We start from the raw sequence: 115,343 nt of genomic DNA on the forward strand, positions 1-115,343 counted from the left end.
CAATTAACGATGAGGTTTGCTCTTCCAAAATCCCGGAAATTATTAACATTCCTTCTTTTTTAAGCAAGCCTTTAAATTTACTTTGCAAGTCCATAAGAGGGCCTAACAAAATATTAGCGATTACTATATCTGCATGGACAGTCAGGTTTTCAGGAAAACTAACATACAGTTGCGAAGGGTCATCGACATTGGCCAATGCATTATTAAGTGTCGCTTGCAGAGCTTGTTCATCAATATCAACCGCATAGGCCTTGGCAGCCCCAAGTTTGAGGGCAGCAAGGGCAAGGATTCCGGAACCACACCCATAATCAATTAGTATTTTATCCTGAAGTGAAGCACTATCAAGCCAGGTCAAGCAAAGTGCTGTGGTTGGATGCGTTCCTGTTCCAAAGGCCAGACCAGGGTCAAGGATCAAATTCACAGCCTTAGGCTCAGGAGGCTCTATCCAAGACGGACAAATCCATAAATTTTGGCCAAAACGCTGTGGCTTAAAATCTTTCATCCACGCTCTTTCCCAATCTTGATCAGGCAGTTGATGGATAGAAAAATTCAACTGCTGATACTGAGGCATGAGATGTCGCATTGCGTTTTGTGCGTCATTTTCTTCCGCATAAAGGGCATTTACAATCACGTCAGGCCACAAGGGCGTCGTGCCTGGTTCTGGTTCGAGGACAGGAACATCATTTTTATCGGTCAAAGTAATGGATAACGCACCTGCTTCTTCCAGTGCTTCGCTTAATTGCTCAACCTCATCACGGTGGCACTGATCAATCTTTAACTCATACCACACTGGCTTGTTCCTTTAACATCTTTTCAAGGTAATGAATATTCGTTCCACCTTGCATAAAGGCTTTATCCCTTAAAATACGTTGGTGTAGCTCAATATTCGTTTTAATGCCATCGATAATAATTTCGTCTAAAGCATTGCGCATTCTGGCAAAGGCTTCTGCACGCGTTTCCCCGTATGCAATTAATTTACCGATCATGGAGTCATAATTCGGGGGAACGGTATAGCTACTATAAATGTGGGAATCAAAGCGAATGCCAGGGCCACCGGGAGAATGTAATAAACGTACGGTACCGGGTGAGGGCATAAATGTTCTGGCATCTTCTGCGTTGATACGACATTCAACAGCATGTCCGCGAAATTTAATGTCTTCTTGTCTCAAGGTAAAAGGCATGTCGCTGGCGATTTTAATTTGCTCTTTAACCAAATCGATTCCGGTAATCATTTCAGTGACGGGATGCTCAACCTGGATGCGGGTATTCATTTCAATAAAATAAAAACACCCATCCTGGTACAAAAATTCAAATGTGCCTGCGCCACGATATTTTAATTCCCGACAGGCATTGACTACAGATTCGCCAATTTCGGCGCGCAACTCAGGGCTAATTCCGGGAGCCGGTGCTTCTTCAATCACTTTTTGATGACGGCGTTGCATGGAGCAGTCACGCTCGCCTAAGTGAATGGCATTTCCCTTGCCATCACCCAGCACTTGAAATTCGACATGGCGGGGATTTTCTAAAAATTTTTCCATATAGACCATGGAATTATTAAACGCTGCTTTTGCCTCGCTACGAGTCAAGGCTATCGCATTTAGTAAATTCGATTCTGTGTGAACAACGCGCATACCGCGACCGCCCCCACCACCAGCTGCCTTAATAATTACTGGGTAGCCTATTTTTCGGCCTAACTCAAGGTTGCGGTCATCATCTTCTGTCAAAGGGCCGTCAGAACCAGGAACGCAGGGGACGCCTGCTTTTTTCATGGCAGCAATGGCAGAAACCTTGTCACCCATTAAACGAATAGTGTCACCACGTGGGCCGATAAAGCGAAAACCACTTTGCTCAACGATGTCAGCAAAGTCTGCGTTCTCCGATAAAAAACCATAACCGGGATGAATGGCTACCGCATCAGTTATTTCTGCAGCAGAAATAATGGCAGGAATGTTTAAATAGCTTTTTTGTGAATTGGCTGGGCCAATGCACACGGTTTCATCAGCAAGTCGCACATGGAGTAAATCTTTATCCACATCAGAATGTACCGCAACGGTTTGAATACCAAGTTCTTTACAAGCACGTAGAATACGAAGTGCAATTTCGCCACGATTGGCAATGACAATTTTACTGAGCATCAATTTACTCTCTTATTCTTCAATGACAAACAGGGGTTGATCATATTCAACGGGTTCACCATTAGCCACCAGAATATCAATTACTTTACCCGCACGATCGGCTTCAATTTCATTAAACATTTTCATTGCTTCAACAATACAAAGCGTGTCTCCTACTTTAACGGTTTGCCCAATGGTTACAAAAGGGGCTGCATCAGGTGAAGGGGAAGTGTACATGGTACCAACCATGGGAGAACGCACTTTATGACCTTTGGACGCAGGTGCTGCCGCTTTACTTTCATTGGCTGCAACCGCTGGAGTAGCCGTTGCAGCCTGGGTTGCTGCTTGCTGGAGAGGAGGCGAAACATAACGAATCTGCGAAGGTTGTTCCATCGAATAGCCATGACGACTCAAACGAACGGATTCTTCACCTTCCTTAATTTCAATTTCAGAGATACCAGTTTCTTCTAATAGCTCGATTAATTTTTTAATTTTGCGAATATCCATTGATAATAACTCTCTAGTGATTTAATTCGTTAATAATTGCTTGTAAAGCGAGGGAATAACCCTTAATCCCTAATCCACTGATAACACCGGCTGCGATATCAGAAAAATAGGAATGCTGGCGAAAAGGCTCGCGAGCATAGATATTACTAATATGCACTTCAATAAAAGGAAGCTTGACTGCAAGCAACGCATCGCGCAGTGCAATACTGGTATGAGTGAACGCAGCAGGATTTATAATAATATAATCAATGCCCTTCTCTGCAGCCTCGTGAATTAGAGTAATCAACTCTGCCTCACTATTGCTCTGCTCGCTGGTAAGCATGAAACCAGCAACCTTGGCTTCCTGAATTAATTCTTTATTCAATTCCTCCAGGGTTACGCAACCATAGACTTCGGGTTCGCGCAAACCCAGGCGGTTCAAATTGGGGCCATGCAGAACAAGTATCTTTTTCATGATGAGTTGATTTGACAAAATTGAAGGAATTCTGCCTGAACTTTGCAATAATGTCCAGATATCCGAGGATATCGGCATGATCTCGGCATAATGTCAGGCATTTTAATAAAACTTGTCTTATAGAGGCATTTTTTACTGGTAATAAGCGTTTTCTGAAATTAGAATTCAAAACCATGAGGTTTCTAATAAAATATTGTTGACCCAATAGGTACCGTCATCCTTCACTCCGTTCCTAAAGACGACCGTCATGTCGAACGCAGTGAGACATCTCCTCATACAAAGCAGCAGATCCCTAACTACGTTCGGGATGACGTCGTCTTTTTGATGTTTGACACAGTGTGGTTGGGATGCTCCGGATGACGGTGATTTATGAGGAGAATAGTGTAACTTAACTTGCATGTTCCTTGCTTTGGTGGAGTGAAGTAATTGATAGATTGTGAACATCGATATGAAGATTTGATTGCTATTTTTGATGATTGTTTTGCCAGCAAATATAAGACACGCCTAGTGAAAGGCAATGATGAACCTCTCTATCTCCCTGCAGATGACACCAGGCCTTATCATGCCATTTTTTTCGCCCATGGGTTCTTTAGTAGTGCCCTTCATGAGTGCGCGCATTGGCTAATTGCGGGGAAAAAGCGTCGTGAGTTAATTGACTATGGCTACTGGTACGAACCAGATGGGCGTAACGCCGAGCAGCAACAAGTTTTTCAGCGGGTTGAAGCAAAGCCACAAGCATTGGAATGGATTTTATCAGTTGCTGCTGGTTATCGGTTCAGGGTTAGTATTGATAACCTTAATGGTTCAACTTTCGATGCTGAGGAATTTAAACTTGCCATTTATCAAGAGGTTATTTCCTACTGCGAAAGTGGCCTGAGTTCAAGGGCTGCATTATTCAGAGCAGCACTTTGCCACTTTTATAAAACTTCTGCACAATTAAAACTCAGTCAATTTGAATTGACGAGTCTGTAAGACTGTACTTCAGAGAGGCTTTGCAATACCTTTATTAAGAAGAGTTTTTAAAAGCAATGGATTGATTTATGTCAACTGTACAGATAACCGATGTTACCTTGCGTGATGCCCATCAATGCTTGATAGCAACACGAATGCGCACTGAAGACATGCTGCCTGCTTGCCCTAAAATGGACAAAGTGGGTTTTTGGGCTATGGAGGTGTGGGGTGGGGCGACCTTTGATGCGTGTTTGCGTTTTTTAAAAGAAGATCCGTGGTTGCGTTTGCGCCTGTTACGAAAGGTACTGCCAAACACGCGTTTATCCATGCTATTGCGTGGTCAAAATCTGTTAGGTTATCGACATTATGCGGATGATGTCGTGCAAACATTTGTTAAATTGGCTGCTAAAAATGGTGTTGATGTTTTTCGTGTTTTTGACGCACTGAATGATGTTCGAAACTTGCGTGTGGCGCTTGAAGCGGTAAAGGCTAACAAGAAGCACGCCCAGGGGACAATTTGTTATACAACAAGTCCAGTTCATACGCTCGAAAGCTTTGTTGATTTAGGCAAAGCCTTGGCTGAAATGGGTTGCGATAGCATTGCAATAAAAGACATGGCCGGATTATTAACCCCCACAGCCACAGTGACTTTATATGAAGCCTTAGCACGGGCAACAAAGCTGCCTATTCACCTTCATAGCCATGCTACGTCTGGCCTTGCCAGTATGTGTCATTATGAAGCTATTATTGCAGGCTGTACGCATGTGGATACCGCCATCTCTTCCTTTTCAGGTGGTGCTTCTCACCCTGCAACGGAATCCTTGGTAGCGGCATTAGCAGGAACGAAATTCGATACGGGGCTGGATTTAAATTTATTACTCGATATTGGGGAATATTTTAAAGCAGTCCGCAAAAAATATCATCAGTTTGAAGGTGAGGCACGTGATATTGATCCTCGTGTGCAAGTTTATCAAGTACCAGGCGGCATGATTTCAAATTTATACAGTCAATTAAAGGAACAGCAGGCGCTTGATAAAATTGATGCGGTACATGCGGAAATTCCACGCGTTCGTCGTGATTTAGGATATCCCCCTTTAGTTACTCCTACTTCACAAATTGTGGGGACCCAAGCGGTCATGAATGTTCTCACGGGCGAACGTTATAAAACGATTACTAATGAAGTTAAATTATATTGCCAGGGTAAATATGGAGCGGCTCCAGGAAAAATTAGCCCTAGCTTGCGCAAAAAAGCGATAGGGCATACCGAAGCCATTGATGTAAGACCAGCAGATTTAATTCCGCATGAATTAAAACGTTTGCGGCAGGAGATTGGAGAATTGGCCGAAAGTGATGAAGACGTTCTTTCTTATGCCATGTTTCCTGAAATTGGAAAGCAATTTTTAGAGCAGCGTAAAAATAATTCACTGCAACCTGAGCCACTCCTACCTGAGCCTGCAGTAAACACGAATGGAAATTTATCGGAGTTTGAAATTACGCTTCACGGTGAAAGTTATCATGTGAAAATTGCTGGTTATGGAGAGCGCGAGCAAGGGCAACAGGCTTGCTTTTTGTGGGTAGACGGCGTACCTGAAGAAGTTATTTTTTTGGAGCAAAATGAAACAGAGGCGGAAGTCCATTCAACTATTAGTGTAAAGAAAAAGACTGGACCTGGTGACATTACCGTGGCTATGCCTGGTTCAATTGTTAATGTCATGGTAGAAGCAGGACAAACCGTAAAAGCTAAACAAACACTTCTTGTTCTTGAAGCGATGAAAATGGAAACAGAGATTCAAGCACCTTTTGACGGTGTCGTGACGGCTATTTTTTGTGAAAAGGGAGATAAAGTGACCCCTGCGCAAGTATTGCTGCATATGGAGAAAAAATAGCTGGGATTTAATTAATACAGACTCTAGCGCAATTTCCTCTCTCTAGGTACTGCTACTTGTCCACAGTATCCATGAGGATACTACGCTGACTTTAAAATCCTGGATACCGCGAACGAGTCGCGGTAAGTAGGGGATAAGTTGCAAAAAAAACGACTGGATTGCATAGGAATAAGGGTGAATAAGATATATAAATCCAAAATCGGATGCTAATGTTTTAAATTTGCTTAGGAGCGATGCCCTGCCTTTAAGATCCTTTCTCGAATGCCTTCCCAATGTTCACCAGCGGGAGGCAGTTCAATAGCTATGGAGGTAGCTTCCGATTGATCGGCACGTCGTAATTGGTAATACAACTCAAACGCGCTCTTATCTACTGAGTCAGGCATTTTGTAGTATAAATGCGAAGGATGATCTTGCAACTCACCAAAGGTGATCACGTATACGGATTTCTCTTGCTGATAAAATGCTTTAAGTGCTGTTAAGTCTGTAAAACAATAAAGTGGTTTTTCCGGTTGATAATGGCTTGCCAATTTGCCAGGTACTCTAATAGCGCTTTCCTCATGCATTGACCGTTGTGGTAAAATCGCTGCAATTTCCTGTTCAGTAATCATTCCATGACGCAAAATTTGATAATGGTAAGGAGCTGTCGCGGCTAAAATAGTCGATTCTATCCCTACCTGACAGCGGCCGCCGTCAAGGATTAATAAATCTTCTTCTTTAAAACTATCACGGACGTGTTCTGCTGTTGTGGGACTGATTTTGCCGAAAGGATTAGCAGAAGGGGCTACTAGAGGAAAACCGAGATCTTTCAACAGACGGTGTGCAAGGGGGTGTTTGGGACAACGCAGAGCTATCGTGTCTTGCCCTCCAGTAATTAGAGGGTTAACCGCATTGATATTGCTTTTAAGGACCAAGGTTAATGGTCCAGGCCAAAATTTGTTAATCAAGGATTGGGCATAATCGGGAATAAAGGAGACCCATTTTAGTAAATCCCAGTCCTGCGCCACATGCATGATTAAAGGATGATTGAGAGGCCTTTGCTTCAGTGTATAAATTTTATGAATGGCTTTTTCATTCTCTGCATTTCCAGCAAGGCCATAGACGGTTTCCGTGGGAATCGCCACGATATCCCCTCGTTTTAAATACGTTTTGGCTAATTCGATATCAGTGGTAATAGTACTCATAAAAAAATATTTTAATACGGTAAACCTGAATTATTGCTTAAAACTGCTTTAAGGCAAGCTTTTATCGTTGTATTCGATTTTTGATTCTAGGAAAAATTTTAAACTTTAATCAAGAAGTATAATAGCGAACCAATTAAATGGAAATTAATTTTAACGTTGTTAATTTGAAAAAAAGAAAAACTATGGTAGTTTGACCAATACCTGTTAAGATTGCATACCGATTTTAGTAAGCCCAACCTCAAGGAAAAATGCTTACTCTAAAATTCGGAAATCAACTCAACGGGATTTGGTTGTGGGAATAGCGGTTGCCAGTTTTCTTAACATCTTTTTGTTAGGTAAACATGGAGAGTGTTATCCAAACAAGGCACTCCCGGATGAGATGCCTAAGATATTTAAGGAGTAGAATAATGCAGACAAATTTTTACCTATTACCCATTGTAGCCAGTTTGGCCCTAACAATGGCTTCCTCTGTTAAGGCAGCTGACCCAGTGTCCTTGCAAACAGAGTCTTTCAAGCAGTTACAGCAGCAATTCCACATTACCCTACCAGGTGTTAGTAAACCAGCTTCCGCGATTACTATTAATAATTTACAATTTCTCAAACAAAATACTGATAAAAATCATATAACTCATATCCGTTTGCAACAAGAATATGCAGGATTTCCAGTGATTGGTGGCTATGCCATTTTACACACTAGTAGCACGGCAAAGGGTTTATCTCAAACTCAAAAAGATGTCAGTATGAATGGAAAAATTTATCGAGGCTTACAAGAAGAGTTAGGACAGCCATCGGCAGATTTTGTAAAAAATGGCCAAGTCGCTTTAGAAAAATTTAAAGCTACGTATCAGGATAAAGAAGTCAGTGCAGAAAAGGTGACTCCTGTAATATATATTGATAGCAATAATCAAGCGCATTGGGCTTACAACGTTAGTATTTTTGTACGTCATACCGATAAAATTCCTGAAAGACCGACAGCTATTATTGACGCATCCTCCAATAAACCTTTCATTCAATGGAATGACATTAAAACTCGTAGGGTTCCTGCCAAAGGAATGGGGTTTGGCGGTAATCAGAAGGTGGGTATGGTGGCTTATGGCAAGGAATTTCCATTACTGGATATTACCCGTGAGAGAATTGGCGCAACCTGTTATATGGAAAATGAGGATGTCAAAGTTGTGGACATGGAACACGAGTATCATTCCCCGAATAAGCCTATGAAGTTTAGATGTAAAAAATCAGTCGATAACACGCTGACTTTCTGGACTGGTCGAGACGGTGATGGGTATGATCGGGATAATGGGGCCTATTCACCTACGAATGATGCGCTTTATGCAGGGTATGTGATTAAACATATGTATTCTGATTGGTATCGCGTGCCTGTACTAACAAAAGCTGATGGCTCCCCTATGCAGTTAGTAATGCGTGTCCATTACGGTGATGGTTATGAAAATGCTTATTGGGATCCTGAGTTAGAGCAAATGACCTTTGGTGATGGTGAGAGCATGATGTATCCTCTAGTATCACTGGGTGTTGGTGGTCATGAAATTAGCCATGGTTTTACCGAACAACATTCAAATCTGAAGTATTATGGGCAATCTGGAGGCATGAACGAAGCGTTTTCTGACATGGCTGCCCAAGCTGCTGAATTTTATTCAACTGGCAAAAGCAGTTGGCAAATTGGCGCTGAAATTATGAAAGAAGACAGTGGATGGGATGCACTGCGCTATATGGACAGACCAAGCCGTGATGGGAGCTCGATTGATACTGCTGATGAGTATAATAGTGGTTTGGATGTTCACTATTCCAGTGGGGTGTACAACCATTTGTTTTATATTTTGGCGAACAAACCCGGTTGGGATACACGCAAAGCATTCGATGTGATGGTGAAGGCCAATATGGATTATTGGACTCCGTATTCAACCTTTGATGAGGGCGGGTGTGGCGTACTTTCTGCGGCTAAAGACCTTAACTATTCACTGGATGATGTAAAAGCTTCTCTAGAAGAAGTTGCAGTTAAGTATGATTTTTGTCGATTAACCGATCTTGCTAAATAAGCGAGTCATTTCAAGTTGGCTTTCTCGCCACTGTTAATAGGTTGGGTCAACCACTGGCCTAACCTATTATTATACCACGAAAGGCAAGCTTATTTTCTTAAAAATTATAAAATTCCCGTAAGCATCTGGCTACTGCATCAGGATATTCCATATGAACATGATGTCCCCCTGGCAAACGATGAGTTTTTAAGTTGGCCACTGCATTAGTTCGTGTGCCCATGTCATAATCATCAAAGACAGAACTCGCTTGCCCCCATATCAGGCAGGTTTTAGCCAAGATATTACGCAAGCAGGATAAAATTTGTTTTTCAGTCATTCGCAATGACGTTGGCGTCAAAAGACGTCTGTCGTGGCGCCAATAAATAGAACCATTTTCTTCTCGTGTGCCTCTTTGACAAAGGATTTGTGCATGCTCCAATGACAAATACCCTCGCTTGGCACGTGCTTGCGCAGCCTGAATAAGAGAGGAATATGGTTTAGATGCTTTTTCATTTCGAGACATATAAGTTAAATATTGTGCCATTTGATCACGACAAGTTTCCTCTGGTTTGGAAAATGGACCCAATCCTTCGATCAAAACTAAGGATAAAATTTTTTCAGGGGCAACACCTGCTATAAGACTTGCAAGACAAGCCCCCATGGAATGGCCTAGGAGATGAACTTGTCGTAATTGTAACGCATTTATAATTTCCAAAGTGGTGAAAATTCCATCAGTAAAATGATAATAGCAACCCTCTGGTAAATGAGATGAATGACCATGGCCTGGTAAATCAATTGCCAACAAATGAAAATGCTTTTCCAAATAGGGTGCTAGTAAATCAAAGGAATTCGCATTATCCAACCATCCATGCAGCGCAAGCATGGGTGGTAGATCAGGATTCCCATAAGCTTTGCCACCAATAGAAAATCCAGGAATTGTGACAGTAAACGTATTCATAATAAGCCTCTAGGCTTTTTTTAGTATACTATTGTATATGTTACCTTAAATAAGGTAAAAGTTTAGTGGCTTTTAAACGGTTATATCTTAAACAGACGATTATTCATAAAAGAATGTATGCAACAAAAAAAACGTAGTTTGTCCCTAATTACCTACAATATTCATAAGGGCTTCAGTTTAGGTAAGGTTCGTTTTCTTCTGCCAGAAATGCGAGAAGCATTGTCAGGACTCAATCCTGATTTTGTCTTTTTACAAGAAGTGCAAGGGGAACATCGCCGTCGTGAAAAACGCATCGATGCCTGGCCTGATTTGCCGCAGTTTGAATATATTGCTGAGAAAATATGGCCTCACTATCTTTATGCAAAAAATGCCGTTTATCATTCAGGCCACCATGGCAACGCTATTTTAAGTAAATTTGCTTTTGAGGAATTTGAAAATATTAACTTATCTTCCATGAATCGCGCCTCGCGAAGTATTCTCCACGGGCAAATAAAAATTGCGGAAGATTTCCCCACGATTCATCTACTCTGTGTTCATTTAGGTTTATTTAAAGCAGAACGAAAATCTCAATGCAAGGCATTAATGGAGCGCATTAACAGTGTGGTTCCAGAAAATGAACCTTTATTGATGGCAGGAGATTTTAATGATTGGCGCCATCATCTATCCAAGCCTTTAGAAGAAGAGTTAGGGATACATGAAGCTTTTTATCGGCTTGAAGGACAGCATGCCCGTTCCTTTCCTGCCATCAAACCTGCTTTTTGTGTTGATAGAATTTATTTCAGAGGTATGGAGGTTGCCGATGTGCAATGTTTAAGAGGGAAACCCTGGCGTTTATTATCCGATCATGTCCCACTTTTAGCGCATTTCGAGTTTTAAAAAAGAGTAGTAGTCCACCTTTAGTCATTTGTTTGCAAAATTCAAAGAGCTTTACAACATAAACATACCCCGCGACTTGTCTTTTGATAACATCTCTGCCTATGCCACGGGGTCCAGTGTTTTAGCGCAGCATTTCTGGATCCCGCGGACAAGCCGCGGGACGTCGGAAAGTAAAGCTGGACTGCGTTTTCAGAGAGATGTAGAACGTTCAGCGACTTGTCGCAGGGTATTTTCTAAGCCAATAAGCTTCTTTATAAAACTGGAACATTATTCCATATCAGCTTGATACTCACCAAAACAAGCTGTACTGTTTAAGCGAGCACGCTTTAAGAGAGCAGCTTGAGCCGCACTTACATTCGCTTTTTTTCCACCCCAGATTTGCAGACAATCTTCTTGCAAAGCACGCCCATAAGAAAAACTTAAATTCCAGGGTTGATAGCCTGTGCTGTTAATTGCATTTAAATTGGCTGTTGCCTGCTGTGGAGTTTGGCCTCCAGACAGAAAGTTAATGGTTGGCACAGCGGCTGGGACATTATTACGAAATACGCTAATTGTATAATCGGCAACTTCTTCGGGGGTACTAAATGGTTTTGCCGATTTTCCCGACGTAATCATACTGGGTTTTAAGACAATCAGCTCTAATTCTACTTGATGGATGAACAATGCATGGAAAAGTTCGTGTAAAACCATTTCACAGGCTTCAGCGCAGTGTTCAATACTATGCTCACCATCCATTAGTACTTCAGGCTCTACAATAGGAACAATACCAGTTTCCTGACAAATGGCAGCATAACGGGCAAGTGTCTCAGCACCTGCTTTGATGGCAGTTAAGCTTGGAGTATATTCAGTAATGGAGTAAACGTTACGCCACTTTGCAAAACGCGCTCCTAATTTTTTAAAATGCTCTAATCGTTCTGTTAGACCATCCAGGCCTTGAGTAATTTTTTCATTATCGGTATTAGCGAGGTTCGTTAGTCCCTTATCAACTTTAATACCAGGAAGAATGCCTTTAGTAGCGAATAACTCAGCTATAGGAGTGTCCTTGTCATCTTTATGTTGAAAGGTTTCTTCAAACAAGATCACACCGTTAATATATTGCTCCAAGTCTGCAGTTGTGGCGAGAAGCAAGCGGTAGTCTCGACGATTTTCCTCACTATTTTCAATGCCGATGGATTCAAAACGTTTGCCAATGGTCCCGGTGCTTTCATCAGCGGCTAAAATTCCCTTGCCATCTTGCAGTAACTGTTCCATCGTTTCTGATAATTCATCATAATGCATTTGTTTATTCTCCTGTGAACGCGATAAGGTTATTTGCCTGGGGCTGAAATATATTTTTCCCGAATTATTTGCTGCATGGTGAATCCTTTTTCTTTCAAATAACTGAAAGAATCATCGATCATACCCGGATTTCCACATAAATAAACTACATCATTTTCCGGATTTAAAGAAAGATCGGGAAAAGCATGTTGGACATAGCCTTGGTATTCCCCCGCTGATAGATTATCCAATGGTTCGCGACTCAAATGAGCGCGAAAAGTAACTTGAGGAAAGGCTTTTGCAAGCGCTTGAAACTCATCAAGATAGAGGATTTCCTCACGCTTTTGCACCCCTTGAAGAATGACTATTTTTAAATCCGGATTTAATTGTAAGCGGCGTTTTAATTCTTCAAGCATTGCGCGATAAGGGGTTACCCCTGTGCTTGTTGCCACTAAAATATAGCGCTTGGGAATGTCATCCTTTAAGATTAACCGCCCAAAAGGGCCTGTGATATTAATTGTATCGCCGGGATGTAAGTTAAACAGCAATTCGGTTCCAGGTCCTCCTTCCACATAACCTGCAGCAAATTCAATACGATTGTCTTGCGAGGGAATATTAGCAATACTGTAACTGCGCTTGAACATTTTGCCATTATTTTCAAAATGAATCGTAATAAATTGCCCCGCAATATAATTAAAGGGAGGGTTTTTCTCAGCATCAAATATAAAATGCTTCACTTTAGGAGAAAGCATATAGGCTTCTTTTAATGTTATTGGGAAAGTTTGAATCTGCATAATAGTTATATTTTAAAGGAAATTGACTAATATAGGGGAAAAATTATGCATTGCAAGAGCGCTGTATGAATTGGTATATAATTAGACTATGAATAGCACTGATTTGGTAACAATGATCGGTAATATCAGCCGATCTCTTTTTCCTGTTCAACATCTAATTTCCGGTGGCGCTTATCTTCTGGGATTAATTTTTTTTATAATAGCATTAACTAAATTAAAAAAGATTGGAGGAGGAAGACAGTCTAATGAGCGCATATTTGTTCCCATAGCTTATTTGGTAGGTGCAGCTGCACTCCTTTATTTACCTTCTGCAGTAAGTCTCATGGCGAACTCCGCTTTTGGTACAGGAAATGTTTTACAGTATAGCAATTATAATCCTTATAATATTTATAGTTCTATGCTTTTGGTTATCCAAACGGCCGGCCTCATTTGGTTTGTCCGGGGTTGCGTATTATTAATTCATGCGAGTGAGCCTGGGGTTCAATGGGGACCTAAGGGGCTGGTTTTCCTTTGTGCAGGGGTGTTAGCCATGAATTTTCAAAATACAGCGAGTATGTTGGCAGCCATCGTTAATCAATTAGTGCACCTCTCGATAACGATAAGATCTTATACCGGTGGTACAGGAGGTACTGGCGCCTAATCATCTTCACCGCAAATTTTAAGATTATTGGCTTTGGCAAAATCGATAATGGCTTGATATACCTGAGGGCTTGATTCTTTAAGTTTAGGATCCAGCAAAACACATTTATAACCCTCTGTAGTAATGCTAGGTTGTAAAAGCGGGGAGTAATGAATACGTCTGTTTTTAAAGCTTGCTAATGTTCCACTCATTCGCTCAGCCCAATCGCTGGGACGAAAGGGTTTACCTTGTTCCGTAATACCCTCAATGACAATTTTTTTGCTCTTGGAATTAGTCATGTTAATACGCGAATTTATGCACTTTAAAAACAGTATGCCTAGTATAGCACCATCTTGTAAAAACAACGAGGTAATAGCATCAAAGGCAGGGATTATGATAGGATGTGGACGATTAATTAGCTGAGTTGAGACTGTGAATCCAAAAGAGAGTCATTCAGGCATTTATTTATTACCGAATTTGTTTACGACAGCAAGTTTGTTCGCTGCTTTTTACTCGATTGTGGCCTCGCTAAAAGCCCAATATGAGACTGCGGCAGTTGCCATTTTTATAGGTATGCTTGCCGACGGACTTGATGGACGAATTGCGCGTTTAACCAACACCCAGACTGCGTTTGGCGCGCAGTATGATAGTTTATCGGATATGGTAACATTTGGTGTTGCACCGGCTTTATTATTGTACAGCTGGAATTTGCACCATTTGGGAAAAGTAGGTTGGCTTGTGGCTTTTATGTACACGGCTGCTGTGGCGTTGCGTCTTGCACGTTTTAATATTCAAGTAGAAACGGCAGATAAACGTTATTTTCAAGGGCTTGCCTGCCCACCTGCAGCGGCTATCGTTTCAGCGTTAGTCTGGTTTTGCTACCAAAATCAGTTGACTCATTTTGTTTTTGCGGTGCTTACTGCAGTAATTGCTGTTTTCACCGCTATCTTAATGGTGAGCAATGTGCGTTATTACAGTTTTAAGGAAATTGATTTTAAAGGAAAAGTTCCCTTTTTATATCTTTTAGTAGTAATTATTTTGTTTGTGGCGATCGCTGCTAATCCATCAGTCGTTTTGTTTACGGGATTTGTCATTTATGCCTTATCAGGGCCAATACAAACGCTGCTAGCTGTGCATCGTTTACGTAAACAGCGTAAACGTAACACGGATAGTGATAAACAAGAGTAAATTTTACTCAGGTTCTCCAAAGCGATTATTGATTAAATTAAGAATCGCTTGCTCCATTTCTTGTTCATCAGGCCCTTCAATTTCAAGGGTTAGTTCACTCCCTTTATTGGCCGCAAGCATCATTACCCCCATGATGCTTTTACCATTGATAGTTTTGGAATCCTTGGTGACGTCAATACTGCTTTGAAATCTCGATGTAGTAGAGACGAATTTCGCAGAAGCTCGAGCGTGCAAACCTAGTTTATTGATAATGGTTACTTTAGTTCTAATCATACCGTGACAATGTAACACGTGCTGCAATTTTCTACAATGGCAGAAATGCGACACGGCGTCAAAAGCTTTGCACTGGAAAAAAATTGGAGTCGCTTCTTTGCGAGCTTGAGCGAAGCAATCCAGATACGATCTTTGAACATAAATTTGTTTTGGATTGCTTCACTCCGTTCGCAACGAGGACATAAAAAATTTTGTCTGGCACAAAGCGTCAAAAGTAGTCTAGCAATAGACGCTTAGCGATAATGAGGATTCATCTCCTTAACAATAGTATTTGTTAGAGGGGTGTTCTGTATAAAAATTGATGTGGGTATAAAACTCAGCAAATTTAATCGTTGAGTTTTTATTCATTCGCTGAATCCCCTGACGTGCTTTCCATATTTTTTTAATGGCTGCACTGATTTGTTTTTTCGTTGCCTTTAGACCAATAGTCCATAAGTGGGCAATAAAGGCATGGCCTCGTGTTTTGCAATCAATATCAAGTAAATAAAGGGCATTTTTAAAAAAGGCTAAATCTTCCTTTTTTAATAAGGAAACGGTACGGCTGTTAGGTTCAAGTAAATTCTTTTTTGCTAAAATTCGATTAATAAGAATGTGAAACTTTTCTGAATCGTGTCGATGAGCACCATAACTTCTGTTAATGGATTTATACCTTACCTTAAGAGCTCTATTTTTTGAAAATTTTTCAATATGATCAACAATCTGATAGATATTTTGCTTAAGATTAGTGACGGCTACCTCTTTTGGATAAATAAGGTATTCTAAATGCTGATCCAGCAACATATATTGAATAAGTGGCGGTTTGTAAGGCCCTTGAGTTAACCATCTTATAGCAGCGATGTTCGTCATAGCACGTACTTTCAAGTTTGGCCCAAAGTCGAGAAAAATTTTGAATCACTAAATAAAGTGGGAAGTTAATTCTGTTACTACAAATTTCTTTGGGTTATTTCCATCCCTATTATTACTTATATAGGAATAAATAGTTGGAAGTGCAAACCATTCAAGTGGAAAACAGGTGGGGTCTAGGACTGTTGAGTTTTTATTAATTCATACAGACTTTCAACACAAGTGGTTTGTCGACAAAGTTCACGAAAAGAGGTTTGATTAAATTGTTTAACAATTGCATTAAGTAATTGTAAATGTTGATGGGTTTGTTCCTGAGGCACAATGAGCCCTATTGCCAGATCTACTGGCTGCTTATCTTCAGCACCAAAATCAATTGGGTTAAGCAATCGAATCAAGCAAGCTTTTGGCATTGTAATTGCCGCTGAACGAATATGCGGAATTGCAACTCCTTGACCAATTGCCGTACTCCCAAGACTTTCCCGTTTCCAATAAGCGTCAAACAGTTCCTGTATGCCCAGCTCTGGATAAACATGATTTACTAATTGGCTAATTTTCAAAAGCATCGCTGTTTTGCTTTGGGAAGACGCATCAATATAGACACAGTTTGGATGGATAACTTGATAAAGTTGCATGATTACAAACTAAAAATAAAACTTAAATATTTTACCCTGTCTTTTAATAAAGACACAACATACACATAACCAAAATTACTCTTTGAGTTAGATTTTACAAGGTATTTTCTCTGAGCGGTACCGGATAATGGTTAAAATTACCCATTTACATGCAATGACTATTTTAAATAAAGTGTATAGAAAAAAATACATTTTGTTCGAGATGAGGTCACTTAAGTTTGGTTTCATCATACTGCATTACCATAGAGAGAAGATATAGATTATGAAAGAATTAATCCCAGGAGTATTTTATTTCCATGATGAAGTAGAGTGTATATTTTGGGTAACGGAAAGCAGGGAAAAAAATCCTATCCCGTTATTGAAAGAGATTATTCTCAATAAAAATAAGTCGGTTACCTGGGAAGAAAACGAAACTTGCTTAAAAATAAGTGGAATAAATGAATTATACCCCGAAATTGTAAAGTTCCTAAGAGCAGAATTGCTTCGACAAGCAGAGTTGGACTCACCCCAAAGAACTAAAATGAATGAGCCTGAGCATATGGCTCGAAAGTTTTTGCCAACATCGGTGAATCAAGTCGAGTTAAAGGATAGAAAACGGAGAAAAGGAGAAGAGGAAATAGTAACGATAGAGTCTGGTAGTTCAATAGAGCCTAAGCTTAAAAAAGGAAAAACTACGAAGGTAGCTAAGAACGAGGGATTGAACAGTGAAGTTACGGTGAAAACGCGTAAGCCAAAAAAAAATAAAAACGGCATAGAAGAGAAAAATAGCTCGTTTAATACTGAAGAAAAAAACCGCTTAGAAAAAATTGAGGATAAAGTTACAAGGCTATACAACGATTTTGTAAGTGATGTTGAAAAACTTACTGCGTCAATGAATGATGTTAAAGGTTCAAACAGTAATAACAAAGAAGAAATTCCAGAGAAAGTTAAAGAGTATACAAACAACGTTAAAACCTTAAATGCTTTGAATAAGTTAGCAAATACATTTGCACTTCACGATGAAGAATTAACTGTATTGACCAAAGCTTTCTCTCAAAGACAGAAACAAACAGGACAGGCGACTTATCCGATGGCTGCTACATATAAAGCAAATAAACCGTTTTACAGAAGCAATTTACCCGGAGGTTTTTTGTTCTCGCAGGGAGGATCAACTGCCGGTATACCTCTAAAGGCAGCCCCAGTTGATGGTAACTATCTATTCGGACGTCATCCTCTCTATCATGATAAAGATAAACGAAAGGATTCATTGACTGACTACCAACTGCTACAAAATAACAAAAATTACAAAGCCGCTGCCCAGCTGTTAGTGGTATTATTTTCGCACATGGTGAAAGAATATTTAGCCTTAAAGGGAGTTAATAATTTAAATTCTTATGCGCTTAAGAGCATGATTTGTGAGGAGTTAAGACGACAAAATATAGACATTCCCAGACAAGAAACACTGACGGCGATTACAAAGATTCTGGCTAAATTGCATCTTTCAGATTATCTAACTGAATCATATATTCCTTTTAATAATTTGGATAGAAGACCTGAACAACAAGAAATAAATACTGAAAATGATAAGGAGGAAATTGGAGAGGATAATTCAAAAGTGCGTAAATTATGGTTAGAAAGAACGGTGTCGTCTCTTCCTAAAAAGGAAAAGTTAGTCGAACTTCCTAAAACTGCCAGAAAAATCGATTTTAACGCGGATATTTACGACAAGGAGACGGGTAGGTTATTAATGAGCTATCGGAAGAAGATTGTACCCTCATCGCTTTGCTCCCGTGTCAGAGCTACTATGGGCTCAATTACTGCTGGTGAAATGGCTAATTTTACCAGGGCAACTGCTTTAAACGATCACCATGCACTAGACGAGCAGAAAGTAAGAATATCAGACAAGACTAAAACAAGAGTAATGTCGGTAGGTTTTTTAGGAAATGCCAAAAGTGGCATCCGTATGGCTCATGATTTTAGTCGACACAGAAACAGCCCTGTAATTTATAAATTGACTGGAGAAATTGTTCAGATTCTTGAGCGGGAATACAAAGCCATAGCACTAGAGGAATTTAATTATTGTAAATCAGTGGTCAATCTAGCCGAAGATTTTGTAATTCCATATTGCGAATTATCGACAAGTGCAGATTGGAATTTCGATTACCCCACGTCGAATCATGTTGATGATAATAAATTTCCCGGTAAGCATTATAATTTATTAACTTGTTTTTATGCCAAGGAGGAAAAAAATTATTCGGGAGGAGAAACCTATTTTTCAGAGTATGATGTATATTTTGATCTAGAAGAGGGAGATACCCTGGTGGCAGCATTTGAAGATCTACTTCACTGTAATGCCCCTTTGTCCTTCAAGGAAAATGAAGAAGAAATTCATGACACCAGGAAATATTCAAAAACTTCAAATTGGCATAGGATAGCACTAGTAGCTTTTGTAAGAGGGGAACTTCTGAGGCTCAGTCAACGTTCAGCATTTGAAACATCCGATGATGAGGTGGATATTACCGCGCAGGATGTTCGCAAAGTAATAAATGGCACTATCCCAGTCAAAAAAGGATTTTCTTTAAAACAATTCTTTTTTGAAAATTATCAAAAAGATTTTCCAGTAGATGAGGGGAAAGAAGAGATTATGGACACCCCTTTTTTAAATGACGCCAAATAGTTAAAAGTAAACACAGTTAGAATGTTCTAAAATATTTCTATAAAAATGGCAGGGTGTTCTGCCATTTTTAATGTCTAAATTGACAACTCAATCACGATGTTCACGGATTTTTTCTTTATGTTTGATCAATTGTCTGTCAAGTTTGTCAATTAAGGCATCAATTGCTGCATACATGTCTTCGGATTCAGCACGGGCATGTAATTCACCCTTTACCACCTGGATAGTTGCTTCGGCAATTTGACTTAATTTTTCAATGTCGAAAACGACGTGAACAGAGGTTATTTTATCAAAATGTCTATCGAGTTTATTAAATTTATCGACGGTAAAGGCTCTTAAAGCGGGGGTAACCTCCACATTATGACCAGTGAAGCTAATTTGCATAACGTTCTCCTATTATTAAAACTACAACTAATTACGAATGGTTTTGCGTTCATTGGATGGTGGAATCCCCATGGCTTCGCGATATTTTGCTACTGTTCTTCTTGCAACTTGAATGCCTTGCTCTCCAATTAACTGTGCAATTTTACTATCACTTAAAGGCTTTTTGCGATTTTCAGCAGCAATTAGTTTTTTTATCACTGCTCGTATTGCGGTTGACGAGCATTCCCCACCCGTAACGGTTGCCACATGACTGGAGAAAAAATATTTTAATTCAAAGACGCCACGTGGTGTATGCATAAATTTTTGCGTGGTTACGCGGGAGATAGTAGATTCGTGCATGTCCAGAGCAAGGGCCACATCATTTAAAATGAGCGGTTTCATTGCTTCCTCACCGTGCTCCAAAAAGTCTTGTTGGTATTCAACAATACATTGAGCTACTTTTAAGAGGGTTTCCTGTCGACTTTGAATACTCTTTAGAAACCACCGGGCTTCTTGTAAATTATTTTTCAAAAATTGATTATCGGCGCTATTGTCCGCTCGTTGAATAAGTGAGGCATAGTGAGTATTGATACTTAGACGTGGAAGCGTATTTTGATTTAAGGCAACTTCCCAGACCCCCTCTATTTTTTTCACGATGACATCTGGAATGATGTATTCAGTGGTGCTTTGCTGAATTAAACTGCCGGGTTTAGGATTGAGGCGTTGAATAATTTGGAGCACTCTATCAAGAGTGGCTTCATTAATCTGATAATTTTTCATTAGTACGCGATAATTATGTTGGCCAAGCAGTTCAATATCATTACGAATAATTTCTTTTGCTAAAGTAATGTCGCCATTATGATCAGGAAGTTGATCAAGCTGTACTATAAGGGTTTCAGCCAAGTTAGTAGCAGCGCAACCGACGGGATCCAAATGCTGCACACGATGACGCACTGCCTCAATTTCTTCCAAATCAAGAGGATGTGCTTCGCTGTCCAGACTCGTGTGCAATTCTGCAAGAGGGAGTGTCAAAAAACCATCGTCATCAAGCGCATCAATGAGGGCCGTGGCAATAACGCGATCAATATCGCTCATTGGTGTTAAGTTAAGTTGCCAGCGTAAATGATCTTGCAAATTGGTTGTGGTGCAATATAAATTTTCATAATTAAAATCCAAGTCATCGAAATTGTTTCTCTTGCTTGAATTCGAATAAAGTTGAGCCCATTGAAAATCAGTAAATTCATCAGCACCTTGTTTAGTCTCCTCTCGAGGTTCCTCTTTTTCCTCATTTGAGATGACTTCAAGCATGGGATTTGATTCGACAACTTGTTGAATCTCTTGTTGCAAATCAAGTGTAGATAATTGAAGAAGACGAATAGCCTGTTGAAGCTGAGGGGTAAGTGTTAATTGTTGGCTGATATTTAACTGCAACGATGGTTTCATGCAAATCCTCTTTGTTCTTACCGCTTTTTACTACTAAGTGTAACTGATTCAAAGGGATTATCCAGTAGCGAAAAAGGTATTCTTAGAGACCGCATCGCTTAAAAATGAACAAAAAGGTTTAAAATTAGACGAATAGAAAAATATCTTTCTAAAGAAAAAGGCCTCTTGGAGGCCTTCGTAAACTACTTAACTTTCTTCTCTTTAAAAACCACATGTTTACGAACAACTGGATCATACATTTTTAATTCCAGTTTATCCGTTACATTACGAGGATTCTTTGTAGTGGTTTTAAAATAACCCGTTCCTGCAGTAGATTCCATTTTAACTTTAATAGTAACAGCTGCCATGATATATCCTCAAATTAAACTTTTTCGCCTTGTGCCCTGAGCTTTTCCAGAACCGCTTTAATGCCCACCTTATCGATGATTCGCATACCCTTAGTGCTTACCTTAAGGCGAACAAAACGATTTTCCTCTTCAACCCAAAAACGATGCTCTTTGATGTTGGGTAAAAAACGTCGCTTGGTTTTGTTGTTGGCGTGCGACACGTTGTGACCAGTGGTGGGTCGCTTGCCAGTAACCTGACATACTCTTGACATGGTATTACTCCAAAGTGTTCCGATAATTTTATAGTTTAGCTTTGTATAAATTCAAAGGCATTCGCAGGCGAATTGGCCGGGTGTAAAATACAAGAGCGGTTTTATAGCAAAAAAAGGCAAATTATGCAATGTTTTGCTGTCTTTTGCCAGTAATTAATCTTTGTCCTTAATAAATTAACTTAATCCTCTTTAGTATAGGACAAAATTTTTAACAAAAAAATTCTAGCCGAATCATACCATCTTTTGCGCAAGGAAAATTTATCCCCGCCAAAGAATGCTTTTTACTACAAGAATATAAACATTAGCATATCACATGATCACAAAATTGTCAGTAAGAGGTATAATTCACACATTTTGAAGATTGAGTATTTTTACATGCGAACAATTAAAAGTTTTGTGCTACGTGGTGGGCGTATTAGTAATAGGCAACAATATGCTTTAGATCATTGGTTGAAAGATTATGAATTACCATTCGTAGGTAAGCCTTGGGATCTTGTACAAACTTTTGGACGTGATGCAGAAACTATTGTTGAAATAGGTTTTGGTATGGGTGCTTCACTATTGACCATGGCTGAGCAATTCCCTGAACGCAATTTTATCGGCATTGAAGTTCACCGTGCTGGCATTGGCAGTTTGACTGCAGAATTGTATGAGAAGGGAATAAAAAATGTACGTCTTGTAACTCATGATGCCGTTGAGGTATTTAAACAATGTTTAGAAAAAGATTCGTTAGAAGGAGTGCAAATTTTTTTCCCCGATCCTTGGCCTAAAAAGCGCCATCACAAGCGGCGTTTAATTCAACCTGAATTTATAAAATTACTAGTTGCACGAATCAAAACGGGAGGCTTTGTTCATTGTGCAACAGATTGGCAGGACTATGCGGAGCATATGCTCGAGGTATTGTCAGCTGAACCTTCCTTAGAGAATATGCACAAGGAAGGTGGTTTCTCCCCACGACCTGAAACGCGTCCTTTAACGAAATTTGAAGAACGAGGAAACAAGCTTGGCCATGGGGTTTGGGATTTAATGTATAAAAAAATTTAGCAACGTCAAAAATTGATCTTCAATTGCCCAATATGTAGAATGGTCTTTCGATAGAAGCGATTACTATTTGGGATAATGGATATGAAATTATTTGATGAGATAAAGCAAGCAATTGCAGAAGGAAAGGACGCCTTTTTTGATCTTATCCAAAAAAAACAAAAGGAAGACAAAGATTTCCTGAACAAAGCATTTTTTGCCCCTAAAGAAAAGCAAGACTCTGCCTTCATTGTCCCTGAAGGAAGACAGCTTACCGTTCTTGAGTACCTAATTTATAACCATTCAGAAAATAGCAACCTGATTGAGCATATTGAATGGCTTTTGCAGCAAAAAGTAGATGTTAATGCAAATGAACCCTTGCATTTGATTTTTCGATTAAAAAAAATGGAATTGGTACCTCTTTTCCTGAATGAAAATCACTTGCAAAATTCAAGGGACGTTGAATCTGCATGGCAAAGTTTAAACTTAAATGCTCGAGATGCCACGGGAAAACGCCTTATCTACAGAATTATTGAAAGCCGCAATATTGGCCATTTAAATTTGGCGATTAATTACGGTATTAGTGTACATTTGCCCAGTCCATTTGAAGGCAATGATAAAAGCTGGGAGATACAACCCCTCCATCAAGCGATTATTACTAATTTTTCAGCCGCTCTTCCTGCGTTGATTGAGGCAGGTGCGCAACTTTCCAATCCTTTTGGTCAATTAATGGAAACGCCACTTTTATTAGCAGCACGCCTTGGAAGGATTACTGCTTTGAAGGCGTTGCTCGTGCATTATCAGACATTAAGTTTGGAAAGCAATCGAGAATTTATAAGTGTCCTCAATAAAGAGAACTACAGCGCGATGGATCTGCTTTGTATTCGGATGCATGACCGAAAAAAGCCAAAAGAAGCACTGCGAGGTATTGCCATGTTGCTTTGTCATGGGGCAGATGTACCGGCTCATCATTTATTGCGCTCACTGCTTATGGATAATCGCCATGAGCTATTTGTTGCAATAAAAGAATACTCCCGGACGAATCCGCAACTGGCAGCCAATTTTTTAAGAAAATGCCTCAATAAGACAGATCCACTACATGATATTATTTTTGCCAAAAATTCCTGGAGTCAGACGTTCCGTCATTTATTTGGTAAAGCAGATGATTTGGGTTTTCAACTGCAAACATTAATAAACCTGTCAAATACAACCACTACCCGTGAAAAGAAAGACGATGAAAATACAACGCAGAGGAAAATTGAAAAAGACGACGAAGAGGTGTTCCAAAATGAAGAACTTCTCTTTGCTAATTTTGTAGGGCGATATAAACAAGCGCTAAAGACCAGTTTTTTTAACCCCTGGAGCGAAATGCTACATTTAATCGCAAGTGGTGAAGTAACCTGCTGGAAGCATGTGACTGCCTATGCAGACATGCATACCAATTCACGAACTTTTAAAATTATAGCCGAGATGAAAAAATCGACGCCAACGATTCATGTGAGCCTGGATACTCCTGCCGCCGCGAATCGTTTAATCTGAAATCTTTATGAAATATAGGTAGATGTTTTAACAACTACGCTTCTTTTGAACAAGGTTAGAATTCTTTCTGACAGATTGATAGCGTGGTTTGCTTGCTTAAAGCGAGTATACCCCATAAAATTCTACTTTTCTGTAAACGGAGAGATTGATGGGTTGGAATGAGCCAGATAAAGGCAAAGATCCATGGAGTGGTAAAAATCAACCACCGGATTTGGATGAGGCTTTAAAGCGTTTTCAAGAAAAACTGAAGAAAACTTTTTTTGGAGGTTCCAAACAACCTGAAGGTGGCTCTCCTGCGAATAAAAGCAGCGGGGGCATGCTGGCTTTGTTAGCTGCTTTAATTGTTTTCATTTTATGGGCTTTGGCGGGTATTTTTATTGTTGATCCTGCAGAGCAAGCTGCTATTCTTCGTTTTGGCAAATACGTAGAAACTGTTGGGCCGGGTCCCCATTGGATTCCGCGTATTATTTCAACCAAGATTGTGCAAAATGTCGATCGGGTTTCTGATTATTCCTATTCTGCCCAGATGTTAACAAAAGATGAAAATCTTGTTGCAGTGTCTGTTGTTGTTCAATACCGTATTGGTGACTTGGAAGAATATCTATTCAATGTTGCTGACCCTCAAGAAAGTCTTCAACAAGCTACTTCCAGTGCTTTAAGGCAAGTAGTGGGCACAACAACCTTTGATCAAATTATCACCGAAGGACGTGAAGCGTGGGGAAATAGTGTTCATGACACCTTAGTAAAAATTTTAAATCAATACAAAACAGGTATTGTTGTGGTGAACGTATCTCCCCAGCCGGCACGTGCCCCAGAAAATGTGCAGGATGCCTTTGATGATGCTATCAAGGCTCGGGAAGATGAGAAACGTTTCAAAGAACAGGCTTTGGCCTATCAAGCCAAGGTAGTACCTATTGCTGAAGGAAACGCTAAACGTATTCTGGAAGAGGCGCAGGCGTATGCCCAGCAGGTAATTTTGCGGGCTAAAGGGGATGTAGCAGAATTTTTGGCTTTATTGCCTGAATATACGCAAGCACCAGGTGTTACTTCAGAGCGAATGTATCTAGAGATGATGCAACAAGTACTCAGTACAAGTAGTAAAATTATTGTCGATGGTAAATCAGGAAATCTCCTTTACTTACCGTTAGATAAATTAGCCAATGCCAGCCTTGACCCGGCATTGATGAATACGGAATCAGCAGGCACTAAAAAATCGAGTGCTGAAGATGAACAGGCTGAAAGCACGATAGTTACCAGTCGTAATATAGGTAGACGAACTTATCAGCAAGGGAGAGATGAATGAGTGCAGCAAAAACGACCCTAGGCATTCTTGCGTTTGCTATTTTATTGGTGATACTTGCAAGTGTTTTTACAATTACCCAGGGACAACATGGCATTTTACTGCGGTTAGGCCGTTTGGTTATTGATAATAAGACCCAAGCAGTAAAAATTTTAGGCCCCGGCTTGCATATTAAAACGCCATTTATTGAAAATGTACGCATTTTTGATACCCGTATACAGACTTTGGATATCAAATCGTCTCGTATTGTTACTAAAGAAAAGAAAGATGTAATTGCTGATTACTATGTCAAATGGCGAATTGCGGATCTTGCGCAATATTACAAATCGACAGGCGGTAATGAATTTAAGGCCGAGACTTTGCTTGAGCAACAGCTCAATACTTTCCTGCGTGCTGAATTTGGTAAGCGTACTATTTCAGACATATCAGGCGGCCGTGAGGATCTGACCGAAATTTTACGCGAAAAAGCAGAGCAACAAGCCGGCCACTTGGGAATTCAGATTGTTGATGTGCGTATTAAAGGGATCGAATTACCTGAAAATACCAGCAATAATATTTTTCAGCTAATGCGGGCTAATATGCAAAGAATCGCTAACAGCCATCGCGCTGACGGTAATGCTGTTGCAGAGGCAATCAGAGCTGCTGCTGATGCCAAAGTCACCATTTTATTGGCACAGGCACAGAGTGATGGACACAAAATGCGCGCTCGCGGTCAAGCGGAAGCTGCTAAAATTTATGCCGAGGCATTTAGTAAAAATCAGGATTTTTTTGCATTTTATCGTAGTTTGAAAGCTTATGAAGGAAGTTTTAATAGTAAGCGTGACATTCTGATCCTTGATCAAAGCAGCGCTTTTTTTGACTACTTTAAAAATGCGGGACGCAAAGGGAATGGTACTAACGGAAAAAACTGATATAATCGTCAATTTTGTCAAATTGGGTTAAGCATGCTTAACCCTTTTTTATTGGAGGCTGTTTGTGATCATTAATTTCCTCTCCGCATTTGCGTTAGTGCTCGTGTTTGAGGGTTTAATGCCATTTACTTCGCCCGTGAAATGGAAGGAATTATTGCGCAAAATTATTGGACAGGATGAAAAAGTATTGCGTATAACCGGGTTATTTAGCATGCTGGTAGGAGTTATTCTTCTCACCATCGTTCATCAATTTGCAGAGTAAAGAGTCCATTATGGGTAAAAATGTTGTAGTTATTGGAACACAGTGGGGCGACGAAGGTAAGGGTAAAATTGTTGATTTGCTTACTCACGACGCTCAGGTGGTTGTTCGTTACCAGGGGGGGCATAATGCGGGGCATACCCTCAAAATCAAAGGTGAAAAAACAGTATTGCGTCTGATTCCATCGGGAATGTTGCGTCCACATGTTCAATGTTACATCGGCAATGGCGTGGTTTTATCACCACAAGCATTGTTGGATGAAATCAAAGAACTGGAAAGTAAAGGCATTCAGGTTCGTAACCGATTGCGGATTAGTCAAGCTTGTCCTTTAATATTGCCTTACCATATTGCTTTAGACAAAGCACGTGAAAGCTTAAAAGGTACGGCAGCGATTGGCACCACTGGCCGAGGCATTGGTCCTGCTTATGAAGATAAAATTGCAAGAAGAGCGCTGAAGGTAAAAGATTTACTGGATCATGAGCGTTTTGCCACGAAACTTGCTGAATTGTTGCAATACCATAATTTTGTCTTGAAAAACTATTACAACCAACCCGAAGTAGAAATAGCTCCCTTATTGGATGATGCTAAAGTTTGGGCAAAAGAATTACGCGATATGATTTGCGATGTCACTACTTGTTTACATGAGCATCGTCAAAAAGGTGATTCTATTTTATTCGAAGGTGCTCAAGGTGTTTATCTGGATATTGATCATGGAACCTATCCTTTTGTCACGTCATCGAATACTTGTGTAGGCAGTGTAGTGAATGGTGCTGGCTTTGGACCACGCTATCTAGACTATATTCTAGGCATTACCAAAGCCTATACGACGCGAGTTGGCGGTGGGCCTTTCCCGACAGAATTGTATGATGAAATTGGTAAAGGACTAGCGACGCGCGGTAATGAGTTTGGTGCAGTCACTGGTCGTCCGCGTCGTTGTGGTTGGTTTGACGCTGTATTGTTACGTCGCTCCATTGAACTTAATAGCATCACCGGTTTATGCCTGACAAAACTGGATGTGCTGGATGGATTGGATACTGTAAAAATCGCCGTTGCTTATCGTGATATCAATGGGAATATGTTATCTCGCCCACCCCAAGCTGCTGAGGATTTTGAAGGTCTTGCACCTGTATATGAAGAAATGCCCGGTTGGTCTGAATCAACGGCTGATGTTACAGATGTAAAACAGCTGCCTGCGAATGCAATTGCCTATATCAAACGCATTGAAGAGTTGCTTGAAGTTCCTGTCGATATGCTGTCAACAGGCCCAGAAAGAGATTCTACCATTATTCTGCGCGATCCATTCGCAGTGTAGTCAATGCTTAACGTTGGTTTTCGCGTGGCAAGCCGTAACCATGTGTGGATGATTTTGTCTAGGTTGGGTCATTTTTGACCCAATATGGAGTCTCAGGATTTACGTTGGGGTCCAAAAGCTCCCAAACTACTTATAAACTAATTTGATATTAGAAACTCATAGGCAATAAGAGATTTACTTAATGGTTGTTTAAGATGAGCTTAAACAACCATTAAGTAAAGATGATTTAGGCATTAGACGGTGAAAGTGCTTCAAACGGAGGGAATTCTTCCTTAGGGGCAGTATGTTTTCCAGTGATTCCTACTGCTTGCACTCCAGTGGCGATTCCTCGCGTTAGCATCGCAACCGCTGATACTGGTAAAACGACCAGATCGATGATTGCTTGGCATAGATCTTTAATCAGAAAATCTGCCGTATCTAAATAAAACGATGCTGCACTTTCATTACCATATAACTTACTAATTCCACCTAAAGCTGCAAATACAGCAGATAAACCACCCATAATAATGGGAACAATTACTAGTACGTAAGGATTTAATATTGCCAATCCTAGAATCGCCATCGGTTGAAAAGTGTGGCGTGCGCAATAAATGAATTCTTTTTTAGATTCATAAGGCTGAAAGAACATTTGTCTTGTTGTACGGGGATTTCGCCAAATTATGTCATCAGTAAAGAGATAATTCCTAGTTACCTTTGCTGAGCCTGTTAGGTACCCTATTGATAATTCCGTAGACATTTTTGATCCTGTATTATAAAAGGGAAAAATCATATAATAAAATCACAAAAAACGCAATCTGATCAATATTTAATCTTATTGGCGCATGGCGGCATTGCAATTATTGAAGTTGCATTTCTAGCTTAATTGTTCAATCATTGAGTAAACGAAAAATTACAGGGAATAAAATGTTTTCTTCTTTTTGGCGCTGGTTTCAAAATACCCAACCAGTCAGTACTACCGGTACAGTCAGCCATACTTACTATTGGCTTAAAACGCTTATGTCAGGGGATATTGTTTACCACAATCCTCATTTCAAAGCGCCTGATACGGATGATCCTTCACTTCGCAAAGGCATTGCAATTTATTGCGTTCATGGCACAGCCGATCAACCAGGATCCTTTGCGAGAATAATTGAACGCCTATTGGAGAAAGGGCTCCCCGATTATATCTCTACTATACATTTGGTTTCTTTTGAACAGCGATATCAAGGAAAGGGTATTAAGTTTTTTGCACGCGAATTGATGAAGAAAATACGTGCCAACGAACACGAACATGTCATTTTTATGGGGCATTCCAGAGGGGGACTCATCATTTCACGAGCAGCAGAATATCTTGCTGCCCATTGGGGTGTCGCTGTTCATTCTTTATTTTCCATCTGTGCGCCTTATAAGGGTTCGGATTGGGCGATGAAGCCAATATCCATGTTTTCTACCTCGGTCTCTCAAATGGAAGTGAAGTCGAAACTACTGGAGCAGCTCAATGAGGCCGTTAGCAACAGTAAGAACGACTATCATTTTATTGGCGCAGAAGAGGATGCGATTGTTGCGCCCGCTGCTGCCTGTGTTGATAAGTATGTTGAAAAACACCCTGCCTCCAAATTGGTGCTAGATCGGCATGGCCATTTATCAATTATGTCCTCATGGCGTTTGGTGTCCTATATTCAAACACAATTAGTGGAGCTTGGTAATCGATTATTTCCCAAAGTCCCTGAAGAATCTTTGTCAGAGAAAGATTTTTATAAAGCACCCAACTATTAAGAATAGGGGGGCATACCCGTCTAAATTAAAATTTAACACCTCCATCCTGAGTATCCCAACCACTGTGGCAAACATCAAAAAAGACGACCGTCATCCCGAACGTAGTGAGGGATCTTCTTTGTATCAGGAGATGTCTCACTACGTTCGACATGACGTATGTCATTAGGAGCAAAGTGAAGCAATCCAGAACAGATTTTTGTTCAAAGAATGTTAACTACGTTGAGTACTTTTTTTCAAATTGAGCTAATTTTTCTTCCAGTCGCCATTGCAAAGTGGCTTTTTCACTGGTTTTAATAAATTTTAGGCACTGTAGACTATGTAAATGTTCACATTCCTTTACAGGTTTGGCGCTTGCAGCATCAAGCCAAAAATTTTGGCCAGGTAGAAAACTATAAGTTAGTGCATTACGGTTTATTTGTTTTAATTCCGTGTAACTAAGATTATGATCCATGACAGCCTTCACGTACTCTCGGGTCAAATCAGTGCGCAATATTCCTTCATCATCCGTTGATAGGACAACCGGTACATTATTTGTTAAATAATAGCGTAAAGGATGTTGCTTGCCTTGGATATTAAGAATTTTTTGATTACTGGTTAAATTAACTTCAACCGCAATTTGCTGTTTAGCCATTTGTTTGAGGAGTTGTGAGACATTATTTTCGTACGCAATAGCGGTGCCATGACCAATTCGTTCTGCATGCGCAATATTGATTGCTTCAGTAATATGGGAATTTAAAACGTCAGGGACTACAGCCCCCGGTTCCAATTCACCCGCATGCAAGCTTACATGCACGTTTGGATAGGCTTGCCGTAAAAATGCAAAGACTTTCATTTGTTGATGATAATCACGCAGGGAAATCAAACCATCTTCTGGTTGTACCAAATTAACAGCAACAATTTCATTGGACTGTGAAGCGGCAGCAAAGCCATTTAAGGCTTGGGCAAAAACTTTTTCCAAAGGCTGTTCACGCAACACAAAATATTGAAATTTTACAGTCAACTGACAAGCGTCTTGCTCAGGTTGCTTATCGCAATTTAAAAGTTTTTTTGTTTTTTGCAAAAGAGCAGAGGTCTCATTCACCGTAAAGCGTATATTGTTTTGAAAATCTGGGTTTGCCAGTAATTTTGTTTTCGCTTGGATAAAGGACCCACTTAAAAGGTTTGGATCAGCAAATCCTGTGGAATTAGCATTGTCCGGCAAAATCATGACTTCCATATATTGTTCATGTTGATTGGCCGCTCGTTGCATGATTTCAGTAAGAAGTTCTGGGCTATGGTTAGTGATTACAGGGATGAATTTATAAAAACTATTAAAAAAATGGTCGTGACCTGATTCCTGAAGGGGTTGAAAGTTTTTCATAGACCAGGCTTCAATGGTCTTTTCATAAAAATTAGGTCGGTTTATCACTTCCTGAATGGGAATACCTTGGCAATCCTCAACGATTTTAGTGAGGTTAAATGTATTTTTACTTAAACAATAATTGCCTTTGGCAACGACAGACAACATGGTTTCAGGATAAGCTCCGCCCGCGAGATGGTAGTGCAATTCACCACCTTTAGGCATGGCTTTAAGAAAGGCATACAAGGCATTTGGATCGTTTTTAATCGTATCAAAGTGATTGTGGATATTATTAGCAAAACTAAAGGATTGATTAATTAGAAAAAAGCCAAGAAATAAAATTTTAAAAAAACGCATAATTCAATGAACAAAACAAGTAGGTTTCAATTATCTCATAAATGCTAAAAAGCACCTAATATCTTACACAGGGAGTATAAAAAAATAACATATGCGGGAAGCAGGGTAGGGGCTATACAATAGCCCCTGAGTCTCATTGGGAAGTGAATTAACGTTTGGCGACAGCTAAACCTTTCAGGATAGTCAATGCTGCATACAGTTGGTAATCCTCATGCAGCAGTGTTTCATCATTTTTAGAGGTTACTGTATTTTTTTGTTCAACACCTTCACTCTTATTAAGCAGATGACCATTCAAATCGGCCTCGCTAAACCCTGCAAATGCCTCTGCTTTATTTTTATCAGCTTTAGGCACAGAAATTTCTTCAACGACGATATCTGGAGTAATACCTTTAGCCTGTATTGAGGTGCCAGCTGGAGTGTAATATAAAGCAGTGGTCAATTTGATGCCGCGTTTTTCATCCAGTGGTAATACGGTCTGTACAGACCCTTTTCCAAAGCTTTGAGTGCCAAGAATTATGGCTCGCTTGTTGTCTTTTAATGCGCCAGCCACAATTTCAGAAGCAGAAGCAGAACCATTGTTGATTAAAACAACAAGCGGTGCATTATCAAGAATATCACCAGGGTTCGCCAAGGCTGTGAATTTAGAGCCGGGTAAACGTCCTTGGGTATAAACTATTAAGTCAGATTTACCATTTTTTCCTGAGTCAAGGAAAGCATCAGAAACCTGAATTGCTGAGTCCAATAAACCCCCTGGGTTATTGCGCAAATCCAGAATAAGCCCTTTTAACTTCCCTCCAGATTCCTGCTTAAGTTGGGCAATGGCTTTTTCCATATCTTCACCTGTCATGGCTTGGAATTGGGTTAAGCGTATATATCCGTATCCATCATCAAGCAGTTTACTTTTAACGCTTTTAATGAGAATTTTTTCACGTACCACAGAAAAAGTAAGTGGTTTATTTTCTCCTTTCCGCAAGATAGTTAAATCAAGGGTGGTGCCTTCTTTTCCACGCATCAGATCGACGGCTTCTTTCAAAGTAATCCCTTGGACGGAACGATTACCCAATTTAATAATATAATCACCCGCTTTAATACCCGCTTTAAACGCAGGTGTATCCACTAAGGGGGTTACTACTTTTACGACACCCTCTTCCATAGTCACTTCAATGCCTAAGCCGCCAAATTCACCACTGGTTGACATTTGTAATTCTTTAAAAGCATCTTCATCGAGGTAGGTGGAGTGGGGATCCAAACCATTTAGCATCCCTCTTATCGCATTATCAAACAATTCTTTATCGTCCACAGGCTTGACGTAATATTTTTTAATTTGCCCAATGGCATTGGAAAAACGTTGTACGTCTTCCATCGGTATTTTGCGTGTCGCTGTCTCTTCAGTCGTATTATTCATTTGAGCTGCAGTAAACGCCGGTGTCGGTAAAACAAAAGCGGTTGTGACTAAAGCGATGACTGCTTTATAATAAAACCGTTTGTTGTGCATACTGTTTCTCCTTGGTAGTTTGGCGCGCAACAAGCGGCCAGCTCCGGGTATAAGTATATATAGCAATATAGATGCCAAGGGCAATTAGAGCTTGGGTAATAAATTCGCTATCCTTAAACCTTATTGATATTTAACGGGGCGTCCTGGTCTTGGTAGATAAATACTTACACTCCAATCTGAACTTTGGCTCGGTCTACAGAATTTATTAACAGCCTCTAAAACAACCATTCAAGCGGTGGAACCGCTTTACCACGGTGTCTTACTTCGAAGTATAGCCCGTTTTGTTTAAGTCCGCCGCTATGGCCTACCGCGGCAATAGCTTCCCCTTGCAAGACACTACTACCTTTCGATTTAAACAGCGATTGATTGTGAGCATAAAGCGTCATAAACCCTTGTCCATGGTCAATAATTAAGAGTAATCCATATCCGTTTAACCAATCACTAAAAACAATTTTACCCGGATAAACGGCAGTAACAGGTGTTCCTTCTGCGGCAAAAAATGTCACTCCTTGATTCATTTTTTGGAAAGCATTGCGACTTCCTGGCACTGGTCTTGGTAGTTTATGCCGCATTTGAGTAAATGGCTTTTTGGCTTGCATCACGCTTTGTAAAGCAAGAGTTTTTAGCAGGTTGGTAAGGTTATCTTTGTTACGTTCATATTCCTCAAGCATATGTTGTTGGGTTTGAATTTCATTATTAAGTGATTGAATGACGGCTGTATGGTAATGTTTTGTATGCTCAAGCTGTTGTTGGTGGCTATTTAGTTTATTTTGTAACTGTTGTTGTTCTGTAAGCTCTGTCTTTAGTGAATCCTGATTGAGAGTAATGTTGCGTTTGGTGTTATCTATCTGATCAATAATCTTTTGACGTGACTGGATTAGGTATTGATAAAAGGTCAATAAACGACTGATTGCATAAGGCTCATCTTGATTTATTATCCATTTAAGTGGTTCATATTGACCCATTTTGTAGCGTGTTTTCACATGAGTGGCTAGTAATTGTTGTTGCACGGCCAATTGCTTATTCAACTCATTAAGATGCTGCTGTAACATGACAATTTTTTGTTGCTTGGATGTCATATCATTTTGAATGGTGCGTAACTGCCGTATTCCTTCGCCAATTTGCTTTTCTGTGGCTGCAAGTTCTTGGTTTAGCACCCCACGTCTGTCGTTAGCAGAGGCTAATGTTTGTTTTAACTTATGAATTTGGCTGTCTAATTTTTTTAATTTGGTTTTCGTTTGCACAATGGCAGCACTTTCGGACCAAGCAGAATTAATTAAAAAAAGAAAGAGTACGCAGCGTAACACTGCAGAAGTTTTAATCTGTAAAGTCATTCATTTTCCACCAATAAAACTTCCCCAGTCATCTCAACAGGTATTTCAAGATCTAACAATGTTAGCATGGTGGGCGCAATATCAATTAAGCTGCCTTGCTGACGGTTAAAATGCCAGTTTTCTCCAACAAAAAGGAGTGGGACAGGCTGGCACGTATGCGCCGTATGGGCCTGCTGCGTCGTTTCGTCAAACATAGCTTCTGCATTCCCATGATCTGCTGTAATTAACAAAGCGCCTCCTTTCTCGGCTACAGCTTTTCCCACATCGTGCAGACAACGATCTAAACATTCAATCGCCTTTATTGTTGCTTTAAAATCACCGGAGTGCCCCACCATGTCAGCATTAGCATAATTGCAAATAATTACATCGTAGGCATCACTGTGTATGGCGTCGACCAAGGCATGGGTAAGTTCGGGTGCACTCATTTCTGGTAGTAAATCATACGTGGCTACTTGAGGAGAGGGGATTAGAATTCTATCCTCATTTTCAAACGCATGTTCTGAACCACCGTTAAAGAAAAAAGTGACATGAGCATATTTTTCAGTTTCGGCAATTCGCAATTGGCTTAAACCTGCTGCTGCAACCAATTCGCCGAATGTGTGATTAAGTATTAGAGGGGGGAAAGCACATTCGGTTGGCAAATTTTTGGCATAACGGGTCATGGTAATAAAGTGAGCCAGGTTCGGTTGCCGGGCACGTAAGAAACCGTCAAACGTTTCACTAATAAAGGCATGCGTTAATTGTCGCGCCCTGTCTGCTCGAAAATTAAAGAAGAATATTGAATCGCCGTCTTCAACAGGGCTAGGATTACCAATAATGGTTGGGGGGATAAATTCATCAAATTTATTTTCTAAATAAAAATGTTGAATAGCCGCTTCTGCCGTTGAAAACTGAAAATTACTTTGACCTTCGGTGAGTAGGCGATAGGCAAGAGCACTTCTTTCCCAGCGTTGATCGCGGTCCATGGCGAAGTATCGCCCTGTGAGGGAGCATATTTTCCCAACGGGATATTGCTCCAATTGGTTATTAAGGCGTGCAATACTCTGTAAGGCACTTTGCGGTGGCGTATCCCTGCCATCCAAGAAAAGATGCAAACATACTTTGTTGAAACTATATTGATGGCATAACGCTAAAAAAGCGAATAAATGCGCTTCATGGCTATGTACTCCGCCAGGCGAGAGCAACCCCATAACATGCAAGTGTTTGTCTTGTTGCTGAGTGTCTTGTATGACGTTATGAAAGGCTTCGTTGCTAGCGAACCCCCCATTTTTGATGGCATTATTAATACGCGTAAAATCCTGGGGAATAATACGCCCTGCACCAATATGCATATGGCCAACTTCGGAATTTCCCATTTGTTCATCAGGTAAACCAACCTCATGTCCTGAGGCATCGAGTAATATATGAGGATAGGCAGACCACCACTTATCCCACTGCGGGGTATCTGCCAAGGCTATAGCATTATGAGGTATTTCTTCTCGATAGCCCCAGCCGTCAAGAATAATTAAGACGAGTGGTATCCTTTTTTGCATTACAAAAATCTCATCATTTAAAAGCAGAATTATATACTGCTTTTAAATATTTCCTAGAAGTTTACTTGATTAGATCGAGGCAAAGTCTTGTTTAGTTGCAATAGAAATAACGTAGGATTTGTTCTGTTTAATATTAAACACGACTAGTCTAGGCCAAGCCTCTGTAATACAGTACTTAATATTTTGCTCTAAAGCAGTTAGACTATCAGCCATTTTGAATGTTGGGTGAATGGGTTGAATGAGAGAATACCTCAACATGTTGCCATTATTATGGATGGTAACGGACGTTGGGCACAAAATCGTGGGTTGTTAAGGGTTGAGGGGCATCGCGCCGGGGCTGAAGCTGTCAAAACAGTTATCCGGTGTTGCTTACAACATCAAATACCTGTTTTAAGTTTATTTGCTTTTAGCAGTGAGAATTGGTCTAGACCAGAGACAGAAGTTGAATTTCTTATGAGACTTTTCATTGATGCGCTGGGTCGTGAGGTGCAAGAACTTCATCAGCATGGTATTTGTTTACGTTTTACTGGGGATAGAGCAGGATTATCAGTAGAATTACAAAAGCAAATGCAAGTAGCAGAAAATCTAACAGTGGGTAACAAGCGATTAATTCTGAATGTGGTAGTTAACTATGGTGGCAAATGGGATATTGTACAAGCCACAAAAGCAATTGCTACACGGGTAGCCACTGGGGAATTAAAGATTGAAGCCATTAATGAAGGTGTGATAAGCGAAACCCTTAGTACCCATGGTTTACCTGAGCCTGATTTGTTTATACGAACAAGCGGAGAACAACGGATAAGTAATTTTTTCCTTTGGCAGTTGGCTTATACGGAGCTGTATTTTACAGAGACTCATTGGCCAGACTTTACAGCAGAGGAATTTAAAAAAGCATTAGCAAATTTTAGTCAGCGTGAGCGTCGTTACGGTAAAATTTCTCAGCAAATCAATAAGGCAAAACATGTTTAGACAACGTCTTATCACTACTTTAATTTTAGTACCGCTGGTTCTTCTTGCGCTTTACTATGCGACAAACTTGCTATTCGCCAGCATGATAACATTGCTGCTTTTGGGATGTGCTGTTGAGTGGTTGCAGTTAATCCCCCTCAAGCAGGTGGTGCTTAAATTTGCTTTTATAGGAATCATATTCCTCTTAGCCTGGGTATCTCAGTTTGCGTTTAACAGTTGGCTATTCGCAGGATTTATTGTTTGGTTCTTGATTTTAGTGGCAGTAATTTCTTTCCCTGCATCTGAAGCAATCTGGGGGCATCCTTTGGTGGTGGCACTTGCAGGTCTGCTGGTTTTACCTTTATTTGCACAAAGCTTGATAAATATTCATGCCCAGGAACAAGGCAAGGCTTTAATTTTATATCTTTTATTATTAATTTGGGCGGCAGACATTGGGGCGTACTTGGCTGGCAAGCAGTGGGGACGCCATAAGCTAATACCTGCTGTAAGTCCTGGAAAGACTATCGAAGGTTCCCTGGGTGGATTTATATTAGCGTTACTAATTGCCCTGATTGCATATTTTTATTTTCAGCCGCAAAAAAGATTAGTTTGGTTTGGGATCGCAGCGGCAACGGCATTAATTTCAATATTGGGCGATTTGTTTATTAGTATTCTTAAAAGAAGGGCTAAACTGAAAGATACGGGTCATTTATTACCTGGCCATGGGGGAGTCCTGGATCGCCTGGACAGTTTAATTGCTGCCTCTCCCTTATTTTATTGGAGTTTACGTTTATTAGCCCCTGGACAATAAATATGATTGCAACCTTATTTTATTTTTTTCTTGCCTTGTTAGTGCTAATCACTGTGCATGAATATGGCCATTTTATAGTAGCGCGCCTTTGCGGTGTAAAAGTATTACGCTTTTCATTTGGCTTTGGTAAGGTTCTGGCTCGTTGGCACGACAAACAAGGTACAGAATATGCGTGGTCACTCTTTCCTTTGGGTGGGTACGTAAAAATGCTTGATGAGTCGGAAGGAGAGGTGCCGGCCAGCGAGCGACATCTTGCCTTTAACAATAAATCAGTTTGGGCACGTATTGCTATTGTAGTGGCTGGGCCATTCTTTAATTTTTTACTTGCTTTTTTAGCACTTTGGCTAGTTTTGGTGATTGGGATACATTCTTTGGCGCCCATGATTGAAGAAGTAAAACCTAACAGCATTGCTGCAATGGCAGGGCTTAAGTCCAAGCAAGAAATTGTGATGTTAAATGATAAAGAAATTGACAGTTGGCGGGATTTTCAATTTGCCCTCATGCCGCTTATTGGTAGCAACGAAGCGATTAATATCACTGTTAAATCATTGGGGGATGGGAAATATACCTCTCTGGTTTTACCACTGGATAGTTGGAAGCTTGATGCAAAAAATCCAGATCCTTTGGGCAGTTTGGGCATAGTGCCCTTTATTCCTACTATTCCTCCTATTATTGGTGAGGTGGTGGAGGGTTCGCCGGCGGGTATAGTGGGTTTGCAACCCGGGGATATAGTTAAAAAATTAAATAATAAGCCTTTGAATGATTGGCTTGATTTAGTAAGTTATGTAAGGGAGCACCCCAACACCGCGCTAAGCTTATCTGTCCTTAGACAAGGAAAAATGCATGATTTTTTTATTCGTACAGGGGCAAAAGATGTTAATAACAGCAAAGAAGGCTTTCTAGGCGTTCGCTCACAAAAAGTGGATTGGCCTTCTCAGTGGCTTCGTGTAGAGCGTGAGGGCCCGTTAGAAGCGCTGGGGACTGCTTTTGTCCAGACAGTTGAACTTACAGGGGCTACCTTTTCGCTCATTGGGCGCTTCGCCACGGGGAAACTAGGTATTAAAAGCATTAGCGGCCCTGTAGGAATAGCGCAAGGCGCGGGGGAGTCTGCCCGCAGTGGTTTAGCCTACTATCTGTCCTTTTTAGCCATAGTGAGTATTAGTTTAGGTGTTTTAAATTTACTGCCTATACCAATGCTGGATGGTGGACATTTATTATATTATTTAATTGAAATTGTGCGTGGAAGGCCTCTCTCTGAAGAGATAAGATCTTTTGGCATTTATTTGGGGCTGGTATTCTTGGTTGCCTTAACAATTTTGGCATTAAGCAATGATTTGTCGAGATTAATTAGTTAACAAATAGTGTTTTGATTTTACTTAAATAGTTGTAAAAATACACTTAAATTGGGATGGTATTGCTTACTCTGAACCAAATTTCAAAAGAGGGATTTTCTTGACACGCTCAGTCAGTTCCTATAAAAGGGGTGACAAATTATATTGTCTCTGGAAATTATTCCAGAATTAGTTCTGTAGTCCTGGACGTAAAATAATAATGAATAAAGTCAGTAAAAAAATTGTTTTGGGTATTTGTTGTGCGTCAATGTTAACTTGGTCGATACATGTGCAGGCCGCAGAAGGATTTATTGTACGTGACATCAAAGTTACAGGTTTACAACGCGTTAGCACAGGTACAGTATTAAATTACTTGCCCGTTCAAGTCGGTGAAGAGGTTAATTCTGCTTCTACCGCCCAAATTATCCGGGCTTTATATGACACGGGTTTCTTTCAATCTGTATCCCTTGAGCGTCAAGGAAATACGTTAATTGTAAACGTCGTCGAGCGAGCAACTATCGGTTCGATTACTACTGTAGGTAACAAAGAAATACCCAGTGATAAGCTCAAAGAATTGCTGAAGCAGATGGGACTAGTGAAGGGACGGGTTTTTCAACGTTCTTCACTTGAGCGTTTAGAGAAAGAGTTAAAACAGGCTTATAATGCCCGTGGTAAATACAATGCGCGGATTGAAACAAGTGTTGCTTCGCTGACTGAAAATCGTGTGGCTATTACTATCACTATTTCTGAGGGACGTGTTTCTCGTATTAAAGAAATTAAATTTATCGGCAATCATGATTTTACTAAAAGTGAATTGATGCCGGAAATGTCTTTATCCGAAAGCGGTATATTTACTTATTTTACGAAAAAAGATCAGTATTCGAAATCAGCAATGGATGCTTCTTTGGAAGCGCTGCGTTCTTTTTACCTTGACCGTGGTTATCTGAAATTTAATATTGTTTCTTCACAGGTACTATTATCGCCTGATAAAAAAGATGTCTTTATCAATATTCATATTGATGAAGGCCCACAATATCGCTTTGCTGGCTATACAGTCGTAGGTAAAACTATATTATCCCGAGAAAAAATTGACTCCTTAGTCCAGGTGAAACAGGGAGATGTGTTTTCGCGTAAAAAAGTTACCGAAAGTATTTCTGCCATTGGTTTGGCTTTAGGGGACATTGGCTATGGGTTTCCTGCCATAAATGCTGAGCCGCGTATTGATGAAAACAATAAAACAGTATTTATTACCTTTATTATTGAGCCTGGTCGTCATGTTTATGTACGACGAATTAATTTCCGCGGAAATGTTAAAACAGCAGATTATGTAATGCGAAATGTGATTCGCCAGGATGAAGGTAGTGTATTGTCGCTCCACAATATCAAGGAATCTGAACGACAGTTAAGACTTTTGGGTTATTTAAAAAATGTCAACATTAAAACAACACCCGTACCAGGAACTAACAACCAGGTCGATTTAGACGTTGAGATTGAGGAAGCTCCTTCGGCGGAGGCTACTGCATCACTTGGTTACGGTACAAATGGACCACAGTTTAATGCAGCGTTTAATCAACATAATTTTATGGGGACAGGCCGCTCTATTGGGGTTGGATTTAATGCCAGCTACTGGGGGCAAGATTATTCATTAAATTATTACAATCCCTTCTATACAAATACAGGGATTGGACGAGGTATTAATCTTTACTATCGCACTGTGGATCCGAAAAAGCTGGATATTTCAGCTTATTCATCCGATCAATTTGGTTTTGATGTGAATTACAACATGCTACTTTCAGAAAAAAGTAGCTTTCAATTTGGCTATGGATACCAGGATTTACGCATAAAATCTGTAGGAGCAGTCACACAAATTCAGAACTTTGTGAATCAACATGGCCGTGATTTCCATGAAATTCGTTTATTCACAGGTTGGAATCGCAATAGTTATGATCAAATCCCCTTTCCAACGCGAGGTTTAAATCAACAGGCAAGTGTTCTGGTAGCCCTACCTGCCTCATCTAATTCTTTATCTTATTACAAGGCTAATTATCAAGCCCATTTATATCAACCACTTTTTAAAGGGTTTATTTTTACAATATTGGGTAACCTGGGTTATGGAAATACCTTCAATAATGAAGGATTACCTTTCTTTGAAAACTATTATGCAGGGGGTATTGCATCTCCAGGGCAGGTTAGAGGTTATCAAAGCTACTCTTTAGGCCCCCGTGACAGCAGGGGTAATGCGTTAGGAGCAAACTTTTTAGTCAACGGCAGTGCAGGAATTGTTTTACCTTATCCACTGAGTCGAGATACAGTAAGAACAACCATTTTTGCTGATGCCGGTAACGTCTTTATAAGGGGTACCCCTTCTTATTTGAGTGGCTTTGGCGAGGGCCCGTTACGCTATTCGGCGGGTATTGGTGTTGAATGGCGTTCACCTTTTGGTCCCTTGGCTTTCAGTCTTGCCAAGCCACTAAACAGACAGCCATGGGATGATCAACAGGTCTTCCAGTTTACTTTGTCCTCTGGTTTCTAATTAGACGCAGCGTAATAAATTTTCTTACGCTGCTTGTTGATGTTCTTAGTATAAGCCTGCACGCTTATTAATTTGATTATGGTTTGTATGTCAGTGATATTATAAATAGAACAATTAAGTCAACTAATGAGCATTGACGTAAAGAAATACTTAGTTATAGTTATCGCAACCTACGTTGAATTGTGCTAGCATCTGAGACTTTTAATTAGGAGATTAACGATGAAGCGTGTGAGTGGGTTTTTAGTTGCTTTTGCGTTGGTGTTTTCTACTGCTAATGCATTCGCAGATGCTGCTAAAATTGGCGTGGTTGATTTGCAAAAGATTATGCAAACATCGAGCCAGATGAAAGCAATTCAACAAAAGCTGGAAAAAGATTTTAAACCACGTCGTGATAAGCTTGTAGCGATGGAAGAAAGTTTAAAGAAAGACATGGAAAAATTCAAACGTGAAAGTGCAGTAATGAGCCAAGCTCAGAAAAAAGAAATGGAGAAAAAAATCATTGCCACACAACAAACGTTTGAAAGAGAAGGGCAGCAATATCAGCAAGAGTTGAGTACAGCACATAATGAAGCAATGGAAGAGCTCTACAGCAAAATTCGCAAAGCTATCAACAAAGTGGCTGAGGCAGAAAAATACGACTTAATTCTGCAGAAAGATGCTACTCCTTTCAGTGTTTCTAAATTGGATATTACTGAAAGTGTTATGAAAGAAATTAACTAATTTTTCGTGAGTCATTATAGTCTTGCCGCATTGGCCCAACATCTGGATGGCGTTTTACATGGCGATGCCTGCAAACCCATCCAGGGCGTTGCTTCCTTAAGCCTGGCTAGTCAAACGGATTTATCTTATTTTAATCACCCCACTCTTATGGAGTCATTAGACAACACACAGGCTGGGGGAGTGCTGGTTACAGAGACTTTTTTACCCTATTGTCGTGGAAATGCTATCGTTGTTCCTGATCCTTTATCGAGCATGGCCATGGCTGCTGCTTTATTTATTCCGAAAATGAATTTTTATAAAGGCGTGCATCCGACTGCCATCGTGTCTCCGGATGCAACCATCGGTAAAGAAGTATCAATAGGTGAAAATACGGTTATTGGGCCCGAAGTAATTCTGGGGGACAGTGTTTTCATCGGCGCTAATTGTGTGCTGGAAAACAGAGTTACTGTGGGTGCACACACCATTATTCATCATGGTGTTTCTTTGTTGCATGGCGTTAAAATTGGAAATCGGACTGTCATTGAAAGCGGGGTAATTGTTGGTGCAGCCCCTTTTAATAGTCATAAAGAACAGGGATGTTGGCATGTAGGGCCTGCAGTAGGTGGTGTCCTTTTGGCTGATGAGGTACGTCTTGGTGCAAATACCGTTGTTACAAGAGGTAGTCTTGGGGATACCTTCATCGCTAGCGGTGTTCATATTGATAATTTGGTCATGATTGCACATGATGTTATCATTGGCGCAAATTCAGCTGTTGCTGGATGCGCTGTTATTGGTGCATATGCGCAGTTGGGAGAACACTGTATAGTTGGAGGCGCCAGTTGTATTGCCCCCTACGTGCATTTAGCGGATGATATTGTGATAACTGGAATGTCGACGGTGAATAAATCTCTAACAAAGCCGGGAGTCTATTCATCAGGTACGATGGTCTGCGAGCATAGCCAATGGCGGCGTAATGCTGCTCGCTTCCGACGACTTGACGATTATATTACTCGACTTATTAATCTTGAGAAAGAAAGATCGTGGACAGACAGTCATAAAGATAGCATTTAAAAAAGAATTAGTGAGATAGCGCATGAATGAAGTCATTAACATAGCTAAAATTCTCGACTTATTGCCACACCGTTATCCATTTATCCTTATTGATCGGGTAATGGAATATAAGACGTTTGAATATTTAATTGGTATTAAAAATGTGACAATTAACGAACCCTTCTTTACTGGACATTTTCCCGGCAATCCTATTATGCCTGGTGTATTGATGCTTGAAGCTTTGGCTCAGGCAGGAGGGATTTTGTCCAGCTTATCCAGAACTCCCAAAGAAGGGCATGAATTTTTATACTTTTTTGCCGGTATTGATAAAGTTAAATTTAAGCAGGTCGTGACACCTGGTGATCAATTACGTTTGGAAGTGAAACTAATAGGGCAAAAAAGAGATTTTTGGCGCATGAGTGGAGAGGCATTTGTCGGTGATAAGTTAGCCTGCTCCGCGGATTTGTTGAGTGCAGCGAAGGAAGTTAAAAGTGATAGATGAACGAGCAATAATTCACCCTTCAGCGAAATTGGCAAAAGGGGTTTCTGTAGGGGCTGGCAGCATTATAGGTGCTGATGTAGAAATTGGCGAAGACACCTGGATTGGACCTTATGTAGTTATTCAAGGCCCGACGGTTATCGGCAAGAACAATAAAATTTTTCAATTTACTTCTCTTGGTGATGAACCCCAGGACATTACCTATAAAGGGGAGCCTACCCGTTTGGAAATAGGGAATAACAATATTATTCGCGAATACTGCATGATTAGTCGTGGTACAGTAAAAGGCGGAGGTGTGACAAAAATAGGTAGCGAGAACTATTTAATGGCCTACACGCACATAGGACATGATTGCATTGTGGGGAATAACATTATTATGGTCAATCATGCTGCTTTGTCTGGTCATGTAACGATTAGCGATTATGCAACCATCGGTGCTTATGCAGCTGTTCATCAGTTTTGCCATGTCGGCGCCTATGCATTTATTGCAAGAGCTACTTATGTCAGCAAGGATGTATTACCTTATGTGATGATTGCTGGTCACGCCACTTCTGCATGTGGTATTAACACCGTTGGACTTCGACGCCGTGGCTTTTCTTCTACGACAATTGATCATTTGCGTCGTGCCTATAAAATTATTTTTCGTAAAGGATTAACTGTGCAACAAGCTGTTGCTGAATTAGAAATGATGCAACCAGATTGTCCAGAAGTACTTCCAATGATTGATGCGTTAAATCAATCAGCGAGAGGAGTTGTACGCTAATCATGATACAGGCACTCTTTGCTATTGCAGTTGGTGGAGCAATGGGCGCTGTAAGCCGTTTTGGTACCGTAGTATTTCTACAAAAGTTTCTAGGGTATAACTACCCTTATGGGACTTTGGCGGTTAATTGTATCGGTTCTTTTTTGGCAGGCTTTATCATGCTAGTCCTTTTGGAACGTGTAGTTGCTGCCGAATATTGGCGGTTATTTTTGGTCGTCGGCTTCTTGGGGGCTTATACGACGTTTTCCAGCTTTTCTTGGGAAACCTGGATGTTATATCAAAAAGGTAATTTTTTAGCTGCATTAGGCAATGTAGTGTTTAATAATGTTGGCGCTCTGGTAATGGTTTTTATGGGCATTTATTTTGGTAAGCTGCTACTCAACAAACTTCCTATCTAAGAATGCCATTGTCTGAAATATAAGGTGGGTTATGTTAGATTCTCAATTATTACGTGATAAACCACAATGGGTTGCTAAACAGCTTTCTAAGCGTGGTTTTCACTTTGATGTAGAAGCATTTACCGTACTTGAAGAGCGTAGAAAAACATTACAAGTTGCTACTCAATCCCTGCAGAACGAACGCAATCAACGGTCTAAGGCCATAGGGCAGGCAAAAGCTCGTGGTGAAGACATTGACGCTATGAGACAAGAAGTCAATCAACTTGGGGTGGAGCTTGAAAACACAAAAACTGAGCTTGACCAAGTTTTACATAAATTAGAAGAAATAGTACTCAGTCTTCCCAATATACCGCATCCTTCCGTGCCTGAGGGTAAAGACGAACAGAATAATCAAGAAATTCGTCGTTGGGGCACCCTACCTTCTTTAGATTTTGCCATACAATCCCATGATGAGTTGGGAGAAGCTCTTGGACAAATGGATTTCGCGTTAGCTGCAAAAATTACCGGTAGCCGTTTTGTGGTAATGAAGGCACAAATAGCGAGATTGCACCGTGCCCTTATTCAATTTATGTTAGATATTCATACAGAAGAACATGGATATCAGGAAATCTATGTACCTTATATAGTAAATGCAGACAGTTTATTGGGAACAGGGCAATTACCCAAATTCGAGACTGATTTATTCAAATTAAAAGGTGATGAGAACTATTATCTTACTTCTACGGCAGAAATCCCTGTAACCAATACGGTTCGCGATACTATCTTAAACCTTGATGCCCTTCCTGTAAGGTATGTCTGTCATTCTCCCTGTTTTCGCAGTGAAGCAGGTTCCTATGGTAAAGATACTAAAGGAATGATAAGGCAACATCAGTTTGAAAAAGTTGAACTGGTCTGGATTACTACCCCTGAATCTTCTTACGAAGCACTTGAACAGTTGACAAAACATGCAGAAGTTATTTTGCAACGTTTAAATTTACCTTACCGCGTTGTTAGTTTATGTACTGGTGATATGGGCGCAGGTTCTGCAAAGACCTATGATCTTGAAGTATGGCTTCCAAGCCAGAATACTTATCGGGAAATCTCATCGTGCTCCAATATGGAGGCATTCCAGGCTAGACGCATGAAAGCGCGCTACAGACATCCGGTAACGCGTGATATTGAATTAGTTCATACGCTAAACGGTTCGGGGCTGGCAATTGGACGGACATTGGTAGCTATTTTGGAAAACTATCAGGATAAAAATGGGAATATTCATATTCCTGACGCTTTAAGGCCTTACATGCGAGGAATAGATCTTATTAAGAAATAAAATAGCCATTCATTGATTTGCATGCACTGATTGCTTGCGGCTGTAAGGGACTCATCTATTTGAATCATAGCTACTAATAACAACTATACTTTTTAAAAGATTCAAAGAAGGTTATTTTATGCCAAAACGGTATGTCATTATCCCTAATCTGGCTTTATATTTAAACAAGGGTGCCCATCATATTGCAGAGGAGTTACAAAAGGCAATTACCTATGATGACTTACAGCTTTACCATTCCTGGGAAAAGGCCAAAAACCCTAAAAAACATGTCTTGAAAAACCGTTTCTCTGTTTCTGGGATTATCGAAATAGAAGTAGAGGATGAGGCTCAGCTAAAGAAAACGGAATTAAGAAAGTTTTGTGAAAAAATTTTGTCATTATCTTCCAAAGAAGAGAAGGAAAAAGAACTGTCAACCCTGGTTAAAGCGATTTTGGTCAAAGGTTTTTTGCTACCTTGCAACCAGTTATCTCTACAAAATAGAGAAGCTTTACAGGTGGCTGCTTTTAATTTTAATCCAAATGATGAGACTAAATTACTGTTAAATGAACCCCCATTACTGTACCTAAGCAATATTCCAAGAGATATCCATTTCTTGTTATTTATCGATCATCAATTCTTTCTTAATTTTGAAAATTGGCGCCAATACAATGCGAGAGAATCGAAAGGGAAAGGCTGTGTATATGATCTGTTCCAGGGTATGGCCCTACTTGGTGATTTTCTGACGAGATATCAAAAAACGAAAACTGTAACCTTCCAGGAGATAAAATCGTTACATGGTGTGCTAAGTGAGAGTGTCTATTATAATTCCACAGATGACAGAAGAGGTGTTATTAGAGATGATTACAATACCTTTCCACTGCACGCAGATGCTGTAACGGTAGCTGGTCTAAAGGAATTGTTACAGCGAATTAAAGCTGATAATCAAGCTGATGGATTCAGAATAGGATATTTTAACCGCAGTCACATCATTTCTGATTTTTGTTTTACATTATCCTGGTTAATAAGAACCGAAATATTGCAGAAGAAATCTTCTGACAAAGAAGAGTCTACCCCAGATTTACTAATAGTATTAAGGGAATTGGAAAAGAAAGTCATCGATGAAATTATTCAAAAGAAAAAAGATATTCCTCCAAGCGATATAGAATTGATAGTTAAAAAATTTTTGGAAGATTTCGTCCCTCATGAAAAGGTAAACAAGGCTAATTTTTGGGCTAACTTATCTTATTATTACGGTGATTTATCCCATCGTTTTATAAAAAGCTCCCCTAAAGAGGAATTTCATTATGATCTTTTTCATTCCAGAGCCCATGCTTTGGCAAGTGCGGGTGGTGTAGAGTCAACCACGGTCAATATCCATGATTATAACGATCTGGAATTAGAAGCTTTGGCAAAAAAAATTTTTCAACTCATCCAAGAAGGTAAAGAGATTTATTTATTTACCCCTAAACGAGATTTGGCTGAAAAATGGGCAGATGAAGCGATCGCTCATTTTAATAACATCATACAAAAGGCGAATGGTGCAAACGAAATCATTGAGGTTACTGATAATTTGGTCCATGAGTTGGAAATATTACACCTCTTCCATGATGTAAATTGTCGTACCAATTACTTATTAATGAATTTCTTATTTCTTGCGCATTCTATTAAATGGGCAATGGAATTTAACCCCAATCGTTTGGATGCTTATAGTAGTAAAGAGCGTATCGCGCAGCATAAAGAAGCAATTTTTCGTACGGACTATATAATTGCGAACCAGATTCAAATTTCTAAAAATAATGCGGTTATAGATCATGCTTACCGATGCGCAAGACTAGGACTACAAGAACTGGACTATGCAGACATTGATTTAAGTGCGATGGGAGCTGATACCCAATACCAGGAAATTTCTCAACCCTTCACTGATGCATTACGTGCATTTGAAAAGAGCTTTAATAATACCCTCACGACAAAAATTAAAAAATACGATGCACAACCAACACAGTTAAGTTCTAACCTTTTTTCAGTACCCAAAGAATATATCGAATTTGCAAAAGCGTTAAAACAATTTCAAGCCGATTATAATGTCCGTCATTTTTTTACCACAGTAGCCACGTTAAGCGAAATACCAGAAATAGAAGAAGATATTAAATCATTGCGTGTTCTAACTGGATTTAGCGAAGATTCAGTAAAAACTATGGGGATGAATTTTAATAATGTGGGCTGAACCTATGCTTCGATTCATAGTAGGGTCGGAGTTAAGCAAGGACCTTCGCGCCTAAGCTAAAATAAGTATCAAAATTTTATATATTGCTATTTGTTTTTGCTGTTTAAAAAATTTTTGATTATCTGAAGTTGCGATTCAGTACTCAACAGGCCGTCAATGATTATAGTGGCCTTTTGTTTAAGGTCCTCATCAAAAAACAAAGGCCTTGAATGGTTTAAATAAAAATTGATCTCTTCAAGAAGATTTTCTTTGGTCTTTAATTTATCTGCAAAATCCCTCAAAATGCGGCGGCATAATAAAATATCAAGAGGTACTTCAATATGGATACATGTATCAATATATTCGCCTGTCTGTTTATGAAGTCTACCTAAAGGTGCATCAAAAATTATGTATTTTGTGGGTTGAAGGGAAGTGTTTAGTACAGGGTGAATAATCTCTTTTTTTGATTTCAGGTTTGCCAAAACCATTTTAAGATTTTCTCTTTGAAATTCACTGTAATTACAACCCTTATGATGCCAATCGATATAATCTTCAGGTTCTAAAGAAATTTCATCAAAGTCATCCCATGAAATAAGCATTGCTTTTAAATTCTGGGATAATGCTTTTGCCAAAGTTGATTTTCCAGCACCTGTTTTACCACTAATGCCAATAATATGAGGAGTCATAATAATTTCTCTATCACAGTGACTGGGATTATCTTTTTATAAATTTATCTACCGCTGATTAAAACGCTTAATCAATAAATGATGAGGTTTACCGGCACCTGAAACGTCGCCTGACATCACAAAATCAGCAACATACTCAAATCCTGCTTTCATGTAAACATGTTTGGCTCTAGGATTATCACTTGCAGGATCAATTAAAAATGTGTCGGCTTGGGGATCAATCTCTTTTATAAAAAAGTTAATAAATTCTATTAACGTTTTAGCTCCATAACCTTTGCCAAGATAACTTGTATTACCAATCATGTAATCTATGCTATAAGAATGTCCGGTCTTGGAAAGGTTAGCCAATTTAATTTTGTCAATATCTTCTTCGCTTGTTTCTTGGATTGTCATTAACATTGCGAAAGGTCTTCCATCATCGCTTGCTATCCAATAAACATATTTACCGTCTGCATAGGATGAGGGTTCTGTGCGACCATTGATAAAGTTTAAGATGTCATCTTTATGGGCTTGCGTGTTATCCCAGAACTCCTGCACATAGGGTTCTTTAAGCCAACTAAAGATTGCATCAACGTGGCTTGAATTGGCTTTTTCAAAAAAAATGTTCATCAGCTAATCTCTGGTGGGTGTTTAAAATTTCTTCCGTGTCAGATAATTGCTTGGCATGTAATTAAATAAATGAGGCTGTTTGCAATAATTGGTTACAAAGCCAGTCGTAATATCAGATTAAGCGTAATGGTCGGAGTGACAGGAGTTGAACCTGCGACCCCTGCCTCCCGAAGGCAGTGCTCTACCAGGCTGAGCTACACTCCGATTATTCATTCGTTAATGCTCTCGTTTTACTGCAAACAGTGCCAATTCCTCCAGGGCATTTTTGTAAACTGAAACAGGCAGGCATTGTAACGCAGACAGTGCTTTATCAACTTCGAGCTCAGCATAACTGCGTGTGAATTCTATCGCTTTGGTTTCTTTAATCGCTGTTAATATTTCCGTTAAATTTTGCAAACTGCCTTCTTGAATGCTTCTTTTTATCAGTTTTTGCTGCGAGGGTGTACCATGTTTCAGGGCATGGAGTAAAGGAAGAGTTGCTTTACCATCAGCCAAATCATCCCCAATATTTTTTCCAATGGTTGTAGCATCGGAGCAATAATCCAAAGCATCGTCAATAAGCTGAAAGGCATTTCCCAAGTGTAGTCCATAATCGTATAAGGCTTGTGCTTGAACTTCACCGGCTTGACTGAGATGGGCACCGATTGCTGCTGAAGCAGCAAATAATAGAGCTGTTTTGGCGCGAATGACATCAAGATATTCTTCAACTGTAAGTTCAATATTATGTCGATTAACTAATTGTCTAACTTCACCACAACTTATTTCATGGGAGGTATTAGCTAGTAAACGTAGTATTTCAAAATTATTAACATTCACCATTAACTGTACAGACTGTGTAAATAAGTAGTCGCCAACTAATATGCTTGCTTTGCTACCCCAGATTTCATTGGCTGTTTCCCGACCACGACGCAAGGTTGATTCATCAACTACATCATCGTGTAATAGAGTAGCTGTATGAAAAAACTCAACCATGGCTGCCAGCGTAATATGGTCATTACCCTGATATCCGCAAGCATGACTTGCTAAAAGTACTAATAAGGGTCGTAAGCGTTTGCCACCGCTTTGCACGATATGATGCGCCAAATCATCAATTAAACCAACTTGAGACTGGATTTTATCGACTATTAAAGCATTGACAGCTTCAAAATCTGCATGAACTAACTCTCGTAAACGGGCAACCGTCATTACTTATCCTCTAAGATAGAATTTATGCATGCTAAGGGGGGCATAAAATAATGTCAAGTTTGCTGGAGAATGAGCCAGGTAACACACTTAATATAAAAGGCTATTTTTTGCCCACGCAACATATTTATGCACTTCAAACCTCGCTAGCTTGCTAAAACTGGGTTCCACGCAAAGCGTGGAACGTAGCTATCTGAATTTTTATATCTCTGTGTCCTAAACATTAAAGCGAAAGTGCATTACATCTCCATCGCACACAATGTATTCTTTTCCTTCAAGCCGCAATTTTCCTGCTTCTTTCGCACCTTGTTCACCACGATGGGCAATAAACGCTTCGTAAGCAATTACTTCTGCGCGAATAAAGCCCTTTTCAAAGTCAGTATGAATCACACCGGCTGCTTGAGGTGCAGTTGCTCCTTTGGGAATGGTCCAAGCACGCACTTCTTTGACACCAGCTGTAAAATACGTTTGTAAACCTAACAAATCATACCCTGCACGAATAACACGGTTTAACCCTGGCTCTTCCAAGCCTAAGTCTGTCATGAATTCTTTTCGATCAGCTTCATCCAAGTCCATAAGTTCGGCTTCCGTAGCGGCACAAAGTGCCACAACTTTTGCTTTTTCTTCAGTGGCAAGTCTGGTGACTTTTTCTAAGAGGGGATTATTCTCATAGCCATTATCATCTACATTTGCTATGTAAAGTACAGGCTTTGCAGTTAATAAAAATAACCGGCGAACAACGGCCTCTTCTTCATGGGTTAATTCTAATGTTCGAACAGGTTTTCCTGCATCGAGATGTTGTTTAGCTTTTTCAAGCACTTGCTTTTCAAAAAGCGCTTCTTTATTGCCACTTTTGCTATTTTTGGCAGCTTTCATGAGCGCTTTTTCAACTGTTTCCATATCGGCCAAAGCTAATTCTGTGTTAATAACCTCAATGTCACTAATCGGATCAACCTTGCCTTCAACATGGATGATATCGTTATTTTCAAAACAACGAACCACGTGAGCAATAGCATCGGTCTCACGAATATTTGCCAAGAACTGATTGCCTAAACCCTCGCCACTGGAAGCCCCTTTAACCAAACCAGCAATATCAACAAATTGCATGGTTGCAGGAAGCGTTTGTTGCGGCTTTACAATTTCACTCAACGCCTCAAGTCTTGGATCGGGGACAGTAACAATACCAACATTCGGTTCAATGGTGCAGAAAGGGTAATTGGACGCTTCAATTCCAGCTTTGGTTAGTGCATTGAATAAGGTCGATTTACCTACGTTGGGCAAGCCAACAATCCCACACTTAAATCCCATATTGTTTACCTCGTTTTGTAATTTAAAGGGGAGTAAAGATTACTATCCCGATAGCTTATCCATTGATTAAATTCATCGCTGCGGCAATAGGACCTGTTAAAAGGGTTGGCATCACTGCAATGCCTCTTTCTATTGCATCAAATATCAGTTGTCTATCTTGTTGTGAAGGTTTGCCCAAGACATAATTTAATACCATATCTTTATGCCCAGGATGGCCAATACCAATTCTTAAACGGTGAAAATTGGTGTTTCCTAAATGAGTAATAATATCGCGTAATCCATTATGGCCGCCGTGACCTCCCCCTGTTTTTATTTTGATGCGACCAGTGGGTAAATCAAGCTCATCATGGGCGACCAGGATTTCATGGCTTTCGATACGATAAAATTGGCACACTTCTCTGACAGGCAAGCCACTATGATTCATAAACGTAATTGGCAGAATTGTTTTACAGGGAGAACATTTAATTTCAAAATTAGCCAATTCGCAATGTAATTTTTTTTCTAGTTTAAATGAAGCCCCGTAATGACGGGCTAATGCTTCAACAAACCATCCACCGGCATTGTGTCTTGTATGCTCATAGGCAGAACCTGGGTTACGCAGCCCAATGATAAGTTTAATTGCCATGATGGTATCTTTAAATGTAACTAAACGTAATTCGTATTATAAAATAAGGCGGGTTTTACCCGCCCTATATTGCTACTCAGCTTGTTCTGGACCTTCTTCAGCAGCAGGTGTAGCCACAGAGGGTGCTTCTTCTTCGGCTGCACTAACTTTGGGTGAGTGGATACTAACAACTGGCAAATTATGACTTTCATCAAGCGCAGTAGCCAACTGAACGCCTTTCGGTAGTTTCAAATCAGATAAGTGAACGACATCATCCAAACCTACATTGGTCATATCAACCTCAATAAATTCAGGCAAGTCTTTCGCTTTACAACGAACTTCAACCTGAGTCATTGTATGGGTGACAATACCACCAGCTCTCACACCTTTAGAGTCTTGTTCATTGGTAAAATGAATAGGAACATTTTTTACCAAGATATCTTTTGCAGAAACGCGCTGTAAATCCATGTGTAAAATAACAGGCTTGTAAGGGTGACGTTGTAAATCTTTTAAAATTACATGTTCAACTTTACCATCAACATTCAAATCAAAAACGCTTGAAAAAATGCTTTCATTTTCCAATGCCTTAATGACTTTATTATGTAATAAATGAATAGTCTTGGGTGCTTTTTCGCCACCATAAAGGACGGCAGGTACTTTGTTTTCAAGACGACGTAGGCGGCGGCTCGCACCTTTCCCTATATCATTTCTTGATTCTGCTTCTAAAACGATTGTTGACATCTTTAGTCTCCATAATTAATGAACCCTTGTTTAGCCCGCGACCAGGGTAAACACCTATAATGCAGGAAAGGGTGGCATAGTATATAATATAGTTTGCTCGGGGACAAATTGAGTTTTATGTATGGGTCAATCAGAAATTCCAAGACGCATCAATTTGCATTATACGAAGTATAATTTAAAATCAACTTGAAGTCCTTGCAGTTATCTCATAGAATATGCCACTTTGTTGAATTTGTGAAAGCCGCTTAGGCGTTGGAGAATAGCTATGTATGCTGTAATTAAGACGGGCGGTAAGCAATACCGCGTAAAAGAAGGTGACATCCTTAAATTGGAATTGCTGCCTGCTGATGTCGGTAACGAAGTAAGCTTTTCTGAAGTTCTTATGATTGCTGACGGTGATAAATTTACTTGTGGTTCACCACTGGTTAAAAATGCTGTTGTTAAGGCTGAAGTTCTCGGTCATGATCGGCACAAAAAAATTAAAATTATTAAGTTCCGTCGTCGTAAGCATCATATGAAACAAATGGGGCATCGACAACATTATACGCAAGTAAAAATTACTGCGATTAGTAAGTAAGAAAGGGGAGAAGAAATGGCTCATAAAAAAGCAGGTGGTAGTACTCGTAACGGCCGCGACTCGAATCCCAAGTATCTTGGTGTTAAACGTTCTGGTGGCCAACTGGTAAATGCTGGTGAAATTCTTGTACGTCAACGTGGAACCCGTTTTCATGCTGGTGAAGGTGTTGGTTGTGGGCGTGATCACACGCTTTATGCGTTAGCAGCAGGGACTGTTCAATTCTCTGTTAAGGGTGCAAAAAACCGCAAGTACATTAGTATCCAAGCTATTCAAGAATAAATAATACTATTGATTGGTGTGCTCAAGCTCAAAAAACTGAGACTCCTTTAACCAAAGAAGATCTCAAAGCGATGGATAAGAAATTGTTGTTCTTATCCAAATCCAAAATACCCTTCACTCGTGAAGTCACCGCCGTCATGGCAGCAGTTGTCACTTTTGATTTCGCTTGGAGCAGAGCCTGAATAGTAGCCCCGCTTTTGGGGTTTTTTTTTAGGTGATTGAATCATGAAATTCGTCGATGAAGCAGTGATTAAAGTAGAAGCTGGCAACGGCGGCCATGGTTGTTTAAGCTTCAGACGTGAAAAATATGTTCCCCGTGGGGGGCCTGATGGTGGTGATGGGGGCGATGGTGGAAGTGTTTTTCTTGAAGGTAGTTCCGAGTTAAACACCCTCATTGATTTTCGCTACCAACGTCATTATAAAGCTGAAAATGGTCAACCGGGAATGGGTGGCAACTGTACTGGTAAGAAGGGAGAGGACTTGATCATTTCTGTCCCAGTGGGGACAATGGTGTTTGATGTCGACACGGGAGAGTTGCTAGGTGATATCAATGAACCAGACGAACGCCTGTTGGTGGCACAAGGTGGGTTTCATGGTTTAGGTAATACACGCTTTAAGAGTAGTGTTAATCGTGCCCCTAGACAAACCACCCCTGGAACGCCAGGAGAGGCACGTCATTTACGTTTGGAATTGCGGGTTTTGGCTGATGTCGGTTTGCTTGGATTACCAAATGCCGGGAAATCTACATTAATTAGAGCCGTTTCCAGTGCTAAACCCAAAGTTGCCGATTATCCTTTTACTACCCTGCATCCTTCTTTGGGGGTCGTTGGTGTTTCTTCCCATAAAAGCTTTGTTATGGCCGATATCCCTGGACTTATAGAGGGGGCTGCTGAGGGTGCTGGACTTGGCCACCGTTTTTTAAAACATTTGTCTCGCACCTGTGTGTTACTACATGTTATTGATATCGCTCCTATTGATGAGAGCAGCCCTGTCGATTCGGCGAAAGCTATTATTAAAGAGCTCGCTGAATATGATCCAGAGCTTCTGAACAAACCTCGATGGCTCGTACTCAATAAAATTGATTTAATTCCTGACGAGATTGAACGTAAGAAAGCGGTAAAAGCCATTGTTGATGGCTTACACTGGAAGGATAAAGTGTTTTGTATTTCTGCTATCAGTGGTGAAGGTACCCAACAGTTGTCTTATGCCCTAATGCAATTGATTGATGAGATGAGAGAGGCGGAAGCATAGCCATTCTGCAGCGAGGTGTACAACTAATGAGCTTCGGTGTGGAAGCTCGTGTATCTCTGTGCCTTGCTGCGCACCATTACTGTACTCGATATATACGGTTGTTTTTCCTGTCAGTGGTTTTTGATGCCAATATTCATCCAGGCCTCGTAAATGAAAACGTATAGCGGCATGTGTATTACAATTATTAAACTTTAATACGTCGTAATTTTCCGGTCGCTGGACGAGCGTTTGTAAGAGGCCCCCAGTAACTTCATCAATAATTGAAACGGGTATATTTAATTGTCGTATTTGTTCTTCAAATTGTTCAGATGCCTTTTTGTCTATAGTCGCAATAAGATGAGGGGCTACAAGAGAATCAATTTGCTTTTTGATCTTCCCGGCAATTTCTTCTTTACAGCGCACTTTAAATTCAACATAAGGCGTTTCTAGGCGATAGCCCGTTTGACAATCAAATTCGGCTAAGGCCTTATCGAGTTCTTCGGCAATCTGTCCTTCTGCAACGCCAAAAAGACGCCATTTGAGAATACATTTGTTACTATGTTTTCTTTTTTGCAGAAGCGGAAAAACATAATTATTAAACATCGGCAAACATTCTCGAGGTGGACCAGGCAATAAAACATACAGTTTGTCTTGTGATTGATAGGTGCACCCTAACGCAGTGCCGTTAGGATTGGGTAATAACATTGCCCCAGCAGGAAATAGGGCTTGTTGTCGATTACCCGCATTTAATTGCCTGCCGTAAAGGTACAAACGTTTCTCAATATGTGTAATCGCCTCGGTAAATTCGATTAAGTCGACCTTAAGAAAACGCTGCAGGGCAAAGCGTGTCCTATCATCTGAAGTGGGGCCAAGACCACCTGTTATGATCATTACATCATGGTTTTTTGCTAAAAACGCTAAAGAGTCATGGATCTCATACTCCTTATCACTGCAAGCAATTTGCAAGCCTAAGGGTAAACCTTCTGAGCTTAGGGCATGGGCAAAGTAATGACTATTGGTGTTAAGTGTATCTCCATGGATAAGTTCATCCCCAGTGGCGAGTAAGGCTATCGTCATTTTGATGTTTCCAGTTCAATAAAATTAAGGCGTTTTACATGAGGCTGATTCGCGTAAAAGAGTATTCCCCAGAGGCTTACAGCGGGATTATCATCCATTAAGAAACGGCCATCTGCAACAAGTAATGGCAAAGGATTTGCCATAATTACATACCCATCGCAAAACCAATTAAAAACAGTAAAATCCCTCATTAACGAGGGGGAGTTTTTTACATAAGCAGGAAGATTCGCAGTACGTGCCAGAGGGTAATCAGCAGCAATAATAGCATTACTGTTGCCTAATACGGGAAGAGTGATATCAAAGACAAACAAACGTTCTTTGGAAATGGCTATTCCTCGCCAATAAGTAGAACTTGCCATTTTAGGAAACAGGCGCAATCTATGCAGCATTAGATGCTCGCGTTTCAGTAAATGTTGCATGAGCTGTAAACCGCGGTAATGTTGGTAAGCATTAAATAATACTATCATCATGGCAACGGCTAAACCGTAAAATACACCTTTGACATTATTATTCACTATTGTCCACGTAAGACCGAGAATCAAGGGGAAAGTAAAAAATGGGTCAATGATTGAAATTAGATCCCAACTCACCCGTGTGTTGGAAAAAGGCCAGTAAAGAACGGTCCCATAACTGGTCAACGCGTCAAGCAGGCCATGCGTGCCATAACCTATAAAGGCAGCGAGAAAGGTTAAAACGAAATGGTTTCGAAATCGACGAAAAAGCATTAACACTAAAGAGACTAACAGGGCTCCTAAGGGGACAAATAGTAAAGAATGGGTGAATTGTCGATGATAAATAAAAAATAAAAGAGGATCGCTAGAAGAGTTAATGAATATGTCCAGATCGGCTGCCATGCCCGCCAGCCCGCCAACAATCCAGGCATTATGTCTGTCCCTTTTATGTAGGATTGCCTGGGCACAGGCTGCTCCCAACGCTCCTTGGGTAACAGGATCCACGTTATACCCGATGAACAGTTATTTGTGGTGGTGGTGCTTCTATACCTTCCAAGTCAAATTGCTGTTTAATAATTTCTTGCAATAAATTTCGTGCTATGGCCAAATCTGCAGTATTTACCCAAACCATAAATTTAAGTTCCACCGTTGAATTAGCAAAATTATCAATAGTTACGTTGGGGGCTGGATCTTTTAACACTTTATCGCAATTATCGGCAATGGTTAGTAACATTGTTTTTACTTGTGCGATGTCACACTCATAAGCCACGGCAATAATCAAATCAATGCGGCGGGTTGAAAAATAACTCAAATTTGTAATTTCAGATTTAATCATTGCCTCATTGGGAATACGCACCAATTTGTTGTCGGGTGTTTTTAACTTTGTTGATAATAAATCGATTGAATCAACAATACCGTTTATTCCTTTTATTTCAACAGTATCCCCTACTTTAAATGGGTGTTCGATTAGTAAAAAAACGCCACTCACCAAATTGGAAATAGCCGTTTGTGACGCAAAGCTAATAGCGACAGTTAATATACCTGCAGTGCCTAATAACACACTCAATTGAAATCCAAGGTGTTGTAAACTGGCAATAAAAAAAATGGTGAAAATAAAATAAAAAATAAGACGGCTCATCAGCAGCGTATGGTGGCGGGAAAATCGATTGCCGATGCTTCGTTCGGTAACAATTGCGATTCGTTTTGCTACGAAGTAGCCTATTAAAAATATACTCAGCGCGTAAACAATATTTAATAACTTATCAGGTTCAAATAAAGGCATTATTTATGTTCCGAATATGTTTATACTAACCCAGTATACCGTTAACCCAGGATTTTGCGAATAATTCTTATTAGTAAGTTTTGGCAGGTAGTGTGTCCCCAGGCGAAAGAGTTTCCATTTTAGGTGGATTCTCCAAAGCGATGGAAAATTCTTTATTAGACGCTGCTTTAAAAAATTGATTTTTGCCCGAGACTGAGGGTTCTGGGAAGGAAGCCTCGAGGGTTTGCGAGTTTTTTTTTAAAGGGCAATTGGGGAAAATAAATCGTTCCATGAATAATTGATAGCTTTCTATGAATAGGTTCAAATGCTCTTTAAGATTAAAGAATAAATTACTTAGGGCATAGTTATTTGTATCTTCGAGATTGTCAGAAGAATGAATTTCTTTAGCGATACGAATTGTGATCACAACATAAAGACAAGCAGTTAAGACATGCTTAACTTCTTTCCATGGAGAATCCAGATTTTTTTTTACTTTCTCCAGTTCTTTATCATTAAATAGTGGGCTGCTGTCTGTCTTTAAAAGGAATGAATCTCGCAAATAAGCCGCTTCTGGGCAAAAAGTTAAAGTCTGCGAGTCCTTCCAGGAAGGCTGGGTATTTTTATGATTATCATGACAGGTAAATTCAATCTGTTGGAGAAATGCGTTTAAAAAATCATTAAACTTATGACTTACTACCGCTAAATCTATGTTATTAACCGCAAGAAGCGTTGTTTCGCTGTCTGTCAGTGTTTCCTGCCATACTTCCATCTGCTCAATAAAAGAGAAATTATCGTTGGTAATCAAGGCGAGCTTGGCAGGTGAGCGAAGATCTTCAACACTTAAAGAGCGATAGAGCTTTCCCTGGTTAGCGGGTATAAGATCTTGAAGCTCGCCAATTTTTTTTAAGCGCACATTGAAAATTTCAATAAAATCCTGACTAAATTGTGGATAAACTTGATGGGATCCTAGAGTCACCTGGTTAAAAGAATCTATGCCTAGATATTTTGCCAGTTTTTCTTTTGCCGTATGGTTAATAAGATCAGCGGGCATTGTTGCGAATACGGCAGCAAGAATGTCCTCAAGTAAGGCATTGTCTAATTGAAAGTGTAATTCTGTTGCTTTTTCAGCCATCGCCGGAAATAGACCAATAATTTTTTTATAATTTAAAAAATAACCTTTGGTTAGCGCTGCTGGATTAAACCACCCCTGATATTCAACAGGATTTAAAATATTAGTATGATTTTCTTTACATCCAAAGTTGCGAAAAGCTGCCCCCAAATCAATGCGAGCAAATTGCATGACATTGGTATCAGATGTATCGGAATCAAGGCACACTACATTACCACTGTGAACGCTGTAATCACCTATTAAAAGAGAAAGCATGAGGATGAAGGAGAGGCCAAACTGGTTTTTTATTTCTGTGAGTGACACGTAGTAATCAGGACCAAAGAGTATTTCCATCAATACATGGCGATCAGAGCCTTCTTTGTTGCCAGTACCAATAATTTTATACAATTCTTTGAATGACACTTTAGGCTGGATTAAGGCATAGGAACCGTCTTCAAGACGAATGTAAGTCGCACAAATGAAAGAATCATGATAATGCTTAGGGATAAGGTCGCGCCGTTTAAACTCATCAATTAAAAGTCCAGCAAATAATTCCGTGAAAAGTTCATTGATATCGGCAGGTTTTTTAATAAAAAATTCATGGCCTTCTTCATCGCGGTAAAAACCATCGATTTCATGCTGGTTTTTTCCTCCAATCTTATCCTTAAATTTTGTGAGTTGCTGACCGAGATAAATTAACATGGAAGTCCTAATACTATTTTCCATGGCATTATTGTTAACCTGTAGTGATTAACAAAGCAACATATTATTAATATTTCCAACTGAGTGTTCCATACACAACAAGACATTCAAAATACTCACTGAGTAGTTACTGTTTAATGAAAAATATTGTACAATATGCGCAATCCATAGCATGTATTTGTTTAATGATCGTACTAGATTGCTTCACTGGTGCTCGCAATGACGGGATTTCTAAATTTTTGGTACGCATAGAGAGAGATTTACGACAAATAAGCGATTGCTTAATTTTTCTTTAAGTTTTCGGTGTTATTTTTTGCCTATTAGTTACAGAGGGAGCGATCATGTTTGATATGATTGTGGATAAGTCAGACGAATTCTACATTGCTATTGCCAAAAATGAAGAGGGGCATAGTTTTATCTTTGCAGGTGTTAAAAGCAATGGCGAAAATCATTTATTAGCCCGTGTAGGGAAAGTAAAGGTAGATGACGACTCGGCCTGTCAATTTATTTTAAAATTTGGTTTTTCTTCTATCCAAAGTAAATTGGAAGATGAAAAAATTTATCGAAATAAAGGCAAGCGTTATGCGATAAATTATATTGCCTACACAATTAGTTATGAACAATACTTAAGCTTTATTGGTCTACTCCAACAAATCCAAGAGGAAAAGCGGCGCTCTTTTCAATGTTATAAACCCATAGAGGAAAATGACTCGAAAGTAAAACTGCAACTAACGGCTGAAAAGACAGAGCTTACATACCAAATCGAGCCGAAACCTCGTGCTAAGGAAATAATTGAACACACTGAAACACTTCATTGTACAAATACTTGTCGCCATTCGGCTCTAGCGTTAGTTAATTATGTTTTTGATAGCGAACAAGCCACACAAGATGTTTCGAAGCAATTTTTCCATGATTTACCGTTTCATACAACTTTGGTCGCTAATGACGGCGTTGGATTTGTAGAATATGTAAGAAAGAAAGCAGTAACTCGCCAGTTTGTACACCCTGACAATACAATTCCTTTTTATATTTTACCTGCTCCTCCTTCGTCATTTAAAAATTTAGATCCCTTAAAACGCAAGGTTATGACAGAGCTCTACCATCAGTTGGAAAAGATGGTGCATATTTCTCCTGAATTGCAAAAAACAGCCCATAAATTTTCTATTTTGAAAGCGCTTTACAATGAGAAAATGGGAATAAATGAAGAGTCTTTGTCTGATTTTATTAACAGCATTAGCATGTGGAAAAGCATACATCGAGACGAATTAAAGACTCTTAGGAAAACTTATTTTTTTGATAGTTTTTTTACTCGTGAAACAGCTACGGAGAAAATGTTTTCTCGTTTTGAAGAATATTTTGCAAAGACAGCATTAAACCCATAAAAGTACAAATACACTATTAGAGGCTAAACTAAATATAGGGAGAACTTTCTTTAATACGTTTTTTGGAGGTTCAGGGAATGAAGAAAGTTACTATCTTATTGCTCTGCATATTCTTTTCTTTTTTAGGTTTTGCTGACACTAAGAAATTTAATTTTGGTAGCCCTGTTTTTCAGGCAAATGCTTTCATTCCTGAAAAATACACCTGTGAAGGCGCTAATCTATCTCCAGCATTCTATTGGGAAAATCCGCCCACCACTACAAAATCTTTTGTAGTGATCATTGAGGATACGGAGGTTGAGAATAACCCTTGGGTACAGTGGGTATTATTTAATATCCCTGCGCATATAAGAAACCTCACTGAAGGAGAAATTCCTCAAGGGGCTATCAATGGCAAGAATAGCTGGGGATTGATAGGATATAAAAGTCCTTGCCCACCAGTAGGAACCAGTCATCGCTATCTATTTAAACTCTATGCCCTGGATATTGTGTTACCTCTAACTAATTCAGCGACCAAAGACGAGGTCGTAAAGGCAATGGAGTACCATGTTGTGGGTATGAGTGAATTTGCAGGAAATTTTAGCAGGGAGTGAGCCTTTTTTAATTAAATAAATTTTATCAAATTTTTCTATTTTTATTAATAATATAGATTATTTATTGGTTATTCTAAATTGATGGTGCATTTAATAGGATAATTAATTCAAAAATAATAGTTAAAAATTTCAAAAAAACATCTTTTTACTATCAAAAAAATCAGTAATATGGCAAAAGATTTTAATGGACAAAATTCATTTTTTGTAACAATATGCGATAAAAATATTTCAAATATTTTATAAATAAGGTAGTAGAAATGAAAGCAATAAAATTAATTTTGTCCGCAACGATGGTCTCGCTATTTTTATCATTTCAACCATTAAATGCAGGCAATGAAAAACCGCAAAGTTCTGCCATAGGTTCTTCCATGCAAAAGGGAATTTTACTTTATGTAAATGAATATCGTGCAAAAAAAGGATTAAAGCCTTTGAAAATGAATAATTTGATCTCTAAAGAAGCTGAGATTCATAGTCGAGAAATGGCTATGCACAAAATTGGTTTTGGTCATAAGGATTTTAATAAGCGTATTAAGCGAATCTACACAGAAATTCAAGATTGTCGAGGTGGGGCAGAAAATGTAGCCTACAATTACAAAGATGCACAAGATGTGGTAAAAAACTGGTTAACCAGCCCTGGTCATCGCCGCAATATTTTAGGCAATTACAATTTAACTGGCATTGGACTTGCGCGGGATAGTCGCGGAAAAATTTATTTTACACAAATTTTTCTTCGTACCGATAATCCGGCTTATACAGGATAAATGAATATCCATTTGTCATGGAGGACAATAATGACTCACGAAAGCTTGAGTAAAACGAATTCGCAAACTATTCCTGCCATGCTTTATGGCACCGCATGGAAAGAGCAAGCCACTGCTGAATTAACTTGCCAAGCACTTCAAGTTGGTTTTGAGGGAATTGATACAGCAAATCAGCGTAAACACTACTTCGAGGAAGGAGTAGGGCAAGGTATTCAGATGTATTTAAAAAAATCTGATAAATCCAGAAGCGATTTATTTTTGCAAACAAAATTTACTTTTGCACCCGGACAAGATGAGCGAAAACCTTTCCATGACGATGATCCTATTGAAAAGCAAGTGCTGCAATCCTTTACCAGCTCATTAGAACACTTGCAAACGGATTATATCGATTCTTATATTCTCCATGGTCCTTATTTTACTTCGGGACTTTGTGCTGCAGATTGGGAAGCCTGGGGTGCAATGGAACGGTTAGTTGACGCGAAAAAGGCTTTCTTTTTGGGCATTTCAAACGTCAGTTTTCCTCAGTTGGAATTACTCTGCCAAAAAGCAGTGATTAAACCGACATTCGTACAAAATCGTTGTTTTGCCAATAGTCAATGGGATAAAGAAATAAGAGGATTGTGTAAAAAGGAAGGAATAATATATCAAGGATTTTCTTTATTAACAGCAAACTATCAATATCTGCTTACCCCTTTTATGCAATCTTTGGCAAAAAAATACAATAAAACAATCCCGCAAATAATTTTTTGCTTTGCTTTGCAAAAGGATATGCTGCCACTAACGGGCACTACTAATCAGCAACACATGCGAGAAGATTTGGAGATGGTTCAATTTAAGTTAGATGCACCTGAACTTGAACAAATAGAAAATATTGCTCTGCTGAGATGAGGTATGGCCAGTAAGACTATAATTAAAAAAAGTAAGGAGGTTTCCAAATGGACAATAAAGAAAAGCCCTACAATCCGCAAAAATCAGGCCAAACACTAGGTCGTAATGAACAGCAAAAGATGGGACACAATCAAGCAAATACGGAGCCAAAGAAAAACAAAGCCAGTAAAATAGGACGTAAAAAAGGGGTATAAGTTAAGATTGGGTTTCAGCAAATCGTATTTTGATTACCTATAATAGGTAATCAAAATATAGACAATCAAATTACGCATTACCCAAAATGGAGCTGGATTCAGCTTCAGGCTCCAATGACAAAGACGCATCATCAAAGGTGTTTAGGAACTCTATCCCCTCTTTAATTTCTTGTAACTGAAAATCATGTAGATATCGTCCATCGACGTAGATGCTATATACAGCCACTGTCAATAAAAGTGCAGACAGGACAGCCATCCCTAATCCTAAAAGGGCTAGACCTAATGGCCCGGTAGTCACAGCGGCACCAAATAAAATCACGCCAAAGGCTGATGCAGCAGTTAGTATGCTATTGGTGAAAATATTAAATCCAGAAAAAACTTTATTGAATGTTTTATCTTCCTCAAACTGAACTTTTAACAGGGAAAATGAATTATTTAGATATTGTTTATAAGGCTGGGTTGACTCATTATTAAGGGCAGCAATGATCGCCTGATTAACTTGCTTTTCCAGTATGTCAATAGCTTCAACGTGCGAGATTCCTTTTAATTGACGAAAACTGGCAGACATATTGGAAATGTGTTTTCTTAGTTTCAATAAAGCTTGGTAGTTGCTGCTTTCTCCATTTAAGACGTCCACCTCTAGCAGCTTTTGTTGGATCCTTTTTTCATAGTCTGCAGGAGAGAAGCGGGGGAAATATATTTTTGTGAAAAAGAACATTGTAAACCACAAAATGATTAAAGTGTGGACATCTTAGCAAGATTTTTTTATTTTTCAAGTTGATTATAATGACGGTATCGACTCTAATGATGACTACTACGCCGTTGTATGTAGTTTGTTAAAGCAAGTAAATTGTCAGCTTTGTCCCCCAAAGGACTTAGTGCAGCTTTGGCTTGCTGAAAATGGTTAGTGATTAATGTTAGCAATGCTGTTTTATCATAAAGGGTTGCAAACGTTACTTTGTTGTTGGCAGCATCAGAAGCGCGTCCTTTGCCTAGTCCATCGTTTTCGGCATAGTAATCAAGATAATCATCCTGCATTTGATAGACTAAACCCAGTTGCGTGGCAAAATCAGCTAAAGCGTCAGTGGTTTCTTTAGAAACCTGACTGGCAGCAAGTACCATGTTAAAACAAGCAGAAATCAATTGTCCTGTCTTAAGTGAGTGAATAAAGCGTAATCTTGATTCGCTGATTTCGGTGTTAGCCAATTCAGAAAGATCAAGCCCTTGACCACTGACCATGCCTGCAAAACCGCTGGCTCTAATCAGTTCGTGCGTAATATTTTTAACCTGCGATAGCGTTAGATGTTGTGGTAGGTAGGTGAGTAAAACCTCCACTGCGAGTGCTTGTAATCCATCACCAACCAAAATCGCAGTAGCTTCATCAAATGCCTTATGGCAACTTGGTTTACCACGTCTGAAATCATCATTATCCATAGCCGGTAAATCATCATGCACTAATGAATAGCAATGAATCAATTCAATTGCTGTTGCTATAGTATCAAGGGTTCCTTGTTGAACGCCTGTGACTTCCCCACATAGATAAACAAGTAAGGGTCTTAAGCGTTTTCCTCCAGGAAAAAGGCTATAAAGCGTAGCTTCTCTAATGCGTGATGCTGGGATATCTGCTTGAGAAACTATCTGGCTAAAAATAATCTCAAAATGTGTTAAATACTGACCCATTGTTTGGTTAATCATTGGGTATGTCACTGACTTTTGCATCGGACATAGCAAGCAATTCAATTTTTTGTTCAGCCTGATTTAAGACTTCCTGACATTTGCGCGCTAAGGTAATACCTTTTTCAAATTGTTTCAGAGAATCCTCTAAAGACAATTCACCTTTTTCAAGCTGCATGACAATGTCTTCAAGTTCAGCCATGGATTTTTCAAAATGGATAGGTTTGCTCATGGATTCACTGCTCGATAACAAATCATTCCAGTATACTGCTTGAAAGGTAAGTTTCAAACAGTTTATTGATATTCACAATGTTTCAAATCGTATTCATTATGCCGGGTATTTAAACCAAACAGGCATTACTTGAGTTAAATATACCATGAATTTCCATAAACCCACCTGCGATTCCACATTACCAAAAGGATCACTGTGTTGTTCCGGGTAACCAATGCCTAAGCCAAACAAGCCTGGACCTATAATGCCTACATGTGGATTATGAGTAGTGTTTTCGTAATCACCAATCACAATATTTTTACGTTTTTCAAAGCCAACGGCATAAATTACCTTATTACATTCTGGTAAATAGCGGGCTATATTCGTTTCAGTCGTGTTATAGCGAACCAGATTGGCAGGCAGGGTACCATCGATATATTCCCTGGCCCATGCTGCTGTCTGTCCTTTAAGGCCCGTGTTGTCAAATAAAATCCAGTCATCCATTTCAATGGCATAGCGGCAAGGGGAACGATAAAAATTAATTATTTTTTTAACCCCTAATTCAACCAAGTGCTGCACAATAATAATGGCTGAATGAGAGGAGCCAAAGACAGCGTAGGTTTCATTTTTATTAATGGAGGTGGCTAGAAGCTCTTTATCAATAGCAACATCAAAAGGTACAACCTCTACTCCCGGATAATTCAAGCTGGATGGGACAGCGCCTGTGGCCAAAATGACATTCTTTGCTTTGAAAGTCTGGGAGGAGGAACAAAGCGACCAGGTTCGATTGGTCAAAGCCATCGATTGAATCATTGTCTTCTTTGCTACTACGGTTTTGATAAGGTGGTCGGTTATCCACTGTAAAGGTTCGACGATTTGACTTAAACGACAGGTTTCTTGTGGATTGAGTTTACTAAGGGGGAATGCGTGAGATGCCTGGGAAAATGAAAAAGAGGCCGCTGCATTAAGAAAGTCAAGAAAGCGCTGGACGGTGGTATTACTGGAGACATTGTGCCAAAATTGTCCTAAATCACCCACTTTAAATGCGGGATCGATCCACAAAATGTCTGTGGCACTTACACCAGAGTCAAGTAATTTGCCGATTGCAGCAATTCCTGCCGGTCCTGCTCCAATGACCGCCCATTGAAAAATTTGATGATTCATATGTGATGTGATTTTTTCAGCATTTAAAAAGTGAATATTATCTTAACAGCGTTAAATAGTAACTATTTTAATGGGGTGATAGTCCATTTAAAGCGAGGCATGATTTTTTACCTCTTGTAAGTAAGCAACCACTTTTTTAAATTCTTTCTGGTCAAAAGGATAATCAAAATGGCTGGAAACTTTAATGGCTACCTCATTGAAGAGCTCACACATTTTAAATAAAGATGCCCACATTTTTTTATAATCAGCATTAACATAGGTTGTTAAATAATCTTGCCAAAGGCTTGGCTCAAGATAATTTTCGATATATTTCCCATACACTCCCATGGGTTTATTAAACCCTGTTTTAATTCCTACATACCAGAGGAGCATTTTAAGAAGTTCCTCTCTAACGATTTGCTCCGATACATGCTTTGCATAGAGTAATTGCCTTCGCCAGAGCCCCTTAGCAACATAGGTACTTACCCATAAAAATTCATTGCAACAGTTAGAAAAATGTTTAAAGGAAGGCGGGGTGGGTAAGTAATCATTATCAGTCGGAGGGTTAAATGGGGTTAGTAAATTCTCTTTATCCAATAATAAAATACTTTGACTGTCCCTGGGCATTGTTGTTAGCTGGGAGATATTCATTAAGGTTAAATCAATGCGATTCCAGTCTGTAAATAGCATGAGATAGGTGTACTTATCTTTAGAATCCGGCCACAGCGCATCCATTTCATCGGGCGTTTGCATGATAAGTATTTCACCAAACTGATCAATCCACTTTTTGTCGTTTACGAAGGGTTCAATATCAGTGACTAGATACACAATATCATAATCCTGAAATCTATCTTTTAGGCCAGACGGGCTTGCTCGAGATCCATTCAGAATGACTGCTTTAATTCTCTCATCGTTCTTAGCTACCTGAGTGATGAGATTAAGCATTATTGTTTCGTCACGCCTGTTTTTCATAATAGTAAATACAGTTAGGACACAGGGAGGTTGCACAGTTTTTTGGATTCATGCAGGATCCATAAATTCACTCTAATAGTCATTATTTCAATATGAAAACAAAAACACAATTCATTTGTAACCAATGTGCTGCCCTGTTTTCACAATGGGCGGGGCAATGTACACAATGTGGCGCATGGAATTCAGTCTGCGAGGAAGGCATTGTTTCTAATGTACGTGGTTCGCGTTTAGGTCATTATGCAAATCAACGCTCTACTATCACCTCGGTGGAGGATGTGGTCCTTGATAAGGAAGTACGAATGGATTGTGGTTTATCCGAATTAAACCGTGTTTTGGGGGGTGGTTTAGTCGATGGTTCTGTGGTGCTGATTGGGGGAGATCCTGGCATTGGAAAGTCGACTTTATTGTTACAGACATTGGCTAATCTCTCCAAGCATCAAAAAGTACTCTATGTCACGGGTGAGGAATCTCTCCAGCAGGTTGCTATGCGCGCTAAACGCTTACAACTACCGATGGAGGGCTTACGTTTACTTGCTGAAACACAGGTAGAAACTATTTTAGCCCATGCGCAAAAAGAAAAGCCCCGTATTATGGTCATCGATTCAGTACAAACTATCTTTACTGAAGCCTTAAGTTCTGCTCCGGGCGGAGTAGGACAGGTGAGGGAATCAGCAGCTCAATTGGTTCGCTTTGCCAAAACAACCCAGACAGCGGTTTTTATCGTAGGGCATGTTACTAAAGAAGGCGCTTTGGCAGGACCACGTGTCTTAGAGCATATGGTGGATAGTGTTTTATATTTTGAAGGCCAGAGTGACAGTCGCTTCCGGGTTATCCGTGCTATTAAAAACCGTTTCGGTGCTGTAAATGAATTGGGGGTTTTTGCCATGACGGATAGGGGATTAAAGGAGGTAGCTAACCCGTCTGCCATTTTTTTATCGCGTCAACCAGAGCCTACGCCTGGAAGTGCAGTGATGGTCACCTGGGAAGGCTCAAGACCAATGCTTGTTGAAGTACAAGCGCTGGTGGATGAAGCACACGGCCAACAAGCCAAGCGTATTACGGCAGGACTTGAACATAATCGTCTTGCCATCCTTTTGGCCGTGCTACATCGACATGGAGGTATTGCTACCTTCGATCAGGATGTTTTTATCAATGTGGTTGGCGGGGTTAAAGTGACTGAAACTGGGAGTGATTTAGCATTATTAGCCGCTGTTATTTCCAGCTTACGTAATCGAATATTGGATCGCGAGACGATTATTTTTGGTGAAGTGGGTTTGGCGGGCGAAATAAGGCCTGTACAAAGTGGGCAGGAGCGACTTCGTGAAGCGGCAAAGCATGGTTTTAAACGGGCTATTGTTCCTTTTGCCAATGCTCCTAAGCAAACTATTGCTATGGAAGTTCAGCCGGTAAAGCATTTGCAAGAAGTATTGGCAAAACTTTAAAAAGTAATGGATGCCAAATTTGCATCCATTACTTTTTAATCATTAAGCAGTAAGAGGATGATAACGTTCGGAGGTTAAAGGGTGCATACTATTATTTACAAAGTTGTAATGATTATTAACATCTTCTTTTAAGACTTTATTAAGTATTTTTTGTTAAAATCTTGCGCAAATAAGGCTTTTACTCTTTCCTATGCCAGCAGAAAGCGCCAAAAAACTTTTAATTCGAAACAATCGGAAACAATATCAAGATTTTTTAATCGATGAGTCTCCAATACTGCATTTACCGGCAATTTCTGCCGTACCCTGGATAGGTGCTGCCAATAGATTCGATACCTATGAGAAAACACCGTACAAATTTGGTGAGCATCAAATTAATTTTATCAGTAAAAATGGTGAACCTTATTCCTTTCAGTGGCAAACCGATGCTATACAATTAAAGCAGGCTGTACGTTGGGGAATTGTTCGCACTGAATCATTAACCAGTAAGGTTATTGCTGCGCTTGGTAATTATCGTATTACCGCGCATGAGCGTGTCCTCAAAGGAATGATAAGCAACACTCAACATTTAAAAGTTCAGCTTTTAGATCACTATCAACAACGTTTTGAAGCGCTGCAGGAATTGGAATCCTTGGTGAATAAGGACAATTCTCTGGTAGCTTATAGTACAGCAATTGAACGCTATAGGCAGCAATTATTGACAATTGATAGTAGCCTTGAAACGCATTTTAGAGGCACACAGCTAGTCACCCTTAATCCTAAAGCACTTTCCCAATTACGAGAAGATATTAGAAAGGATATTGCCAAGGCAGAATCTTATTTACAGACAATGGTGGAGGATTGTTCAACAAACCCACAGGCTTTACGGACTTATAGTCGAGCACGAGGTAAAAATTCAATCCTATATTTCGTTAAGCAACAAATGTCTGATAACTTGTTTCAAATGCAGGGAATCAATCAGGATATCAGTTACAGCAGAAAAAGGCGGTTTGCACTCACACGTGGTCATTTAAATGATTGTATAGAAGATGCCCGACGAGAAGTTGACGAGCATAAAGCTGATCTAAGAAATGCCATCACGCCAGAGCATCATGGTTGGTACACCAGTGAAAATGGCAGTATTACCTACGATTTCGGAAATGATAATCTCACGCCTTCCCGCCAGCGACAAGTATTGTTGGGCATAAGTTTTCTGGAGGGTTGGGATACCGTTGATTACAGTAATCCTGAAAAACCAAGCGTCAAAAGCCCACTGGGGAGTGAAACGCTAAGTGTAATTGTTGCTACGAATTGGCAGCTGCATCGAAACTTTGCGGTTGCTATGAAGAGTGCCGCCTTTTTTATTTTTAATATCTTTAAGGGAATGTTCACCTATACTCATCCCTGGGAAGAGGAGGCATGGGACAATAAAGAATTTCATCTTATTGCGAAAACCTTACGAGAAAAGGCAAGCCCTAATGAACCATTATTGCTAAAACCTATAAAATTTATTAAAGCAATCATGTATGCGATAAGAGATAGCTTTAGAGGAATTCGCAACTTAGGTACTGGCCTTTTCCATATGCCTAAAAAGATCTTCGATGATTGGAATGCAAGCAAATCTTTGCAAAATCTTAATACCGTCATTGAGGAGGCAGAGCATTGCCTCGCCCGTATTAACAGGGAGGAGACTGAGCGCTTGCAATATATCCTGATAGATTCAGTGCTAAAAAGCGATGCAAAACCTGTGAGCATGCTTGCCAGGACCGATTATCATCTTACGGCAGGTGAGCAAAATGATATTATAACTGCAATGGTTCGAGGTTTCGATGGTTTTGTCTCCGTTTTTACCCACAATGTTTATGCCAAAGATCCCGTAGCCGGTCTTCTATTTACTACAGCTTATGCAGCTGGCGCTGGCGCCATTTTTTATCCTGCTTTTGCGTCTACTGTTTTTGGTGCAGGCTATGTTAACTGGTTTACCCATTTTTCGTACAGCATGGGTTCTGGAAAATTCGCCGCTGCTTTGGCAGGTGGTTCCACACAAGCACAAGTATTCGCCACCGGATGGGATACGGCAGTTCATGGACCCAATAGTTCGGGAATCTCGGTAACCATGCAGATCGCTGAAGATCCGTTAACCTATAGTGCCTATTTTGCGCTTGCTTATGGTTTAGGCTATGTTTTGGTAAATGGTATTAATGGGCATAAAATTCCTGTTTTAAGCGATATGTTACGTGAAGATTTAGGTTCTACGCCTGATGCAAGCTATCCTTTTATAGGCGGCAAGTTTGCTCTTGGCAGTTATGAATTATTTCATCGCGATCCCACCGAAGATTTACATCCTACCAGAATTAAATTTAATGGTACTGAATATAAAAACTACCCTAACCCCGGCAATGAGCAGGTTATTAATCGGTTCCTGCTCGCACTTTGGTTGTCCAAACATGCTGAAACACTACCAAAATTAGATTCAGATATTTTGTTTGAATTAGAAAGACACCTGGATAGACTTTTCCTTAGAGAAGAGGCTGCTTCACTTAAGAAGATTTTATATCCGGAAAAAGAGCTTTCAATTGCTTTTCAACTATTTTCTATTCCCTTCAGTTATATCCCGGCAATTTGCCGCTTTAGTCTGGCTTTTATTTTAAGTCCCATTGCGTGGTTTATGGGTAATCCAGAGCCTGCTCAACCCATTAAAAGGGCTTCCCGTGATTTATACATGAAAATAAGCAGGGATCTGAATCGTCTTCTTATTGCCGGCAGTCAGTTTATTTATTTATGCTTTAAAGTGATGACAAGTCCGGTAAAAGCATTAGCATTCACTGTCAACATGCTAATAAGTCGAATTGCCGCTTTGGTCGATTTGATATTATCTCATTCTATTCATCAAAAATTCGCGCGGGTACATGCATTTTTTAATAATCTTGGTGAATGGATGTATCCAGCCCGAGCAATAAAAAGTGTGGTGATTGCCCATCCGGTTCATACGATTAAAGAAATCGAACATTCCTATAAATCGATGCTGGAACAATTCGCAATAACGCGATTTAGTTCTGATGTCATTATACAGGAAGAAAAGCAACTTACCCCTTCATCATTAAAGCTACCCCCTTCTGAGCTTCTTCTGGATAAAAGAGATCCACCTACAGTCAATATTTGATCAAATATTGTGCAAAAAAATCTCGTTTCTATAAAAAAAATTAGAAAAATTTAAATTTAATTCGCAAAATTTAAATTTATCAGCTAGGCTGACATAGTGCAACGCAACATAAATGGAGATAATAATGAATCAGGACTATTTTAAAAGTTGGGCTGCCTTAGTGACTGAAATGCATAAACCATTTCAAGCAATGATGGAGCTAAATCTTAAAACGCTGCAAAATTTACATTATGCAAAGCCAGAAGAAGCGTCTTCCTGGCAACAACCTCACAAGATGATTGATCATCAAATGAAGATGGCAATGGAAAATAGTCATCAAATGCTTGATTACATGCGCCAATCTTTTCAAATTCTTGAGAATGCTTTTGCCATGGTTTCAAAGGAAATGAGAAGAAATTCTGAACTTGCGGTTGGAAGAGCTAAGTCAGCTATGCCTGGGAATAAGGCAAAAAACATTCCCATAGAATTCGAAACTTCAACTACAAAAAAATCATCAAAATCCAAGAAAGCATCCGCTTCATCTTCCCGTAAAATGACAGCTGCAAAAAAAACAACGGCGAAGAAAGTCGCTGCTTCTCCTAAAAAGGCAGCACCTAAATCGGCTAAAGCTGCCATGGCAAAAACAAAATCAGTACCTAAAAAAAGTGCTAGCAGTGCTACCAAAGCCAAGGCCAAAAAAACGACCACAAATTCCAGTAAAGTAACCAAGGCTGTTAGCAGGGCAAATAGCCCCCAAATGGCAAGTACAGCCAGCAAAGTGGGTAGTCCCTCAGCGCAAAGTTCTTCAGCGAATAGAATGATGCCTCACAGTACCATAGCCTCATCTGCAGCAAAGATGTCAACACCGGTCAATAAAATAACAATGCCTCCAAGCAAACCGGTAATGACGGGTAATGGCAAACCCATGATGTCAAACAACCCAAATCCTGCGACAATGTTTAGACATAATGAAAAAATGCCTGAACCTAAAAAATAAATCTGCTCTATGCAGGACAAAAATTTAGCATCCCGTCGTTGCGAGCGTCAGCGAAGCAATATAGTACAATATTTGAACAAAAACTGTTCTGGATTGCTTCACTGTGTTCGCAACGACTGTATAAAATGTTGTCCTGCACAGAGGTATTTCTAATATAGTCATTGCGAACGCCTGATGAATATGCATAACCTTCCTCATCCAGGGGACTTTATGAAAGAAACATATCTTGATCCTTTAGATATTAGTATTCGCAAGCTGCAAAGAAGCTTGGTGTGTCTCCCTCTACGTTAAATAGATTTTTAAAAAACTATTTTAACCCAGGTATTAAGAGGTAGTAGTTACTAAAGACTGCCCAACTAGCTAGATAGTGCTAATAAAATTATTTGCTATACTGATAATGCCTTATTATTTTAAGCAATTTCGGTGCAAATAAGGAAACCAGGAAGGAGTTATTATGAAAAGACTTCATTGTTATCATCTCTTATTCCTATTTGCATTTTCCTTATTTCCCCTTAAAGGTTTTTCGGTCACTTATGTTGTTCATCCTGAATATCCAATCAGTGAAATCAGTGAATGGACAGAACAAACCCTAATGGTAACGCTTACCGCTGGTTTCCATGATGATGCTTCTGAGGCGGCTAATGTACGTCGTCATTACTTGCCTGCTGCGTGGACACCGATGGAGGCTTTTCTTCGTGATAAAGTACACCGAATCAATGAACAACACCTTACTCTAAATCCACAACCTGTTGTACCTTCAATTGTTACGGTTCAAGACTGTGAGGGTACTAGTTGTTGGCGTGTTCATCAGGCCTTTCTTATTCCTGAGTTAAGAAACCGAGTTGATTTCAATGCGCTCGTGGTTACAGCTGATCCAGCGCATGGTTCTCCTCTTCTTATCCAACGCTTGGATATTGTGCTGAGTGATTATTGATTAATGTTGGTCAAAATACTCGGAAGTCACGCCATAAATAGAACAGGCCAGCTTTTTATCAGACTTCCTTTCCCATTCCGGATTATTCAAAACCTCAATAGCATTGTTGTAGCCGGTATTTAAACGAATATTTATTGCCGAACGAACAAAATTATAGTCTTTAAAGGAATGCGAATAAGGGGTTCCATTATAGATAATATGCACAACACTGAATCGTTTCTCATGCCCCAACGCCAGAATTTTTTTCACTTCAGGATCTTCTTTAACCTCAGGGGATAATTTATTGCCTAAAAATTGGATTGCAGCCTGTAGGTTTTGTCGGCTGGTATAGACATTGGTTAAACGGCGTGAGTGACTTGCATAACGAATATCTTTTTGACGTTCTTCAAGTTGATCCATTGTTTCAGGCAAGGGGCCTTTCAAGCTAAAACAGTCTACTACAAAACACAAAGTATCAAGTTCTGGAAGAGCATCCAATACAGTGACCAGTGGTGTATTGGCATAAATACCCCCATCCCAATAATAATCATCCCCGATTTTAATGGCAGGAAAGCCTGGAGGCAAAGCACCGCTTGCCATAACATGATCTGGGGTAATAGTCATGGCCTGATTATTAAAAAACTCCATCTCGCCAGTGGTAACATTTACAGCTCCCAGACAAAGCGTAATTTTTTTATTATTAATCCTGTCAAAATCAATTAACCGTTCTAGGGTCTGTCGTAGCTCTGAAGTATCATAGTAGCTTAATTTATCGGGTGTATTTTGAGAAAGAGGTGTAGGAGCAACTAACCTTGGCTTGAAAAAACCATCCAATCCAAAAAAAACAGCGTACAAGGCCCCTAAGCGGTTATGGAGATGATGGGTCCAATCGAAAGCATCATAATTAATTTGGAAATCAAGCCATAATTTGGGAGCAATGGTATCCCAGAATTCAAATAACCGTTCCACTTGTTTGTCAGGTGGATTCCCGGCAATGATGGAGCTATTAATGGCGCCAATGGATACCCCCGCAACAAAATTGGGGCGGTACCCTCGTTCGTGAATAGCACGAAACGCGCCTACTTGATAAGCACCCAGCGCGCCGCCACCTTGAAACACACAAGCAATGCGATCATAAGTCTGTTTGGTATTTTTTGTTTTTTCAGGCTTATTGATCAAGCCCAGGGCATCTTTATGAACGGGTTTATTGTTTTTCCCTAAGGCACGTCTAACCATCCTTTAGCTCCAAATTCCTTGTATAAAGAAGAGTATATAACAAATATTCAACTGCTACAGTATGTAAATCCAATACCACATTTATCTAAGCTACTTGAGTATTAGCATAATTCATTAAATTTTAACATGCTAACCTCAGTAGTTCCTTGGGATCTATACTTAGAAAATGCAAGCAATCAAAGATGCATGCAATTTATGGCTCATAGAACATCAGTTGTTCTATAGGGAGGCGTAAGAAACTATCTTTGATTAAAGGAATTAAGATGAAACTTTTATTTTTGGGCGTGGCATCTGCCTTAACGGTCGGTCTTAATAAATTTCAATCCAATATGGTGCTTGAAACCAAAGCAGGTCAGCGATTATTAATTGATTGTGGTAGCGATATTCGCCATTCGCTTATCATGCAAGGTTATAGGTATAGTGATATTCATGCGGTGTATATTAGCCATTTACATGCTGACCATACAGGGGGGCTTGAATGGCTTGGTTTTTCAAAATATTTTCTGGAAAAAGAAAGACCGGCTTTATACATTAGCCCAGATCAAAAAAATGCCCTTTGGCAAAATGTGTTATCGGGAGGGATGGCCTCTTTGGAAGGGGAGGAGGCCACGTTGGAAACTTTTTTTGATGCGAAGCCGATTCACAATTATTCTTTTGTCTGGGAAGGATATTCATTCCAATTAATAAAAACCTGCCACACGTTTAATAATGATAAATTACTTCCCAGTTACGGATTGTTAATTACTGGCGATGATAAAACAATTTTTGTGTCTACCGACTCACGATTTCACCGCGAGTCTTTGCTGCCCATTTATGAGAAGGCGGATTTAATTTTTCATGACTGCGAAACGTCTGCCACCAAAAGTAACCAACATGCCCATTATGACGAATTGAAGACACTGGATGAAAAAATAAAAAAGAAAATGTGGCTATACGATTACAATGAAGGCAAATTACCTAATCCTACAGAAGAGGGCTTCCAAGGTTTTGTAAGCCAAGGGCAGAGTTTTTATTTTTAATTGCTTTTATTTTATGTGTTGGCTTGTTATTATGCACATCAATTAATTTTTAATCACCGGAGGTGAGTTGTGTTACAACGACTCATGATTCTCTTTTTATTACCCGGCAGCCTTTCGGCAGCAACAATGATAAATGCCATTGAGGGTGTGGGACCAAATAGGTCAGTTAAACCTTATATTTGTCTGCAGAATAAAGCAGGTAGTGTTACCTTAAAACTTGCTCCTGGACAATCAGGAGATGCTAATAAAGCTTCAGGCAGTGAGTATTATGCGGGAGCAACACTTCGTTTCGGAGGCTGTGAGTCATCAAATACCTATTTGGGCTACGTAGGTTTTAATATTAATAAAGCAAGTAATAATTCTATAGGAACGTATACTCCACCTGCCGGGGTGCATATTGCTTATACTAAACCCAGTATTGATAGCCACGGGCGAGTGGGTGGTGCGATAAACTATACTCCAATTGATACGAACAACCATTTAACTTCGGCAAAAACACCGAGTTATTGGCAATTTGCAGGATTTAATTTATCGGGTCTTGAATTTGGCAAGGTAATTGATCCTGTCGTTATTCCGAATCTTTCAGAAGCAGAGAGCTCAGGCAATTTTTCTGATTTAAAAGATACCCAAACTTTTATTAATATGGGAATGAATACAGTAAGACTTCCTGTAAGTTGGGGTTATTTGCAATTAGACGGCCCGGGTGAAGGTAGTCTTAATCTGGCATATTATAATAATTACATACGGCCACTTCTACAATCATTGACGCAAGCAAAAGTCTACACCATTGTTGATTTACATACTTATATGCGTTATTCAAAATTCGGTGAACAGTATTCAGGATGTGGGCAATCTGGTCCTTGTCCAGACGGTACTCTTGTCTTAAATGATAAGGCTTATCAATCGGTTTGGAATCAACTTGCAACCTTAATACAAATGGATTCTGCGATCAATAAAGAGTATATCCTACTCGATTTGATAAATGAGCCTGTGGGTGTTCCTGATGACAAAGTTTTTACAATACAGGCCTCGTTGATAAAAGCTATACGATCTCATGGGTTTAATGGTTATATTCTGATTGAAGGTAACAGTTGGTCTGGGCTTCATTCCTGGACAACTTACGAATGGACTGGGCAAGATGGACAACAATACAGCAATGCAAGTTTGTTTACCCGTGAGAATTTTGCAAAAGCTGGAATAAACGATTTATCAAAACTATTAATTAATGTTCATCAATATCTAGATAATGATTACAGTGGAACACATGACAATTGCTTGCAGGATTTGTCAACCATCGGTACCGATGGATTTAATTTGGATGCTTTTGCAAGTTACTTACAAGAGAATCGACTAAAGGCCATTGTTACTGAATTTGGTACAGGAAAAGATGCTGGCAGTTGTACAGCACCCTTGCGGCAATTTATGCAATATTTGCAAGATAATTCAGCTAAGGAAAAAGATTATGGTTTTGCAGGTTGGACAATTTGGTCAACTGGTCATGGATGGGGTGGTTATAACCTGCGTGTACAACCTGACTCTTATCAAACGGATATACTTAGGGAATTTCTTTAGAAGGTTGGTAAAACCTTCTAAAGTATAATAAAGAAGTACTTGAAGCCCTCCGTGGCCTTTAAAAGATATTGTTTTCTACCTGTGGCTTCATACTCATATAAAAAGCTGGCCATAGCCTAACAAAAAGCTCTAAATTTTCATTAAAGATAAGATCACTTTTTGTTATCTTTACATTAGGGTTTAAAGGGTCGGCTACTAGAGGCTCCATCAATCCTATTTTTTTTGAAGCAATATAGGTCATTATTTCTTCTTTTGAAAATGAAAATCCACTGGGAGATATCACCGTATCCGCAAACTGCTCATAACTAAGTGAATCAATTAATACTTCATCGTTAATTTTATTCAATAATTCTAAATACTCTGCGGGTGTTTTTTCTTGTGAAGCCAGATAACCAATGATAGCTTTCAAAACGATATTATTGTAATAATGAACACCTTCAATTAAATCAATGCCCCACTTCTTGTATCTTGCTACCAATGCATCGCGTTCATAGCTTTTTCCATCGTCTTTTAAAACAACAGGGTGTTTCATAAGTGGTACTGTGCTCTTACCTTTTTCCAGTATTTTTTCTTTAGTCCATGGGCAGATTAAAATATTGGCGATATATCCAGGCAAAGAAAAACGCTCTTCTTTCACTATATAGCGACTGGTTGCTTTAACCTGGGTAACTTTCTGTACTAAATCGCTAATATGACCGTCAAGACTACACGCTTGGGATTCCATGATATGGATAACTAAGCTTTCAATAAGTACGCTATTCTCATCAGTAATAATGTCTTTCTTTCCACCAGAATTTGTAACTAGTTGATTGAAGCTTTGTGATCTAGGGTTATGATTATTGATTACCCAACCGTTTTCTGAATTCATGTAACGTTTGGGAGTTTGAACGACCCATTGATCCAATCCCTTATTGTAAGCTATTGATTCAAAGGTAACTAAGCCAGGTACACTACTATGCCGTAACAGCCATAGTTTATAATTGTCAGCAAGGTTTTCTTTACCTCGTTCTCGCTCTATTTTTTTTGCAGTATTTTCTAGCAACGATTTAGCCTTCGTATCATCCATATTTCTATGTATAGAGATTATATGTTCTTGAGGTTGTTCAAATTTTTCTAGCATTGCCTATGTCCCCGTTATATTTAGAGTTAATTCAATTCATTTTGAACATTCTAACAACAGTTACTTAGGAAAATATTAAGTTTCTCCCTAAAAAAGGGAGCATATCTAAGTACAGGACGAAATTTTTATGTGTCGTAGTTTCGAACAAAGTGAAGCAATCCAGAACCGTTTTTTGTTCAAAGATCGTACTGGATTGCTTCGCAGGCGCTCGCAATGACGGGATTCTAAATTTTTGTCCTGTGCAGAGAGGGCATACTCGGAACTCGGTAATCTTGGTGCAACCACCTGCTTTTGAAAGTAAGTTAGGAGGTCATAATGACGGCTTGAAGGCTTATTAAGGCTTTGGCCAAAGGCATAAGTGGCAAGCCAAGGATGGTACTGTCACTTCCTTTAATTTCTGTAAATAACCACTTCGCCGATTCTTCAAAATGATAAGCCCCACAGCTTTGATAAGGTTGATCCTGTGTTAAATAAGCATCGATAGTTTTATCACTCAGTTCTCGCATCGTGAGTGAGGCACTATCATGATCTTGCCAAAGAAGCTTACCAGCTTTGGCTATACAATAAGCCGATATTTGCTGATGTGTTTTACCACTTAATAGACGAAGATGGGTCATGGCCACAGTATGGTTAAGCGGTTTATCCAGGTATTTATCGTCAATGATGCAAAGTTGATCGGCTGCAATCACAAAATGCTTAGGATAACGGTTACTCACCTCAAGGGCTTTGCATCGAGCAAGAGCGCTGGCTAATTCAAGCATCGATGCAGTCTTTAATTCTTTTTTGATAGCCTCTTCATCACAGCGGGCAGGCACGACTTCGAAATCAAGGCTGAGTGATCTTAAAAGCTGTATGCGGATTTTAGAGGAGGAAGCCAGAATCAGGGGGTTCTGTGTTAAAAATTTAGACATAAGCAGCTACCGAGGCCATGAGAAGAAAACCAATAATGACAAAGCTGAAATCACGCAAATTACAACAACGCTCAACCATAACGCAGCGTTCAAGCCCGTGAAGTGTCCCTAAATAAAGAAAAGTGCCAGCCGAGGCAGAAATTAAAATAGGATCAAATAAAGAGTGCGTTTCAACGCCGTGACCAAAATACCAACCAATAAAAATTCCCAAAGGTGTCATTAAGCAAAAACTTAAGAAAAATGCGAGACTCTGTGTGCGTGTTAAAGAACTTTTGTTAAGTTGCACGGCAATGGCAAAACTTTCTGCCCACTTATGGGTAATAATGGCCAGAAAAAGCATAATAACCATCGAGTTACTGTGGTTAAAACCCAACGCTGTCCCCAGCATAATGGAATGAATTGAAAGCATGGACCACGCTAGAATGGCGAAAGCAGGATGGGATGCATCATGATGGTGATACAATTCTTTCCCTAAATGTTCAAACCATAAAAAGATTAAAAATACAGCACCGGTGATAATAAAAGCGAAAGGATAGTGATAACCCATTTCATGGAACAATAAACTGGATTCTGGCAGCATATGTAATAAAGCAGCCCCCAGGAAAACACCTGTTGCCAGGGTTTCCCCGATGGGAAAATCAATATGCCCTTCTCCCTGAATACGTTTTTTAAATGGATACCAGCCAGCCAAAAGAATCACAACAAAAAGTATCAAGGCAAAAACTATTTTTAAAGTGGCCGTAGCCATCACGCATCCCCTTATGAAGCCTGTACAACATTAATGGGTTGTCCATTAAGAAAGTGAATAATATTTTCACAGACTACATTTAGCAAGCGTTTTCGTGCAGCAATAGAAGCCCAGGCAACATGAGGCGTGATAACACAGTTAGGTAAACCGATTAAAGGATGATTAGTAGACGGTGGTTCCTGGGTTAGAACATCAAGATAAGCCGCGCTAATCTGTTTATTTTTTAGCGCGTTGGCTAAATCCAATTCATTTACCAAACCGCCCCGACCTGTATTAATGAGAATAGCTTCTGGTTTCATAAAACGAAGTGAATTTTGATTAATAATATGCTTTGTTTCTGTGGTTAACGGGCAATGCAAGCTTAAAACATCGCTTTGTGTGAAGAGATCCCTTAGGCTCACCCAGGTTGTCAACTTGTCGGAAAAGGCAGAAGGCTTATGGGCAATCACTTTCATCCCCAAAGCACTGGCAATCTGAGCCACCTTCTTTGCAACTCTACCATATCCCATTAACCCTAAAGTCATGCCTGCTAATTCACACACAGGATTTAACCAATAAGCAAAGTAAGGTTGATTTTGCCAGTCGCCGCGTTGGATAGAGCGATTATGGGTTTCTACATGGTTGGTATGGGCAAGCAACAAAGCAAAGACATGTTGGGCTACACTGTCTGTGCTGTAATCTGGAACATTGGTGACAATAATATGATGTTTGCTTGCTGCATTGACATCGATATTGTCGACACCTGTTGCTGTTTCCCCGATGTAACGAAGTTGCGGGAGTTTGGCAAAATGCTCTGCAGTCAATTTTACCTTATTAGTAATTAAAATGTTTGCATCAAAGGCTCGTTCAATCACAAGCTCAGCGGGTGTTCTCTCGTAAAGAACGACATCACCAAGGGTAGTTAGCATTTCCAATGATAAGCCATCATTAATTAATGGTTTAGAATCTAATACAACAATCTTATTTTTCATACTAGATATCCCTACTGCCAGTAAAAGCGTATGTGTATTGGGTGTTCCTCAGATTCCAAATCTTTGGAAATACGATCTTTAAAAGAGCTCAAATTTGAAGGGTTTTGCGAGAAAATTAAATCAATGGTCAATGTGCCATCCAGGTAATGGATAGTCCAATTGGAGAGTTCCGGATAATCTTTTTGCCAATTGAAAATCAAGCGTTTTTGCAATGCTTCACGACTGGGTAAATGAAGCGAAGGACAAGAAATTTCATCATCTTCTGGGTCAACATGGACAGTAACGTCTTTGACACGCTCCAATTGATTCACCAGTGCCTGATGCACATGTTGGGCAATATAATGTCCTTCCGAGACAGAAATGTAAGGTGAAACAAGAATATGGACATCAATTAAAATATCACCTCCCATTAAACGGCTACGCAATTGGTGAATGCGTTCAACACCGTGCACGCTCTGGATAATGGTTTCTATTTTTTTTAAGGTTTCCGAATCTACAGCGGTATCAATTAGCTCTTTGACACTGCCCCAGCCGTAACTAATCCCCATTTTAATAATCATGAAAGCAACGATGACGGCAGCTACCGCATCAAGATATATAAACCCCAGGAGCGTTCCAATAAGTCCAAGAGAAACGACTATAGAGGACGCGGCGTCTGAACGATGATGCCAGGCATTGGCAATGACCAGGGATGATTGGATGCGTTTTCCCACATGATAGGTCCAGTGAAATAAAATTTCATTGGCAAAAACAGAGAGTAAAGCAATAGGAAGAGTCACCCAACCGGGATAATCATGCGAGCCCCTGATGATTTCATGAATAGAATCCCAGGCAATACCAGCACCTGCAAGAATGAGTAATAAAGCAAGAAGCAAGGTGGCAGCGGTTTCTATACGCTGATGTCCGTAAGGATGCGAAGCATCCGCATCCTGACTGCCGTATTTAGAAGCGAATACCACCATTAAATCAGTAAACAGATCAGAAAAGGAATGAATACCGTCTGCCACTAGCGCGTGTGAGTGAAAGAAGAGTCCGCCGATAAGTTTAATAAATCCCAAGATCGCATTCACTACAGCACCAATAAGGGTAATTTTTTTAGCCTGCAGGTAACGCGCTTGTTGGGTCATTCCTAGTCCTTTATTAGTTCGAGTGTAATCACTATTTCACCATCGACTTCTTTACACTCGAGAAGTTTATGGCCATTGATGCGGCCCCAACAGGGGAGATCATGCTGGGTACCCGGGTCAGTGGCAATGATAGTTAATGTATCGCCATGTGCAAGTTTTTTTGCCATGTTTTGCGTTTTAATGACTGGCATGGGGCATAACAGCCGGCGAGCGTCTAAATCGTAATGGGCCATGGTTACCTCTCATAAATACCAGGCTTGAGGAATTTCCTCAGCACGTAAGGGTTGCACGGTCAACACTTGTTGTTGGCCGTCCAAATGATGGAGTTCAACCTCTACACTAACTTCTTCCCGACCAGAACAAAAGCGCCCGGCAATGCGTGCGCAGGTTATAAAATCATCAGGTTCTGGTTGTCCCTCAATTAGAATCATGGGTCCACGATGATTGCGAACCAGCATGTGAGTAAATTGCTTGCGATAACCGGTTAGAAAATTACTTTCAGCCTCATCACGGGCAATAATCATTTTATAATGTGGAAGGGGGCGAATATGTCTGCCAGCTTTTAGCAAAATAATATCCTCAAGATCATAATCGCGTGTTGTCCGGTGTTCCCACATATCACGTAAACGACGGGTATAATTATCATCAGTTAACACGCAGCATCCGCCTGCCGGCTGAGCAAACTCATCGATTGCCATGGATGCGGCAAGCCCTAATTGCGGTTTGCGATTGCGCCCCCTAAAATCATATAAGGTTTCCCGATTAACCCATCCTTCACGTTCTGGCAAAGTGGGAGGGAGCAACTTTGCACACAGTGGTCGTAACAGGCGATCTTCTGCCCCTGATTTTTCCGCAATCAAGGGCATGGTTGCACTACGTTGCGATTTTGGACGTTGTCCGACTACCTCGCCGGTGATGATGAAGTCAAAGTTATTTTCCAACATCCACTTGTAAGCTTCCTGCACCATAAAAATTTTACAATCCAAACAAGGATTTACATTTTTGCCATAGCCATGTTTAGGATTAAGTAAAATTTCTTTATACGGTTCAACGATATCAATAATGTGAAGTTGGATACCTAATTGTTCGGCCACCCAAAGCGCATCATTACGCAACGGTTTTTCCGTTTTACGGTTACGGATAGCCGAAGTATGGCCTGAATGGCAAAAACCGGTATAAAAATTTATTCCTTCAACATGGATGCCTTGCTCCTGGACTACTTTGACCGCCAGCATGGAATCCAGTCCACCCGAAATCAACGCTACTGCTTTACGCTTTGATGACATGAGAAAAACCTGATAATAAAATGACCAATATTTTAACCGTTCCTGGCTGTGGGTCAAGTTGCGGACATCGAATAGATACACAATCAATGCAATGTGACGATTCAGAATAACTTACCAGACAGGTCGCATTACTGTCACAGTAATTTGAGCAATGTTAAAAACAAGATCTTTTTGTCAAATATTCTATTATATAGCAGGCTTTAAATAATAAAGCCGAATGACACAAATGACAAAATCTACGCATTCTAACCTTGCGCTTATTTTTCAAGGATTTTTTTGTTCTGTGCACAGAATTATCCACAGATTTTGTGGATAATTCAAAGTCGGTTGAAATTAGAGAAAATTCAGAGGAATCTATATAAAAAAAGGCTTCTAGTAATTAAGTGAGCAAATAATAACAAAATAAGAAGTTAAGGAATGGGAAGTTATCCACAGATATGGTATGCAAGTGAATAAAGAATGCCCTAGCTATCTTAGCAAAGAAAAAATGAAAAAACAGTCTTGACTTATGAAATTCTCAGATAAAAGTCAGAATTAATAGCCGTACTATTATTATCCCTGCAAAAATTGTTCAAATTCTCCTAACCAGCGCTTCGCAATAAGTTGGGCCAATTGCGGTTGTTCCTCAACCAATTGTTTTGCCGTCCTTGCTACAAGGGGCAAAAGAGCTTGATCGCGTTGTAAGTCTGCGATTTTAAATTGACGATAGCCAGTTTGACGTGTTCCTAATACTTCGCCTGCGCCACGTAGTTGCAGATCTTTTTCAGCAATAACAAAACCATCTGTTGTCGAACGCATCACGCGTAAACGTTCAGCGCCAAGTTGGGATAGCGGCGCTTGATACAGGAGTAAACAATGTGATTGTGCGCTACCTCTACCCACTCGACCACGCAATTGATGTAATTGTGACAAGCCTAGTCGTTCAGCATTCTCAATAATCATTAGGCTGGCGTTGGGGACGTCAACCCCAACTTCTATCACTGTAGTGGCCACCAAAAGATCAATTTCACCCTCTTTAAAAGCGAGCATCGTCGCTTCTTTTTCGATAGCTTTCATCCGCCCATGTACCAAGCCGATTTTAGCATCAGGCAATTGCTGCTGAAGAGTTTGTGCCGTCGCCGTAGCTGCCATGCATTGCAGTTTCTCTGATTCTTCAATTAATGTACAAACCCAGTAAGCCTGACGTCCGCTGGCAATAGCAGTTTTTAGGCGCTCAATGACAGGCTCCCTTTTTTCCTGGCTTAATACAGCGGTAGTTACAGGTGTGCGCCCGGGAGGCAGTTCATCTATAATCGATAAATCAAGGTGGGCGAATTGAGTCATCGACAAAGTTCTTGGGATTGGAGTCGCTGTCATTAATAATTGATGAGGAATAATGGCAGCCCTCTGACCCTTTTGTTGCAACAGCAGACGCTGTTCAACCCCAAAGCGATGTTGTTCATCAATAATCACCAAGCCTAGTTTGGCAAATTGTACCTCTTCCTGAAATAAAGCATGGGTACCAATGAGTAATTGACATTCTCCATTGAGCAGCTTTGTTAATGTTTCCCTACGCTCAGAAACTTTCATTTTTCCATTAAGACGGCAACAGACAAGACCTAGACGGGAAAGCCAAGATTGAAGATTCGCTGCATGTTGTTCACTTAAAAGTTCAGTGGGTGCCATAAAAGCCACTTGATAGCCATTGGCTATTGCTTGTAAGGCGGCTAATGCCGCGACCACTGTTTTTCCAGATCCTACATCACCTTGTACAAGACGAAGCATCGGTTTTTCTTGGGCTAAGTCTTTGGCTATTTCTTCACTCACTCTTTGTTGTGCAGCGGTTAAAGCAAAAGGCAACTGGTCAAGGAATGTTTGTTGTAATTGGTTTTCATTTGGAAAAGCAGGGGCAAACAGTTTTTCGCGATGGCGCCTTGCAAATTGCATACTTAAACGCTGTGCTAATAATTCATCAAAAACAAGACGTTTTAAAGCAGGATGATTGCCTTCTTCAAGCGCGACCAGCGAAGTATCAGGGGGTGGGTTATGCAACAGTATAATTGCATTGGCTAATGAATGGAATTGCTTGTCATTTAATTCTTCTGGATTCATCCATTCCAGAGTAGACAATTGCTCGTGGCAATCCTTCAAGGCAATTTTAACCAATTGCCGCAATCGCGTTTGACTAAGTCCTTGCGTTGTAGGATAAACAGGAGTGAGCGTTTCATCAACCACGCATTCTTCATCATTTTCTAGTAACTGATATTCGGGATGAATCATTTCAAGCGTATTGGCAAATTCTCGAACCTCGCCAAAGGCGCGAATGAAAGAGGATTCATTAAGCGCTTTAATTTGCTGTTTGTTAAAATGAAAAAAACGCAGTCTCAAAATACCCGTTTTATCTTCTACATAACAGTGAAGCATCATACGCTTACCGTATTTTATTTCTGTTTTACAGACTCTGCCTGCGATGACACAGCAATCGTTAGGACGTAAATCACAGATGGCGGTAATTCGGGTTCTATCTTGATAGCGGTAGGGCAGATGGAATAGCAAATCAGCAACAGTGTGAATGTTGCATTTTGCAAGTTTATTAACCATCGTGGGACCAACCCCGGCTAAGATTTCACAAGATTGTTGTAACACAGTATGATTTAGTTAAAAAAAAATTGATAATAGCAGAAAATAGCTTCCTGTGACTTTACCATGGTAAAAAACTTTGCGGAGAAAAAAGGACATCCAATTATAGCGTTTACAGCTGGCTTAATTCTTGTCTCACTGATAGGTTATCTGCTTATCGCTGGTCGTAGTTTATTAATTCCCCTGGTTATCGCTATTTTTATCTGGCATTTGCTAAACACGATTAATAATGCAGTTCAGCGGATCCCATTCGTCGGTGGCCACTTGCCTAATTGGCTGAGTATGGTTCTTGCGTTGTTGGTCGTTGCCTTTTTTGTAAAAATTTTGATTGATATTATCACCAATAATGTCAATGACGTTATTGCTGCTTCCTCTCGATATCAGGAAAACTTAACTAACATTGTTAATACCATGGACCAGCGTTTTCATATTAAAACACGGGTAAATGTCGACAATTTCATGCAAGGTTTGAGTGTGCAGCGTATTTTAGTCAATATTTATGGTGTATTTACAGTCATTACCGGTTCTGCTGTCCTCATTGCGTTATATGTGATTTTTTTATTCGTGGAGCAGCACTTCTTTCGACAAAAGCTCAATGCGCTCATTTCTCAAGACGGGCATCGCCAATTGGTTAACAATATTATTACCCACATCGTTAAAGATACCCAAACCTACTTGGGATTAAAAACGTTGCTTAGTTTGATTACTGCAATAACCAGCTGGATCATAATGAAAGCAGTGAATTTGGATTTTGCAGAATTTTGGGCATTGTTGATATTTTTCCTTAATTTTATCCCCAATATAGGGGCTATTATTGCAACCGCATTCCCAATGTTATTAGCCTTAATACAGTTTCAGAGTTGGCTACCGTTTATCATTATTTCTTCAGGTATTATTGCTATCCAATTTATAATTGGTAATTTGGTAGAGCCACGCTTTTTAGGAAAATCACTCAATTTAAGTCCCTTAGTGATATTAATTGCCTTGGCTTTATGGGGGGCTATTTGGGGTATTCTAGGCATGTTTTTGTCGGTTCCCATCACCGTCATGATGATGATAATTTTTGCTCATTTTGATGCAACTCGTCCAATAGCAATTATGCTGTCGCAAGATGGTTACATCAAAAAAGCCTATGAAACAGTATAGGTTCTATACTTAACATAAGCCGATGTTAAAAGGATTTATGTATGAAAATTTATCAAAGTCCACAACCTTATGCTGTAGAACAAGCAAATAAACCCCAAAAAAAGCCGAGTAATTTGGCGGGCTCAAAACATAAAAAAGAAAATGAAACCGAAAAAAAATCTAACAAAGAAATCTATAAAAATAAAGGTGAAGAACAAGCCTGGCAAGAAGTTCTTGAGAAGGATAAGCTATAGACAGCATTGCCGACGACCTTGTATCTAAATTGTAAAAAGGTTTACTGAGAGGCTCCTCTTAGGTCGATGTCCCAAACGTCAACCACTTGGTCATTACTAACAATATAAAATTGGTCAAATAAGTTAATGGTGGGATCGCAATGAGGCACAATTAATTCGATAACTTCGCCATTGTCAGGTAATTTTCCATTTCTGGAAGTAATTTTGCCATGTTCATCCCCAAAGCCACCCCAATCATACTTAAGATTCGCGTGGCTGATAATTTCAGGGAAATGTTTTTTGTCGACATAAAGTGATTTTGTACCAGCATCTACGGTGACATGCTCTTTCCTGTTGCTGCTTATTACAGTTGTTAATAATGTCATCGCGTGTTGAAAAGTATGAAAGTGCTGGCTATCTTCACGAGAGCCAATAGCCGCATATTCCACATCCATAACGGCATAGGAACCAGGCTGAATTTCAGTGACTCCGGAAGCTGCAATATCAATATCATACGTGCCAGTACCGCTTCCTGTTAGGATTTCACAGGGTAATCCTTGCTGCTTAAGTTCTTGAACTACTTCACTTGCCATTTGCATGGTTTGCAGCGAAATTGCTTTCCGTTCTTCGTAAGAGGTAATGTGCTGTAAATTACCTGCATAACATTGAATACCCTTAAAGTTTAACCATTTCGATTCTTGAATACTTTGGGCAAGGTCAAGGGTCAAATGGGGGTTTATTCCTGTCCTGCCTAGACCTGGATCAATATCCAGAAGAATATTAATAGTCTGTTGATGATGTGATGCAGCCTCCTCCAAATCAGCAATATTTTGCTGATTATCTACAATGAGTAAGCTATCCGGCGCTGTTTTAAAACTATCTAGAAGTCTTTTAATTTTGTAAGGTGTTACTACGGGAGATGTCAATAAAACACTGCGAATTCCCTGTTTGATCAGTCCTTCAGCCTCAGAAACTTTTGCTGCACAAATGCCAATTGCTCCATAGGCCAACTGCAATTTGGCGAGTGTTGTACACTTATGGGTTTTGCAATGCGGCCTTATTTGAATGCCATGCTGCAAGCCATGCTCTTGCATTTTCTTTAAGTTATAATGAAGTTTTTCCCTGTCAATAACTAAACAAGGTGTATCTAACTTCCATTTATTTAACCCGATACATTCCCAAGACATACCGTTCCCTACGTCAAATTAAGTAACTATATTGCTCTTATGTACTATTATTACACGTATAAGCTTTATAACCTATGGGTTTACGATGAGCCAGGAAGATGATGTAAAAAAATTAATAGAGGTCATGGAAGGGTGGAGTAAATTGGTGGAGCAAATTGTAGAGGCTGTTTCTAGTATGGGGTTTCAAAAAGAAACTGAAAATGGAAACTTGACTCCTGTCTCTGATACGATGGGGCTAGACTACAAAAATTTACAGCCAGATGAACTGCCCGATTATCAAAAAAAGGATGAGAACGATTTAGATTTAGATATCGACCCTCAGAATTCCGCTCAATCCAAATTACAGTGAACCCATGCATCAAATGTACGTTTCTTGTTAACAGAGCAAGTTTTAGCCTTTTTGATGTACTACTATTAAAACTATCTGTTGTATAAACGATGGTGTTGATATGAAAAAAAATGACGAAATTGACCAATTAATAAACTCTATTGATGCATGGATAAAATTTGCAGAACAAATGTTATCCTCAGCTTTAGGAACTTCTGCCAATTTTGATGCTCATCAAGAAATGGAACATAATGATCTAAGCGCCGTTCCTGATACAGTGGGCTTTGAGGATAATTCGTTACATTCGGATGGATTATCAAATTACCAAAAAATTGAGGACACTGACCTGGACACAGACGACAATAGTTTGCAAACTCCAATACAACCTTAAGATTGCTGCGATTGCTAATTATGAAAGCACGCGTATTTTTTGCCATTAGTTTTTCAGAAAAACTTAAGCTGATTTTTAAAGAGATATTAGGGGTGCTGCAATCTACTATTCCCGAAAAAAAAGTACGGTGGACTCCAATATCTAACCTGCATATAACGTTGGCTTTTTTAGGAAATATTCAGGTTGAACACCTACCTCAGCTAATAGAACGTGCAAATCAGGCTTTAAGCGATATGCCTTTCTTTCTTCTGCAGTTTGGAAAATTAGAGCTGTTTCCCAGTACAGCAGATCCACGAATTATTTCCCTTAGTATCTCTCATGAGACAGTTTTAAAGAACCTAGCCCATAGGTTACGACAGATTATTGCGGCGATGCATTATCCGATAGAGGAACGTGCATTTCGTGGCCATTTAACACTCGGACGTTTACAACACTGCTGTTATGACCACGGATGGCTCAACAAGATTCAGTTACCTGTTATTCCTGAAATGAAGGTTACTCAAGTCGTTTTATTCGAAAGTAAACCCGACCAAGGTTCGCCAAATTATATTCCTTTAGCGCAATTTAATTTAAAATAATAAGCACATTTGGAAAATGTTCAGATAAGAGAAACTCATGGCTGTAAAAACTACTCGATATCAATATCATCACATGGGAATTCCAACTACTACTCCACGGGAAGGTGAGCGGTACAGTTCCACCTTTAAAATGTATACAAGTGGAGGGGAACACACGGAATATCGCATCCAATACCATCGTTTTGAAGACGATTCACCGCTTCATCCTCTTATTAAAACCATGCCCCATGTAGCCTTTAAGGTGGATAATCTTGAAGAAGCAATCCGGAATAAGGAAGTCATCCTTGGACCTTATGAACCCTTTTCTGGATATAAAGTCGCCATGATTGCTGAATGTGGTACACCGGTAGAGTTTATTGAAACGACCTTAAGTGAAGAAGAAATATGGTATAGCGAGCATAAAGGCTCAATTATTTATCCAGAGAAAAATTAAGCGGGAGCAACTTTCAGGCCTGATTGCTCAATTTTCAACCTGTAGCAGTAGCAAAAACTTAGGGTTTAGATCTAATTTTATGATAGCGACCTTACCAAGGTAATAAATTTTATTAATCATTCTAAACTCTTTAATTGCGATTTTTTATGGGGGCGCTGGCTTTTGAGGAAGCAAAATTTTTTTGTTCAAAAATCCCTGGTTTCAATTTGCTACAGTCCGCATTAAATACTATCTTTACTGTGAGTCCTATTAGATTTTTAAGACCATGAACCATCAATATACAGCTAAGATTTATTCAACGGATAAAGAAATAGCGCGAAAGTCAGGCGATGATATTGAAGAACTTTATATATGGATGCTGACTTATGAAAATGGAGGTTGTTGTGGGTCCCATGGAGAGATTTTCGATAATATAACGGAAGAAGTGGTTAGAAAATTTAAAAAAAGCCCAATAGAATAAAGATTTTCCTGAATTATATAAAAAACCCTCCCTGCGTATCTATAACCAACTTTTTAGATACCTTTTTTATTGAAATCAAAGGATGCTGTCGTGCTTTGCTAAAAGCCTTTGTTCTACCTAAACTATGCTTACCACAATATTTGTCCCCCTCAAAGTGTGTTCATCGGCTTATTCATTTTTACTACTTTGCATCTGTTGTGAAAAAGCGCATAATAGCTGTTTTTTGACGATTGCCCCTAAGTACTATGAAACAAACGGTTGAAAATTTACTCGTTCAGGCGCTGGATACTTTAAAACAATCCGCAGTAATTCCACAGGATTTGGAGATTGAATTAAAGGTTGAACGCGCAAAAGATAGTACCCATGGTGACTTCGCGAGTAATTTGGCGATGACCTTGGCAAAGCCGTGTCGTCAGTCTCCTCGTAAATTGGCTGAACTTCTTGTCAATGCCATACCTTCTCATTCTGCTGTCGAAAAGATTGAAATTGCAGGCCCTGGCTTTATTAATTTTTTTATGCACAGCGAAGCTATCTCACAGGTAGTGGCACAAGTATTGAAACAAGGTGAGCAGTTTGGTCGTAACAATTTGGGGCAAGGACAACAAGTAATTGTTGAATTTGTTTCTGCCAATCCAACGGGCCCTTTGCATGTAGGTCATGGGCGCGGTGCGGCTTTTGGCGCCACATTGGCAAATCTACTCGTGGCCTCAGGTTTTGATGTCAGCCGTGAGTATTATGTTAACGATGCCGGCCGGCAAATGAATATTCTCGCTGTGAGTGTGTGGTTACGTTATCTGATTTTGGCAGGGCAAGAGATTATTTTCCCGGCCAACGGATATCGGGGTGATTATGTCATGGATATTGCCCAGGGTATACTCGATGAGCACGGGCATGATTTTGTATATCCTTGGGGAACAGTAGTTCAAGATTTACCCCCGGATGAACCACAAGGCGGTGATAAAGAAATTTATATTGATGCGGTAATTTCCCGAGCAAAAGCACTCCTTGGCGAACAGGATTTTAAATTATTCCACAAGCATGCCCTAGATTCAGTATTGGGAGACATCAAAGAGGATTTAGCCGAGTTTGGTGTGGAGTTTGATTGTTGGTTTTCCGAGCAATCCTTGCTTGATGAAGGCAATATTGAAAAAGGAATTCAAGCTCTAAAGGCAGGCGGTCATACCTACGAAAAAGAAGGGGCGCTGTGGTTCCGCGCCACTGATTTTGGTGATGAGAAGGACAGGGTTCTTGTGCGTGCGAATGGCCATACTACTTATTTTGCCTCTGACGTGGCTTATCACTGGAATAAATATGATCGAGGGTTTGCCCGGGTTGTCGATATTTTTGGCGCGGATCATCATGGTTATGTAACACGGGTAAAAGCAGCTGTAAAAGCCTTAGGCCATGACGACAATGCTGTTGATGTATTGTTAGTTCAATTTGCTATTCTTTATCGCGGTGGTGAGCGGGTGCAAATGTCAACCCGTAGTGGCTCTTTTGTGACGTTGCGGGAATTAAGGGAAGAAGTAGGTAACGATGCAGCGCGTTTCTTTTATGTGACGCGAAAGCCAGAGCAGCATATGGATTTTGATTTAGATTTAGCGAAGTCAGAGTCCAGTGACAACCCTGTTTATTATATCCAGTATGCGCATGCACGAATCAGCTCTGTATTGCGACAATTAAAAGAACGCAATCTAAGTTGGGATGAAAACGTTGGGTTGCAGCATATTGAATTATTAACGGAGCCACAGGAAACAGGGCTAATGACTTTAATCAGTCGTTATCCGGAAGTAATCGAAGCATCTGCCAAAGCTTGCGAACCGCACCAATTGGCTTATTATTTACGTGAACTGGCTAATGGATTGCATAGTTACTACAACGCAATACAATTATTATGTGAACAAGACACATTAAGAAGTGCCCGCCTGTGTTTATTGACTGCAGTGCGGCAAGTTTTGCGAAATGGTTTGCGCTTACTTGGTGTATCAACTCCTGAGAGCATGTGATGGCAAAGGATTACGGCAAACGACGACAAGGCAGGCAAAAAAGTGGTGCTCCCAAACAATTTTTCTGGATTGTAGCTTCTTTTTTGTGTGGGTATGTGACGGCGAATATATTTGATTTTACTAGTCTCAATAATTGGGTGCATAAAAATGTGCTGGCACAAGATGAGCCACCACCTCCAAAAGTTGTTGCCAAACAGGAAGCGTTACCAAAACCAAAATTTGAATTTTATACCCTGTTAGCGAAAGATCATGGACCTCCAGCTGCCTTACCAAAACCTGCCTTGGCAATCCCTGCAAAGCCTGGGATCCCTCCACAGCAGCCGTCTTCTACGCCAGTAACGACTCCAGTAACAGTTGCAAAGACACCTGTTACGACTCCTTTTTCTAAAGCACCAGTAACAGAAGCCAAACCTTTGCCTGCAGCAGTAACCAACAAGTCAAAAGAATCTTATTTGGTGCAGATGGCTTCTTTTAAAAATAAACTGGAAGCTGAACGTTTGAAAGCAGCGCTTACTTTGAAGGGATTTGATGTTCATATTGTTGCAGCTTCACTACAACAAGGTGGTTGGTTTAGAGTAATTCTTGGTCCTTATAAATCTAAAATGGAAGCAGAAAAAATTCAGGTGGCTGTTGCCCACAGTGAGCATATTAAGGGAATTGTCCGTAAGCTGGATGCTTAACTATTCTACTGTATTTTTGTAGTTGCTTAATCTTGTATTGTTATTTTTCAAAAGTTGCAGTGAATTACCATGCTGCAGTATCCGTAATGACAATCCTATTGATTTGAGAGTATTACTATGTCTGATATTTACGAATTTGATGTACCTTCAGCCAGGTGTGATAGTTGTATAGCTTCTATTCTTCTTTCGTTACAATCCGAAGAATTTAGAAGTGAAACAGGAGTAATCGTTGAATCCCATCAATTTAACCGGTCTAAAAGAACTCTCAAGTTACAAATAAAAAGTAATAACAAAAAAAGAGAAGAAATTACAAAAATCCTAAAAAACGGGATATCTGACGCAGGTTTTCCTTGTATTCCAATACAGTCCAAAATTGATTTACCTAAGGTTTTAGCCAAAGTTCCCTGGTACAAACAATGGTTAACCTCAAATTGGTTTTTAGGGATACTTGGCACTGGTAGTGGGATTAGCTTGTTAATTCTCTCCACTGTTTTTACGGGTGGCTTGCCTCTATTCGCAATGATTGGTATTGGAACAATTAGTACTGTATTAACGTTTGCTTTAGGCGCACCCTTTTATTATCAGGCAGTCATTAATTTAGCGAAAGCAAGAAATCTGACGATGGACACATTGTTCACAGTGAGTACTTTAACGGTGGTTGCGGTGTCCCTTCTTTCCTTTGCAATACCCTGGTTGCCTATGATGTTTGAAGCGGGTTTATTAATTTTTGGTTTTCGTTATCTTGGTCTGGCCATTGAAGAAACCATCACCCATTCGATTGATGTTGAAAAAAATTTTGCAGACAGATTGCCTAAGAATGTAAAAATAGTTTCAGGGGAAGAAAATGAGTGTGAATTAATTTCAGTGCGAGCGGGAGAAGAGTTGGAGTTAGCGGCCGGGGAGATCATTCCAGTCGATGGCGAGTGTTTAACTCCCAGTTTTATCTATGACACCATTATCACGGGTTCCCCCCTGCCTCGAGCGGTGAAAGTTGGCGAAAAAATATTGGCCGGAATGCGCTTGGCAGAGGATGCTGTTTCAATGAGAATGAGGGCAACGCCGGTACTTGTGGATTTAAAAAAAGATGAGAGTGTTCCTGTAGACGGGTTTTGTGAAGAAGATTGTTTTGTTTACGATGAAGAGTTCAAATGTTCCAAAAAATTAAATAAAGGTGACCCTTTATTGGCAAACACACGTCTTCAATCTGCAGGAAAATTAAAAGTGACTGCAGTGGCTACTTATACTTATCTGCATAGATTGGATAAAAATAATGAGCAGGCACAGTTTGAAAAAGCACCCATTCAAGAAACCACAGCGCGAACGCTGCAATATTTTATTCCTACGGTGATTTTAGTGGCTGCAGTCTCGGGGATAATTGTCAGTTTATTTTTCCCCCCTGCATTGGCGTTGCAAAGTGCTATTTCCGTTCTGGTTGCAGCCTGCCCCTGCACGCTTGGTTTAATTACACCGCTTGCCGTAAAAATTGGTATCAATAAAGCGGCAGAACATGGTGTGCAGTTTAAGAGTGCAAGAGAACTTGAGGCTGCTGATAGCGTTGATGCGATAGTTTTTGATATTCATGGCACAGTGACCAAAGGCATGCCAGAAGTAAACGGTTATCGTTACAATCCGGATTTATGCAGTGAGAAAACCTTTTTGAGTTATTTTGCGGCCCTTGAGAAAAACTCCCAACATCCTATCGCCAAAGCAATTGTAAACTATGTGAGTAATAAAGAAACTGAGCAAGTTATTGTGAGCGAGCTCGATAAATCGAATCATTCTGGAATAAAAGCAAAAATTATTCGACAGGTGGAGCCTGAAGAATTGCAAGATGAGTTGCTTGTTGGTAATCACCTTATGATGGCAGAAAATGATGTAGATGTTTCGATGTATCCCGAGCATCAAACAATGACTGGTGGTCAATCAGTCGTTTATCTTGCCCGTAATAAGCAAGTGTTAGGCTATATGCTGCTGGCTGATCCTTTACGCGAGAACGCTAAAGAAACGATTGCTGCACTCACTCAAAAGGGGATAAAAACATTCATCTGCACTGGTGCAGATGAACAAACAGCAAGACGAGTCGCTGAGTTACTGGAAATTCCTTTCGAAAATGTTGCCTGGGGATGTATTGGAAATTCTAAAAATCCACAAGATAACTCTAAAATTGCCTTTATTAATAAGCTCAAAGCAAAGGGTTACCATGTCGCTATGGTAGGTGATGCGGCCAACGACTCAGCAGCCGTGGCTGGTAGTTTTGGTATTGCAATCAAATCCCCAGTGGCTGATGAAATTACTCACCAACAGGCCAGTGCTATTATTCAGGGGAATTCTCTAAAGCCTATTGTCAACATTTTTACCGTTGCGAAACAAACTGTTGCGAATATTCGCCAAAATCTTGGTTTTAGCCTGGCCTATAACATGGCGTCTATGCTACTGACAGGCGGCTTGCTGTTGGCATTGGGTTTTACAATAAATCCAGCTGTTGGTGTGGTGTTAATGATTTTGCAAACCAGTTTGATATTGCTTAATGCCTATCGTTTTAAAACTCAAAGCCTTGAATCTGAACATAAAAAGAGTGGACGTGAGGAGGAGTATGCAGAATCCTATGGGTGTTTTAATAAATTTTTATTTGGCAAAAAGCCAGAAGTAGCACCAGAGAGCGCGTTGGAGGAAACTCAAAGCTGTGGATTTAAATTTCGAACGCCTTCACCAAACCCAGTTCTTGAAGCAATTGACTCACAACGTACAGTTAACGGGTTACAGTAACTCGAATATCGTTGGCATTTTTAATGGCATGAGGTTTACTCACGCTTACGGTTAATTGGGGAATATTAAATTCTTGTTTAATTAGATTAGCTACATTTTCTGCTACGGTTTCGATAAGGCGAAACGAATTGGATTCGATATAGGCAGTCACCTGTTGACAAACTTTAGCGTAATCGATCGTGTTAGCAATATCATCCTTGCAGGTATTAAAGTTGCCCGGTATTGAGATATCTATAAATAAGCGCTGTAGTATTTCTTGTTCCCAAGTATAAACCCCAATACGTGTCAAAACACACAAGCCTTTTATCTGAAGAAGATCCACTTGTTATTTCCTATATAAGTTGAGTTCATTCAAACTCTCTTGAAAAAACAGATCCAGAATTGAAGACATTCCAGAATTTCAAATAAGCTGTGGTAGCCTAACAATGTTCTATGGTTAGGGCAATATTCTTGATGAAATAGGCGATTTGATTTTTATCCAAGCTATCTCTCCCAGGCAAAATTATGAATCTTAAACGAATCAAATGACATAATTTCGGTTCTACTTGAATTTAAAAAAGAGAGGAATGTCGGGACAATTGCTTGGTCTGGCTTGAATCGTTTTTTAACAAAAGTTATGCTCTAAGTTGGTTGAGGTTGATTAATGAAATTGATGGAATTGCCCCCTTCATTAATCAACTACAAGGGCGAAGCACAAGGATAGGGACTATGCCTTTACTTTCTAAGATAGATATTACTGGATGTCGAACTGCAATTGCGGAAAAGGTTTCTTTACTTATCGATCCGGTTTTAAATGAGATTCCTGACGATCCGGTGTTTGTTCACTACCTTCATCCAGAAAAATGTACCACGCGTTTATTCTCCAAAACTCAAATACAGCTTCTTAAGCAACAGGTTGAAATGAATCGTAAAATTCTTGATGAGCTGCGAGAAGATAAAACGGGCATCTGTGTGGCATTGAAATATGCTGAAAATCTTTCTCAATCAGAGCAGCGTTATAAGGCTTTCTTGCTGAAAATGAGTGATTTAACCCGCGAAAAAATCATGTCCATTTTAGAGGAACTATACAAAATGGCTTTGCATGCCAATAGCCGGCAGGCATATATTCACGTTTTGCTAAAGCTTCAACGTTTTTTATACAAAGATATCGATGTTTATTTTCGGGAATTTCAGACGTTAGTTGCAGCAGAAAAAGATGCGAAGGAAACAAGCATAAAGCTATGGAATTTTTTTAATATTATGTTTCTGAAACAGACTGAAATTTGCGCAACAAAACACAAACAATTAACAAGTGACGGAGCGGCACTAACAAGGAATCAAATTTTTTGTCCTTATACAAGAAAAAGGATACAAGTAGCTGAATCCTTAAAAACCAGAAATCAGGCAGACAATTTTTTAGCTATTTTTATTGCATTAAGTCAATTAGCTGGATTAAAAGACGCTGAAATTCAAAATTTCTTAAGTAAACAGCCCTCTAATTATCTGGAGCAAGCGAATAAAACATTAATGCAGTACCTGCGTTTTCCAATCGGGTTTTATTTTTCTGCGCGACAACAGCAATTTTTGGCTGAGGCTGGTGTGCGTTCTATTACTCAACAATTAAACTATCGACATTTATGGTCTGAGGGCAAGAAATTACGAGAAAATACCTTATCGGTGTTGATTGACTATAATAAACAGGATTGGCAATCTCCCTCCTTTGGGTTATTTATCACAGGGCACTGGCGACGTCATCATTTTTGGCCGGTCAATGAAGCGATACAATGCTTAAAAAAAGGAGAAGAAATGTTAGCAGTACTGACAAGGTTAAAAGAGAAGATTCAACACCATTCTCGATACAATCGCGAAGGATCATTGGTGAATCGACTGGAATTTATTGAGAACAAGCTATTCATAAAAGAGAAAACACCTGCTGCGGATTCTTCTTTAGTGCTATCCCCCTAAGTGGTTATATAAACGCTAAATAGATTATTGCCTGTCTTTTATTAGCGAGAATGTTAAAATTTAAGATACGCCAATTATCAGAAATTTATTATGTCTACTAACATTCAGGAGTCATTATTTATCCAAGCACTGAAGCGAAAACCTGTTTCACGAACCCCGGTTTGGATAATGCGCCAGGCAGGCCGTTATTTACCAGAATACCGGCGTGTTCGAGAACAAGCCGGTGATTTTTTAAGTTTATGCAAAAATCCTGATTTAGCTTGTGAAGTGACATTACAACCGTTAACACGTTTTCCTTTAGATGCAGCTATTTTATTCTCTGATATTTTAACTATCCCTGATGCGATGGGGCTAGAATTGTATTTTACGGAGGGTGAAGGGCCAGCATTTCATAAACCAGTACGTACGTTCGAAGCGATTAATAAGTTAGATAGCGCTAATCTTTTGGAAAAACTGGATTATGTTTTTAAAGCGGTGCAGTTAATCCGCCAAGAAATGCCTCAACATTTACCTTTAATTGGTTTTGCAGGTAGTCCCTGGACTTTATCTTGTTATATGGTTGAAGGGGGAAGTAGTCGTGATTTTAAACAAATTTTACGGTTACTTTATACAGAACCTGCGGCAGTGCATTTGTTATTGGCCAAATTAACTCAGGCTGTTACCACTTACCTTGAGGAGCAAGTTTCCTCAGGAGTTAATGCGTTAATGTTATTTGATACGTGGGGAGGTATTTTAACTCCGCGTAATTATGAGGAATTTTCATTGGGTTATATGCGAAAAATCATCGAAACGTTAAAACAAAAATACCCTCATATTCCGATTATTCTTTTTACTAAAGGTGGCGGACAATGGCTGAAACAAATGGCGGAAAGTGGTTGTGATGCGCTTGGTTTGGATTGGACGACCGACCTTGCTTTAGCCCGTTCACAAGTAGGACATCAAGTGGCCTTGCAAGGTAACCTGGACCCTTCCGTCTTACTTTCCAATCCTCAATGCATACGTACTCAAGTGAAGCAGGTTCTTGAATCCTATGGTTCTGGGGGAGGGCATATTTTTAATCTGGGCCATGGTATTACTCCTGATGTGCCACCTGAACATGTTTCTGCTATGCTTGAAGCAGTACATGAATTTAGCCCTGCTTATCATGGAGAAGGGTGAGTATGATTATTGACAGTGCCTTTAAGCCTGCATGGTGGTTAGCCAATTCCCATGCCCAGACACTATTTCCCACTTTAACACGCCGAATCCAGGCGCCAGTGGACAGTAATGAGCGTCTTGAATTACCGGATGACGATTTCATCGATTTGGCTTGGGCTGTCAATGGATTACCAAAAGACGCCCCCGTGGTGGTGTTATTACATGGGTTAGGAGGTAGTATTGAATCTACCTATATTGCAGGCTTAATGCATGCGTTGAATCGTCAAGGTTGGCGTGCTGTATTAATGCATTTTAGAGGGGCGAGTAAAGAACCTAATCGTCTGCCGCGAGCTTATCATTCTGGCGATACGGGCGATCTGAATTTTTTTCTGCAAACTTTGACAAAGCGTGAGCCACATACCAAAAAGGCAGCGGTAGGTGTGTCGTTGGGAGGGAATGTTCTACTGAAGTGGTTAGGCGAAAATGGAGCTCAAAAACTCCTTGAAGCAGCAGTTGCCGTTTCAGTCCCATTTCAATTACGTCTTGTAGCAGATAAAATTAGCCAGGGTTTTTCTCGTGTTTATCAAAACTACTTGTTACGTCGGTTGAAAGCTGTTTTTACGCAGAAAATTGGTGCATTGAATAGCAATTTACCTGACCCATTAAAGGACATTGAACGGTGGCAATGTTTTTGGACTTTTGATGAATATGTAACCGCTCCCTTGCATGGTTTTCCAAACGTCCATGCCTATTATCGTGAAGCAAGTTCAAGAAATTATTTAAGCCACATTACCACCCCAACGCTCATCATTCATGCCTTGGATGACCCATTTATGACACCCGATGTCGTGCCTTTAGAAAATGAGTTATCGCAAGATATTATTCTTGAGCTGAGTGATTCAGGAGGTCACGTGGGTTTCATTACAGGTAACGTACCCGGCGTACCCATTTATTGGCTGGAGCAGCGAATTCCTGATTTTTTAAAGTCCACGCTTTTTTAGAATCATAGCGGTAAGAGTTATTGTACCCAAGTGTAAAGCAATGGCTCTGACTTCCCAAGGATTGTCTGTGGCTTGAACTCATAGCTTTTTTCTGAGCTGCATGTGTAGAATGGGATATGGTTTTCCCTGGCCATCCAGCGCGGAACGGCTCACTATCTCAAACCCCATTTTTTCATAAAACTTCTTTGCTTGCGGATTTTGCTCATTGACGTCCACTTTAGTGACGCCGAAATCTGTAATAGCATAGCGACATAATGCGGAACCAATACCTTGACCTTGTACATCTGGGGATATAAAAAGCATTTCTATTTTATTGTCTGCTACTCCTATAAAACCAATAATCTTACCTTCTTTGTTTTTGCTACCATGCAGGGTTACAACATCAAAATAATGGTTTAAAATTAATGGTTTTAATTCCTTTATTTCATTTTCAGGTAAAAAATTATGTGTCGCTCGCACAGCTTTTTCCCATATCTCTATTAATTCGAGATAATTCTTTTTTGTCACATTACAAATTTGATGTTCCATGATTCGGCTTAGTATTCTTTCATGCTCTCTATTATAAATAACTTAAAGTGATGTTGTACACGCCAGTTAAGTCTATCGCATTTAAAGACAGTTTTACGCTGGCTGGTAATTCGAATGATAAAAAATTTTACGTATTCGATGAATAAGTTAATTGAACTTTTAAATCGCGGCTGGTCAAAAGTTACTATTGAATCCTTTATAAAGATCATAGGAAGTAGATAGTGGGCTAGGATTAAATTTTCGCGCCTCTTGTACTTTCTTATCCTTTCTTTCCTCAACGTCTTGAATGGACTTATTTGAATGGGTTTCTTTTTTTTGAAATTCAATCGTTTTTAGTGTCGATTTTGGTCTAGGTGGTATAATCTGGAACATTTTTTTGTGCTATCAATTGGTTCAGTGACTTCCTTTCGTTTAGGCAATTTAGGTGATCTATCTTGATACGCCATGCCTCGATCGCATCGCATTTTTTGTAAAGCTTCCCAGTTTTGTTCTAAGTTAGTGGCAAAACCGTATTTCTCTTTAAACCAATAAAGTCCGTGACTTAACTGATAGCCATCCATTAAGGTTTCGGCAAGAATATGTCCATTCCCATCCAACTCTGGACCCTTTGCAAAGTAAACGGTTGCTCTTCTCTGTCTCATATCCTCATTTAAATCGATAGCAACCCATCCTCTCCAGGGGCCCATATCACCAGTTTTGAATGCTGTAAGTGGTTTGCCATTCTCATCTAATTCTAGTTGAAAGCCCAAACACTCGGCTACATATTTTAAGTCCTCTTTATTAGAGACAACCTCTTGTGCCCAAGGATCATTAGACATATTAATTTGGGGTTCAAATGCATATTGTAAATTGCTTATCATTCATCCAGGCTTGCACAAACAGTGCGTAATCTTCAGCAGTCGTGCTTAAACTATTTGCCGCACATGGGTTCTTCCCAAAGCTTGTATGGTTCATATGTAGTGGTTCAAATATATATTTCCTAGCAAGTACTTCAAGATTGGAGGTATGACCTCGTTTTGCTACCTCTTCAAGAATTTTAGGGAGATATGGATTAAGCTCTTGAATATCAGAGAGCTCCTGTAAATTGCAATTTAGTGTTTTTAAGTCGATGGTTCCGGATACCCCTATGCCTGTAAGGTTATAAATTGTATATCTTAGATTCGAAGGGGTAATGGAAACATACAGTTTATTTTCTTCAATAGAACCATCCTCTAGCATTAGTGCAAGTGTTGGTTCGTGAAGTTTTCAATCACTTTTTGCAAATAAAATAAAGGCAAACCTGAATACCTGTAGTACTCTTGGCCAGGTTCAAATTGATGATTAACCTCATTAGTGCGATTATTTAAATCAAACCCAGTTTTATGAGAGAGAATCATTCTGGTGTAAATGCATTAATGCGCGCAATGTCCTCTTCATTAATTTCTTCATCATTTTTCCATTTGAAACCATGTTGTTCGCAAAAGGTTTTGAAAGACAAAATGTCATTAAGCCCTGTCATATCCAAAGTGAGCTTTCCTGTCTCTACAAGCTTTAATACGAGATAAGCAAATATAGGTTTGCTGAGTGAAGCAGCTCCGAAAACCGTATCTTTATTCACATCCCCATGGCCATAGGTTACAGGATGATCGCTCTCTGTCACGGTGGCCACACTTACTTGCGATATTTGGGCTTCCTTTCTAATGCTTCTACATCAGGTTTTTCTGTCTGGTAAGATGTCTCGATTTTGGCTTGTGTCATTTTAAATCTTGAAAATAATTTAATGAATGTTAATGTTATCATGTTGTTTAAATAGATAGCTTTTTGATAATAAATTTAACATTTTATTTTCAAATAGCTGCGTTAAAAACGTATTTTCTGTGGGTATAGGGTTAGTTTTATAATTCATTAATAGACGTATATCTTTAGATCAATTAAAAATGTCTAAATTACAAGCGCAGCTTGTTCTTGTGACAATTTAGATTGACTTTGAATGGAACAGGATAAAACCTTATTCATTGCGTCTAAGACGAACTTACAATACATTAAAAAAGGTTATATCCTTGAGCCAACAAACGCTGATAATTGTTTAGTAAATCATTTACCCCCACAGCCTATTGCATTACTAACAAAATATTCCTCTATAATGAATGATTTATTAACTAACGGTATCTATTCCAATAATAGGCTTAGCGAAATTTAGTTTGCTGTTAATGGCACTTAAGGTATTTTTATTTAAATTCATTCGCCCAATCATGCCTCGGTGTATACCCTCGATGACCGCTTCAATGATGGTATGGCAATTAAAGATTTCGCGGATATTTTTAAGATATTTTTCGACAGTGTAAGGACTTATTTTTAAAGTCTGAGCAATTTGCTTACCGGATTTTCCCTGAGCTGTGAGCCATAAACATTCCTGTTCCCGCATGGAAAGTAGGTTATTTTCAGTATATCCGCCCTTAATCACGGCATGGCGAAAGGATTTATTGGTCAAAATGAAAGAGAGTTTGTATTTAGGATTGCAAAAAGTAATTAACTCTAAAAAAGCATCGACAAAGTTAACACAAAAATTTTCAAACGCAGCGATTGTTCTTTGGTAAAAAAGATGACTTTCCATTGTAGGTGTATCTCGTATTGCACTAAAAATAAACGTACATTCTGCACAGCGCCTCACGAGATTATAAATGGGATGGATGTTATATTTTTCTGCAAGTAACTCTTTAAATTGAGGTGAAATAGATTGCACTTCATTACACAGGTAAAACCCTTCCCGGGCAGCGTCAATGAGCCGTGCTGTGTAAGTGTAGTCTTCCTGATAAAGGGCATCTTGATAGTAGGAGAGAATGATTGGATAGACATTTGACAGAATTAAGGGTGTGCCATCATTGAAGATTAAATACATCACAAAATGCTTAAGCCCGATTCTTCCCAGTGGTTTGCATACTTCATCAATTTGTTTTTTATAAGCCAGGCTTAAAATATATGGTACATCTTTCATAGATACTGTTGCTCCCTTTATAAATATTGATTTTTATTACCATTAATATTCTTATATTGATCTTTTAGACTTCATAAATTTTTAAAAAAGATTCATAAAGATGTATTGTAATCAATTCAATTCTTGGTTCGCTTCTAATCATTTTTTGTGATGTAGAAAATGAAATGATAGGTAATTTTTGGACAAATATTATTTTCTTCAATCCAATCTTCCTATAGTTTCAAATGACGATTAATCATATCCCCCTGTTTCAATTATCTGATAAATGATATAGTTATCCGCGAACAGATATTATTATCCCTTTGTAGATAATGTCAATTTTTTATTATCTATTTTCAGATATTTTTTTGGAGTTAATTATGAAATCTGATCGTTTTGAAAGAGGATCAAAAATTATAAACAGCTTAATTGAGGGGGGAGAGCAGGGGGTTTTAAAAGGATTAGGAAAAACAGCACCAGATCTCGCAAATTATGTTTTAGAATTTATTTTTGGCGATCTATACAGTAGGCCGGGCCTCGATTTAAAAACTAAGCAGATGCTAACAATTACTATCTTAGCGACTTTAGGGAATGCTAAACCCCAGTTAGGTTATCATATAAACGCCGCCCTCAATATTGGAATTAGTCGACAAGAAATTGTTGATATTATGACGCATGTTGCAGGGTATGCAGGATTCCCCGCAGCGTTAAATGGCATTGCAACAGCTAAAGAGATTTTTTCTGACCGCGATCAAAAGGGTTTGGATAATAATTAAAATATTAAGTTCTATATAATGGCGCATATTAAGGATAAGATTGCTAGTAGCTTAGGTAGTGTACTTGAGTGGTATGATTTTGCTCTTTATGGCTTTTTTTCTCAAATTATAATACGGTTATATTTCCCAAGTTCATCCCCATCACTAGGTTTATTAAAGGCTTTTTCGGTCTTTGCAGTGGGATTTTTTGCTAGACCAATAGGTGGATTGTTATTTGGCTATATTGGCGATAAATATGGAAGATCAGCAAGCCTCAGGATAACTCCTTTATTGATAACAATCCCAACGTTGATTTTTTCAATTTTGCCCACTTACCAAAGAATTGGAATATTAGCTCCTGCTTTTCTTGTAGTGCTGAGAGTATGGCAAGGAATTTGTATCGGAGGCGAGTATTCAAATAATATTATATATCTCTGCGAGACCTCTAAACCAAACAAGCTCTATTTTTGGGGCAGTATTGGAGCATGTACTGGTAGTTTGGGTATTTTGATAGCTTCGACTACGGCAACCCTTTTTTATCATCTATTATCGTATGAAAGTTTAGAATCATGGGGCTGGCGTATTGCTTATGCTTTATCTGCATTAATTGGAATAGCAGCTTACATATTACGAAAAAAAATGTTAGAAACAGTAGTATTTGAAAAAGTCAAAAGCGAGTTTTTTTCACAAAATCCTATTTTATATTCTTACAAAAATGATTTTGAAAGTTATTTAATTTCTTTTGGACTCACATTTTTACCTGCTACCGCCTTTTATTATGTGTTTATGTTTTTGCCTAGCTTTTTAAATGAAATTCTAAAGTTGGAGGTTAGTAATGTAGTTGGTGATAATGCTCTTTCTCTATTCATTAGATTACTTATCATTCCAATTATTGGTTTGCTAGCTGATAAAATAGGAGGGATACCAATAGCTAGAATAGCATGTATTTTTTATTTTATATTTAGTTACCCATTATTTTATGGATTGATACATACAAAAAATATTTATATATTTATTTTAAGTTTTGCAATTCTGACAACCTTAAATGCAGGGACAACTCCTGGCTTATTAATTAATTTGTTAAGACCTCACACTAGAAGTACTATCCTTTCTATTTCTTTTAATTTTAGTTTCGGTATATTAGGCGGGATAGTACCTATTATTAGCTTTTTACTTATAAAAAAATTTAATTTAATGGCATCAATTTATTACTTGATGTTTGCTGCATTAGTAACATTTGTTTCAACATTTTTTCTAAAGGGATATCATGAATTCTCTACAAAGGGAATATTTGCCCATAATAACGCGAACAACAACTAAAACTTTTTTTGAATACATTAATACAGTAGATATACCTCAGATTGATTATTTTGCAATTGGTATCCAAAACACATTAACCAGCCAGAGTACCTCATTGATGTCGTTAACGGAGTGGCAAAAACATTTCATTGATAATAATTATGCGAATTATGATCCTATTAGGAGAGTAACATTACATACCAATAGAAAAATAATTCCTTTCGATGAAGTTGATTTTGTAGATAATTTTGGTAAAGAAATTATGAGACAAAGAGCCAAAATGGGTATTAGTAATGGAATTATATTTATGGAGCGGTTTAAAAAATTTAATTATATGATTACATTTGGAACAGGGTATTCTAATTTCGACTCTTTTAATTTTATTAAAAGATATCATGATAAAATATTTTTCATAAAAAATGATTTAATCAAAATAGTTGAAAAAGAAGCAAGATCTTTTATACCCGTTGATAATAAGTAAAAATTTATTCATCTTTCCATCTATGCCAGATAACAGGCGCGACGCTTTCAATCTCAACATTATAAAGTACAGGTTCCGAAGTTGTTTCCGATGGATTTAAACAGGTTAGATTATAATAACCCAATGTATCCTTTACTAACCGCCTAAAGAACTTTTCTCCATTTCTTAAATAAACAATGCAGTCTTTATTTACTGCTGTTTCTATTTTGTCTAAATTGCGCAACCGTCCGCCAATGTAATCTCCAGGCAAATAAAATGGTCTCATATCGGCATTTGATACAATCATTATAACCGCATTTGAATGGCTTTCTTTAAATAGATTAGCATCTTTCACCATAGATATTTCTTCATCTTCAATGGGTAGATCTTGATTGGTTGGAGTTGCAAAATAGTGACTTACAGTTATAGTAGATTTTGGATCCAATCCAACTCCTTCCAAAATCCATTCTTCACTAACAATTATCCCTTCGTTACGATATGCTTCTACACAACGTTGCGCACCAGTTGAAGTTAACTTTGTAGTTCCATTCTCCCAAGATTTTAAAGTTACTTCCGGTAATCCATATTTTTCCTGTAAGTATGCTCGACTTAACCGTAAAACAGAGCGGATATGCTTTAGGCGTTGTCCTGGAGTTAGAAGACTTTGATTGTTTACTTCTTTATTTTCAACAGTCATTTTTCATTTAACGTATAGTTTCGCGGTTACTTAAAAATAGATATTGGAAAGATAAATATTATCCAATTTTAGATATTACATGATATTTATAAAGTGATATATATTTTGATGATTTAATTTTAGGATCTGTAATAACATTCTTATCCTGATCGATGTTAAGCCATCAATTTTCAGATAGAGAGACATAGTAGCAGGCATAGGGGGCAGATTTTGTCTTTTGCTTGGAAAGATTCTTGATGGCAAAAGGCAAGATCTGACCCTATGCCTATTGTTTTCTGTGGGTATAGGGTTAGTTTTATAATTCATTAATAGACGTATATCTTTTGATCAATTAAAAATGTCTAAATTAGAAGCATAATCAAAACTATGCTTTTTCAATCTCTCATAATATTTTGTAAAATAATTTAGTACTTTAAAATATAAATATTATGATTAATCACATATATAAAGATCCCAATAAATATAGTCAAAACAATGCACTGCAATATAATTTTGCTATGAAAATTCTAAGCAAAATTTCATTTGAGAATAAATCCAGAGTTTTAGATATTGGATGTGGAGATGGAGTAATTACCAACGATATTGCTGGAATTGTTCGTGAAGGGTGTGTTATTGGAACTGATATTTCAGAACAAATGATCGAATTTGCCTCTAAAAAATATCAAGATCAATTTAATCTGCGTTTTTTAGCTATGGATGCTAGCAAAAATTTTTTTAGAGAACAATTTGATATTGTTACTTCTTTTAATTGTCTCCATTGGGTCAAAGATCAGCAAAACGCTCTATTTGGTATAGCAAAATCCGCAGCCTATGGCGCTCAAATAGCCCTCCTTTTATCGCACAAAAAATCATTATATCATCTGATTCTAGACAAAATTTGCTCTAGCAAAAAATGGAAAGATTACTTTATTGACTTCATAAACCCCCGTTCATTTTTTGACCCAATTGATTACAAAGAAATGGTTGTTCAATCTGGACTAGAAGTAATTGAAATGTCGGAAGAAGAAATGACTTATTCGTTTAAAACAAAAGAGCAACTAAAGGAGTTTTTCAATGCCGCAGGATCTCAGATAAAACAAATCCCAGAATCTAAAAAATCAGATTTTTTAAATGACTTTGTTGAAGAATATTTAAAGGAAGCAGGATTCTCTGAAGAAACTCTTATACCCGTTAGCTTTTGGTGTTTACAAGTTATAGCAACAAAACCAAACCCCAAATTAATTAAAACAGCTGATTTTTATTACCGACCAACACTATTTTCAAAATTGTAATTCTAAAATTCATTAAATTCATGCAGAAGCAAATTTTATTTGTAAGTTTTTGAAAGTTTTCAATACACTCGACTGATTACCTCTGGTATGACTATTGGCTAAACATATTCTACAGTTATGTCTTACTTCGCTTGATAGTTCGTAATTTAAATTTTATTAATGATACAGAGTGTATATTGAATAGTATAATTTCAAGAAGGTATGGTATAGCCTCTGTCAACTTGTCTTGCTCTCAAGTTCCTGTTTTATTATTTCCAATAATTCACGTACACAGTTTGCTATTTTCATAGGTCCTGCATGAGCAAGCCAATTATAGTGATCAATATGTTGTGCATGAGTAGCGCCTAAAAATCCAATCACTTTCATGTGTGCAGCTTTTGCTGCCTTAATACCTAGAGCATGATCTTCAATTACCAGACAGTGTTCTGGGGAAACTGCGAATTTATGTGCTGCTTGTAGAAAAACATCTGGTTCTGGTTTTCGCTGCATTTCCCCTATACCTATAATTGATTCATCATCAAAATATTTCTTTAAGCCGGTAAATTCCAAGGTATTTTTTATGTAATCAAAGTCACCATTAGAAGCCACGCATTTTTTTATTTTTTTGTTATCCAGAAAATCTAAAAGTTGTTGAATATTCTCAACTGGTTTTAGAAGAGAAGAATAATTGGTTTCAGTTTCATACCCAATTTTAGAAAAATCCAATCCTATATCAGATGAACCATACTCATTCACTAGAATATCTGCGAATGTTTTTTCATGACTGACAGCAGAAAATAATCTTAAGGACTGTTCGACAGTCATAGCGTATCCAAGGCGTGTCATTTCTTTTGCACAAAATTGATGCCATATAATTTCACTGTCAATTAGAACACCATCATTATCAAATATTACAAGATCTATTCTCATATTCATCCAATATACTTTCTTCCTGTTCTTAAATGTAGCTTATGTGGGAGAACTCTAATCAGAATACATCTAATATAGGGTGTTTACGGTCAAACTCTCTTAAATAAGTTTATTGTGTAGTATACTTTAGTTAAAATATCTAAGGAGGGATTATGGAAAAAGATCACGTGAGAGCCAATACTTCCTATTCTTCTAATCAAGCTATTGACAATAAAATCATATCAACTCTTCAGTCTTTCTCTACTGCGAGTTCGGATAAGATAAGTCAAAGAATTGACAAAATTGAAAAAGAATATAATGTGGAAAGAGTATTAGAGCTAAATGCTTCTATTTTAGCTTTTATTGGTGTTTTATTAGGCGCATTTGTAAATGCTTATTGGCTTATTCTCCCGGGCCTTGTACTTCCATTTTTAGCTTTACATGCAGTTCAAGGTTGGTGTCCTCCTTTACCCATTTTAAGAGCATTAAAAGTTCGAACTCAAAGGGAAATTGACTCTGAAAAATATTCACTAAAAATTTTAAGAGGTGACTTCGATAATTTGCAAAATGAAAAGGATATTCAAAAAATACTACAAGTAGTTCGAAAATGACAAACTTTATAAAACATAAAGGTCGACCAGTTACGAAATAATGAGGTGTGAGAGGTTAGGTCTTGCAGCGGTTCTTCGCTTAACGTGAGTTCACCAAAAGTATTTTAGGCTTCTTTTATAACTACAAAGCATGCTCACCATACTTTCTTTTGATCTCCTAGCTTAATGTGTTAGCCGTGCAAGATTTTCTAACCACGATTATAGAATAGCAAGAATTATCACTTTCGACCGCTTTAAAAGCCCTCTTTAGTGTAAACAAAATGAAAAGATGGAATTTGGATTTTTCTTCTTTTTATTGTCTCTTTTTTGAGTTTTCTTATCCAAAAGCCAACCCACATTGACCTCTAATTCATCGGCAAGGATTTGTAATGAATTTTATCAACAATCTTCTTATAGCGGGGCATGATTTCGTTAAATTCATTTTGGGTAAATTCAGTGTTGTCACAATTAAACTATAATTATTTTTAACTGAATTTTCGATGGTTTAACAATGGCTAGAAGTATTGATAAAAGTAGTGAGTTTCTGATTAACACGCTGACCTTTAAAGAGGCAATTGCAAATTTTGCCTATAAACTGTCAGCAGGGAGTTCAAATGCATTAATTGCAATTGTTGAATTTAAAGAGTTAATTGATAACGTCACAGATAGTGAGTTGAAAGATAAAATTTTAGGCTTGAGTATTAATGTAAGTGATAAACCTGTTTCTTTAATGGATGTTTTATTAAAAATTAATAAAGGCATGTGTGTAAAAAGGGCCGCCCACCAAATTACAAAAATTCTTAACGAAAATATAGCAAATGACTTACTTGAGATTAATTTGGATTCTGCAAAAAAACAAAATGCTCCTAACCAATGTTTAATTCTATTTACAATCGTACAAGACATTGATGAAGGATTAAAGGCTATAAAAAAATATTTAAATCCTTTAGGGCAGGAGAAGCTTTTAAACGTTCTTAAAGAGAAAAATTATGATCAAAATTCCTTATTGCATATTGCAGCGAGAGATTCGAATAATAATCAACGTTTATTAGCTATTTTAATGCTAATCGACCCAAAGTTTATAGCAGAGATTGCTCAAGAACGAAATTGTAATGGCGATCCTTTAATTCATCTTTTAGTAGATAAGAATGATAAATTCGTTTCCTACAAAGAACTGTTATCACTCATTCCACCTGACGATAGATTACAAGCGATTAATGCAAAAGACCGATTAAATGGCGACCCAATACTTCACAATCTTGCAACATTACGTAATTCTCCTGAAGGAATGATGATTACTCTTGAAAGTTTGCCTAAAGAAGTGCGCTTAGAAGCCATTAAAACAACAAATGAAGATGGTAATTCATTGTTAGATATTCTCGTAAAAAATTCAAATGAAAAATGTCTACAAGCTATTTTAGCTATTGTTCCTGAGGCTAAAACAGAAATTGATGAATTAATAAGCAAAAAGACTAAGGCGTCAGAATGTTCTGCCTCGTTTATTAACACCATGACTAGAATGAACAATACGTCTGGAGAGAGTCCGTCAAAAAATAATCAGAATACAACATCAACTGGCAGTGAATCAAAAACACGTTGGGTTATGCCAAAAAGAAGAAGATCTTAGTATCATGAGAGTTTTCCTCTTGGTTTGGTTAAAGTTCGCACTTCTATCAAAACCGGAAACTCTCACCTTTTCAAGTGGTTGTGTCAGATTAAGTCAAAACTAATTCAATTTATTTACATCCTATTGATTTTTCTGTGTTTCCAAACTTAGCTTCGGTTTAAAGAATTCTAATCAGGAGTACGCTTGGTTAGAGAATGTTTGCAGCAAATACTTTTCTGAGTAGCTTACAAGCTTCCTGATATATCCCAGGACTATTAGATTCCCTTGGGCCACCGATATTCAAAACACGAATAGCGTACTCACTTATCCAAGCTTGGATGGTTTGCACAATCTCATTTTTATTGTTCAGGTTAATAATTAAATGAGGTTTTTTTTGAAGTTTAGTGTCTTTAATGGTTAATCTCGTACCGTCTTTTATTCTTTCGGGTAAAGGCCAGCTTGGTACAATAATTAAGGTCCCGTCTGAATCGCGGATATTTAATAGGGTTCTCTCATCAGGATTGTTGGTGGTAGCTTCTTTCAAAGCAGGGAATTGTTTTAATACGTTAACATTATTCTCATCCAGTCCGCCTTTAGGACACCAGCCGCCAATCTCAATACCCATTTCCTTAGCAACAAATAATGCTGCCTGGTCCACACCTGTTTGTCCGCCAGAGACTATTTTTTCAATCATGCAATATTTCCTGATTTCTTAGAGAAGGTGCTGGGGCATTAACCTAAATCGGTAAGACATAATGAAGTGGGTTAGGTCTTGCAGCGGTTCTTCGCTCAAAGTGGAGTTCACCAAAAGTATTTTAGGCTTCTTTTATAGCTATAAAGCATGCTCACCATACTTTCTTTTGACTTCATTAATATAGTGTTAGCCGTGCAAGATTTTCTAACCACGATTATAGGATAGCAAGGTTTAACGCGCTTCACCGTATTAAGATCGTGTTTTAGTGTAAACAAAGAGAAAAGATTGAATAAAAAAAATGTTATAAATTTTTTTTTCTTGCGATATTTTGTATCTCTTTGAATGAACTTGGTTTCTTTAAGCCGCTTTGTTAGGACAAGCGATTCACTCCTGGTTTATCTCAATTTATCAGTTTTTCATGGTCTATACTTTGACTTACCCCTATTAAATATTAACAAGGAGATAATCATGGACAGGGAAGATAAAGAACGTTTCAATCAAAACCAACAAGGCCAAAAAGATAGTCATAACATGGGACAAAATCCCGATGAAAGAAAACAAGCCCCAGGCCAAGGTGGTCAAAAACAAGGTCATCAACCGGGTGAGGGTCAAAAGAAAGACCAACCTGGTCAATACAAACGTTAATTCTTGTGCCACTAGAAGATTCTTCTAGTGGTTTTTCTCATTTAACTGTCTTAAATCAAGAGAATTATTACACTATTTTTATCCTACAGCGATTTAAACTGCCGGCTTAATTGAATGGCCATCTCTAATGATTGTTCGTAATTTAAACGGGGATCAACCAAGCTGCGATAGGCTCTTTTTAAATCTTCTTCATTTAAACCACGGGCCCCACCAATACATTCGGTGACATTATCTCCAGTCAACTCAAAATGAACCCCACCTAAGTAGCTGCCCATTTCACGGTGGATAGTAACCGCTTGCTGTAGTTCAGAGAGGATATTGTCAAAATGCCTTGTTTTAATGCCATCGGGTGTGGTCTCTGTATTGCCATGCATGGGGTCACAAGACCAGGTAATAGGGCATTTAGTTGTTTTTACTGCTTCAATAAGCGGTGGTAATAATTTTTTAATGTCTTTTGCGCCTAAACGGGTAATAAGGAGTAATCGCCCTTCTTCGCGCTGTGGATTAAGAATTTTTATGACCTCTGCTAACCATTCTTTCGTAGCACTAGGCCCAATTTTAATTCCTATGGGATTTTGTATGCCGCGCATGAATTCTAGATGGGCGCTTTCAAGCTTGGCGGTACGCATACCTATCCACGGTAAATGCGTGGATAAGTTATACCATAGGCCATCATGCAACTGGCGAGTTAGCGCTTGTTCATAGTGAAGATGTAGTGCTTCATGCGAGGTATAAAAATCGACTTTGTTAAGGTTACTGTCCCGTAAGCCATCAATGGCTTCTATAAAAGCTAACGCGTCAGAAAGCGAGTGCACGATAGCATGGTACTCGTCAGCCTGGGGGGAATGTTCTACAAATCGTAAGTCCCAGCGGTGAGGATGGTTTAAATCTGCAAAACCTCCATCCAGCAGTGCGCGAACGAAATTAAGGGTCATTGCCGCACAACTATAGCCTTGAAGCATTAACTTAGGATTAGGGGTACGTGAATCTGCATCAAATTGTTGCGAATTCACTAAATCGCCTCGGTAACTGGGTAAAGTGACACCATTAATGGTTTCAAAGTCAGAGGAGCGAGGCTTGGCATATTGGCCAGCAATCCGGCCTACTCTAACAATGGGTTTTCGCATCCCATGAAGCAGGATTAAGCTCATTTGCAATAAAATTTTGAGTTTATTGGTAATAATGTCTGGACGGCAGTCATTAAATGACTCGGCACAATCTCCACCTTGCAAAATGAATGCCTCGCCTTTTCCTGCTTTAGCAATGGCTTGTTTTAAATGCTTAATTTCTCCACTGGTAACCAATGGGGGTAGTTGGCTTAGTTGCTCAACCACTTTAGCTAATTGATTTTCATTAGGATAGCTTGCTGCTTGTTCATAAGAATAATTTTGCCAAGAAACTGGCGACCATTCACGCATAAAAAAGAACCTCTTGATTATCAATAATACTGAGTATGCGATGAATGAACAGTTCAGGCAAGTTCTACTTTGATCTTACTATTACATTAAGCAAAATTAATTTTCTTGAGGTAAGGAACAGGGTTACCAGATAGACTAGACTTAAAAAGATTACAGTCAAAATTATTCAAAGCCGCTATGATTTAGTGGCAATATCATTAAACTAGGCAAGGGAGTGTGCTTCGCACTTGAATTTTTGCTAAAAGCCCCCAACTATTGCCA

The 115,343-nt window shown here is 39.2% G+C and carries 115 protein-coding genes, 1 tRNA gene and 1 pseudogene; 60 read left to right on the forward strand and 57 right to left on the reverse strand.

Features of this window, described 5'->3' with window-relative positions:
* The 4 genes from prmA to aroQ form a co-directional block, all read right to left on the reverse strand.
* A partial coding sequence (prmA, locus tag Ljam_RS13120) for a 50S ribosomal protein L11 methyltransferase (RefSeq protein WP_065235551.1) occupies positions 1-790 on the reverse strand: 790 nt, incomplete at its 3' end.
* On the reverse strand, positions 780-2,135 hold the full coding sequence (accC, locus tag Ljam_RS13125) for an acetyl-CoA carboxylase biotin carboxylase subunit (protein ID WP_058450443.1): 1,356 nt from the start codon (positions 2,133-2,135) through the stop codon (positions 780-782). The genes prmA and accC, both read right to left, overlap by 11 nt.
* A gap of 12 nt (positions 2,136-2,147) precedes the next feature.
* A complete protein-coding gene (gene accB, locus Ljam_RS13130; protein ID WP_058450444.1) occupies positions 2,148-2,621 on the reverse strand; it encodes an acetyl-CoA carboxylase biotin carboxyl carrier protein in 474 nt (157 codons plus the stop codon).
* Positions 2,622-2,634: 13 nt separating this feature from the next.
* Positions 2,635-3,075: a type II 3-dehydroquinate dehydratase gene (gene aroQ / locus Ljam_RS13135; RefSeq protein ID WP_058450445.1), complete on the reverse strand. Its 441-nt coding sequence runs from the start codon at positions 3,073-3,075 to the stop codon at positions 2,635-2,637.
* A 426-nt stretch (positions 3,076-3,501) separates the two neighbouring features.
* Between aroQ and Ljam_RS13140 the strand changes: the two genes are divergently transcribed.
* Together Ljam_RS13140 and oadA are read left to right on the forward strand one after the other, a co-directional pair.
* Positions 3,502-4,047: an elongation factor P hydroxylase gene (locus Ljam_RS13140; RefSeq protein ID WP_274519502.1), complete on the forward strand. Its 546-nt coding sequence runs from the start codon at positions 3,502-3,504 to the stop codon at positions 4,045-4,047.
* Positions 4,048-4,115: 68 nt separating this feature from the next.
* On the forward strand, positions 4,116-5,912 hold the full coding sequence (gene oadA, locus Ljam_RS13145; RefSeq protein ID WP_058450446.1) for a sodium-extruding oxaloacetate decarboxylase subunit alpha: 1,797 nt from the start codon (positions 4,116-4,118) through the stop codon (positions 5,910-5,912).
* A 224-nt stretch (positions 5,913-6,136) separates the two neighbouring features.
* On the opposite strand, the gene Ljam_RS13150 is transcribed toward oadA, so the two are convergent.
* Positions 6,137-7,093 (reverse strand): L-threonylcarbamoyladenylate synthase, encoded by a 957-nt coding sequence (locus Ljam_RS13150; RefSeq protein WP_058450447.1) that lies wholly within the window; start codon positions 7,091-7,093, stop codon positions 6,137-6,139.
* Between the two features lie 407 nt (positions 7,094-7,500).
* Between Ljam_RS13150 and proA the strand changes: the two genes are divergently transcribed.
* On the forward strand, positions 7,501-9,147 hold the full coding sequence (proA, locus tag Ljam_RS13155) for a zinc metalloprotease ProA (RefSeq protein WP_058450448.1): 1,647 nt from the start codon (positions 7,501-7,503) through the stop codon (positions 9,145-9,147).
* Between the two features lie 97 nt (positions 9,148-9,244).
* Here proA and Ljam_RS13160 read toward each other — a convergent pair whose 3' ends face one another.
* Positions 9,245-10,084, reverse strand: a complete 840-nt coding sequence (locus tag Ljam_RS13160; protein ID WP_058450449.1) for an alpha/beta fold hydrolase — start codon at positions 10,082-10,084, stop codon at positions 9,245-9,247.
* Positions 10,085-10,201: 117 nt separating this feature from the next.
* On the opposite strand from Ljam_RS13160, the gene Ljam_RS13165 reads away from it, so the two are divergent.
* On the forward strand, positions 10,202-10,960 hold the full coding sequence (locus Ljam_RS13165; protein WP_058450450.1) for an endonuclease/exonuclease/phosphatase family protein: 759 nt from the start codon (positions 10,202-10,204) through the stop codon (positions 10,958-10,960).
* 267 nt (positions 10,961-11,227) lie between these two features.
* Here the strand turns inward: Ljam_RS13165 and Ljam_RS13170 are convergent, their stop codons facing one another.
* Together Ljam_RS13170 and Ljam_RS13175 are read right to left on the reverse strand one after the other, a co-directional pair.
* A complete protein-coding gene (locus Ljam_RS13170) occupies positions 11,228-12,238 on the reverse strand; it encodes a class I fructose-bisphosphate aldolase (protein WP_058450451.1) in 1,011 nt (336 codons plus the stop codon).
* Positions 12,239-12,267: 29 nt separating this feature from the next.
* The gene (locus Ljam_RS13175) at positions 12,268-13,011 is read right to left on the reverse strand and encodes a ferredoxin--NADP reductase (protein WP_058450452.1); all 744 of its coding nucleotides are present in this window, start codon (positions 13,009-13,011) and stop codon (positions 12,268-12,270) included.
* A gap of 88 nt (positions 13,012-13,099) precedes the next feature.
* Between Ljam_RS13175 and Ljam_RS13180 the strand changes: the two genes are divergently transcribed.
* Positions 13,100-13,651 (forward strand): hypothetical protein, encoded by a 552-nt coding sequence (locus Ljam_RS13180; RefSeq protein WP_058450453.1) that lies wholly within the window; start codon positions 13,100-13,102, stop codon positions 13,649-13,651.
* On the opposite strand, the gene Ljam_RS13185 is transcribed toward Ljam_RS13180, so the two are convergent.
* Positions 13,648-13,929, reverse strand: a complete 282-nt coding sequence (locus Ljam_RS13185) for a DUF3579 domain-containing protein (protein ID WP_058450454.1) — start codon at positions 13,927-13,929, stop codon at positions 13,648-13,650. The genes Ljam_RS13180 and Ljam_RS13185 overlap by 4 nt on opposite strands.
* A gap of 133 nt (positions 13,930-14,062) precedes the next feature.
* Between Ljam_RS13185 and pssA the strand changes: the two genes are divergently transcribed.
* Positions 14,063-14,818: a CDP-diacylglycerol--serine O-phosphatidyltransferase gene (gene pssA, locus Ljam_RS13190; protein ID WP_058450455.1), complete on the forward strand. Its 756-nt coding sequence runs from the start codon at positions 14,063-14,065 to the stop codon at positions 14,816-14,818.
* Positions 14,819-14,821: 3 nt separating this feature from the next.
* Here the strand turns inward: pssA and Ljam_RS13195 are convergent, their stop codons facing one another.
* From Ljam_RS13195 to Ljam_RS13205, 3 genes are all read right to left on the reverse strand, one after another.
* On the reverse strand, positions 14,822-15,091 hold the full coding sequence (locus tag Ljam_RS13195; protein WP_058450456.1) for an HPr family phosphocarrier protein: 270 nt from the start codon (positions 15,089-15,091) through the stop codon (positions 14,822-14,824).
* A gap of 258 nt (positions 15,092-15,349) precedes the next feature.
* Entirely contained in the window at positions 15,350-15,937 is a 588-nt protein-coding gene (locus tag Ljam_RS13200; protein WP_238583734.1) for a hypothetical protein, read from the reverse strand.
* A gap of 173 nt (positions 15,938-16,110) precedes the next feature.
* Positions 16,111-16,566, reverse strand: a complete 456-nt coding sequence (locus tag Ljam_RS13205; protein ID WP_058450457.1) for a PTS sugar transporter subunit IIA — start codon at positions 16,564-16,566, stop codon at positions 16,111-16,113.
* 262 nt (positions 16,567-16,828) lie between these two features.
* On the opposite strand from Ljam_RS13205, the gene Ljam_RS13210 reads away from it, so the two are divergent.
* Positions 16,829-19,222, forward strand: a complete 2,394-nt coding sequence (locus Ljam_RS13210) for a hypothetical protein (RefSeq protein WP_058450458.1) — start codon at positions 16,829-16,831, stop codon at positions 19,220-19,222.
* Positions 19,223-19,309: 87 nt separating this feature from the next.
* Here the strand turns inward: Ljam_RS13210 and hpf are convergent, their stop codons facing one another.
* The 4 genes from hpf to rpmB all read right to left on the reverse strand — a co-directional run bounded on the left by hpf (position 19,310) and on the right by rpmB (position 21,623).
* Positions 19,310-19,603: a ribosome hibernation promoting factor gene (hpf, locus tag Ljam_RS13215; RefSeq protein ID WP_058450459.1), complete on the reverse strand. Its 294-nt coding sequence runs from the start codon at positions 19,601-19,603 to the stop codon at positions 19,310-19,312.
* Positions 19,604-19,630: 27 nt separating this feature from the next.
* Positions 19,631-21,025, reverse strand: a complete 1,395-nt coding sequence (locus Ljam_RS13220) for an RNA polymerase factor sigma-54 (protein ID WP_058450460.1) — start codon at positions 21,023-21,025, stop codon at positions 19,631-19,633.
* Between the two features lie 182 nt (positions 21,026-21,207).
* Complete coding sequence (gene rpmG / locus Ljam_RS13225) at positions 21,208-21,372, reverse strand: 50S ribosomal protein L33 (protein WP_058450461.1); 165 nt, start codon at positions 21,370-21,372, stop codon at positions 21,208-21,210.
* A gap of 14 nt (positions 21,373-21,386) precedes the next feature.
* Entirely contained in the window at positions 21,387-21,623 is a 237-nt protein-coding gene (rpmB, locus tag Ljam_RS13230; protein WP_058450462.1) for a 50S ribosomal protein L28, read from the reverse strand.
* Between the two features lie 375 nt (positions 21,624-21,998).
* Between rpmB and trmB the strand changes: the two genes are divergently transcribed.
* From trmB to Ljam_RS13260, 6 genes are all read left to right on the forward strand, one after another.
* Positions 21,999-22,667, forward strand: coding sequence for a tRNA (guanosine(46)-N7)-methyltransferase TrmB (gene trmB, locus Ljam_RS13235; RefSeq protein ID WP_058450463.1), 669 nt, complete (start codon positions 21,999-22,001; stop codon positions 22,665-22,667).
* A gap of 81 nt (positions 22,668-22,748) precedes the next feature.
* Entirely contained in the window at positions 22,749-24,182 is a 1,434-nt protein-coding gene (gene ankC / locus Ljam_RS13240; protein ID WP_058450464.1) for a Dot/Icm T4SS effector AnkC/LegA12, read from the forward strand.
* 148 nt (positions 24,183-24,330) lie between these two features.
* Positions 24,331-25,485 (forward strand): FtsH protease activity modulator HflK, encoded by a 1,155-nt coding sequence (gene hflK / locus Ljam_RS13245; protein ID WP_058450465.1) that lies wholly within the window; start codon positions 24,331-24,333, stop codon positions 25,483-25,485.
* Positions 25,482-26,393, forward strand: coding sequence for a protease modulator HflC (gene hflC / locus Ljam_RS13250; protein WP_058450466.1), 912 nt, complete (start codon positions 25,482-25,484; stop codon positions 26,391-26,393). The genes hflK and hflC overlap by 4 nt, the downstream gene beginning before the upstream one ends.
* 64 nt (positions 26,394-26,457) lie before the next feature.
* Positions 26,458-26,655 (forward strand): DUF2065 domain-containing protein, encoded by a 198-nt coding sequence (locus Ljam_RS13255; protein WP_058450467.1) that lies wholly within the window; start codon positions 26,458-26,460, stop codon positions 26,653-26,655.
* 10 nt (positions 26,656-26,665) lie between these two features.
* Positions 26,666-27,964, forward strand: a complete 1,299-nt coding sequence (locus tag Ljam_RS13260; RefSeq protein ID WP_058450468.1) for an adenylosuccinate synthase — start codon at positions 26,666-26,668, stop codon at positions 27,962-27,964.
* Between the two features lie 226 nt (positions 27,965-28,190).
* Here Ljam_RS13260 and Ljam_RS13265 read toward each other — a convergent pair whose 3' ends face one another.
* Entirely contained in the window at positions 28,191-28,700 is a 510-nt protein-coding gene (locus tag Ljam_RS13265) for a hypothetical protein (RefSeq protein WP_058450469.1), read from the reverse strand.
* A 167-nt stretch (positions 28,701-28,867) separates the two neighbouring features.
* Between Ljam_RS13265 and Ljam_RS13270 the strand changes: the two genes are divergently transcribed.
* A complete protein-coding gene (locus tag Ljam_RS13270; RefSeq protein WP_058450470.1) occupies positions 28,868-29,719 on the forward strand; it encodes an alpha/beta hydrolase in 852 nt (283 codons plus the stop codon).
* A gap of 214 nt (positions 29,720-29,933) precedes the next feature.
* Here Ljam_RS13270 and Ljam_RS13275 read toward each other — a convergent pair whose 3' ends face one another.
* From Ljam_RS13275 to gpmI, 4 genes are all read right to left on the reverse strand, one after another.
* Positions 29,934-31,415: an adenosine deaminase family protein gene (locus Ljam_RS13275; RefSeq protein ID WP_058450471.1), complete on the reverse strand. Its 1,482-nt coding sequence runs from the start codon at positions 31,413-31,415 to the stop codon at positions 29,934-29,936.
* 148 nt (positions 31,416-31,563) lie between these two features.
* The gene (locus Ljam_RS13280) at positions 31,564-32,910 is read right to left on the reverse strand and encodes a S41 family peptidase (protein ID WP_058450472.1); all 1,347 of its coding nucleotides are present in this window, start codon (positions 32,908-32,910) and stop codon (positions 31,564-31,566) included.
* A gap of 215 nt (positions 32,911-33,125) precedes the next feature.
* The gene (locus Ljam_RS13285) at positions 33,126-34,244 is read right to left on the reverse strand and encodes a murein hydrolase activator EnvC family protein (protein WP_058450473.1); all 1,119 of its coding nucleotides are present in this window, start codon (positions 34,242-34,244) and stop codon (positions 33,126-33,128) included.
* Complete coding sequence (gene gpmI / locus Ljam_RS13290) at positions 34,241-35,776, reverse strand: 2,3-bisphosphoglycerate-independent phosphoglycerate mutase (RefSeq protein ID WP_058450474.1); 1,536 nt, start codon at positions 35,774-35,776, stop codon at positions 34,241-34,243. Before gpmI ends, Ljam_RS13285 begins: the two co-directional genes overlap by 4 nt.
* 234 nt (positions 35,777-36,010) lie before the next feature.
* On the opposite strand from gpmI, the gene uppS reads away from it, so the two are divergent.
* The 11 genes from uppS to Ljam_RS13345 all read left to right on the forward strand — a co-directional run bounded on the left by uppS (position 36,011) and on the right by Ljam_RS13345 (position 48,320).
* Positions 36,011-36,745 (forward strand): polyprenyl diphosphate synthase, encoded by a 735-nt coding sequence (uppS, locus tag Ljam_RS13295; RefSeq protein WP_058450834.1) that lies wholly within the window; start codon positions 36,011-36,013, stop codon positions 36,743-36,745.
* Positions 36,738-37,535 (forward strand): phosphatidate cytidylyltransferase, encoded by a 798-nt coding sequence (locus tag Ljam_RS13300; RefSeq protein WP_058450475.1) that lies wholly within the window; start codon positions 36,738-36,740, stop codon positions 37,533-37,535. The genes uppS and Ljam_RS13300 overlap by 8 nt, the downstream gene beginning before the upstream one ends.
* A gap of 2 nt (positions 37,536-37,537) precedes the next feature.
* On the forward strand, positions 37,538-38,890 hold the full coding sequence (rseP, locus tag Ljam_RS13305; RefSeq protein WP_058450476.1) for an RIP metalloprotease RseP: 1,353 nt from the start codon (positions 37,538-37,540) through the stop codon (positions 38,888-38,890).
* A gap of 196 nt (positions 38,891-39,086) precedes the next feature.
* Positions 39,087-41,399 carry an outer membrane protein assembly factor BamA gene (bamA, locus tag Ljam_RS13310; protein WP_058450477.1) on the forward strand — a complete coding sequence of 771 codons (2,313 nt, stop codon included), beginning with the start codon at positions 39,087-39,089 and terminating at the stop codon, positions 41,397-41,399.
* A gap of 219 nt (positions 41,400-41,618) precedes the next feature.
* Positions 41,619-42,119, forward strand: coding sequence for an OmpH/Skp family outer membrane protein (locus tag Ljam_RS13315; RefSeq protein ID WP_058450478.1), 501 nt, complete (start codon positions 41,619-41,621; stop codon positions 42,117-42,119).
* A gap of 6 nt (positions 42,120-42,125) precedes the next feature.
* Positions 42,126-43,169, forward strand: coding sequence for a UDP-3-O-(3-hydroxymyristoyl)glucosamine N-acyltransferase (lpxD, locus tag Ljam_RS13320; RefSeq protein ID WP_058450479.1), 1,044 nt, complete (start codon positions 42,126-42,128; stop codon positions 43,167-43,169).
* 22 nt (positions 43,170-43,191) lie between these two features.
* A complete protein-coding gene (gene fabZ / locus Ljam_RS13325) occupies positions 43,192-43,650 on the forward strand; it encodes a 3-hydroxyacyl-ACP dehydratase FabZ (RefSeq protein ID WP_058450480.1) in 459 nt (152 codons plus the stop codon).
* Positions 43,640-44,410, forward strand: a complete 771-nt coding sequence (gene lpxA / locus Ljam_RS13330; protein ID WP_058450481.1) for an acyl-ACP--UDP-N-acetylglucosamine O-acyltransferase — start codon at positions 43,640-43,642, stop codon at positions 44,408-44,410. Before fabZ ends, lpxA begins: the two co-directional genes overlap by 11 nt.
* A 2-nt stretch (positions 44,411-44,412) precedes the next feature.
* Entirely contained in the window at positions 44,413-44,808 is a 396-nt protein-coding gene (gene crcB, locus Ljam_RS13335) for a fluoride efflux transporter CrcB (protein ID WP_058450482.1), read from the forward strand.
* Positions 44,809-44,839: 31 nt separating this feature from the next.
* Positions 44,840-46,117, forward strand: coding sequence for a serine--tRNA ligase (gene serS, locus Ljam_RS13340; protein ID WP_058450483.1), 1,278 nt, complete (start codon positions 44,840-44,842; stop codon positions 46,115-46,117).
* A gap of 118 nt (positions 46,118-46,235) precedes the next feature.
* Complete coding sequence (locus Ljam_RS13345) at positions 46,236-48,320, forward strand: hypothetical protein (protein WP_058450484.1); 2,085 nt, start codon at positions 46,236-46,238, stop codon at positions 48,318-48,320.
* Positions 48,321-48,406: 86 nt separating this feature from the next.
* On the opposite strand, the gene Ljam_RS13350 is transcribed toward Ljam_RS13345, so the two are convergent.
* The 7 genes from Ljam_RS13350 to Ljam_RS13380 form a co-directional block, all read right to left on the reverse strand.
* The gene (locus tag Ljam_RS13350) at positions 48,407-48,985 is read right to left on the reverse strand and encodes an AAA family ATPase (RefSeq protein WP_058450485.1); all 579 of its coding nucleotides are present in this window, start codon (positions 48,983-48,985) and stop codon (positions 48,407-48,409) included.
* A 48-nt stretch (positions 48,986-49,033) separates the two neighbouring features.
* On the reverse strand, positions 49,034-49,594 hold the full coding sequence (locus Ljam_RS13355; RefSeq protein ID WP_058450486.1) for a GNAT family N-acetyltransferase: 561 nt from the start codon (positions 49,592-49,594) through the stop codon (positions 49,034-49,036).
* Positions 49,595-49,721: 127 nt separating this feature from the next.
* Positions 49,722-49,798, reverse strand: a tRNA-Pro gene (locus Ljam_RS13360).
* A 12-nt stretch (positions 49,799-49,810) separates the two neighbouring features.
* Positions 49,811-50,779: a polyprenyl synthetase family protein gene (locus tag Ljam_RS13365; protein WP_058450487.1), complete on the reverse strand. Its 969-nt coding sequence runs from the start codon at positions 50,777-50,779 to the stop codon at positions 49,811-49,813.
* Positions 50,780-50,992: 213 nt separating this feature from the next.
* Positions 50,993-52,084: a redox-regulated ATPase YchF gene (gene ychF, locus Ljam_RS13370; protein ID WP_058450488.1), complete on the reverse strand. Its 1,092-nt coding sequence runs from the start codon at positions 52,082-52,084 to the stop codon at positions 50,993-50,995.
* Positions 52,085-52,139: 55 nt separating this feature from the next.
* Entirely contained in the window at positions 52,140-52,709 is a 570-nt protein-coding gene (pth, locus tag Ljam_RS13375; RefSeq protein WP_058450489.1) for an aminoacyl-tRNA hydrolase, read from the reverse strand.
* A gap of 72 nt (positions 52,710-52,781) precedes the next feature.
* Positions 52,782-53,429, reverse strand: coding sequence for a 50S ribosomal protein L25/general stress protein Ctc (locus Ljam_RS13380; protein WP_058450490.1), 648 nt, complete (start codon positions 53,427-53,429; stop codon positions 52,782-52,784).
* A 265-nt stretch (positions 53,430-53,694) separates the two neighbouring features.
* Between Ljam_RS13380 and rplU the strand changes: the two genes are divergently transcribed.
* The 3 genes from rplU (at position 53,695) to cgtA (ending at position 55,536) form a co-directional block, all read left to right on the forward strand.
* Entirely contained in the window at positions 53,695-54,006 is a 312-nt protein-coding gene (gene rplU / locus Ljam_RS13385) for a 50S ribosomal protein L21 (RefSeq protein WP_058450491.1), read from the forward strand.
* 15 nt (positions 54,007-54,021) lie between these two features.
* Positions 54,022-54,285 (forward strand): 50S ribosomal protein L27, encoded by a 264-nt coding sequence (gene rpmA / locus Ljam_RS13390; protein WP_058450492.1) that lies wholly within the window; start codon positions 54,022-54,024, stop codon positions 54,283-54,285.
* Positions 54,286-54,510: 225 nt separating this feature from the next.
* A complete protein-coding gene (cgtA, locus tag Ljam_RS13395) occupies positions 54,511-55,536 on the forward strand; it encodes an Obg family GTPase CgtA (RefSeq protein WP_058450493.1) in 1,026 nt (341 codons plus the stop codon).
* On the opposite strand, the gene Ljam_RS13400 is transcribed toward cgtA, so the two are convergent.
* The 4 genes from Ljam_RS13400 to Ljam_RS13415 all read right to left on the reverse strand — a co-directional run bounded on the left by Ljam_RS13400 (position 55,495) and on the right by Ljam_RS13415 (position 60,115).
* Positions 55,495-56,592, reverse strand: coding sequence for a competence/damage-inducible protein A (locus Ljam_RS13400; RefSeq protein WP_058450494.1), 1,098 nt, complete (start codon positions 56,590-56,592; stop codon positions 55,495-55,497). The two genes, cgtA and Ljam_RS13400, sit on opposite strands and share 42 nt — an antisense overlap.
* Positions 56,589-57,548 carry a metal-dependent hydrolase gene (locus Ljam_RS13405; RefSeq protein WP_058450495.1) on the reverse strand — a complete coding sequence of 320 codons (960 nt, stop codon included), beginning with the start codon at positions 57,546-57,548 and terminating at the stop codon, positions 56,589-56,591. Before Ljam_RS13405 ends, Ljam_RS13400 begins: the two co-directional genes overlap by 4 nt.
* Position 57,549: 1 nt before the next feature.
* Positions 57,550-58,326: a mechanosensitive ion channel family protein gene (locus tag Ljam_RS13410; RefSeq protein WP_058450496.1), complete on the reverse strand. Its 777-nt coding sequence runs from the start codon at positions 58,324-58,326 to the stop codon at positions 57,550-57,552.
* Positions 58,327-58,396: 70 nt separating this feature from the next.
* Complete coding sequence (locus Ljam_RS13415; RefSeq protein ID WP_058450497.1) at positions 58,397-60,115, reverse strand: hypothetical protein; 1,719 nt, start codon at positions 60,113-60,115, stop codon at positions 58,397-58,399.
* Positions 60,116-60,456: 341 nt separating this feature from the next.
* Between Ljam_RS13415 and Ljam_RS13420 the strand changes: the two genes are divergently transcribed.
* The 5 genes from Ljam_RS13420 to Ljam_RS15265 all read left to right on the forward strand — a co-directional run bounded on the left by Ljam_RS13420 (position 60,457) and on the right by Ljam_RS15265 (position 63,930).
* Positions 60,457-61,497 carry a hypothetical protein gene (locus tag Ljam_RS13420; protein WP_058450498.1) on the forward strand — a complete coding sequence of 347 codons (1,041 nt, stop codon included), beginning with the start codon at positions 60,457-60,459 and terminating at the stop codon, positions 61,495-61,497.
* A 77-nt stretch (positions 61,498-61,574) separates the two neighbouring features.
* On the forward strand, positions 61,575-62,087 hold the full coding sequence (locus Ljam_RS13425) for a YbhB/YbcL family Raf kinase inhibitor-like protein (RefSeq protein ID WP_065235553.1): 513 nt from the start codon (positions 61,575-61,577) through the stop codon (positions 62,085-62,087).
* A gap of 257 nt (positions 62,088-62,344) precedes the next feature.
* The gene (locus tag Ljam_RS13430) at positions 62,345-62,848 is read left to right on the forward strand and encodes a CAP domain-containing protein (protein ID WP_238583736.1); all 504 of its coding nucleotides are present in this window, start codon (positions 62,345-62,347) and stop codon (positions 62,846-62,848) included.
* Between the two features lie 30 nt (positions 62,849-62,878).
* Positions 62,879-63,736: an aldo/keto reductase family protein gene (locus tag Ljam_RS13435; protein ID WP_058450499.1), complete on the forward strand. Its 858-nt coding sequence runs from the start codon at positions 62,879-62,881 to the stop codon at positions 63,734-63,736.
* 47 nt (positions 63,737-63,783) lie between these two features.
* Entirely contained in the window at positions 63,784-63,930 is a 147-nt protein-coding gene (locus Ljam_RS15265; protein WP_156411932.1) for a hypothetical protein, read from the forward strand.
* A gap of 70 nt (positions 63,931-64,000) precedes the next feature.
* On the opposite strand, the gene Ljam_RS13440 is transcribed toward Ljam_RS15265, so the two are convergent.
* From Ljam_RS13440 to Ljam_RS13460, 5 genes are all read right to left on the reverse strand, one after another.
* Positions 64,001-64,567 carry a hypothetical protein gene (locus Ljam_RS13440; RefSeq protein WP_131762200.1) on the reverse strand — a complete coding sequence of 189 codons (567 nt, stop codon included), beginning with the start codon at positions 64,565-64,567 and terminating at the stop codon, positions 64,001-64,003.
* Positions 64,568-64,731: 164 nt separating this feature from the next.
* On the reverse strand, positions 64,732-65,625 hold the full coding sequence (locus Ljam_RS13445; protein ID WP_058450501.1) for a polyprenyl synthetase family protein: 894 nt from the start codon (positions 65,623-65,625) through the stop codon (positions 64,732-64,734).
* On the reverse strand, positions 65,618-65,836 hold the full coding sequence (locus Ljam_RS13450) for an exodeoxyribonuclease VII small subunit (protein WP_058450502.1): 219 nt from the start codon (positions 65,834-65,836) through the stop codon (positions 65,618-65,620). Before Ljam_RS13450 ends, Ljam_RS13445 begins: the two co-directional genes overlap by 8 nt.
* Positions 65,837-65,932: 96 nt before the next feature.
* On the reverse strand, positions 65,933-66,979 hold the full coding sequence (locus tag Ljam_RS13455) for an FAD-dependent oxidoreductase (protein ID WP_058450503.1): 1,047 nt from the start codon (positions 66,977-66,979) through the stop codon (positions 65,933-65,935).
* An 87-nt stretch (positions 66,980-67,066) separates the two neighbouring features.
* The gene (locus Ljam_RS13460; RefSeq protein ID WP_058450837.1) at positions 67,067-67,930 is read right to left on the reverse strand and encodes an aminoglycoside 6-adenylyltransferase; all 864 of its coding nucleotides are present in this window, start codon (positions 67,928-67,930) and stop codon (positions 67,067-67,069) included.
* 92 nt (positions 67,931-68,022) lie between these two features.
* Here Ljam_RS13460 and radA point away from each other — a divergent pair, with 92 nt between their 5' ends.
* The 5 genes and pseudogenes from radA to Ljam_RS13480 all read left to right on the forward strand — a co-directional run bounded on the left by radA (position 68,023) and on the right by Ljam_RS13480 (position 74,421).
* Positions 68,023-69,372, forward strand: a complete 1,350-nt coding sequence (gene radA, locus Ljam_RS13465) for a DNA repair protein RadA (protein ID WP_058450504.1) — start codon at positions 68,023-68,025, stop codon at positions 69,370-69,372.
* Positions 69,373-69,562: 190 nt separating this feature from the next.
* On the forward strand, positions 69,563-72,511 hold the full coding sequence (locus Ljam_RS13470) for a hypothetical protein (RefSeq protein ID WP_058450505.1): 2,949 nt from the start codon (positions 69,563-69,565) through the stop codon (positions 72,509-72,511).
* 124 nt (positions 72,512-72,635) lie between these two features.
* Positions 72,636-73,487 carry a hypothetical protein gene (locus tag Ljam_RS13475; RefSeq protein ID WP_058450506.1) on the forward strand — a complete coding sequence of 284 codons (852 nt, stop codon included), beginning with the start codon at positions 72,636-72,638 and terminating at the stop codon, positions 73,485-73,487.
* 260 nt (positions 73,488-73,747) lie between these two features.
* A pseudogene (locus tag Ljam_RS15675) lies at positions 73,748-73,822 on the forward strand (hypothetical protein); the annotation flags it as partial.
* Between the two features lie 119 nt (positions 73,823-73,941).
* The gene (locus tag Ljam_RS13480) at positions 73,942-74,421 is read left to right on the forward strand and encodes a hypothetical protein (RefSeq protein WP_058450507.1); all 480 of its coding nucleotides are present in this window, start codon (positions 73,942-73,944) and stop codon (positions 74,419-74,421) included.
* Here the strand turns inward: Ljam_RS13480 and Ljam_RS13485 are convergent, their stop codons facing one another.
* Entirely contained in the window at positions 74,422-75,636 is a 1,215-nt protein-coding gene (locus Ljam_RS13485; protein ID WP_058450508.1) for a patatin-like phospholipase family protein, read from the reverse strand.
* Between the two features lie 263 nt (positions 75,637-75,899).
* Here Ljam_RS13485 and Ljam_RS13490 point away from each other — a divergent pair, with 263 nt between their 5' ends.
* A complete protein-coding gene (locus tag Ljam_RS13490) occupies positions 75,900-76,655 on the forward strand; it encodes an MBL fold metallo-hydrolase (protein ID WP_058450509.1) in 756 nt (251 codons plus the stop codon).
* Between the two features lie 69 nt (positions 76,656-76,724).
* Positions 76,725-78,227: a glycoside hydrolase family 5 protein gene (locus Ljam_RS13495; RefSeq protein WP_131762198.1), complete on the forward strand. Its 1,503-nt coding sequence runs from the start codon at positions 76,725-76,727 to the stop codon at positions 78,225-78,227.
* Between the two features lie 58 nt (positions 78,228-78,285).
* Here the strand turns inward: Ljam_RS13495 and Ljam_RS13500 are convergent, their stop codons facing one another.
* The 8 genes from Ljam_RS13500 to recG form a co-directional block, all read right to left on the reverse strand.
* Positions 78,286-79,347, reverse strand: coding sequence for an RING finger protein (locus Ljam_RS13500; RefSeq protein WP_058450511.1), 1,062 nt, complete (start codon positions 79,345-79,347; stop codon positions 78,286-78,288).
* A gap of 302 nt (positions 79,348-79,649) precedes the next feature.
* A complete protein-coding gene (locus tag Ljam_RS13505) occupies positions 79,650-80,258 on the reverse strand; it encodes a Maf family protein (protein ID WP_058450512.1) in 609 nt (202 codons plus the stop codon).
* On the reverse strand, positions 80,251-81,006 hold the full coding sequence (locus Ljam_RS13510) for a ZIP family metal transporter (RefSeq protein ID WP_065235554.1): 756 nt from the start codon (positions 81,004-81,006) through the stop codon (positions 80,251-80,253). Before Ljam_RS13510 ends, Ljam_RS13505 begins: the two co-directional genes overlap by 8 nt.
* 11 nt (positions 81,007-81,017) lie before the next feature.
* A complete protein-coding gene (locus tag Ljam_RS13515) occupies positions 81,018-81,977 on the reverse strand; it encodes a D-2-hydroxyacid dehydrogenase (protein ID WP_058450514.1) in 960 nt (319 codons plus the stop codon).
* A gap of 11 nt (positions 81,978-81,988) precedes the next feature.
* Complete coding sequence (locus tag Ljam_RS13520; protein WP_058450515.1) at positions 81,989-83,104, reverse strand: cation diffusion facilitator family transporter; 1,116 nt, start codon at positions 83,102-83,104, stop codon at positions 81,989-81,991.
* Between the two features lie 2 nt (positions 83,105-83,106).
* On the reverse strand, positions 83,107-83,337 hold the full coding sequence (locus tag Ljam_RS13525) for a sulfurtransferase TusA family protein (protein ID WP_058450516.1): 231 nt from the start codon (positions 83,335-83,337) through the stop codon (positions 83,107-83,109).
* 9 nt (positions 83,338-83,346) lie between these two features.
* Positions 83,347-84,390 carry a tRNA (5-methylaminomethyl-2-thiouridylate)-methyltransferase gene (locus tag Ljam_RS13530; RefSeq protein WP_058450517.1) on the reverse strand — a complete coding sequence of 348 codons (1,044 nt, stop codon included), beginning with the start codon at positions 84,388-84,390 and terminating at the stop codon, positions 83,347-83,349.
* Between the two features lie 552 nt (positions 84,391-84,942).
* Positions 84,943-87,015, reverse strand: a complete 2,073-nt coding sequence (gene recG, locus Ljam_RS13535; RefSeq protein ID WP_058450518.1) for an ATP-dependent DNA helicase RecG — start codon at positions 87,013-87,015, stop codon at positions 84,943-84,945.
* A 60-nt stretch (positions 87,016-87,075) separates the two neighbouring features.
* Here recG and Ljam_RS13540 point away from each other — a divergent pair, with 60 nt between their 5' ends.
* Positions 87,076-88,155 carry an AI-2E family transporter gene (locus Ljam_RS13540; RefSeq protein WP_058450519.1) on the forward strand — a complete coding sequence of 360 codons (1,080 nt, stop codon included), beginning with the start codon at positions 87,076-87,078 and terminating at the stop codon, positions 88,153-88,155.
* A 41-nt stretch (positions 88,156-88,196) separates the two neighbouring features.
* Positions 88,197-88,388 carry a hypothetical protein gene (locus tag Ljam_RS13545; protein WP_058450520.1) on the forward strand — a complete coding sequence of 64 codons (192 nt, stop codon included), beginning with the start codon at positions 88,197-88,199 and terminating at the stop codon, positions 88,386-88,388.
* A gap of 41 nt (positions 88,389-88,429) precedes the next feature.
* On the opposite strand, the gene Ljam_RS13550 is transcribed toward Ljam_RS13545, so the two are convergent.
* Positions 88,430-89,554: a DSD1 family PLP-dependent enzyme gene (locus tag Ljam_RS13550; RefSeq protein ID WP_058450521.1), complete on the reverse strand. Its 1,125-nt coding sequence runs from the start codon at positions 89,552-89,554 to the stop codon at positions 88,430-88,432.
* Positions 89,555-89,639: 85 nt separating this feature from the next.
* Between Ljam_RS13550 and Ljam_RS13555 the strand changes: the two genes are divergently transcribed.
* The 8 genes from Ljam_RS13555 to Ljam_RS13590 all read left to right on the forward strand — a co-directional run bounded on the left by Ljam_RS13555 (position 89,640) and on the right by Ljam_RS13590 (position 97,196).
* On the forward strand, positions 89,640-89,903 hold the full coding sequence (locus tag Ljam_RS13555; RefSeq protein WP_058450522.1) for a hypothetical protein: 264 nt from the start codon (positions 89,640-89,642) through the stop codon (positions 89,901-89,903).
* A 100-nt stretch (positions 89,904-90,003) separates the two neighbouring features.
* Positions 90,004-90,273 (forward strand): hypothetical protein, encoded by a 270-nt coding sequence (locus tag Ljam_RS13560; RefSeq protein ID WP_058450523.1) that lies wholly within the window; start codon positions 90,004-90,006, stop codon positions 90,271-90,273.
* 20 nt (positions 90,274-90,293) lie between these two features.
* Positions 90,294-90,851 (forward strand): RNA 2',3'-cyclic phosphodiesterase, encoded by a 558-nt coding sequence (thpR, locus tag Ljam_RS13565; protein WP_058450524.1) that lies wholly within the window; start codon positions 90,294-90,296, stop codon positions 90,849-90,851.
* A 37-nt stretch (positions 90,852-90,888) separates the two neighbouring features.
* On the forward strand, positions 90,889-91,284 hold the full coding sequence (locus Ljam_RS13570; protein ID WP_058450525.1) for a VOC family protein: 396 nt from the start codon (positions 90,889-90,891) through the stop codon (positions 91,282-91,284).
* A gap of 265 nt (positions 91,285-91,549) precedes the next feature.
* A complete protein-coding gene (locus tag Ljam_RS13575) occupies positions 91,550-91,744 on the forward strand; it encodes a hypothetical protein (protein ID WP_058450526.1) in 195 nt (64 codons plus the stop codon).
* A gap of 245 nt (positions 91,745-91,989) precedes the next feature.
* The gene (gene argS, locus Ljam_RS13580) at positions 91,990-93,750 is read left to right on the forward strand and encodes an arginine--tRNA ligase (protein WP_058450527.1); all 1,761 of its coding nucleotides are present in this window, start codon (positions 91,990-91,992) and stop codon (positions 93,748-93,750) included.
* Positions 93,750-94,430 (forward strand): SPOR domain-containing protein, encoded by a 681-nt coding sequence (locus Ljam_RS13585; RefSeq protein ID WP_058450528.1) that lies wholly within the window; start codon positions 93,750-93,752, stop codon positions 94,428-94,430. The genes argS and Ljam_RS13585 overlap by 1 nt, the downstream gene beginning before the upstream one ends.
* 117 nt (positions 94,431-94,547) lie before the next feature.
* Entirely contained in the window at positions 94,548-97,196 is a 2,649-nt protein-coding gene (locus tag Ljam_RS13590) for a heavy metal translocating P-type ATPase (RefSeq protein ID WP_058450529.1), read from the forward strand.
* Here Ljam_RS13590 and folB read toward each other — a convergent pair.
* Entirely contained in the window at positions 97,180-97,518 is a 339-nt protein-coding gene (gene folB, locus Ljam_RS13595; RefSeq protein WP_058450530.1) for a dihydroneopterin aldolase, read from the reverse strand. The genes Ljam_RS13590 and folB overlap by 17 nt on opposite strands.
* Before the next feature lie 386 nt (positions 97,519-97,904).
* On the opposite strand from folB, the gene Ljam_RS13600 reads away from it, so the two are divergent.
* From Ljam_RS13600 to Ljam_RS13610, 3 genes are all read left to right on the forward strand, one after another.
* Entirely contained in the window at positions 97,905-99,140 is a 1,236-nt protein-coding gene (locus tag Ljam_RS13600; RefSeq protein WP_058450531.1) for a DUF5617 domain-containing protein, read from the forward strand.
* 90 nt (positions 99,141-99,230) lie between these two features.
* The gene (gene hemE / locus Ljam_RS13605) at positions 99,231-100,298 is read left to right on the forward strand and encodes a uroporphyrinogen decarboxylase (protein WP_058450532.1); all 1,068 of its coding nucleotides are present in this window, start codon (positions 99,231-99,233) and stop codon (positions 100,296-100,298) included.
* A gap of 2 nt (positions 100,299-100,300) precedes the next feature.
* Entirely contained in the window at positions 100,301-101,278 is a 978-nt protein-coding gene (locus Ljam_RS13610) for a hydrolase (protein ID WP_058450533.1), read from the forward strand.
* Between the two features lie 78 nt (positions 101,279-101,356).
* Here Ljam_RS13610 and Ljam_RS13615 read toward each other — a convergent pair whose 3' ends face one another.
* From Ljam_RS13615 to Ljam_RS13635, 5 genes are all read right to left on the reverse strand, one after another.
* A complete protein-coding gene (locus Ljam_RS13615; protein WP_058450534.1) occupies positions 101,357-101,806 on the reverse strand; it encodes a GNAT family N-acetyltransferase in 450 nt (149 codons plus the stop codon).
* Positions 101,807-102,138: 332 nt separating this feature from the next.
* Positions 102,139-102,666: a hypothetical protein gene (locus Ljam_RS13620; protein WP_058450535.1), complete on the reverse strand. Its 528-nt coding sequence runs from the start codon at positions 102,664-102,666 to the stop codon at positions 102,139-102,141.
* Positions 102,638-103,024 (reverse strand): hypothetical protein, encoded by a 387-nt coding sequence (locus Ljam_RS13625; RefSeq protein ID WP_058450536.1) that lies wholly within the window; start codon positions 103,022-103,024, stop codon positions 102,638-102,640. The genes Ljam_RS13620 and Ljam_RS13625 overlap by 29 nt, the downstream gene beginning before the upstream one ends.
* 154 nt (positions 103,025-103,178) lie before the next feature.
* Entirely contained in the window at positions 103,179-103,445 is a 267-nt protein-coding gene (locus Ljam_RS15680) for a beta-lactamase family protein (RefSeq protein WP_238583737.1), read from the reverse strand.
* Between the two features lie 495 nt (positions 103,446-103,940).
* Positions 103,941-104,780 carry a response regulator transcription factor gene (locus Ljam_RS13635; RefSeq protein WP_058450538.1) on the reverse strand — a complete coding sequence of 280 codons (840 nt, stop codon included), beginning with the start codon at positions 104,778-104,780 and terminating at the stop codon, positions 103,941-103,943.
* Between the two features lie 359 nt (positions 104,781-105,139).
* On the opposite strand from Ljam_RS13635, the gene Ljam_RS13640 reads away from it, so the two are divergent.
* The 3 genes from Ljam_RS13640 to Ljam_RS13650 are packed head-to-tail and all read left to right on the forward strand — an operon-like array spanning position 105,140 to position 107,294.
* Positions 105,140-105,535 carry a carboxymuconolactone decarboxylase family protein gene (locus tag Ljam_RS13640; RefSeq protein WP_058450539.1) on the forward strand — a complete coding sequence of 132 codons (396 nt, stop codon included), beginning with the start codon at positions 105,140-105,142 and terminating at the stop codon, positions 105,533-105,535.
* Between the two features lie 18 nt (positions 105,536-105,553).
* Complete coding sequence (locus Ljam_RS13645) at positions 105,554-106,834, forward strand: MFS transporter (protein ID WP_058450540.1); 1,281 nt, start codon at positions 105,554-105,556, stop codon at positions 106,832-106,834.
* Entirely contained in the window at positions 106,782-107,294 is a 513-nt protein-coding gene (locus tag Ljam_RS13650) for an autoinducer binding domain-containing protein (RefSeq protein ID WP_058450541.1), read from the forward strand. Before Ljam_RS13645 ends, Ljam_RS13650 begins: the two co-directional genes overlap by 53 nt.
* Positions 107,295-107,298: 4 nt before the next feature.
* Here Ljam_RS13650 and Ljam_RS13655 read toward each other — a convergent pair whose 3' ends face one another.
* Positions 107,299-107,970 (reverse strand): hypothetical protein, encoded by a 672-nt coding sequence (locus Ljam_RS13655; protein ID WP_058450542.1) that lies wholly within the window; start codon positions 107,968-107,970, stop codon positions 107,299-107,301.
* Between the two features lie 428 nt (positions 107,971-108,398).
* Between Ljam_RS13655 and Ljam_RS13660 the strand changes: the two genes are divergently transcribed.
* Positions 108,399-109,241: a class I SAM-dependent methyltransferase gene (locus tag Ljam_RS13660; RefSeq protein ID WP_058450543.1), complete on the forward strand. Its 843-nt coding sequence runs from the start codon at positions 108,399-108,401 to the stop codon at positions 109,239-109,241.
* Positions 109,242-109,457: 216 nt separating this feature from the next.
* Here the strand turns inward: Ljam_RS13660 and Ljam_RS13665 are convergent, their stop codons facing one another.
* Entirely contained in the window at positions 109,458-110,150 is a 693-nt protein-coding gene (locus tag Ljam_RS13665; RefSeq protein WP_058450544.1) for an HAD family hydrolase, read from the reverse strand.
* Positions 110,151-110,302: 152 nt separating this feature from the next.
* On the opposite strand from Ljam_RS13665, the gene Ljam_RS13670 reads away from it, so the two are divergent.
* On the forward strand, positions 110,303-110,740 hold the full coding sequence (locus tag Ljam_RS13670) for a hypothetical protein (RefSeq protein WP_058450545.1): 438 nt from the start codon (positions 110,303-110,305) through the stop codon (positions 110,738-110,740).
* Positions 110,741-111,230: 490 nt separating this feature from the next.
* On the forward strand, positions 111,231-112,346 hold the full coding sequence (locus Ljam_RS13675; protein ID WP_058450546.1) for a hypothetical protein: 1,116 nt from the start codon (positions 111,231-111,233) through the stop codon (positions 112,344-112,346).
* Between the two features lie 187 nt (positions 112,347-112,533).
* Here Ljam_RS13675 and Ljam_RS13680 read toward each other — a convergent pair whose 3' ends face one another.
* Complete coding sequence (locus tag Ljam_RS13680) at positions 112,534-113,019, reverse strand: putative molybdenum carrier protein (protein ID WP_058450547.1); 486 nt, start codon at positions 113,017-113,019, stop codon at positions 112,534-112,536.
* Positions 113,020-113,487: 468 nt separating this feature from the next.
* On the opposite strand from Ljam_RS13680, the gene Ljam_RS15275 reads away from it, so the two are divergent.
* Positions 113,488-113,664 (forward strand): hypothetical protein, encoded by a 177-nt coding sequence (locus Ljam_RS15275; RefSeq protein ID WP_156411933.1) that lies wholly within the window; start codon positions 113,488-113,490, stop codon positions 113,662-113,664.
* Positions 113,665-113,747: 83 nt separating this feature from the next.
* On the opposite strand, the gene Ljam_RS13685 is transcribed toward Ljam_RS15275, so the two are convergent.
* Positions 113,748-115,082 (reverse strand): 3-deoxy-7-phosphoheptulonate synthase class II, encoded by a 1,335-nt coding sequence (locus tag Ljam_RS13685; protein WP_058450548.1) that lies wholly within the window; start codon positions 115,080-115,082, stop codon positions 113,748-113,750.
* Positions 115,083-115,343: the final 261 nt, after the last annotated feature.

The sequence above is a fragment of the Legionella jamestowniensis genome, assembly GCF_001467745.1.
Lineage (GTDB): Bacteria > Pseudomonadota > Gammaproteobacteria > Legionellales > Legionellaceae > Tatlockia > Tatlockia jamestowniensis.

Bases quoted from the DNA above. Each gene is read 5' to 3' on its own strand.
- Ljam_RS13480 (WP_058450507.1), top strand. From the start codon at position 73,942: ATGAAAAGACTTCATTGTTATCATCTCTTATTCCTATTTGCATTTTCC.
- Ljam_RS13500 (WP_058450511.1), bottom strand. From the start codon at position 79,347: ATGCTAGAAAAATTTGAACAACCTCAAGAACATATAATCTCTATACAT.
- Ljam_RS13655 (WP_058450542.1), bottom strand. From the start codon at position 107,970: ATGACTGTTGAAAATAAAGAAGTAAACAATCAAAGTCTTCTAACTCCA.
- Ljam_RS13200 (WP_238583734.1), bottom strand. From the start codon at position 15,937: ATGACGAACATCGCTGCTATAAGATGGTTAACTCAAGGGCCTTACAAA.
- accB (WP_058450444.1), bottom strand. From the start codon at position 2,621: ATGGATATTCGCAAAATTAAAAAATTAATCGAGCTATTAGAAGAAACT.
- Ljam_RS13660 (WP_058450543.1), top strand. From the start codon at position 108,399: ATGATTAATCACATATATAAAGATCCCAATAAATATAGTCAAAACAAT.
- Ljam_RS13380 (WP_058450490.1), bottom strand. From the start codon at position 53,429: ATGTCAACAATCGTTTTAGAAGCAGAATCAAGAAATGATATAGGGAAA.
- proA (WP_058450448.1), top strand. From the start codon at position 7,501: ATGCAGACAAATTTTTACCTATTACCCATTGTAGCCAGTTTGGCCCTA.
- Ljam_RS13600 (WP_058450531.1), top strand. From the start codon at position 97,905: ATGCCTTTACTTTCTAAGATAGATATTACTGGATGTCGAACTGCAATT.
- Ljam_RS13585 (WP_058450528.1), top strand. From the start codon at position 93,750: ATGGCAAAGGATTACGGCAAACGACGACAAGGCAGGCAAAAAAGTGGT.
- Ljam_RS13490 (WP_058450509.1), top strand. From the start codon at position 75,900: ATGAAACTTTTATTTTTGGGCGTGGCATCTGCCTTAACGGTCGGTCTT.
- Ljam_RS13570 (WP_058450525.1), top strand. From the start codon at position 90,889: ATGGCTGTAAAAACTACTCGATATCAATATCATCACATGGGAATTCCA.
- fabZ (WP_058450480.1), top strand. From the start codon at position 43,192: ATGAATGAAGTCATTAACATAGCTAAAATTCTCGACTTATTGCCACAC.
- Ljam_RS13470 (WP_058450505.1), top strand. From the start codon at position 69,563: ATGCCAGCAGAAAGCGCCAAAAAACTTTTAATTCGAAACAATCGGAAA.
- bamA (WP_058450477.1), top strand. From the start codon at position 39,087: ATGAATAAAGTCAGTAAAAAAATTGTTTTGGGTATTTGTTGTGCGTCA.
- Ljam_RS13315 (WP_058450478.1), top strand. From the start codon at position 41,619: ATGAAGCGTGTGAGTGGGTTTTTAGTTGCTTTTGCGTTGGTGTTTTCT.
- Ljam_RS13620 (WP_058450535.1), bottom strand. From the start codon at position 102,666: ATGATAAGCAATTTACAATATGCATTTGAACCCCAAATTAATATGTCT.
- serS (WP_058450483.1), top strand. From the start codon at position 44,840: ATGTTAGATTCTCAATTATTACGTGATAAACCACAATGGGTTGCTAAA.
- Ljam_RS13520 (WP_058450515.1), bottom strand. From the start codon at position 83,104: ATGACCCAACAAGCGCGTTACCTGCAGGCTAAAAAAATTACCCTTATT.
- Ljam_RS13450 (WP_058450502.1), bottom strand. From the start codon at position 65,836: ATGAGCAAACCTATCCATTTTGAAAAATCCATGGCTGAACTTGAAGAC.
- Ljam_RS13285 (WP_058450473.1), bottom strand. From the start codon at position 34,244: ATGACTTTACAGATTAAAACTTCTGCAGTGTTACGCTGCGTACTCTTT.
- Ljam_RS13435 (WP_058450499.1), top strand. From the start codon at position 62,879: ATGACTCACGAAAGCTTGAGTAAAACGAATTCGCAAACTATTCCTGCC.
- Ljam_RS13590 (WP_058450529.1), top strand. From the start codon at position 94,548: ATGTCTGATATTTACGAATTTGATGTACCTTCAGCCAGGTGTGATAGT.
- Ljam_RS13430 (WP_238583736.1), top strand. From the start codon at position 62,345: ATGAAAGCAATAAAATTAATTTTGTCCGCAACGATGGTCTCGCTATTT.
- Ljam_RS13640 (WP_058450539.1), top strand. From the start codon at position 105,140: ATGAAATCTGATCGTTTTGAAAGAGGATCAAAAATTATAAACAGCTTA.
- Ljam_RS13410 (WP_058450496.1), bottom strand. From the start codon at position 58,326: ATGCCTTTATTTGAACCTGATAAGTTATTAAATATTGTTTACGCGCTG.
- thpR (WP_058450524.1), top strand. From the start codon at position 90,294: ATGAAAGCACGCGTATTTTTTGCCATTAGTTTTTCAGAAAAACTTAAG.
- rplU (WP_058450491.1), top strand. From the start codon at position 53,695: ATGTATGCTGTAATTAAGACGGGCGGTAAGCAATACCGCGTAAAAGAA.
- rpmA (WP_058450492.1), top strand. From the start codon at position 54,022: ATGGCTCATAAAAAAGCAGGTGGTAGTACTCGTAACGGCCGCGACTCG.
- Ljam_RS13680 (WP_058450547.1), bottom strand. From the start codon at position 113,019: ATGATTGAAAAAATAGTCTCTGGCGGACAAACAGGTGTGGACCAGGCA.
- Ljam_RS13515 (WP_058450514.1), bottom strand. From the start codon at position 81,977: ATGAAAAATAAGATTGTTGTATTAGATTCTAAACCATTAATTAATGAT.
- Ljam_RS13280 (WP_058450472.1), bottom strand. From the start codon at position 32,910: ATGCACAACAAACGGTTTTATTATAAAGCAGTCATCGCTTTAGTCACA.
- ychF (WP_058450488.1), bottom strand. From the start codon at position 52,084: ATGGGATTTAAGTGTGGGATTGTTGGCTTGCCCAACGTAGGTAAATCG.
- Ljam_RS13345 (WP_058450484.1), top strand. From the start codon at position 46,236: ATGCCAAAACGGTATGTCATTATCCCTAATCTGGCTTTATATTTAAAC.
- Ljam_RS13300 (WP_058450475.1), top strand. From the start codon at position 36,738: ATGTTTAGACAACGTCTTATCACTACTTTAATTTTAGTACCGCTGGTT.
- ankC (WP_058450464.1), top strand. From the start codon at position 22,749: ATGAAATTATTTGATGAGATAAAGCAAGCAATTGCAGAAGGAAAGGAC.
- Ljam_RS13625 (WP_058450536.1), bottom strand. From the start codon at position 103,024: ATGCTAGAGGATGGTTCTATTGAAGAAAATAAACTGTATGTTTCCATT.
- Ljam_RS13530 (WP_058450517.1), bottom strand. From the start codon at position 84,390: ATGTCATCAAAGCGTAAAGCAGTAGCGTTGATTTCGGGTGGACTGGAT.
- Ljam_RS13675 (WP_058450546.1), top strand. From the start codon at position 111,231: ATGGCTAGAAGTATTGATAAAAGTAGTGAGTTTCTGATTAACACGCTG.
- Ljam_RS13665 (WP_058450544.1), bottom strand. From the start codon at position 110,150: ATGAGAATAGATCTTGTAATATTTGATAATGATGGTGTTCTAATTGAC.
- rpmG (WP_058450461.1), bottom strand. From the start codon at position 21,372: ATGGCAGCTGTTACTATTAAAGTTAAAATGGAATCTACTGCAGGAACG.
- hemE (WP_058450532.1), top strand. From the start codon at position 99,231: ATGTCTACTAACATTCAGGAGTCATTATTTATCCAAGCACTGAAGCGA.
- radA (WP_058450504.1), top strand. From the start codon at position 68,023: ATGAAAACAAAAACACAATTCATTTGTAACCAATGTGCTGCCCTGTTT.
- Ljam_RS13485 (WP_058450508.1), bottom strand. From the start codon at position 75,636: ATGGTTAGACGTGCCTTAGGGAAAAACAATAAACCCGTTCATAAAGAT.
- Ljam_RS13160 (WP_058450449.1), bottom strand. From the start codon at position 10,084: ATGAATACGTTTACTGTCACAATTCCTGGATTTTCTATTGGTGGCAAA.
- Ljam_RS13205 (WP_058450457.1), bottom strand. From the start codon at position 16,566: ATGCAACTTTATCAAGTTATCCATCCAAACTGTGTCTATATTGATGCG.
- accC (WP_058450443.1), bottom strand. From the start codon at position 2,135: ATGCTCAGTAAAATTGTCATTGCCAATCGTGGCGAAATTGCACTTCGT.
- Ljam_RS13635 (WP_058450538.1), bottom strand. From the start codon at position 104,780: ATGAAAGATGTACCATATATTTTAAGCCTGGCTTATAAAAAACAAATT.
- Ljam_RS13670 (WP_058450545.1), top strand. From the start codon at position 110,303: ATGGAAAAAGATCACGTGAGAGCCAATACTTCCTATTCTTCTAATCAA.
- rpmB (WP_058450462.1), bottom strand. From the start codon at position 21,623: ATGTCAAGAGTATGTCAGGTTACTGGCAAGCGACCCACCACTGGTCAC.
- Ljam_RS13195 (WP_058450456.1), bottom strand. From the start codon at position 15,091: ATGATTAGAACTAAAGTAACCATTATCAATAAACTAGGTTTGCACGCT.
- Ljam_RS13525 (WP_058450516.1), bottom strand. From the start codon at position 83,337: ATGGCCCATTACGATTTAGACGCTCGCCGGCTGTTATGCCCCATGCCA.
- Ljam_RS13645 (WP_058450540.1), top strand. From the start codon at position 105,554: ATGGCGCATATTAAGGATAAGATTGCTAGTAGCTTAGGTAGTGTACTT.
- Ljam_RS13270 (WP_058450470.1), top strand. From the start codon at position 28,868: ATGTTTTCTTCTTTTTGGCGCTGGTTTCAAAATACCCAACCAGTCAGT.
- Ljam_RS13445 (WP_058450501.1), bottom strand. From the start codon at position 65,625: ATGATTAACCAAACAATGGGTCAGTATTTAACACATTTTGAGATTATT.
- gpmI (WP_058450474.1), bottom strand. From the start codon at position 35,776: ATGCAAAAAAGGATACCACTCGTCTTAATTATTCTTGACGGCTGGGGC.
- trmB (WP_058450463.1), top strand. From the start codon at position 21,999: ATGCGAACAATTAAAAGTTTTGTGCTACGTGGTGGGCGTATTAGTAAT.
- cgtA (WP_058450493.1), top strand. From the start codon at position 54,511: ATGAAATTCGTCGATGAAGCAGTGATTAAAGTAGAAGCTGGCAACGGC.
- Ljam_RS13150 (WP_058450447.1), bottom strand. From the start codon at position 7,093: ATGAGTACTATTACCACTGATATCGAATTAGCCAAAACGTATTTAAAA.
- crcB (WP_058450482.1), top strand. From the start codon at position 44,413: ATGATACAGGCACTCTTTGCTATTGCAGTTGGTGGAGCAATGGGCGCT.
- Ljam_RS13560 (WP_058450523.1), top strand. From the start codon at position 90,004: ATGAAAAAAAATGACGAAATTGACCAATTAATAAACTCTATTGATGCA.
- Ljam_RS13455 (WP_058450503.1), bottom strand. From the start codon at position 66,979: ATGAATCATCAAATTTTTCAATGGGCGGTCATTGGAGCAGGACCGGCA.
- Ljam_RS13550 (WP_058450521.1), bottom strand. From the start codon at position 89,554: ATGTCTTGGGAATGTATCGGGTTAAATAAATGGAAGTTAGATACACCT.
- Ljam_RS13400 (WP_058450494.1), bottom strand. From the start codon at position 56,592: ATGACGATAGCCTTACTCGCCACTGGGGATGAACTTATCCATGGAGAT.
- Ljam_RS15275 (WP_156411933.1), top strand. From the start codon at position 113,488: ATGGACAGGGAAGATAAAGAACGTTTCAATCAAAACCAACAAGGCCAA.
- aroQ (WP_058450445.1), bottom strand. From the start codon at position 3,075: ATGAAAAAGATACTTGTTCTGCATGGCCCCAATTTGAACCGCCTGGGT.
- Ljam_RS13415 (WP_058450497.1), bottom strand. From the start codon at position 60,115: ATGTTAATTTATCTCGGTCAGCAACTCACAAAATTTAAGGATAAGATT.
- oadA (WP_058450446.1), top strand. From the start codon at position 4,116: ATGTCAACTGTACAGATAACCGATGTTACCTTGCGTGATGCCCATCAA.
- Ljam_RS13350 (WP_058450485.1), bottom strand. From the start codon at position 48,985: ATGACTCCTCATATTATTGGCATTAGTGGTAAAACAGGTGCTGGAAAA.
- Ljam_RS13650 (WP_058450541.1), top strand. From the start codon at position 106,782: ATGAATTCTCTACAAAGGGAATATTTGCCCATAATAACGCGAACAACA.
- Ljam_RS13425 (WP_065235553.1), top strand. From the start codon at position 61,575: ATGAAGAAAGTTACTATCTTATTGCTCTGCATATTCTTTTCTTTTTTA.
- Ljam_RS13685 (WP_058450548.1), bottom strand. From the start codon at position 115,082: ATGCGTGAATGGTCGCCAGTTTCTTGGCAAAATTATTCTTATGAACAA.
- Ljam_RS13545 (WP_058450520.1), top strand. From the start codon at position 88,197: ATGAAAATTTATCAAAGTCCACAACCTTATGCTGTAGAACAAGCAAAT.
- Ljam_RS13220 (WP_058450460.1), bottom strand. From the start codon at position 21,025: ATGAAACCATCGTTGCAGTTAAATATCAGCCAACAATTAACACTTACC.
- Ljam_RS13170 (WP_058450451.1), bottom strand. From the start codon at position 12,238: ATGCATTATGATGAATTATCAGAAACGATGGAACAGTTACTGCAAGAT.
- Ljam_RS13165 (WP_058450450.1), top strand. From the start codon at position 10,202: ATGCAACAAAAAAAACGTAGTTTGTCCCTAATTACCTACAATATTCAT.
- Ljam_RS13555 (WP_058450522.1), top strand. From the start codon at position 89,640: ATGAGCCAGGAAGATGATGTAAAAAAATTAATAGAGGTCATGGAAGGG.
- Ljam_RS13260 (WP_058450468.1), top strand. From the start codon at position 26,666: ATGGGTAAAAATGTTGTAGTTATTGGAACACAGTGGGGCGACGAAGGT.
- Ljam_RS13175 (WP_058450452.1), bottom strand. From the start codon at position 13,011: ATGCAGATTCAAACTTTCCCAATAACATTAAAAGAAGCCTATATGCTT.
- Ljam_RS13475 (WP_058450506.1), top strand. From the start codon at position 72,636: ATGAATCAGGACTATTTTAAAAGTTGGGCTGCCTTAGTGACTGAAATG.
- Ljam_RS13615 (WP_058450534.1), bottom strand. From the start codon at position 101,806: ATGGAACATCAAATTTGTAATGTGACAAAAAAGAATTATCTCGAATTA.
- hflK (WP_058450465.1), top strand. From the start codon at position 24,331: ATGGGTTGGAATGAGCCAGATAAAGGCAAAGATCCATGGAGTGGTAAA.
- Ljam_RS13180 (WP_058450453.1), top strand. From the start codon at position 13,100: ATGAATAGCACTGATTTGGTAACAATGATCGGTAATATCAGCCGATCT.
- pth (WP_058450489.1), bottom strand. From the start codon at position 52,709: ATGGCAATTAAACTTATCATTGGGCTGCGTAACCCAGGTTCTGCCTAT.
- Ljam_RS13365 (WP_058450487.1), bottom strand. From the start codon at position 50,779: ATGACGGTTGCCCGTTTACGAGAGTTAGTTCATGCAGATTTTGAAGCT.
- Ljam_RS13510 (WP_065235554.1), bottom strand. From the start codon at position 81,006: ATGGCTACGGCCACTTTAAAAATAGTTTTTGCCTTGATACTTTTTGTT.
- Ljam_RS13460 (WP_058450837.1), bottom strand. From the start codon at position 67,930: ATGAAAAACAGGCGTGACGAAACAATAATGCTTAATCTCATCACTCAG.
- Ljam_RS13540 (WP_058450519.1), top strand. From the start codon at position 87,076: ATGGTAAAAAACTTTGCGGAGAAAAAAGGACATCCAATTATAGCGTTT.
- Ljam_RS15265 (WP_156411932.1), top strand. From the start codon at position 63,784: ATGGACAATAAAGAAAAGCCCTACAATCCGCAAAAATCAGGCCAAACA.
- Ljam_RS13275 (WP_058450471.1), bottom strand. From the start codon at position 31,415: ATGCGTTTTTTTAAAATTTTATTTCTTGGCTTTTTTCTAATTAATCAA.
- Ljam_RS13420 (WP_058450498.1), top strand. From the start codon at position 60,457: ATGTTTGATATGATTGTGGATAAGTCAGACGAATTCTACATTGCTATT.
- argS (WP_058450527.1), top strand. From the start codon at position 91,990: ATGAAACAAACGGTTGAAAATTTACTCGTTCAGGCGCTGGATACTTTA.
- Ljam_RS13575 (WP_058450526.1), top strand. From the start codon at position 91,550: ATGAACCATCAATATACAGCTAAGATTTATTCAACGGATAAAGAAATA.
- Ljam_RS13265 (WP_058450469.1), bottom strand. From the start codon at position 28,700: ATGTCTACGGAATTATCAATAGGGTACCTAACAGGCTCAGCAAAGGTA.
- Ljam_RS13355 (WP_058450486.1), bottom strand. From the start codon at position 49,594: ATGAACATTTTTTTTGAAAAAGCCAATTCAAGCCACGTTGATGCAATC.
- Ljam_RS13610 (WP_058450533.1), top strand. From the start codon at position 100,301: ATGATTATTGACAGTGCCTTTAAGCCTGCATGGTGGTTAGCCAATTCC.
- Ljam_RS13505 (WP_058450512.1), bottom strand. From the start codon at position 80,258: ATGTCTAAATTTTTAACACAGAACCCCCTGATTCTGGCTTCCTCCTCT.
- Ljam_RS13185 (WP_058450454.1), bottom strand. From the start codon at position 13,929: ATGACTAATTCCAAGAGCAAAAAAATTGTCATTGAGGGTATTACGGAA.
- hpf (WP_058450459.1), bottom strand. From the start codon at position 19,603: ATGCAAATTAGCTTCACTGGTCATAATGTGGAGGTTACCCCCGCTTTA.
- Ljam_RS13210 (WP_058450458.1), top strand. From the start codon at position 16,829: ATGAAAGAATTAATCCCAGGAGTATTTTATTTCCATGATGAAGTAGAG.
- hflC (WP_058450466.1), top strand. From the start codon at position 25,482: ATGAGTGCAGCAAAAACGACCCTAGGCATTCTTGCGTTTGCTATTTTA.
- rseP (WP_058450476.1), top strand. From the start codon at position 37,538: ATGATTGCAACCTTATTTTATTTTTTTCTTGCCTTGTTAGTGCTAATC.